Origin of the sequence: Kitasatospora sp. NPDC056076 (assembly GCF_042266305.1) — a bacterium.
Lineage (GTDB): Bacteria > Actinomycetota > Actinomycetes > Streptomycetales > Streptomycetaceae > Kitasatospora.
This window is the reverse complement of record NZ_JBHJWG010000034.1, coordinates 1-88499: the sequence shown is the minus strand read 5'-3', so window position 1 is coordinate 88499 and position 88499 is coordinate 1. Positions and strand designations below refer to the sequence as shown.

At 71.5% G+C, this 88499-nt stretch carries 96 protein-coding genes and 2 pseudogenes; 35 read left to right on the top strand and 63 right to left on the bottom strand.

Going from position 1 to position 88499, the window contains the following annotated elements; all coding sequences use genetic code 11:
- From ACFC1T_RS26085 to ACFC1T_RS26070, 4 genes are all read right to left on the bottom strand, one after another.
- A partial coding sequence (locus tag ACFC1T_RS26085) for a hypothetical protein (RefSeq protein WP_375892271.1) occupies positions 1-1381 on the bottom strand: 1381 nt, incomplete at its 3' end.
- Between the two features lie 811 nt (positions 1382-2192).
- Complete coding sequence (locus ACFC1T_RS26080; protein ID WP_375892270.1) at positions 2193-2873, bottom strand: HNH endonuclease family protein; 681 nt, start codon at positions 2871-2873, stop codon at positions 2193-2195.
- Between the two features lie 40 nt (positions 2874-2913).
- Entirely contained in the window at positions 2914-4245 is a 1332-nt protein-coding gene (locus ACFC1T_RS26075) for a hypothetical protein (RefSeq protein ID WP_375892269.1), read from the bottom strand.
- Between the two features lie 486 nt (positions 4246-4731).
- Positions 4732-5166 (bottom strand): hypothetical protein, encoded by a 435-nt coding sequence (locus tag ACFC1T_RS26070; RefSeq protein ID WP_375892268.1) that lies wholly within the window; start codon positions 5164-5166, stop codon positions 4732-4734.
- Positions 5167-6539: 1373 nt separating this feature from the next.
- On the opposite strand from ACFC1T_RS26070, the gene ACFC1T_RS26065 reads away from it, so the two are divergent.
- The gene (locus ACFC1T_RS26065; protein WP_375892267.1) at positions 6540-7016 is read left to right on the top strand and encodes a hypothetical protein; all 477 of its coding nucleotides are present in this window, start codon (positions 6540-6542) and stop codon (positions 7014-7016) included.
- 179 nt (positions 7017-7195) lie between these two features.
- Positions 7196-7999 (top strand): SAM-dependent methyltransferase, encoded by an 804-nt coding sequence (locus ACFC1T_RS26060; RefSeq protein ID WP_375892265.1) that lies wholly within the window; start codon positions 7196-7198, stop codon positions 7997-7999.
- A 9-nt stretch (positions 8000-8008) separates the two neighbouring features.
- Here ACFC1T_RS26060 and ACFC1T_RS26055 read toward each other — a convergent pair whose 3' ends face one another.
- The 3 genes from ACFC1T_RS26055 to ACFC1T_RS26045 all read right to left on the bottom strand — a co-directional run bounded on the left by ACFC1T_RS26055 (position 8009) and on the right by ACFC1T_RS26045 (position 10242).
- Positions 8009-8959, bottom strand: a complete 951-nt coding sequence (locus ACFC1T_RS26055; protein WP_375892264.1) for a helix-turn-helix domain-containing protein — start codon at positions 8957-8959, stop codon at positions 8009-8011.
- A gap of 88 nt (positions 8960-9047) precedes the next feature.
- The gene (locus ACFC1T_RS26050; protein ID WP_375892263.1) at positions 9048-9281 is read right to left on the bottom strand and encodes a DUF397 domain-containing protein; all 234 of its coding nucleotides are present in this window, start codon (positions 9279-9281) and stop codon (positions 9048-9050) included.
- Positions 9282-9696: 415 nt separating this feature from the next.
- Positions 9697-10242 (bottom strand): hypothetical protein, encoded by a 546-nt coding sequence (locus tag ACFC1T_RS26045; protein WP_375892261.1) that lies wholly within the window; start codon positions 10240-10242, stop codon positions 9697-9699.
- A 286-nt stretch (positions 10243-10528) separates the two neighbouring features.
- Here ACFC1T_RS26045 and ACFC1T_RS26040 point away from each other — a divergent pair.
- Positions 10529-10732 (top strand): annotated as a pseudogene (locus ACFC1T_RS26040) (transposase family protein); the annotation flags it as partial.
- Positions 10733-10980: 248 nt separating this feature from the next.
- Here ACFC1T_RS26040 and ACFC1T_RS26035 read toward each other — a convergent pair.
- The 3 genes from ACFC1T_RS26035 to ACFC1T_RS26025 form a co-directional block, all read right to left on the bottom strand.
- Positions 10981-11334, bottom strand: coding sequence for a hypothetical protein (locus ACFC1T_RS26035; RefSeq protein WP_375892291.1), 354 nt, complete (start codon positions 11332-11334; stop codon positions 10981-10983).
- 220 nt (positions 11335-11554) lie between these two features.
- Positions 11555-12067 carry a hypothetical protein gene (locus ACFC1T_RS26030; RefSeq protein WP_375892259.1) on the bottom strand — a complete coding sequence of 171 codons (513 nt, stop codon included), beginning with the start codon at positions 12065-12067 and terminating at the stop codon, positions 11555-11557.
- A gap of 138 nt (positions 12068-12205) precedes the next feature.
- Positions 12206-12970 (bottom strand): hypothetical protein, encoded by a 765-nt coding sequence (locus ACFC1T_RS26025; protein WP_375892257.1) that lies wholly within the window; start codon positions 12968-12970, stop codon positions 12206-12208.
- Positions 12971-13542: 572 nt separating this feature from the next.
- Between ACFC1T_RS26025 and ACFC1T_RS26020 the strand changes: the two genes are divergently transcribed.
- The 3 genes from ACFC1T_RS26020 (at position 13543) to ACFC1T_RS26010 (ending at position 15163) form a co-directional block, all read left to right on the top strand.
- Entirely contained in the window at positions 13543-13755 is a 213-nt protein-coding gene (locus tag ACFC1T_RS26020) for a hypothetical protein (RefSeq protein WP_375892256.1), read from the top strand.
- 183 nt (positions 13756-13938) lie between these two features.
- Entirely contained in the window at positions 13939-14424 is a 486-nt protein-coding gene (locus ACFC1T_RS26015; protein WP_375892255.1) for a flavin reductase family protein, read from the top strand.
- A 367-nt stretch (positions 14425-14791) separates the two neighbouring features.
- Positions 14792-15163 (top strand): hypothetical protein, encoded by a 372-nt coding sequence (locus ACFC1T_RS26010; RefSeq protein ID WP_375892254.1) that lies wholly within the window; start codon positions 14792-14794, stop codon positions 15161-15163.
- 66 nt (positions 15164-15229) lie between these two features.
- Here ACFC1T_RS26010 and ACFC1T_RS26005 read toward each other — a convergent pair whose 3' ends face one another.
- The 3 genes from ACFC1T_RS26005 to ACFC1T_RS25995 form a co-directional block, all read right to left on the bottom strand.
- Positions 15230-15478, bottom strand: coding sequence for a DUF6296 family protein (locus tag ACFC1T_RS26005; protein WP_375892252.1), 249 nt, complete (start codon positions 15476-15478; stop codon positions 15230-15232).
- 479 nt (positions 15479-15957) lie between these two features.
- Complete coding sequence (locus ACFC1T_RS26000; RefSeq protein WP_375892251.1) at positions 15958-16698, bottom strand: GAF domain-containing protein; 741 nt, start codon at positions 16696-16698, stop codon at positions 15958-15960.
- Between the two features lie 5 nt (positions 16699-16703).
- Positions 16704-17777, bottom strand: a complete 1074-nt coding sequence (locus tag ACFC1T_RS25995; protein WP_375892249.1) for an STAS domain-containing protein — start codon at positions 17775-17777, stop codon at positions 16704-16706.
- A 737-nt stretch (positions 17778-18514) separates the two neighbouring features.
- On the opposite strand from ACFC1T_RS25995, the gene ACFC1T_RS25990 reads away from it, so the two are divergent.
- A complete protein-coding gene (locus ACFC1T_RS25990; protein ID WP_375892247.1) occupies positions 18515-20785 on the top strand; it encodes a catalase in 2271 nt (756 codons plus the stop codon).
- Between the two features lie 229 nt (positions 20786-21014).
- Here ACFC1T_RS25990 and ACFC1T_RS25985 read toward each other — a convergent pair whose 3' ends face one another.
- From ACFC1T_RS25985 to ACFC1T_RS25955, 7 genes are read right to left on the bottom strand one after another with little or no spacing between them, the layout of a single operon-like run.
- Positions 21015-22880 carry a complex I subunit 5 family protein gene (locus ACFC1T_RS25985; RefSeq protein ID WP_375892245.1) on the bottom strand — a complete coding sequence of 622 codons (1866 nt, stop codon included), beginning with the start codon at positions 22878-22880 and terminating at the stop codon, positions 21015-21017.
- Between the two features lie 14 nt (positions 22881-22894).
- Complete coding sequence (locus ACFC1T_RS25980) at positions 22895-23248, bottom strand: sodium:proton antiporter (RefSeq protein ID WP_375892244.1); 354 nt, start codon at positions 23246-23248, stop codon at positions 22895-22897.
- Positions 23245-24009 (bottom strand): MnhB domain-containing protein, encoded by a 765-nt coding sequence (locus ACFC1T_RS25975; RefSeq protein WP_375892242.1) that lies wholly within the window; start codon positions 24007-24009, stop codon positions 23245-23247. The genes ACFC1T_RS25980 and ACFC1T_RS25975 overlap by 4 nt, the downstream gene beginning before the upstream one ends.
- Positions 24006-24323, bottom strand: a complete 318-nt coding sequence (locus tag ACFC1T_RS25970; protein ID WP_375892241.1) for a Na(+)/H(+) antiporter subunit B — start codon at positions 24321-24323, stop codon at positions 24006-24008. Before ACFC1T_RS25970 ends, ACFC1T_RS25975 begins: the two co-directional genes overlap by 4 nt.
- Positions 24320-24631: a monovalent cation/H(+) antiporter subunit G gene (locus ACFC1T_RS25965; protein ID WP_375892239.1), complete on the bottom strand. Its 312-nt coding sequence runs from the start codon at positions 24629-24631 to the stop codon at positions 24320-24322. Before ACFC1T_RS25965 ends, ACFC1T_RS25970 begins: the two co-directional genes overlap by 4 nt.
- On the bottom strand, positions 24628-24921 hold the full coding sequence (locus tag ACFC1T_RS25960; RefSeq protein ID WP_375892237.1) for a monovalent cation/H+ antiporter complex subunit F: 294 nt from the start codon (positions 24919-24921) through the stop codon (positions 24628-24630). The genes ACFC1T_RS25965 and ACFC1T_RS25960 overlap by 4 nt, the downstream gene beginning before the upstream one ends.
- Positions 24918-25406: a hypothetical protein gene (locus ACFC1T_RS25955; RefSeq protein WP_375892235.1), complete on the bottom strand. Its 489-nt coding sequence runs from the start codon at positions 25404-25406 to the stop codon at positions 24918-24920. The genes ACFC1T_RS25960 and ACFC1T_RS25955 overlap by 4 nt, the downstream gene beginning before the upstream one ends.
- A gap of 155 nt (positions 25407-25561) precedes the next feature.
- Here ACFC1T_RS25955 and ACFC1T_RS25950 point away from each other — a divergent pair, with 155 nt between their 5' ends.
- The 9 genes from ACFC1T_RS25950 (at position 25562) to ACFC1T_RS25910 (ending at position 36452) form a co-directional block, all read left to right on the top strand.
- The gene (locus ACFC1T_RS25950; protein WP_375892234.1) at positions 25562-27361 is read left to right on the top strand and encodes a thiamine pyrophosphate-requiring protein; all 1800 of its coding nucleotides are present in this window, start codon (positions 25562-25564) and stop codon (positions 27359-27361) included.
- Entirely contained in the window at positions 27358-27807 is a 450-nt protein-coding gene (locus tag ACFC1T_RS25945; RefSeq protein ID WP_375892233.1) for a hypothetical protein, read from the top strand. Before ACFC1T_RS25950 ends, ACFC1T_RS25945 begins: the two co-directional genes overlap by 4 nt.
- On the top strand, positions 27804-28448 hold the full coding sequence (locus tag ACFC1T_RS25940; protein ID WP_375892231.1) for a gluconate 2-dehydrogenase subunit 3 family protein: 645 nt from the start codon (positions 27804-27806) through the stop codon (positions 28446-28448). Before ACFC1T_RS25945 ends, ACFC1T_RS25940 begins: the two co-directional genes overlap by 4 nt.
- The gene (locus ACFC1T_RS25935) at positions 28445-30214 is read left to right on the top strand and encodes a GMC family oxidoreductase (RefSeq protein WP_375892229.1); all 1770 of its coding nucleotides are present in this window, start codon (positions 28445-28447) and stop codon (positions 30212-30214) included. The genes ACFC1T_RS25940 and ACFC1T_RS25935 overlap by 4 nt, the downstream gene beginning before the upstream one ends.
- Complete coding sequence (locus tag ACFC1T_RS25930; RefSeq protein ID WP_375892228.1) at positions 30211-31317, top strand: enolase C-terminal domain-like protein; 1107 nt, start codon at positions 30211-30213, stop codon at positions 31315-31317. Before ACFC1T_RS25935 ends, ACFC1T_RS25930 begins: the two co-directional genes overlap by 4 nt.
- 72 nt (positions 31318-31389) lie before the next feature.
- The gene (locus ACFC1T_RS25925) at positions 31390-33135 is read left to right on the top strand and encodes a glycoside hydrolase family 15 protein (RefSeq protein WP_375892227.1); all 1746 of its coding nucleotides are present in this window, start codon (positions 31390-31392) and stop codon (positions 33133-33135) included.
- Positions 33136-33164: 29 nt separating this feature from the next.
- The gene (locus tag ACFC1T_RS25920) at positions 33165-34181 is read left to right on the top strand and encodes an SDR family oxidoreductase (RefSeq protein ID WP_375892226.1); all 1017 of its coding nucleotides are present in this window, start codon (positions 33165-33167) and stop codon (positions 34179-34181) included.
- Between the two features lie 166 nt (positions 34182-34347).
- Complete coding sequence (locus ACFC1T_RS25915) at positions 34348-35988, top strand: phytoene desaturase family protein (RefSeq protein ID WP_375892224.1); 1641 nt, start codon at positions 34348-34350, stop codon at positions 35986-35988.
- Between the two features lie 29 nt (positions 35989-36017).
- Complete coding sequence (locus tag ACFC1T_RS25910) at positions 36018-36452, top strand: SRPBCC family protein (protein ID WP_375892222.1); 435 nt, start codon at positions 36018-36020, stop codon at positions 36450-36452.
- 49 nt (positions 36453-36501) lie between these two features.
- On the opposite strand, the gene ACFC1T_RS25905 is transcribed toward ACFC1T_RS25910, so the two are convergent.
- The 4 genes from ACFC1T_RS25905 to ddaH all read right to left on the bottom strand — a co-directional run bounded on the left by ACFC1T_RS25905 (position 36502) and on the right by ddaH (position 39282).
- On the bottom strand, positions 36502-36720 hold the full coding sequence (locus ACFC1T_RS25905; RefSeq protein WP_375892220.1) for a CDGSH iron-sulfur domain-containing protein: 219 nt from the start codon (positions 36718-36720) through the stop codon (positions 36502-36504).
- Positions 36707-37333, bottom strand: coding sequence for a HemK2/MTQ2 family protein methyltransferase (locus tag ACFC1T_RS25900; protein WP_375892218.1), 627 nt, complete (start codon positions 37331-37333; stop codon positions 36707-36709). Before ACFC1T_RS25900 ends, ACFC1T_RS25905 begins: the two co-directional genes overlap by 14 nt.
- A gap of 72 nt (positions 37334-37405) precedes the next feature.
- Entirely contained in the window at positions 37406-38440 is a 1035-nt protein-coding gene (locus ACFC1T_RS25895; protein WP_375892217.1) for an iron-containing redox enzyme family protein, read from the bottom strand.
- Positions 38437-39282 (bottom strand): dimethylargininase, encoded by an 846-nt coding sequence (ddaH, locus tag ACFC1T_RS25890; protein ID WP_375892215.1) that lies wholly within the window; start codon positions 39280-39282, stop codon positions 38437-38439. The genes ACFC1T_RS25895 and ddaH overlap by 4 nt, the downstream gene beginning before the upstream one ends.
- A gap of 629 nt (positions 39283-39911) precedes the next feature.
- Here ddaH and ACFC1T_RS25885 point away from each other — a divergent pair.
- Positions 39912-40346 (top strand): ATP-binding protein, encoded by a 435-nt coding sequence (locus ACFC1T_RS25885; RefSeq protein WP_375892214.1) that lies wholly within the window; start codon positions 39912-39914, stop codon positions 40344-40346.
- Between the two features lie 799 nt (positions 40347-41145).
- On the opposite strand, the gene ACFC1T_RS25880 is transcribed toward ACFC1T_RS25885, so the two are convergent.
- The 4 genes from ACFC1T_RS25880 to ACFC1T_RS25865 form a co-directional block, all read right to left on the bottom strand.
- Entirely contained in the window at positions 41146-41307 is a 162-nt protein-coding gene (locus ACFC1T_RS25880; RefSeq protein ID WP_375892212.1) for a YqaE/Pmp3 family membrane protein, read from the bottom strand.
- A 120-nt stretch (positions 41308-41427) separates the two neighbouring features.
- Positions 41428-41775 carry a PRC-barrel domain containing protein gene (locus ACFC1T_RS25875; RefSeq protein WP_375892210.1) on the bottom strand — a complete coding sequence of 116 codons (348 nt, stop codon included), beginning with the start codon at positions 41773-41775 and terminating at the stop codon, positions 41428-41430.
- A gap of 127 nt (positions 41776-41902) precedes the next feature.
- On the bottom strand, positions 41903-42076 hold the full coding sequence (locus ACFC1T_RS25870) for a CsbD family protein (protein WP_375892209.1): 174 nt from the start codon (positions 42074-42076) through the stop codon (positions 41903-41905).
- 47 nt (positions 42077-42123) lie between these two features.
- Entirely contained in the window at positions 42124-42660 is a 537-nt protein-coding gene (locus tag ACFC1T_RS25865) for a hypothetical protein (RefSeq protein ID WP_375892207.1), read from the bottom strand.
- Between the two features lie 126 nt (positions 42661-42786).
- Here ACFC1T_RS25865 and ACFC1T_RS25860 point away from each other — a divergent pair, with 126 nt between their 5' ends.
- From ACFC1T_RS25860 to ACFC1T_RS25850, 3 genes are all read left to right on the top strand, one after another.
- A complete protein-coding gene (locus ACFC1T_RS25860; RefSeq protein WP_375892205.1) occupies positions 42787-43482 on the top strand; it encodes a TetR/AcrR family transcriptional regulator C-terminal domain-containing protein in 696 nt (231 codons plus the stop codon).
- A gap of 155 nt (positions 43483-43637) precedes the next feature.
- Positions 43638-43793 carry a DUF6131 family protein gene (locus ACFC1T_RS25855; protein ID WP_375892204.1) on the top strand — a complete coding sequence of 52 codons (156 nt, stop codon included), beginning with the start codon at positions 43638-43640 and terminating at the stop codon, positions 43791-43793.
- 717 nt (positions 43794-44510) lie between these two features.
- On the top strand, positions 44511-44690 hold the full coding sequence (locus tag ACFC1T_RS25850) for a hypothetical protein (protein ID WP_375892202.1): 180 nt from the start codon (positions 44511-44513) through the stop codon (positions 44688-44690).
- Between the two features lie 19 nt (positions 44691-44709).
- Here ACFC1T_RS25850 and ACFC1T_RS25845 read toward each other — a convergent pair whose 3' ends face one another.
- Entirely contained in the window at positions 44710-45183 is a 474-nt protein-coding gene (locus tag ACFC1T_RS25845; protein WP_375892200.1) for an SsgA family sporulation/cell division regulator, read from the bottom strand.
- A 927-nt stretch (positions 45184-46110) separates the two neighbouring features.
- On the opposite strand from ACFC1T_RS25845, the gene ACFC1T_RS25840 reads away from it, so the two are divergent.
- From ACFC1T_RS25840 to ACFC1T_RS25825, 4 genes are all read left to right on the top strand, one after another.
- A complete protein-coding gene (locus ACFC1T_RS25840; RefSeq protein ID WP_375892198.1) occupies positions 46111-47079 on the top strand; it encodes a TIGR03557 family F420-dependent LLM class oxidoreductase in 969 nt (322 codons plus the stop codon).
- A 151-nt stretch (positions 47080-47230) separates the two neighbouring features.
- Positions 47231-47575, top strand: coding sequence for a hypothetical protein (locus ACFC1T_RS25835; protein ID WP_375892196.1), 345 nt, complete (start codon positions 47231-47233; stop codon positions 47573-47575).
- A gap of 47 nt (positions 47576-47622) precedes the next feature.
- Positions 47623-47859, top strand: coding sequence for a DUF6328 family protein (locus ACFC1T_RS25830; RefSeq protein WP_375892194.1), 237 nt, complete (start codon positions 47623-47625; stop codon positions 47857-47859).
- Positions 47790-48170, top strand: a complete 381-nt coding sequence (locus ACFC1T_RS25825) for a DUF6328 family protein (protein WP_375892289.1) — start codon at positions 47790-47792, stop codon at positions 48168-48170. The genes ACFC1T_RS25830 and ACFC1T_RS25825 overlap by 70 nt, the downstream gene beginning before the upstream one ends.
- Before the next feature lie 276 nt (positions 48171-48446).
- Here the strand turns inward: ACFC1T_RS25825 and ACFC1T_RS25820 are convergent, their stop codons facing one another.
- Both ACFC1T_RS25820 and ACFC1T_RS25815 read right to left on the bottom strand, forming a co-directional pair.
- Complete coding sequence (locus tag ACFC1T_RS25820) at positions 48447-48956, bottom strand: hypothetical protein (RefSeq protein ID WP_375892193.1); 510 nt, start codon at positions 48954-48956, stop codon at positions 48447-48449.
- A 206-nt stretch (positions 48957-49162) separates the two neighbouring features.
- Positions 49163-49723 carry a hemerythrin domain-containing protein gene (locus ACFC1T_RS25815; protein WP_375892191.1) on the bottom strand — a complete coding sequence of 187 codons (561 nt, stop codon included), beginning with the start codon at positions 49721-49723 and terminating at the stop codon, positions 49163-49165.
- 304 nt (positions 49724-50027) lie between these two features.
- Between ACFC1T_RS25815 and ACFC1T_RS25810 the strand changes: the two genes are divergently transcribed.
- On the top strand, positions 50028-50351 hold the full coding sequence (locus ACFC1T_RS25810; protein ID WP_375892189.1) for a plasmid stabilization protein: 324 nt from the start codon (positions 50028-50030) through the stop codon (positions 50349-50351).
- A 123-nt stretch (positions 50352-50474) separates the two neighbouring features.
- Positions 50475-50675: a hypothetical protein gene (locus ACFC1T_RS25805; RefSeq protein WP_375892187.1), complete on the top strand. Its 201-nt coding sequence runs from the start codon at positions 50475-50477 to the stop codon at positions 50673-50675.
- Between the two features lie 566 nt (positions 50676-51241).
- On the opposite strand, the gene ACFC1T_RS25800 is transcribed toward ACFC1T_RS25805, so the two are convergent.
- From ACFC1T_RS25800 to ACFC1T_RS25780, 5 genes are all read right to left on the bottom strand, one after another.
- Positions 51242-52249, bottom strand: a complete 1008-nt coding sequence (locus tag ACFC1T_RS25800; RefSeq protein WP_375892185.1) for a YihY/virulence factor BrkB family protein — start codon at positions 52247-52249, stop codon at positions 51242-51244.
- A 108-nt stretch (positions 52250-52357) separates the two neighbouring features.
- On the bottom strand, positions 52358-53245 hold the full coding sequence (locus ACFC1T_RS25795; RefSeq protein ID WP_375892183.1) for a Rieske 2Fe-2S domain-containing protein: 888 nt from the start codon (positions 53243-53245) through the stop codon (positions 52358-52360).
- Positions 53246-53939: 694 nt separating this feature from the next.
- The gene (locus tag ACFC1T_RS25790; protein ID WP_375892181.1) at positions 53940-54197 is read right to left on the bottom strand and encodes a DUF6296 family protein; all 258 of its coding nucleotides are present in this window, start codon (positions 54195-54197) and stop codon (positions 53940-53942) included.
- Complete coding sequence (locus ACFC1T_RS25785; RefSeq protein WP_375892179.1) at positions 54194-54649, bottom strand: STAS domain-containing protein; 456 nt, start codon at positions 54647-54649, stop codon at positions 54194-54196. The genes ACFC1T_RS25790 and ACFC1T_RS25785 overlap by 4 nt, the downstream gene beginning before the upstream one ends.
- A 240-nt stretch (positions 54650-54889) precedes the next feature.
- Complete coding sequence (locus ACFC1T_RS25780; protein ID WP_375892177.1) at positions 54890-55183, bottom strand: helix-turn-helix transcriptional regulator; 294 nt, start codon at positions 55181-55183, stop codon at positions 54890-54892.
- A 198-nt stretch (positions 55184-55381) separates the two neighbouring features.
- Here ACFC1T_RS25780 and ACFC1T_RS25775 point away from each other — a divergent pair, with 198 nt between their 5' ends.
- Positions 55382-55546 carry a hydrophobic protein gene (locus ACFC1T_RS25775; protein WP_375892175.1) on the top strand — a complete coding sequence of 55 codons (165 nt, stop codon included), beginning with the start codon at positions 55382-55384 and terminating at the stop codon, positions 55544-55546.
- Positions 55547-55701: 155 nt separating this feature from the next.
- On the opposite strand, the gene ACFC1T_RS25770 is transcribed toward ACFC1T_RS25775, so the two are convergent.
- Both ACFC1T_RS25770 and ACFC1T_RS25765 read right to left on the bottom strand, forming a co-directional pair.
- The gene (locus ACFC1T_RS25770) at positions 55702-56190 is read right to left on the bottom strand and encodes a hemerythrin domain-containing protein (protein WP_375892174.1); all 489 of its coding nucleotides are present in this window, start codon (positions 56188-56190) and stop codon (positions 55702-55704) included.
- Between the two features lie 129 nt (positions 56191-56319).
- Positions 56320-56826: a hemerythrin domain-containing protein gene (locus tag ACFC1T_RS25765; protein WP_375892172.1), complete on the bottom strand. Its 507-nt coding sequence runs from the start codon at positions 56824-56826 to the stop codon at positions 56320-56322.
- Between the two features lie 458 nt (positions 56827-57284).
- On the opposite strand from ACFC1T_RS25765, the gene ACFC1T_RS25760 reads away from it, so the two are divergent.
- Complete coding sequence (locus tag ACFC1T_RS25760; RefSeq protein WP_375892170.1) at positions 57285-58226, top strand: AAA family ATPase; 942 nt, start codon at positions 57285-57287, stop codon at positions 58224-58226.
- A gap of 96 nt (positions 58227-58322) precedes the next feature.
- On the opposite strand, the gene ACFC1T_RS25755 is transcribed toward ACFC1T_RS25760, so the two are convergent.
- The 6 genes from ACFC1T_RS25755 to ACFC1T_RS25730 all read right to left on the bottom strand — a co-directional run bounded on the left by ACFC1T_RS25755 (position 58323) and on the right by ACFC1T_RS25730 (position 61300).
- Positions 58323-58709, bottom strand: coding sequence for a hypothetical protein (locus ACFC1T_RS25755; protein WP_375892168.1), 387 nt, complete (start codon positions 58707-58709; stop codon positions 58323-58325).
- A 240-nt stretch (positions 58710-58949) separates the two neighbouring features.
- Positions 58950-59318 (bottom strand): low affinity iron permease family protein, encoded by a 369-nt coding sequence (locus ACFC1T_RS25750; protein WP_375892166.1) that lies wholly within the window; start codon positions 59316-59318, stop codon positions 58950-58952.
- 16 nt (positions 59319-59334) lie between these two features.
- The gene (locus tag ACFC1T_RS25745; RefSeq protein ID WP_375892164.1) at positions 59335-59523 is read right to left on the bottom strand and encodes a hypothetical protein; all 189 of its coding nucleotides are present in this window, start codon (positions 59521-59523) and stop codon (positions 59335-59337) included.
- 233 nt (positions 59524-59756) lie between these two features.
- Positions 59757-60035 (bottom strand): ATP-binding protein, encoded by a 279-nt coding sequence (locus ACFC1T_RS25740; RefSeq protein ID WP_375892287.1) that lies wholly within the window; start codon positions 60033-60035, stop codon positions 59757-59759.
- 184 nt (positions 60036-60219) lie between these two features.
- Complete coding sequence (locus ACFC1T_RS25735) at positions 60220-60636, bottom strand: hypothetical protein (RefSeq protein ID WP_375892162.1); 417 nt, start codon at positions 60634-60636, stop codon at positions 60220-60222.
- Positions 60637-61120: 484 nt separating this feature from the next.
- A complete protein-coding gene (locus ACFC1T_RS25730) occupies positions 61121-61300 on the bottom strand; it encodes a hypothetical protein (protein ID WP_375892160.1) in 180 nt (59 codons plus the stop codon).
- Between the two features lie 279 nt (positions 61301-61579).
- Here ACFC1T_RS25730 and ACFC1T_RS25725 point away from each other — a divergent pair, with 279 nt between their 5' ends.
- Positions 61580-62524, top strand: coding sequence for a SigB/SigF/SigG family RNA polymerase sigma factor (locus ACFC1T_RS25725; RefSeq protein ID WP_375892158.1), 945 nt, complete (start codon positions 61580-61582; stop codon positions 62522-62524).
- Between the two features lie 128 nt (positions 62525-62652).
- Here ACFC1T_RS25725 and ACFC1T_RS25720 read toward each other — a convergent pair whose 3' ends face one another.
- From ACFC1T_RS25720 to ACFC1T_RS25685, 8 genes are all read right to left on the bottom strand, one after another.
- On the bottom strand, positions 62653-62907 hold the full coding sequence (locus tag ACFC1T_RS25720) for a hypothetical protein (protein WP_375892157.1): 255 nt from the start codon (positions 62905-62907) through the stop codon (positions 62653-62655).
- Positions 62908-63337: 430 nt separating this feature from the next.
- The gene (locus tag ACFC1T_RS25715; protein ID WP_375892155.1) at positions 63338-64165 is read right to left on the bottom strand and encodes a hypothetical protein; all 828 of its coding nucleotides are present in this window, start codon (positions 64163-64165) and stop codon (positions 63338-63340) included.
- 183 nt (positions 64166-64348) lie between these two features.
- Positions 64349-64672: a putative quinol monooxygenase gene (locus tag ACFC1T_RS25710; RefSeq protein WP_375892154.1), complete on the bottom strand. Its 324-nt coding sequence runs from the start codon at positions 64670-64672 to the stop codon at positions 64349-64351.
- Between the two features lie 288 nt (positions 64673-64960).
- Positions 64961-65395, bottom strand: a complete 435-nt coding sequence (locus tag ACFC1T_RS25705; RefSeq protein WP_375892153.1) for a hypothetical protein — start codon at positions 65393-65395, stop codon at positions 64961-64963.
- A 33-nt stretch (positions 65396-65428) separates the two neighbouring features.
- Positions 65429-65836 (bottom strand): cupredoxin domain-containing protein, encoded by a 408-nt coding sequence (locus tag ACFC1T_RS25700; protein ID WP_375892151.1) that lies wholly within the window; start codon positions 65834-65836, stop codon positions 65429-65431.
- A 95-nt stretch (positions 65837-65931) separates the two neighbouring features.
- On the bottom strand, positions 65932-66738 hold the full coding sequence (locus ACFC1T_RS25695) for a ferritin-like domain-containing protein (RefSeq protein ID WP_375892149.1): 807 nt from the start codon (positions 66736-66738) through the stop codon (positions 65932-65934).
- A complete protein-coding gene (locus tag ACFC1T_RS25690) occupies positions 66735-67535 on the bottom strand; it encodes a ferritin-like domain-containing protein (RefSeq protein ID WP_375892147.1) in 801 nt (266 codons plus the stop codon). The genes ACFC1T_RS25695 and ACFC1T_RS25690 overlap by 4 nt, the downstream gene beginning before the upstream one ends.
- A gap of 422 nt (positions 67536-67957) precedes the next feature.
- A complete protein-coding gene (locus ACFC1T_RS25685; protein WP_375892145.1) occupies positions 67958-68728 on the bottom strand; it encodes a hypothetical protein in 771 nt (256 codons plus the stop codon).
- 83 nt (positions 68729-68811) lie between these two features.
- Between ACFC1T_RS25685 and ACFC1T_RS25680 the strand changes: the two genes are divergently transcribed.
- Positions 68812-69261, top strand: a complete 450-nt coding sequence (locus tag ACFC1T_RS25680) for a sigma factor-like helix-turn-helix DNA-binding protein (protein ID WP_375892143.1) — start codon at positions 68812-68814, stop codon at positions 69259-69261.
- 467 nt (positions 69262-69728) lie between these two features.
- Here the strand turns inward: ACFC1T_RS25680 and ACFC1T_RS25675 are convergent, their stop codons facing one another.
- The 5 genes from ACFC1T_RS25675 to ACFC1T_RS25655 form a co-directional block, all read right to left on the bottom strand.
- Positions 69729-70508, bottom strand: coding sequence for an anti-sigma factor domain-containing protein (locus tag ACFC1T_RS25675; RefSeq protein ID WP_375892141.1), 780 nt, complete (start codon positions 70506-70508; stop codon positions 69729-69731).
- Positions 70505-71089 (bottom strand): ECF RNA polymerase sigma factor SigK, encoded by a 585-nt coding sequence (sigK, locus tag ACFC1T_RS25670; RefSeq protein ID WP_375892139.1) that lies wholly within the window; start codon positions 71087-71089, stop codon positions 70505-70507. The genes ACFC1T_RS25675 and sigK overlap by 4 nt, the downstream gene beginning before the upstream one ends.
- Before the next feature lie 255 nt (positions 71090-71344).
- Positions 71345-71833, bottom strand: coding sequence for an ATP-binding protein (locus tag ACFC1T_RS25665; RefSeq protein ID WP_375892138.1), 489 nt, complete (start codon positions 71831-71833; stop codon positions 71345-71347).
- A gap of 155 nt (positions 71834-71988) precedes the next feature.
- Positions 71989-72369 carry a hypothetical protein gene (locus tag ACFC1T_RS25660; protein WP_375892136.1) on the bottom strand — a complete coding sequence of 127 codons (381 nt, stop codon included), beginning with the start codon at positions 72367-72369 and terminating at the stop codon, positions 71989-71991.
- A gap of 1324 nt (positions 72370-73693) precedes the next feature.
- The gene (locus tag ACFC1T_RS25655; RefSeq protein ID WP_375892135.1) at positions 73694-74599 is read right to left on the bottom strand and encodes a LysR substrate-binding domain-containing protein; all 906 of its coding nucleotides are present in this window, start codon (positions 74597-74599) and stop codon (positions 73694-73696) included.
- Between the two features lie 118 nt (positions 74600-74717).
- Between ACFC1T_RS25655 and ACFC1T_RS25650 the strand changes: the two genes are divergently transcribed.
- Positions 74718-75608 carry an SDR family NAD(P)-dependent oxidoreductase gene (locus ACFC1T_RS25650; RefSeq protein ID WP_375892133.1) on the top strand — a complete coding sequence of 297 codons (891 nt, stop codon included), beginning with the start codon at positions 74718-74720 and terminating at the stop codon, positions 75606-75608.
- Positions 75609-75983: 375 nt separating this feature from the next.
- Entirely contained in the window at positions 75984-76667 is a 684-nt protein-coding gene (locus tag ACFC1T_RS25645) for a class I SAM-dependent methyltransferase (RefSeq protein WP_375892132.1), read from the top strand.
- On the opposite strand, the gene ACFC1T_RS25640 is transcribed toward ACFC1T_RS25645, so the two are convergent.
- Together ACFC1T_RS25640 and ACFC1T_RS25635 are read right to left on the bottom strand one after the other, a co-directional pair.
- Positions 76621-77118, bottom strand: a complete 498-nt coding sequence (locus tag ACFC1T_RS25640) for a hypothetical protein (RefSeq protein ID WP_375892130.1) — start codon at positions 77116-77118, stop codon at positions 76621-76623. The genes ACFC1T_RS25645 and ACFC1T_RS25640 overlap by 47 nt on opposite strands.
- Complete coding sequence (locus ACFC1T_RS25635; RefSeq protein ID WP_375892128.1) at positions 77115-78341, bottom strand: molybdopterin-dependent oxidoreductase; 1227 nt, start codon at positions 78339-78341, stop codon at positions 77115-77117. Before ACFC1T_RS25635 ends, ACFC1T_RS25640 begins: the two co-directional genes overlap by 4 nt.
- A 553-nt stretch (positions 78342-78894) precedes the next feature.
- On the opposite strand from ACFC1T_RS25635, the pseudogene ACFC1T_RS25630 reads away from it, so the two are divergent.
- Positions 78895-79890 (top strand): annotated as a pseudogene (locus tag ACFC1T_RS25630) (HoxN/HupN/NixA family nickel/cobalt transporter); the annotation flags it as partial.
- An 84-nt stretch (positions 79891-79974) separates the two neighbouring features.
- On the opposite strand, the gene ACFC1T_RS25625 reads toward ACFC1T_RS25630, so the two are convergent.
- Entirely contained in the window at positions 79975-80751 is a 777-nt protein-coding gene (locus ACFC1T_RS25625) for a MucR family transcriptional regulator (protein ID WP_375892126.1), read from the bottom strand.
- Positions 80752-81687: 936 nt separating this feature from the next.
- Between ACFC1T_RS25625 and ACFC1T_RS25620 the strand changes: the two genes are divergently transcribed.
- Both ACFC1T_RS25620 and ACFC1T_RS25615 read left to right on the top strand, forming a co-directional pair.
- Complete coding sequence (locus ACFC1T_RS25620) at positions 81688-82011, top strand: hypothetical protein (RefSeq protein WP_375892125.1); 324 nt, start codon at positions 81688-81690, stop codon at positions 82009-82011.
- A 197-nt stretch (positions 82012-82208) separates the two neighbouring features.
- Positions 82209-84053: a hypothetical protein gene (locus ACFC1T_RS25615; protein WP_375892124.1), complete on the top strand. Its 1845-nt coding sequence runs from the start codon at positions 82209-82211 to the stop codon at positions 84051-84053.
- Between the two features lie 73 nt (positions 84054-84126).
- On the opposite strand, the gene ACFC1T_RS25610 is transcribed toward ACFC1T_RS25615, so the two are convergent.
- From ACFC1T_RS25610 to ACFC1T_RS25600, 3 genes are all read right to left on the bottom strand, one after another.
- Positions 84127-84597 carry a TetR family transcriptional regulator gene (locus ACFC1T_RS25610; RefSeq protein ID WP_375892285.1) on the bottom strand — a complete coding sequence of 157 codons (471 nt, stop codon included), beginning with the start codon at positions 84595-84597 and terminating at the stop codon, positions 84127-84129.
- A gap of 804 nt (positions 84598-85401) precedes the next feature.
- Positions 85402-85584 carry a hypothetical protein gene (locus ACFC1T_RS25605; RefSeq protein ID WP_375892123.1) on the bottom strand — a complete coding sequence of 61 codons (183 nt, stop codon included), beginning with the start codon at positions 85582-85584 and terminating at the stop codon, positions 85402-85404.
- Positions 85585-87157: 1573 nt separating this feature from the next.
- Positions 87158-88499: tetratricopeptide repeat protein (locus tag ACFC1T_RS25600; RefSeq protein ID WP_375892121.1), on the bottom strand; the 1342-nt coding region annotated here is incomplete at its 5' end.

Here is an 88499-nt window from a genome sequence, read left to right as displayed (position 1 = left end):
CGTCCGTAGTGACGGTCCTGGTCGCGGCGCCGCCGAACGACGCCTGCCCGGACACCACCGTGAACACCACCGGAACCGAGCGTCCCTGCCCGCCGGCCGTGACGGCCCGCACCACCAGCTGCATGGGGAAGCCCTGGCCCGCTGTCGTCTGCTGCCCGTCACCCGCCACCCTCTCCAGTCGCGCCACCGGCGGAGGGTTGACGGTGAGGTAGAAGTCCGCTCGGACACCGCCTGTCGTCGCGGTGACACGTACCGGGCCTGGTGTCTGCCCGGCGGTGAGGACCGGCGCGCTCACGTACCCGGACGCGTCCGTAGTGACGGTCCTGGTCGCGGCGCCGCCGAACGACGCCTGCCCGGACACCACCGTGAACACCACCGGAACCGAGCGTCCCTGCCCGCCGGCCGTGATCGCCCGCACCCTGAGCTGCGTGGGGAAGGCCCGACCGGCAACCGTCTGCTGCCCGTCGCCTGCCCACTTGTCCAGCCGCGCCACCGGCGGAGGGCTCTTGACCCACTGCAGGACCACCTGGCCGTGGCCACCGTTGGTGCGGGTAGCCCCGCCGACGCCAACACCGGGCCGGTAGTCCCGGTCACTGCTTGCAGCGGCGCTACCCCCGGTGTACCGGCCGGGCGCGGCCTGGCCGGAGATGGTGGTGCCGCCGGTGACGGTCGGGGCCAGGTAACCCGATCCGCCGCCTCCGGCGCCGGGGATCTGGCTGGCGTCGTTGGAGTTGGGCTGGCTCGTCCCGCCGCCTCCGCCGTAGTAGCCGCCTCCGCCTCCACCTCCGCCCATGGTGAACCTCCCCGCGATCTGCGCCGAGTTGCCTCCATGAAGGGCTGCGCCGGGCGCGCCGGACACGGACCCGCCTGTGCCGGCCTGTCCGCCTGCTGTCCGGGTGCCCGGACCGCCGTCATGGGTGATTCGGCCCCGTGCCGAACCGGAGGTCCCCCCGCCTCCGCCGGCGCCCGTGATGGCGTTGCGGGTGCCGGTGGCCCCGCCGCCTCCGCCGGCGATGACCAGCGCCTGGCCCTGCGTATACGTGCTGGTGAACACGCCCGACAGACCGCCCCCGGAGCCGCCTGGGTAGTCCGCGCTGTTTCCGGCTCCGCCTCCGCCGTAGGTGTTCGCGGACGAGTTGGCCCGTCCTCCCTCGCCGACGACGATCAGCAGCCTCTGGCCGGGCACCACGGCGATGCTCCCCCTGCTGAAGCCTCCTCCTCCGCCGCCGCACCCCGTGGATACCTGGTGTGCGGTGTCCCAGGTTCCCCCGCCTCCGGCTCCCCAGACCTTGACGTCGATGCGGGTGACCCCGGAGGGAACGGTGAAGTACTGGCCGCTTCCGGTGTAGGTGAAGTGCTGGGTAGCAGTTGTCTGAGTCATGAGGTGGTGCTGTCCTTTCAGCAGGTCAACCGTTCTTCTGTGGCTGGGCTTGCGAGGCGCCGTACCACGGCGGGTAGCGGGAACCCCTTGGCCCTTGGCGCCGCAGGACGGGCGGCGCGCTCTTGGTCGTTGCCGTGAAGCTGGTAGAACCCCCGGCATCCCCGATGTCCGGCCGATCCTCGAAGCACTCCCGGCGGGCGTATCTGTGATCACCCTTAGAGCCCTGCCAGGCAAGGACCTTGGCCGTCCGGCTCACCCTCACCGAAAAGAACTCGCTGTTGTGATCGCCGCAGCAGGATTGGTCAGGTCCACACCAGACCCGGCCCTGAAGCCGTAGCCCGTACGCGTGTAGTTGAGTCCCGTGCAGAACATGACTGCATCGCCGCACACCCTCAGCCCTCCATGCCTCACTCAAGCGCTGGCAGCAAGGGTGTATACCAACGACTGGAGGTGGGGCACGCCTAGACCGTCCCGATCTACCCGTTCAGACCCCGACGCCGAGGGGCTCCGGCCAGTCGAAGCGCGGCTGCCAGCAGTGCCAGCGGCCCGGTCGGGCCTCAGACGAGGGGCTCTCATCGGCCGTACACGCGGACCCGAGCAGGGCGGGTGCGACGCGGGAGGTGGCCTCCTGGCCGTTCGCCCCAGCCCCGAGGATCTTCTCCCCGCCGACCAAAGGCTGGCTTCGCGCGCCTCCGAACGGGCCGCAGCGGAGCGCGGCAAGATCAAGGAGCTTGTGCTCCGGCCTGCCGGCGGGCCGGCCCCGTTCTGCCTGGCCCGCGAATCGCGGGCCAGGCAGAACGACGTGGTACGGCTACGCGCAGGTGTCGAGCATCTCGGTCAGGGCCTGCTGCTCAGCCTGGGTGACGTTGAGGTGGTAGAGGCTCTTCACGTGCACCCACGCCCTGGAGTAGGTGCACCAGTAGGAGCGAAGCGGCGGGCGCCACGACTCGGGTCCCTTGTCGGCCTTGGCCCTGTTGCTGGAGGCTGAGACGGCGACCAGCTGCGGGTCGGTCAGGTCGTTGGCGAAGGCCTTGCGGGTCTTGGTGTCCCACAGGTCGGCCCCGGACCGCCAGGCATTTGCCAACGGAACCAGATGATCCACATCGAGATCTTTTGAGTTGGTGAAGGTCTTGCCGTCGTACGGGCTTACCCACGTCCCGGCGACGGCCTGGCACTTGTCGTTCTGGACAACGTCGGTGCCGTCCCGTTCGAGGACGACTTCGCGGGTATCGCAGGTCCCGAACTGCAGGGCCCAGTGCGGGAATCGGGCGCGGCTGTAGCCGTCCATGGAGTGGGGTTCGGAGACGGGAAGGTCGGCGAGCTCGTCGCGGGCGGTGTAGACCGGCGGCGGTTCCGGGAGCGCGCGGTGCGGCGCCGTCGCACGGACGGCCGGGGTGGAGGTGTCGGCGTAGGCCGGGCTCGCGGCCGGCACGGCGGCCAGGGCGAGCGCGGCGAGGAGGGTGGCGCTGCGGCGCCACGTGAAACGGATCATGCGGCCACGACTACCTGATGGGCCGCCTGGTGAGGATGTGTCACCCGGTGGTCGGCGTGGCGTCCACGGGGTTGACCGGGGCCGGTCCGGGAGCGCGGGCGCCTGGGCGGTTGCCTGCTGTCCGGGCGGTGGTGCGCGCTTGGAGGTAAGCGGTCCAGTCGGTGGCCGCGCGGGCGCGCCACCGTGTGAGGGTGCTGAGGTTGAGGCCGAGCATGGGGGCGAGGACGGCTGGGGGCATGTCCTGGGCGAGTTGGACGAGGGCGGCGGCCCGGGCCGGGCGGCCGGGGATGCCGTGGGTGGTGAGGCGTCGCACGAGCGCGGAGCCGGTGATGTGCCGTCCGGGTTCGGCGGAGGGGAAGAGCCAGGGGTTGGGGTGGTTGGCCGCCCAGCCTGGTGGTCGCGGCCGGTCGGCGAAGTCGGTCAGGAGCCGGGCCAGGGGGTCGGGCAGGCGGATGGGCACTTGGTCCAGGACGAGGACGCTCTCGCCGGCCCGCACGGTCACGGCGTCGGCGGGCAGCGCGGCGATCCGGGTGATCTCCTGTCCGAAGAGCAGGAGGATCGCGCCGGCGGCGCGGACGTCCAGCGGCAGGCCGGTGTCGGTCAGGCACTGGTGGAGGACGTCCCAGTGGGAGTCGTCGTCCAGGGTGACGGGGTCGGGCCGGGGCCGGGCGGGGACGGCGAGGTCGCGGCGTGCGGCCCAGAGGAGGAAGTCGCGGACCTCGTAGCGGGTGCTGAGGCCGTCGGCCAGCCACCGGTCGACCTCGTGCTGGCTGACGTCGGCCAGGGCCAGCCCGGCCTTGGCCATGGTGGCCAGGAAGTCGGCGGCGGTGTTGATCCTGGTCTGGGCCCAGCACAGGCGGTTGGCGAAAGCGTGGTCGCGGTGCCCGCGCCAGCGGGCGCGGGGCAGGAGCGACCAGCGGACGTAGGTCCGCAGCAGCAGGGCGTGATCGGGGTGACGGGCGAGGACGCGGGCGAGGTGGCGGTCGACGCGGGCGGGGAGCTCGTCGCGCCGGGGCAGGGCCTGGTAGGCGAGCAGGACACCGCGCAGGTAGTCGACGACCCGGGCTCCGCCGCGGCCTTCGGCCAGGGCCAGGGTGTCCAGGTCCTCGTGGGTCAGCAACCGCCCGTCGGCGACGGCGCCAGTCAGGAGGGCAGCGGAGCGGGAGCCGCGCAGCCAGCTCAGGGCGGTCACCGGTTCGTCGCATGCGGCCAGGGCGGAACGCATCCGCGCGTACTGGCCCTCGGGTCCCGCGGGCCGGCCGTCGAAGAGGTCGGCGAGGTGGTCGCACAGGCCACGGACCTTGTAGGAGCGGGGGTTGCTGCAGCGCGGGCAGACGTACGGGTCGTCGTGGCCAGCACAGGGGCCGCACACGCGTGCCCTCTTGTGGCGGGCGGTCAGGACCCGCGGCTGCCCGCACCCGGGACAGGTTGCGGGTCGGCGGCGGGCTTCGCGATAGCAGGGTTTGCAGACCGGACCGACCGGCCAGCGGACACACACTGGGGCGTTGGTAGTGCACAGCGCGCACGGCGCTGGCGGGCGCTGGGACGAAGAAGGCCAGAAGGCTGAGGAGCACGGTGGCGGCACGACGCCACCCATGAAGTGTGATCATGCGCCATAGATACTGTCCGTGCACGCTCGAATGGGTGAAGGTAGTCCTACCGAGGGCATGTCTGTCCACCGTGCTGATCCGCGCGGAGTGAAGCGCCCCTGCCCACGCCGCCGAAACCCGCGCTGAGCGCTGCGACCCCGACCACGACATCGCTCTCCAGCGCCAACGCCTCGTTGTCCATGACACCCAGCGCGCCACCCAGCACTGACACTACGGACCCGAACCGTGGCCGGTCGGCGGGGCGTGTTTCAGGCGGGCCGGTCGGCGTCCCGGAAGTGGAAGCCGGCGTCCGGGCCGCCGGTGAAGACCACGGAGTCCTGCCCGATCCCGAGAGCGTCCAGCAGCACCTGCAGCGCGTCGTCGGCGTCCTCGTGGGAGCGGTGCAGCCACACCCACGTCTCATCCTGCCCATAAGTCATTAGGCTGAGCGCGAAGTACCGCCGCTCGACCGTGAACACGGCGACATCCACCTCGCCGAGCTGGTCCCAGCTGCGCTCGACACTCAGGCGCAGCCGGGTCGCGAGGGCGTCCAACGGCGGCTTGAGTCCGGCGATCATCCGGAAGCTCTCGCCCGCGGCGTCCCAGAGGCTGGTCTGCGCGGCCGGGTTCCTGCCGGTGTAGTACGGCGGGATGGTGGCCGGCTGCCAGTCCGGTTCCGGTCCGGGTACGACGATCTCCGCCATGTGCTCTCCCTTCGTTCGCCCGTGTACGGCTGGGCGCAGCGTAGCCCGGGCTGGGGGCACAGCGGCAGGGGGTGCCGGCCGGGTGAAGGGTGTCGAGTCGGCGGCCACCGTGTCCACCGGCTCGGCGCCTGGCCCGCGGTCAGCCGAGCCCTGGTTCAGGTGGCGCCACCCGCCGCCCGGGCGCAAGGCAGCATGCCCTGTGTGTGGCGAGACAGATCAGGGCTGAGCTGTGGTGTGCCGGGGCGGGCAGAGGCTGCGTGTGCCGTCAGGATCCGAGAATTCCGCCGATCAACTCCCCCAGGAGCCGTGCGGCGACCCGAGCACATCTCACCCTGCGGTGTTCGCGCTCAAGACCGCGTCGCCGCACGGGCGCTGGGCGGACCCGAGGGCGTCCGGTTCGGTGCGCGGTCCTGGCCCGTACTGCTCTGTTCATCGTGTCCGGCCCTTCACCATGGCCGCCGGCGGCGGCGAGGACTGAACTGTGCCCGGTGATCGGCATCTCCGCGGCTGTCCCGGCACTTCCTGTGGATAAGTGCCGCCTGCGGAAACAAGCATCCCCGAACGGGTGCCTGGGCGCGGCGGCCTGTACGGACCGGCTGGCCAGAAGTCGGCTTTCGCACAGCCGACTTGGTGCGGCTTTCCGTTCGATGCCCATACTCGCGTTTGGTGTGTACGGCGAGAGGGGCCCGGTGGGGGCGCGGAGTCGCGGCGGAAGCGCTGCTGCATCCGATCGAAATGACGCACAAGCTGATAGACGGCAGCCGGATTGCGGTCCCGCGCACGGCACCCCGCGGCGCTGCAAAGTCGCGGCATCAACGTGGTTTCCCACGATGTGAGTTGAGTGTGCCGAGCGAGTGCAGTGCAGCGGTTTGGGGGCGGTAGCGTTTTCTGTGGCTGCTCTGGTGAGGAGCTGCCTCGGACGGTGTGCGACCACCGTCCGAGGCGTTGGTCGTTCGATCACGAGAAGGTTGGGACCTATGCATGACCGAACTGCCCGAGGGCGGGCTTACCCGCCCTCGCGGGCCCCTCAATCTAGCAGTGGGCCGAACGCGTTCGTGGGATTGCGCGCGGCCGCCTTGGCCGCGTCCGGACAGCTGCGCGGCAATGCCGTGCCCGTGCTCGTCATGGCGTGGATGGCATCGCACGGACTGCGCCTTGATACCGAACAGGTCCTGCTGATGGCGATGTTGCTGCAGGCCGGTGCCCCGGTGGAACGATGCGGAAGGTCCGCCGGGCGGCGCTGACGCCTTCGCCGGTGCGGCTCGCCCGCGAAGCGGCGGGCCGCACCCGGCGCGGGCGAGGCCTCCCGTCGAGGGGCCCGCCGGATCGGCACCTGTCCGTGTACACCAGCGAGTTGACGTGGGGAGGCCGTGATGCCTGCTGACCGAAACCGACCCGCTCGACGTCGGCACCGTTGCGACGTCGGCTTCACCGCCTTCGTCGCCCTCCAGGAGGAGGGCTACCTGCGGTACGCGCAGGCGCGCCTCGGCGACCGCGCCCTGAGCCTGGCCGCCGTCGAGCTGGCCCTTGAGCGGGTCGAAGTCCACTGGGAGAGCGCCCTGTCGCAGGAGCGTCCGGGAGCGTACGCCTGGTGCATCCTGCGGGCGGCCGTCGCCGCGGCCCTGGGGGCCGTCCCCTCGGCCACACGGGGGGACAGGCTCCACCCGGCCCTGCCGCCGACGCCGGCCGATGTCGCTCTCCTCCACCACGACCTCGGCATGCCAGTCGGGAAAGCCGCCCAGCTGATGGGGGTCGACGAACCCGAGGTCCGCCTGGGCCTGATGACAGCCCGGCGCCTGCTGGCCACGAGCAGCGCGCCAGTGGGGAGGAAGGACTTCTCGAAGCTCTAATCGCACACCGAACGGACCGGCGCACGCACCGGAGCGTGATCGCCCTGGTCGGCGCACGGTCCGTCAAGCAAGCACCACGTCACCCGAACCAGCGGTGGTGTCGCCCGGTGCTGCCCCTCTACGATGGGCGGATCAAGCCGCCGGCACCAGACCGGGGTTGCCGGACACCGAGGGGTACCGTGGGCGAGTCCGATCTGACGAGCCGGGTGAACGTGGAGATCCCGGCCGCAGCGAGGATGTACGACTTCCTGGCAGGCGGGACCAACAACTTCCCCGCCGACCGACGGACCGCCGAGGACCTGCTCGCCATCGCCCCCAGCAGCCGCGAACTCGTGCGCCACAACCGGGCGTTCCTGCTGCGCGCGGTCACCAGCATCGTCCGCGAGCACGGGATCACGCAGATCCTGGACCACGGGTCGGGGTTCCCAGCCGACCGCAACGTCCACCAGGTGGCGCAGGCCGCCGACCGGGCCAGCAAAGTCGTGTACATCGACAACGACCCGACCGTGGTGCTGCACAGCCGGGCGCTGCTCGACGAGAACGAGAACGTGCGGATCCTCGGCGCCGACATCGCCGACCCGGCGGCGATCCGCGCGAGGACCGACGGCTTCATCGACTACGGCGAGCCGGTCGCGATGCTGTTCGTGTCGGTCCTGCACAGCTTCGCCGACGACCTCGAGGCCGCCGCCGTCGTCCAGGAGAGCATCCGCGGGCTGCGGCCGGGGAGCGTGGTGGTCCTGTGCCAGCTGGCCAGCGACCGCGCGGACTTCCGCCGGCAGGTGACAGGGTTCATGCGGGAGCGCACCCAGGGGATGTGGGGGCGGGTCCGGAGCCGGGACGAGGTCGCTGACCTCTTCGACGGCCTGGACGTCCAGGACCCCGGACTCGTGGACGTCAGCGAATGGCACCCGGACACCGAGGTCCTCGCACCCCAGCGCAGCCGCGAGTGGATCACCTACGGAGGCCTGGCCGTGGTGCGGTGAGCACCGCCCTCAGAGCTGGCCGAGGTACTCGCCCGCCGCCGTCAGGAGCATCCTCTGGCTCTCGACGCGGTCGAGCGCGTGCCCCATCAGGCGCCAGAGCATCTCCTTGGCGTAGGTGAACGGGGACGGCCCCTTGGACTGCGCGTCCTCGTCGTCGACCGGCACCAGGTAGTCCGCGGCCATCAGGCCCTCGTTGTAGACGAGTTCCGGCAGGCCGGTAGTGCGGAAGTCCAGGTGGGTGATGGACGTGATGCTGGAGGCGACCGTGCAGGTGCGAGGGATCACGCGGATGCCGAAACCGGGGGTCTGGGTCAGCGCGATCAGCCGCTCCAGCTGCCCGACCATGACCTCCGGGGAGCCCACGGTCCGGGTCAGCACGCCCTCGTCGATGTAGTGCACGGTTCGCACGCCCCCGTCACGTGCCCGGTGCTGGCGCTGCATCCGCAGCGCCACCCGCCGCTCGACCTCCGAGTCCATGGAGCCGGGCAGGTCGCCGGTGATCACCGCGCGGGCGTAGGCCTCGGTCTGCAGGAGCCCGGGGAACAGCACGCGCTCGTACCCGTACAGCTTCCAGGCCTTCGACTCCAGCGCGATCAGCCGCTCGACGAACCGCGGCAGCAGATCCCGGTAGGGGGCCGTCCACTCGGGCTGCATCGCGTGGCGCGCCAGCTGCTCGAACTCGCCGACGACCTCCGGCGCTGCCTTGTAGGTGCGCAGCAGGGCCCGCACGTCCTTGAGCGTGACGGGGTTGTTGCCGGTCTCGAAGCGGCTCAACTTCGACACCGAGAATCCCGAGGTCCTGGCGGTGACCTCCTTCAGTGTGGCCTTGCCGCGCAGGAGGCGAAGGCTGGTGCCGAGAAGAATGCGGGAAGCGGTCGGACTGTCTGTCCCGGGGGCCGCTCTGGGGGCGAATCCGAATACATTTTCGCCAGGGCTGAGAGCCTCATTGCTGGCCGACACGCGGGACCTCCCCAATAGCGAGCATCGACGCTCGATTGTCGCACAGCGCGGTCCCGCGTGTCGCGTGCCGAATTTCCCGCTCAGGTGGTCATCGGATGTACATGTGGTCGAATTCTCCGGCCTTTGCCCCGATGATGAATGTCCTGACCTCGTCAGGTGTGAAGACGAGTGCGGGGCCGTCCTTGTGCCTGCTGTTGCGCATCGCGATGTCGCCCCCCGGGAGGGTGGCGACCTCGACGCACTGGCCGACCCCGTTGCTCGCCGCCGCCTTGATCCACCGCGCGTCCGCGATCGTGTCCGCCCGGACTCCATTGGCAATCATGGTTCGCCGTCCTTCCTGTCGTGGCAGAGTAAAGGCCTCCGCAGGGCCCCTGATTGCATGCTAAGCCGCTGCTCAAGGGCCCAATGCAATCCCACCGTGCAATTGCGGCGGGTTCCGTGAATCCTAGGCCGCGCAGAATCGAACACGCCCGCCGCCGATCGGGTGAAGGCCGAGATTCTCGACGACGAATGAAATTGATGTACTTTGCCAAACCTTGATCAATTCTGAATTGTTTGAGGCAGTCACGGAAGATCGGGACGCTGCCCGGTGCGGCCGCCCGCGACGCCCCGCTGCACGAACCTCCGTACCTGCAGCATCCGCAGGGCTTCGGCGTAGTCGGATGGCGTCCGGCCTGTGATCACCAGAGGACCGAGGAGTGCAACTCTGACAGCCGAGCGCCGGGCGAAGAGTCCGGTCAGCCGTAGAGTGGAGGGGCGACTGAGACACTGACCCGGTCACCGAAGCGGCCGCGCAGGTCTGCCTGGGCGCTGGCCAGATTTCCGCTGACGCCGACCTCCACCACGCCGCGGGTGAAGCTCACCTCCGAGCCGTCGCCCACACTGACGATGCCGTAGTCGCTCGTGTGTCCTATCAGTGCCACGACCCGGTTGCGGGTGGCGGCCAGCTCGCTGATCGAGCGCGGCGCGTCGCGCAGGTCCACGGGCACGCCCAGACCCAGGTGGGCGAGGGCGGCGTCGAAGCCGCCACCGCCCGGCTTGCGGTAGACGATGACGCGACCGTCCGGAACGTCCACCGTCAGGCCCGTGAAGACAGCCTGGTAGGAGCCGCCGAGGCGTGAGACCGCGTCCGCGGCCGTGTCCAGCCGCTGCTGGTCCGGTCGGCCCGAGCTCGGAGGAGGGCTTGCGACGACGGCGGATACGGCGGCACTCGTCAGAGCGGGAGCGGACGGCACGACATTGGCCTGTCCAGCGCAGGATGCGCAAGCCAGCAGAGCGGTCAACGCCAGGGTGGCAGCGGTCAGGTGTATCGGCGTTGGGGTACGGGGCATCGATCCAGCCTCACTTCATCGGCGACGGCTGGTGATCGTACGCGGGCGCGAAGCGGCGGGCGTAAAGAAGGCAGGCACGGCTTCCAAGATCATGGAGTTCTCTACGCCCCGTGACCCGAGTGGAAGACCGTGCCTGTCGACGCATCATCCCTGATTCCGACTGCCCTTGCCCAGCCCCGCGAGCAGCCCGAGGCGGTTGCTGGGGAGGTGCCTCGGGCTGCTGGAGTGGCTGGCCCAGGTGCCGGACCCCCGTGATCCGCGTGGAGTGCGGCATGCGCTGGCCCTGGTCCTCGCCCTGACAGCGTGCGCGGTGCTGGCCGGGGCGACCGTGCTGCTGGCGGTCGGTGAGTGGATCGCGGACATCTCGCCGCAGGTGCTGGGGCGGCTCGGAGTGCGCCCCGATCCGGTGCTGCCCAGGCGGCTGGTGCCGGCCGAGACGACGGCCTGTCGGCTGCTCGAGCGTATCGACGGCGACGCCCTGGACCAGGCGGAGGGCGGCTGGCCGGCCGCCGGCCCGCAGGCGCCGGACTGCGCGGACTGTCCTGGGCGGCAGGAGCCTGCGCGGCGCGGCGAAGGCCCGCGGGCGGAAGGTCCATCTGCTTGCCGCGGTGGAGCACACCACCGGATTGGTCCTGGCCCAGCTCGACGTCGGCGAGAAGAACGGAGAGACCAGCCGCTTCCAGTGTCGGGTCAGTGTGCGGGTTCCGGGCGCGGTGCCGGTGGGTTGCTCGGGTGTCGGTCGAGGGCTTGGTCGAGGCGGCGACGGAGGGCACGGCCGATGGGCTTCTCGACCACTCGGTGGATGATTGCGGCGAGGAGGAGCATCGAGACGGTGGTGAGGGCGAGTCGGCCCCAGGGGCCGAGCCAGTGGGCGTGGGCGGTGAGTTCGGCGGCCATGGGCAGGCCGAGGCTCTGGTGGATCAGGTAGAAGGGGTAGGTGAGCGCACCGGCCGTCATCAGCCAGCGCCAGCGGATGCGGGCGAGGGGGCCGATGGTGGCCAGGAGCAGCAGGGCTCCGCTCCGCCGACGACGGCTCCTGACCACGACCGGCCGACAGGGGACAGGAACCCAGCTCTCGGCCGTCAGCCGCCGCGAGTACCTCGCCCGCCCGCCAGGCACCCGGAGCGTGCGGCGGCAGAACCCGGAGCGCCCGCCGACACCGCGAGTCCGCCTCCGGCCCCCCGCCCGGCCCCGGCCGCCTTCTACGCCTACGCCGCCGGCCGCATCACAGGACCGCTGTTCGGCGCCGCGGCCCCGCCCCCTGTCACGGACAGCGTCGGCCGATGTCACCGAAGGCCTGGGGAGGCAGCCCGGCGCGCAGAAGGTCGAAGGAGTCCAGGACACTGCCGCCGGCCGCCGGGTCGGGCCACCGGCCCGGGGCGACCACAGGGACACCGAAGTACGCCTGGCCCCATCCGTCCTGCCACGTCGGGTCGACGACCGTGCCGTCAGCGGTCGCACACCAGGCATGCGCGAGCGGCACCACGCTGGCGCCCCCGACACCGGCGGCGGCGAAGCCCTCGACGTAGACCAGACCCGGGTGTCGCCGAGCTGTCGTGGATGCGTTGCCGTAGCAGAGCTTCTCGGTCATGGGGGCGATGCCGGTGGGCAGGTCGGCCGGTTCGAAGAAGCGACCGTGCTGGAGAAGGAGATGGTACGCGGATCGGTATGCCCAGCTCACGGTGCCAGGGGCGGAGTGCTCGTACAGCTCGGCGTGGGCCCGAAGGTAGCCGAGAAGGTCGGCTTCGGCTGTCGTAAGTTCTGGTGATCTGGTCATGCCTGTTCTCCGTCGTCCACATTCCGTGCCGCGGCCCGGGGAAGGACCGGACATGGCGTGCCCGGATCCCAGGTCACGGTGAATCCGAACCGGGGCCACAATTCACCCCGCGCCACGACGACCCTGTGCTCCTGGTGGTCATCGGCCGTCCCCACCGCCGGGAGCATCGGCAGAGCGGGTCAGTTCCATTCGAGCGCTGCCCGGCTCCCAGGTGACGGTATAGCCGTAGCCAGGGGCTTTCTCCACCGCCCATCGGAACTGCTCCACCACGTCGGAGTTGCCCTTCACGTCACCCCTCATGAGGGTGTAGCCGCCCTGGACCTGGTACTCCACGTCGATCCTGTGGGCGGCCTTGACGGAGAGGTTGCCCATCCGGCCGCCGACGGCACGGAAGGTGAAGCCGGCCTGGTCGTCGCCGCCGACGGCCAGCCCCATCTGGCGGAACAAGCGCTCGGCCTGAACGAGCGTGATTTTCCGCGGAGTGCCTCCGCGTACCGCTGGCGTTCGGTCGGCGCCGCGAGGAGCGGCGGTGGCCGGCGGGGGAGGTGCCGCAGGCTCCGGGCAGAGGAGGGTCCCGCCCGCCTCCCGGCACAGGGAAGCCAGCGTGTCGGCAGGGTACTCGGGGTGGCCAGCCCACTCCTGTGCCTGCTCCACCAGGAATAGGACATGCCCGGCGGCCAGGTCCACCCGCCCGGCGGCGATCGCCGTGTCGACGGCGCCGTGTGCGTAGGCGGCAGAGCGAAGCACGGCACCAGGGCGTGAGCACACGCTCTCGCCCATGACGTCGACCCGGTCGAAGGCTCGCTGGCTGATGAAGTCCGCAAGCTGGTTCACGTTCTTGCGTAGGGCGGTCGCGGCTTCGTCCGATGCGAAGCCGTCGGAGGGAGCCGCTATCGGAGTCACGTGACCAGTCCTCAGGAGAAGTCGTGGGCGTAGAAGGCACGCGGGCCATCGAGATGGTAGCCCTCCGGGCTCGGGGCCCGGGATTGCGTGCTTGAGGTGTGACAGATCTTCGGACTTCCAGTGGGCTTGCTCATGGTCGAACTCGGTCAATGAACCTGCCTTCCTGTGGCGCCGACGAATAGGCGGCAGCGCGGTGGCGAAGCCCAAAGGGGCTCCGTCCGAAGCTTGGGGGACATGACGCGCCCTGCTCGGGCCAACCGATCGGGAACGCCGCGCGCCCAGGCAGGCAGACAGGGAACGGCGGCGTGGAGGTGTCCTTCCAGGGTGCGCCGCCCCGTCTGGGAGCGCCTACCGAGCTTTCCCGTCCCCGCCGAGTGGCCACGCGAGGCTCTGTGAGCCCGCACCGGAGCCGACCGACGGGCGGTCGACGGCCGGCGGACATAGGTTTCCGACATGACGGCAGACGAGTCGACGATCCCCACGGTGGGGGCGCGTGGGTTGGACGAGGTACTCGAAGTGACCAGGGCCGCCAACCGGCACCCCTCGCCGTGCAGCGATTCGAGCACGCCGTAATGACGTCCTACCAGTGGGCCACTGGTGCCCAGCTCGAAGCCCCTGTGACCGCTTCCACGTCAGGTCCCTGCCGTGATCAGCTCTTCGCCGAACGCCGCAGCGCCGCCGTGAAATTGCGTGCGGCCCTGAACGATGGCGCCGACGTCAGCTATGCCCTTGGCGCCTACCAGGCCCTGGCCTGGCTCTGTGGCTACCACGACGACGCTCCCTGAAGGCCCTGCGGCCACCCGCACCCTCGCACTCGTCGGGAGAGCGATCGGTGCGGCGGGGTCGGCAACGAACACCTCCTACGCGCCCACGAAACCGGTGGCACCCGTGCGCTGCGTCCCACGGACGGCGGACCGGCTTCACCAAACGCGGACGTGGCCTGCGGATCCGCGGGAAGGGACAGTTGCGTGAGTCGATTCGATGCGTTCAGCGCACTGCTGGACTACCCGGTCTACGTCGTCACCGCCGCGGTCGGCGAGGAGCGCGCGGGCTGCCTAGTCGGCTTCGCCGGCCAGAACTCGCTACAGCCGCCGCGATTCACCGTGTGGATCTCCAAGGCGAACCGCACCTACGCCGTCGCGTCACGCTCACAGGTGCTGGTGGTCCACCTGCTCCCGGCACGCCGCCACGACCTCGCCGAGCTCTTCGGCGGTCGCACCGGCGATCAGGTCGACAAGTTCGCCGCCACCGAGTGGGAGCCCGGTCCGGGCGGAGTTCCGGTCCTGACCGGCGCGATGGCCTGGTTCGCCGGCCACGTTCTTGCCCAGGCCGACTGGGGCGACCACGTGGGCTTCCTCCTGGCCCCGTTCGCCATCACGACCGAGTCGCACACCAGCGGCGGGTCGTTGACCCTTCACGACGTGAAGGACATCGACGCCGGACACCCGGCGTAGCTGGGCCAGGCGGCCGGGTGAGGCTCGACAGCGAGCGTCGGTGGCATTCGAACAGCACCGACGGCGCGGCCGGGAGCGGAGACACCGCGACACCGCGCGGGCGTAGGGCTCCAGAGCGAGGTACGCCCACAGGTGCGAGGGTCCCAGACCGCAGATCCCGTTCGGGTTCCTCCTCGGCGTCGCCTTCGCCTCTAAGCTCGCGCCGCGGAAAGCGAGGGCCTGCCGCGGCCTGCCTTGCCGGACGACGTCCGCAACCAGCGGGCTCCGAGAATGGCAAGACCCCACCAGCTTGACCTGCTTCGTGTCAGAACAGTAACGACACGGAACGCTGAGTTACCGAAGTGGTTTCGAGCGGTAGACTCACGCCATGGAGGACAAGCACCTGTTCGAGTCGGTGTGCGACGTTCTCGCCCGCCATGGGTTCGAGGTAGCACCGCCGCAGGCGGCCGGACTCTTCGTCCGGCTGCGACCGGGGAAGGGCCTCCTGGTGGGCTGGCGTCCGGGCCGCGAGACGGCCGGGCCGACCGCGCACAGCGGCAGCGACGCGGCGGACGTCGAAGTCGGCGACGAGTTCCAGCGCCTGCGAGGCGCACTGACCCTGGCCCTGTCCGAGGTCCTGGCCGCGTCCGGGTACGCCGTGACCGGTCAAGGCGTGGACCTCCTGGTGGCCGCCTCTCGCACGTCGGCACGTATTCCCTCGCCCGCCACCGGCGACCCGGTGACCACCCGGATTGTGTAGCGCGGCAGGACCGGCCCACATCCCTCGACCCGCCGGAGTGAGCCCGCACCTTACGCCCTCCGAGGGTCAGGGCAGCGGCTCAGCGTGCAGGCACTGTTCCTGGCCGCCCCCGCCGGTCGGGCAGTCCCTGTCGGCCAGGGGTTGGGCGACGAAGTCGTCGCTGATCTGTACGCGGAAATCACCGGATTCGTCCGCGTACACGGGCCGACCCTCGGCGGTGACGTCGCCGGTCAGGTGGACCACGAGCACGGTGGGCGGCCCGTGGCGCCCGGTAGTGCCAGGAAGCGTGATGCCGTAGCGTCGATAGAGAGCCATGACGGGCACTCTCCTCACCGTCCTTGCACCGGTGGGCGGTCTGCGAGGTGCGGCACCGCCACCCGCTGCGGGTGCCTATTCATCGTAGCCGTGCCGCACGCCCTGTGCCCGTGTTGTCATCACCAGCGCCTGGGTCGCTCGCGCTGCCGGACATAGCGGAAGCCGCCCACGGCGTATCCGCCCCCCACACCTGAGGTACAGCACGGCCGTGTGCCTAGTGGCTGCCGAGGCCCTCGCTGTAGCCGGGGTAGCTGTGTGTATAGGGGGGTACTCGGGCGACTCCTTGATCTGGGTTTTGGTGCGGCCTACGTGGAGAGTCTCGTCGTCGTGGTCGAGGCGGGCGTGGTGTCGGCGGGCAGCGGCAGGTGCTTGCCGGTCAACCACGACCCGCGGTCGGCCACGCTGTGGATGGCACCGACGCGCGGCGCGGCCGCAAGCCCCCGCGGCGCGAATCCCTGGGCGTCTTCTTCGGTGCGGGGTCAGTGGTGGGGGGCTGTGCGGGGGATCTGGTCGGTGTCGAATTCGCCGTCGGCGATCGACCGTGCCAGGACGGAGAGCTGGTGGTGGTGGGCGCGGGCGTACGCGCGGAAGGCGGCGAACGCCTCGTCAGTGGTGACCTGCCAGCGTTCAGCGAGGATGCCCTTGACTTGTTCGAGGACGATGCGGCTGGTGAGGGCGTACTGGAGCTGGCTGCGTTCGGTCTCGCTGTGGGCCAGGGTGCGTTGCTGCAGGATGGCGATGGTGGCCAGGTCCGCGAGCGCCTGGGCGAGGGCGGTGTCCTCCGGGGTCAGTGTGTCGTTGGTGGTGTGGAACAGGCCGACGGCACCGATGACCTTTCCGCGCAGCCACATCGGAATGGCGTTGGTGGCCACGAATCCGGACTGCAGGGCGGCCGGCGTGAAGAGCGGCCAAGCCCGCGCGGAGTCCGGGTCCTCGAGGCTGATGTTGGTCCGCGGCCGGCCGCTGCGGTAGCAGTCCACACAGGGCCCCTGGGCGTGCTGCAGCGCGAAGAGTTCCAGTAGCCGGGTGTTCTCGTCCGAGGCGGCCAGTACCTGCAGCACGCCGTGCTCGTCGGCCAGCAGCACCCCGCACGCGGCAACGTCCAGCAGCTCCACACAGCGCTCGGACAGTCGCTGGAGGAAGTCGATCAGGTCGAAGTCGTCGATCAGGGAGTCGGCGACCTCCACGAAGACCTTGGTGAGTTGCTGTTCGCGGGCCATGGCGATCAGTCCTTGTCTGGGACGGGCAGCGGCGTGCCGTTGCCGCTGTCGTTGCCGTTGTGGTCCAGGCGCAGCCGTCGTGTGACGACGTCCCGGGAGATTTCGGTGAGGGGTCGACCGTTGCTGTAGGCGTGCGCGCGCAGCCGCAGCAGGGCCTGGGGCAGGGAGATGGCGAGCTGGACGCTGACCATGCCGGTGGCCTGGTGGACGACGGCCTGGAGCAGGGAGTCGGGCGTGTCGGCCGGAACGGCCGGGCCGTTGGGGTCTGGGACGACGCTGCCCAGGGCGCGCCCGGTCAGGGCGTGTGCGAGGACCTGTGCGTCACGGACCTGCCCGTCGGTCAGCGGTCCCGCTGTCCGGCGCACCACGGTCAGCACACCGACTCGGATCGCCCCGATCCCCATCGGGAAGCAGAACACGGCGCGGGCGTCCAGGCCCGTGGCCTCGATGCTCAGTGCCGGCCAGCGCTCGGGCCGGATGCGCGTCAGGTCCGGCACCAGGACCATGGCGCCGGTCCGTACTGCCTCGGGGCCCGGGCCCTCGCCGAGGGTGAACTGCAGATCCTCGAACCGGCCGGCCGCCTGGTCGGTGCACCACATCAGCTCTGCCCGCTCGCCGCCGGTTGCCAGGGAGACCGTGAGTCCGTCCACCCCGAGGGTCTCGGCGGCTCGGGTGGCGACCTGTGCTGCGGTGTCGTACCCGTCGTCGAGCTGGAGCAGGCGCAAGACCTGGGCCATTCCGTCACTGATCACCAGTTGTCCTGTTCCGGGCGACCCTGGGGCGCTGCCGTGCGGCGGCTCGCCGGGTGATCCCCTACATGCGAGAAGAACGCCACCCGTGCCGGTCAGGCTGATCAGGCGCGCCACCGATCGGCTCGGGTTCACCACACGCAGGCTTCCCCCCGCGGCGGAGGTGGACCGGCCGGCGGCGAGGAGGGCGTTCAGGCCGCTGACGTCGCAGAAGGTGAGGGATGACAGGTCGACGATGATCGCGCGCGTCCCCGTGTCGAGGCATCTGCCCACTGCACTCAGCACTTGGGCTTTCGTGTCCATGTCGAGCTCCCCGACCAGTGCGGTCACCGTAGCGTGGGCGCTGTCGCGCCGGGTCGCACGAAACGCCGGGCGCCGCCCCTGTGGGGGCGGCGAGTTGTCCGGAGGCCGGAGGGTGTCGGTCTCGTGTATGCGGCCCATCGCGGTCTCCTCAGCCGACGTCGGTGACGCAGCCGGGGTCGGGGGCGGCGCGAGCAGCAGTTCATGAGGTCGTCCTCAGCCGGTGGGCACGCAGTCTCTCGGATGGGGCTCTCGCTTCTGAGCGCCGCCCGGGCCGATCGTGTCGGTGGGCGCGGAGGACCGTATGTCATCAGAGTAGTCCGGATGCGAGGTCCCGGACCGGCCGGAGCCCGGGAGGTTCAGGGCGACCGTCGCCGTCCTGTGTCCATCCGCAGGCGTCGGAGCGTGTGCGAAGGCGGCGGCCGGATCGCGTTTCGATGATGAGGCCCGGGCGGGAGCGAGGCGGCGGGGATCTGTTGCCCGAAGCAGACCCGTACGCCGGGAGTGGCCCGGCCTGCGCCGAAAGGGCGCACCGAATCGCGGTCGGTGTGAACCCTGTAGCAGTCTGAGACGGCGCGGCCACCGCCCGGGCAGGGCGCCCGGACAAGGTGACGGCCCGGCCCCGCATGTTGTCGACGCTGTCGACGTGCGTGCGGGCGGGGCAAGCGCCCCTGAAGGCCATGGTGCACGTTGTGGCCGCGAGCCGTGCGACCGCTCAGCCTGTCCCGTCGCCGGGCGGGCGGCATGACCGTTTGTGAGTTGAGGACATGGACAAGCCCGCCTCTGTGAAGAAGATCATCGACGCCGTCACGGACGCTGCCGCCGGCCGTGACGGACCGAACCCGACGCCGGGTGCGCCGAGCTCCCGGCCGCCGACTGCCTCCGAGTCCGCCGAACCGCAGCCGCCCCTGCTGCTCAAGCCCGATCAGCGGCCGCCCGCCCCGGTGGCGGCCACGGGCCGCTCGACGGGGGCGCCGGCGGACGTCCGGGCGCAGACGGGCGAGTATCTGACGACTGCGCAGGGTGCCCGGTTGCCGGACTCCGACCATTCCCTGAGGGCCGGGCCTCGCGGCCCGGTGCTGCTGCAGGATCACCACCTGCGGGAGAAGATCACCCACTTCGACCACGAACGGATCCCGGAGCGCGTGGTGCACGCCCGCGGTGCCGCTGCCCACGGTGTCTTCCGCGGCTACGGCACCGCCGCCGCCGTGTCGAAGGCCGCCTTCCTCGGAGAGGGGGTGCAGACTCCGGTCTTCGTGCGATTCTCCACCGTGCTGGGCTCCCGCGGGTCGGCCGACACCGTGCGCGACACCCGTGGATTCGCCACGAAGTTCTACACCTGCGAGGGTGTCTTCGACCTGGTCGGCAACAACATCCCGGTGTTCTTCATCCAGGACGCGATCAAGTTCCCTGACGTCATCCACGCGGGCAAGCCGCACCCGGACCGGGAGATCCCGCAGGCGCAGAGCGCCCACGACACCTTCTGGGACTTCGTGTCCCTGCACACCGAGGCCACCCACCACACCATCTGGAACATGTCCGACCGGGCCATCCCCCGCTCGCTACGGATGATGGAAGGCTTCGGGATCCACACCTTCCGACTCGTCAATGCCGACGGCGCCTCCACTCTGGTGAAGTTCCACTGGAAACCGAAGGCGGGCGTGCACTCCCTGGTGTGGGAGGAGGCGCAGTTGATCGGCGGCATGGACCCGGACTTTCACCGCCGCGACCTCGCCGACGCGATCGAGGCCGGGAACTTCCCGCAGTGGGAACTCGGCATCCAGGCCTTCCCCGACACGCCGGAGCAGACGTTCGAGGGGATCGACCTCCTCGACCCGACGAAGATCGTCCCTGAGGAGCTCGCGCCGGTCCAGCCGATCGGCCTGCTGACGCTGAACGCCAACCCGGTCAACTACTTCGCGGAGACCGAGCAGGTCGCCTTCCACCCCGGCCACCTCGTGCCGGGCATCGACATCACGGACGACCCGTTGCTCGCGGGCCGCCTCTTCTCCTACCTCGACACGCAGATCACGCGCCTGGGCGGTCCGAACTTCGCCCAGATCCCGATCAACCGCACCCACGCGCCCGTCAACGACATGCTGCGCGACGGCTTCCACCAGGACGCCGTGCACGGTGGTGTCGCGCCGTACAAGCCGAACTCCCTGGACGGCGGTTGCCCGTTCTTCGCCGGCACCGGGGACCGTGCCTTCGTCGAGTTCCCGACCCCGGTCGCCGCCGCGGCCAAGGTGCGTGAGGCGCCCGCCTCGTTCGCCGACCACTTCGGCCAGCCCCGGCTGTTCTGGCTGAGCCTGAGCCCGGTCGAGCGCGAGCACGTCATTGCCGCCTACACCTTCGAACTCTCCAAGGTCTACGAGCAGGCGATCAAGGAACGCGTCCTGGGCGTCCTGGCGCGGATCGACGCCGAGCTCTGCCAGGAGGTTGCCGCAGGACTGGGCCTGCCGGCGCCGAGGGGCGGCGCCGAGGCCTTCGCCGAGGTCGCCCCCAGCCCGGCCCTGTCCCAGCTCGGGCGACGGTGGCCCGCGACCGGCCGGGTAGTCGGTATCGTCACCGGCGCCGACAGCGACCCCGGTGTCGTACGTCGGATTCGGGAAGCCGCCCATGGCGCCGGGCTGCTGCCGCTGATCATCGCGCCCACCGGGGCTCCCCTGGCCGAGGACCTCGCCGTGCAACGGACCTTCGCCGCCACCCGTTCCATCGAGTTCGACGCTCTCCTGGTGGCCGACGCTCCCGCACCGGGCGCCGACGACCGCGGGGCCCGGGACGCACGGCACGGCGCTGTCGCGGGCGGCCAGCCGACGCTCGACTCCCGCATCGTCCTGCTGGTCAACGAGGCCTACCGGCACGCCAAGCCGATCGCCGGCCTCGCGGACGCCCGCGCGCTCTGGGCCGTGGCGGGGGTGGATCCGCAGGCACCCGGAGTGTTCAGCGAGAGCGACGGCGTCGACGCTGTCTCGGCCCTCGCGGAGCAACTGCGCACCCACCGGGTCTGGGAACGCTTCCCGGCCGCGGCAGGCTGAACCCGCCCCTCGCGCCTGCCTGTCGGGACAACCGCTCCGGCAGGCAGGCGCGAGGGCTGGTGCGGGTCGGCGGCAGAGCACCTCGAGGACACCGCTCAGGCGTCCGCACTGTTGCGGCGCCCCACCAGGTTCAGGTGACCGACGAGCAGGTGAAGGGTCAGCCGCGCCTGGCCCCTGAGATTCTCGGCCGCCCTTGTTCCACCGGTCGGCACGCAGGTCGCGTTGGCGGCTATCTGAATGCGGTGAAGGCGGACAGCAAGGCGGCGACACCGGCGGCGAGCCAGGCGGCGTTGTCGCCGAGGCGTCCCGAATGCAGCCGGCGCAGCGGCAGGATCAGGCGTCGGGTGCCGGCTGCGGCCACGCTCCGCAGGCGGTGTGCGACGTGCCAGGGCGCCCCGGGGCCCCAGAGGGCGGCTGAGGCGAGCCCGGCGGCGAGGACGGCCGACAGGAGTCCCAGGGCGATGCCCTGCCCGGTCCATGCGGCTGGTGGGAGCGGCGGTTCGCCGTCCGGTGGGGACAGGGGCGGGGCCAGCCCGGCCGCCGAGAGGTAGGCGGCTCTGTTGGTGAACAGGTCACCGGCACGGGAGAGCGAGGACGTGAGGGAGGGGAGGAGGCCGATGGCCAGGCTGCCGGCGAGGAGCAGTGCGGGCACGGCCAGCATCGGCATCGGGACGGGTCGTTCCGGATCGCGGACCTCGGGTTCCTCGTGGTCGCCGCGGGTCTGAGCGCCGGTGCTGTCGTGGGGCGGTGCGCCGGCTCCGGCGAAGACCCGGGCGGCGGTGCGCAGCACGGTGGCGCCGGTGATCGCGGAGGTGAGGATGTACACGGCGGGTAGCCAGCCGAGGAAGTCGCCGGCGGCGTGCTCGGACAGGGCTTTGCCGAGTCCGGTGCCGAAGGGTGGCAGTCCGGCGACCGCGAGGCCGCCGAGGCCGAACATGATGCCTGCGCCGCGGCGTAGCTCGCGGGCGCGGCCGTACAGGCCGTGCTCGTCCACGGAGCCGTACCGGTCCAGCAGCACGCCGGTGAGGGCGAACAGCGCGGCCTTGGCCCCGGCGTGGCCGGCGACGTACAGGGCGGTGCCGGTGACACCCGGCGGGTCGAGCAGGGCCAGGCCGACGAGGAACAGGCCGACGTGGCTGATGGTGGAGAACGCCAGCATGCGCTTGATGTGCCGCTGCTGCCAGCACATGAGCGCGCCCAGCAGCGCGGTGACCACGCCCATGGTGAGCAGCACGTCGCGCGCGGCGTCGGCGGGGATGCCGCCCGGTCCGGAGAACACGGTCCAGTACAGGCGGGCGGCACCGTACACGCCGAGTTCGACCATGACGCCGGACAGGAGCATGCACACCGGGGTCGGGGCGACGGCGTGGGCGTCGGGGAGCCAGAAGTGGAAGGGTGTCGTGGCGCCTTTGACCAGCAGGCCCGTCAGTACGAGCACGAACGCGGCGACGACCAGGGCGTCGGTGGTGTGGCCGGCGAGGTGCTGGCCGATCTGCGCCATGCCGAGCTCACCCGTGTCGGCGTAGAGCAGGGCGATGCCCATCAGGGAGCAGTACGCGGCGAGCGAGTTCACGATGCCGAAGGTGAGAGCCCCTTGCAGGGGGCGGGGGTCCTCGACGTGGTAGCCGGTGAGGGCGTAGGCGACGGCGCCCATCAGCTCGAAGAAGACGAAGGCGTTGAACAGGTCGCCGGTGAGGGCGAAGCCGCACATCCCTGCTTCGAACAGCAGGATCAGGGCGGGGAAGGTGCCGCGGTGCCCGGCGGGTGGTTCTTCGTAGTAGCGCCAGGAGTAGAGGAGGGCGGCGAGGATCAGGATCGCCGTGAGCAGGGCGAGTCCGACACCGACAGGGTCGCCGACCAGGACGATGCCGACGCCCTCGCCTCCCGATGGACGCCAGTTGCCGACCCAGTTCACCAGCGTGTCCTGGCTGGAGCGGTGCCACAGCGCGGCGAGGAGGGCGACGTCGCCAAGGGCCCAGGCGGTGGCCAGGATGTCGCAGCCGAGCCGGGGCAGAAGCCGGCCCGCGACGGCCAGGACGACGGCGCCGAGCAACGGCACCGCGACGGCCAGCGGAAGGAGTTGTCCGGCGGTCATCGGTGTCGGATCCTTCATCCTCGAAGGGCGTTGAGCCGGTCGGGGTCGACGGTGCTGTGACGGTTGTGGAGCTGGATCACCAGGGCGAGCAGGAGCGCGGTGACGGTCGCGCCGACCACGACGTCGGTCAGGGCCAGGGCCTGGACCACCGGGTCGACGACCACGGACTGTGGTGAGGTGTCGGAGAAGACGGGGGCCGTGCCGCCCCGCCGGAAGCCCACCGACATCAGCAGGACGTAGGTGGAGGATTGGGCCACCGCCAGGCAGCCCACGGCGTGGACCAGGTTGCGGCTGGTCACCAGGCCGTAGACGCCGACCAGCAGGAGCCATCCGGCGACCAGGTACGGCAGCGGGCCGAGCAGGTTCATCCGGTCGGCTCCTTCCTGTCGCAGGGGCGGTTCCCACCAGGGCCCGTCGCGAGGGCTTGGTCCAGGAAGTGGGCGAGCAGGACGATGACGCCGCTCGCGACCTCGATGCCGACGGCCGCGTTGATGACGGGCACCAGCCCGCCCGAGGACAGGGTGTTGAAGGTGCCGAGCGGCAGGACGTTCTGGAGGTAGGCCGTTCCGGCGATCAGCCCGGCGAACCCCACGGCGGTGAACGCTGCGGCCGCGACGGCGTCGATACCGTCCAGCAGTTCCCGGGGCCGGATCCGCTGCAGTACGCGATAGTCGGCGGCGACGTAGGCCAGGTGCAGGGCGGTGGCCAGGACGACGCCGCCCTGAAAGCCTCCGCCGGGGCTGAGCTGCCCGTGGGCGACGACGTAGACACCCGTCAGCAGAGCCACCGGCAGCAGCAGGGCGCCGAACAGGCGGGTCGAGGGCAGCACCCGGGACGGCCGGGGCCGGGCCTTGCGCTCCCGGTCGGTGCGGCGCAACAGGGCGGTTGAGCCCAGCACTGCGCCGAACAGGATCGACTCCTCGCCGAGGGTGTCGTAGGCCCGCTGGTCGAAGTTGATCGAGGAGATGGTGTTGGCGGTGCGCTGTTCGAGGGTGGCGGCGACAGCGCGGTCCCCGTACGGATGGACGGCGGTGCCGAAGTGCGGCAGGCCCGTGCACGCCAGAGTGTAGAAGACGGCGATGACGGCCGCTGCGCACAGGAACAGCCTGACCCGTGCGGTTCGGCTCACGGTTGGCCGCCTTCACCGGGGCTTGCGCCCTTTCCCTGCCCGTCCTGGCGGGCAGGCGGCCTTCTGCTGCGGATTCGGCGGACGGTCAGCATGATCAGCAGGGGGGTCACCGCCGTGCCCACCCCTAGTTGCGACAGCGCCACGTCGGGGGCTTGGAGGACGGTGAACAGCAGGGCCAGGCCCAGACCGAGAACGGCGAGTACCACGGCCTGGCGGGCGGGGTCGCGGGTGAGCGCCGCGACGGTGCCCAGCGCGGCTACCAGCAGCAGAGCGAGGAGGATCAGGATCTCGGTCACAGGCGCGGTGCCGTTCACGTGTGGCCCCCTTCGGGTCCGTCGCTGTGGTCGGTGGCGACGGTGACGCGGCCGATCGCCATGGTGGTGATCGGCCCGCCGGCGGCCAGCAGAGCGCCGACGACCAGTAGCTTCACGGCGCCTCGTCCCGGGCCGGTGTCCAGGGCCAGCGCGAGCGCCATCAGCGGTGCTCCCAGGGAGGTCGCGGGTGCGAGGGCGTGCAGCCGTGCGTAGGGGCGTGGCAGTACCAGCAGCGCGCAGGTCGACAGCAGCAGTACCGCGGTGGCGGCCACCAGCAGCGCCAGGGCGACTACATGGCGGGCGGTCACGAGGCGTCCCCATGGTGGGCTCGCCTCGATCGCGCCCGTTCTCCGGGCGCGAGGAGCCGGGTGAACACGAGCGTTCCGGCCGGCCCCAGCACCGCGAGGACCAGCGCGAGGTCGGCGTAGGAGCTGCGGTTGAAGCCCTGCGCGAGCAGCAGGAAGAGCACGGCCGTCATGACCGTGGCGAGGTTCGCGCCGGCCAGGCGCTGCGGGGCGCCGTTGCGGCAGGCCACCCACACGCACGGGCCCAGGCCCAGAGGCATCAGCACCAGGGACGCCAGCAACCAGGCGTTCACGCTGGATCCACCTGTGCGAGGACCGACTCCAGGCGTGAGCGCGAGTCGAACAGCGAGTGGGCGGTCAGCACCGCCGGGCGGCCCTTCTCCTCGTCCACCGCCACGACACAGCTACCGGGTGTGGCGGACAGCAGCACGCACGCCCACGGTGCACCGACGCCTGGCCGCAGACGTACCCTCGCGAATCGGCCCCGGGCCGGGCGCCCGCGCAGCGCGGCCACGGTCACCCAGGACAGCTGGGCGGTCTCCGTGAGTGCCGTGGCCGGCCACGCCCACAGCGCCGCCGGCAAGTGGCCGGCCGGCCCGGCTGCGGGGTGCGCTGCCCTGTGGATCGCCCACGCGCCCGTGGTCGCCATTGCGCAGGCGCCGGCTCCCACCATGAGTTCCAATGGGGACAGAGTGCTGATGAAGACCAGGTAGATCATGAACAGCAGCGCCCACCAGCCGGCCAGTTCGACGATCAGTCGCGACCCGGTGTTCGGCATCGGCACTCTCCTCGGATCCGTCCGCCGCGTGATTCGGTGGGTCTCGTCTGCCCCACACCCTGGCCCGCATGCCTCACCTCGGATCCGGAGGTTTGATCCAGCCGAAGGAGGCTAGCCGTCGAACAGGGGACTTTGTCGACGCGAGGGAGATCGTTGTGTCCACGAAGGTATCCGACTACCTCCTCCAGAGGCTGCAGGAGTGGGGTGTCGAGCACGTCTTCGGCTATGCGGGTGATGGGATCAACGGTCTGCTCGCGGCGTGGGGCCGGGCGGACGACAGGCCGCAGTTCGTGCAGGCCCGGCACGAGGAGATGGCCGCGTTCGAGGCCGTCGGCTACGCCAAGTTCTCCGGCCGCGTCGGTGTGTGCGCCGCGACGTCGGGTCCGGGGGCGATTCACCTGCTGAACGGGCTGTACGACGCCAAGCTTGACCACGTCCCGGTGGTCGCGATCGTCGGCCAGACCAACCGCAGCGCGATGGGCGGCTCCTACCAGCAGGAGGTGGACCTGGCCAGCCTCTTCAAGGACGTCGCCTCCGCGTACTGCGAGATGGTGACCGTTCCCGAGCAGCTGCCGAACGTGCTGGACCGGGCGATGCGCACCTCCTACGCCCGGCGCACCGTCACCGCACTCATCATCCCGGCCGACGTCCAGGAACTGGACTACGAGGCCCCGACCCACGCCTTCAAGATGGTCCCCTCCAGCCTGGGCCACCCGCACTACGCGCCGGTACCCGCCGAGGAGGACCTGCGACGCGCGGCCGACGTGCTGAACGCCGGCCGGAAGGTCGCGGTCCTGCTCGGCCAGGGGGCACGCCACGCACGGCCACAGGTCGAGCGAATCGTCGAGATCCTCGCTGCGGGAGTGGCCAAGGCGCTGCTCGGCAAGGACGTGCTGCCCGATACGCTGCCGTACGTCACCGGCTCCATCGGGCTGCTCGGCACCCGCCCGTCGTACGAGCTGATGCGCGACTGCGACACGCTGCTGACCATCGGCTCCAGCTTTCCCTACACGCAGTTCCTGCCGGAGTTCGGCCAGGCACGCGCGGTGCAGATCGACATCGACCCGTTCATGGTCGGCCTGCGCTACCCCTTCGAGGTCAACCTGATCGGCGACTCCGCCGCCGCCCTGGACGGGCTGCTGCCGCTGCTGGAACGCAAGAGCGACCGCAGCTGGCAGGAGACGGCGGTGAAGAACGCCGCCCGCTGGTGGGAGGTCATGCAGCGTCGCGCCACGCTGGAAGCCGACCCGGTCAACCCCGAGTACGTCGTCCACGCGCTGGACGCGCTGCTGCCCGATGACGTGATGCTCAGTGCCGACTCCGGCTCCTCCGCCAACTGGTACGCCCGCCACCTGCGGATGCGCGGCGGCATGCGCGGCTCGCTGTCCGGCAACCTCGCCACCATGGGCCCCGGGGTGCCGTACGCCATCGGTGCGAAGTTCGCCCACCCCGATCGGCCGGCGATCGCGATCGTCGGAGACGGGGCGATGCAGATGAACGGCTTGGCCGAGCTGATCACCGCGGCCAAGTACTACGAGCAGTGGCAGGACCCGCGTTTGATCGTGGCGGTGCTGAACAACCGCGACCTCAACCAGGTCACCTGGGAGATGCGTGCCATGGAGGGCGCGCCGCAGTTCCTGCCCTCACAGGAACTGCCCGACATCCCCTACGCCCGTGTCGCCGAGAACTTCGGCCTGCTGGGGATCAGCGTCGACAAACCCGAACAGGTGGAGGCGGCCTGGAGCCAGGCGCTCGCCGCACAGCGGCCGTGCGTCATCGAGTTCCGCACCGACCCGGCGGTGCCGCCGATCCCTCCGCACGCCGACTGGGACCAGGTGAAGGCCACCGTGGCGTCCATGCTGCACGGCGACAGCGACCGATCCGGCATGGTCCGCCAGGGCGTCAAGGCGAAGCTGCAGGAGTTCCTGCCCGGCGGGCCCAAGGAGGACAAGTGATCGTCCGCCCTGAGGGCCTGGTGGCTCGTGGCCTGGAGAACGTGCGCACCGGCCGCTTCCAGCAGGCCCTCGCCCTGGCCACCGCGGTGGGCGCGGTGGTCACCGCCGCCGAGATCTACCTCGAACACGACCGGGCGAGTTTCGGCAACCGGGTGATGTGGTGGCCCGTGGTCCTCGGCCCGGTCGGTGCCGTGGCCGGCGTCGCCGGAGCCCTGGACGAGCGACTCGCCCGCACGCTGCTGCCGCTGGCCTCCGCCGCGATCACCGCCAACGGCATCCAAGGCACCTACCTGCATCTGCGCGGTATCGCCCGCAAGCCGGGCGGCTGGCGGATGGCCCGCTACAACATCGAGATGGGCCCGCCGATGCTGGCGCCCGCGCTGATGAGCATGGTCGGCGGCATGGGCCTGGTAGCCGCCGTGCTGCGCCGGGAGAACAGCGCATGACCGCACAGCCGTCCTCCAGTCGCTTTCCCGGGTACGACGTGCTCGCGCAGTCCCGGCACTGGGACCGGGCGACCCAGGGCGTGGTCCTGGGCCGTATCGGGCCGCAGCCCGCCCTGCGGTTCTTCACCCCGGCCGAGCAGGCCACCGCGGGCGCCCTCTTCGACCGGCTCCTCGACCTGGGAGACGACAGCCCCAGGGTGCCGGTGCTGGAGATGGTGGACGCCAGGCTCGCCGAACTCCAGACCGACGGTTGGCGCTACGAGGACATGCCGCCCGACGACCAGGCCTGGCGTCGCTCCCTGGCGGCCCTCGACCTGGACGCCGAACGTCACGAGGCCGCCGACGGTTTCGCGGCGCTTCCCAGGGAGCGCCAGGCCGTGTGTGTGCAGGCGGTGCAGGACCTCCACGGCAAGCCGTGGCACGGGCTTCCCGCCAGGCACGTGTGGAGCCTGTGGACGCGCTACGCCTGCACCGCGTACTACGCGCACCCGCACACGTGGAGCGAGATCGGCTTCGGGGGCCCCGCCTACCCGCGCGGCTACCTACGCCTGGGCGTCAACGCGCGAGAGCCCTGGGAGATCGCCGACCGGCGCCCGGACGAGGACCCCGTCGCCAGGACCACGGGCGGGGAGGACGAGTGACGGACCAACCGCCCGGCGCGCACCCCGGCAGTCCCGATCCCGGCCGCCATTCCGTGTTCCGCGCCGCCCGCGACACCCTGCGGCTGACGGCCCGCTCCCAGCGCCGGGTACGGGAGCGCAACGAGTCCGCGTGGCTGCTTCCCGACGACGGGGCCCGCTTCGACCAGCAACTCGTCCGCGACATGCGCCGCTTCGCCGACGCGGACGAGGTCGACCTGGTCATCGTCGGCTGCGGCGCGGGCGGCAGCGTCCTGGCTCAGCGGATGGCCCGGCACGGCTGGAGCGTCGTCGTGCTGGAGGCCGGCCCGTTCTGGAACCCCGACACCGACTGGGTCAGCGACGAAGCCGGATCCCACCACCTGTACTGGACCGAGCCGCGCGTCATCTCCGGCGCGGACCCGGTGCCGATGGGCTCCAACAATTCCGGGCGCGGCGTCGGCGGCTCCATGGTCCACTACGCCGGCTACACCCCCCGCTTCCACCCCTCCGACTTCCGCACCCACACCCAGGACGGCGTCGGCGCCGACTGGCCGCTGGCCTACGGAGATCTCAAACCCTCCTACGAGCGAATCGAAGAAGAACTGCCCGTCGCCGGCCAGTACTGGCCCTGGGGCGACCCGCACGCCTACCCCCACGCCCCGCACCCCGTCGGCGGCAACGGCGAGATCCTCCTGCGCGGCGCAGCCGCCCTGGGCATCGAGGCCCGCGTCGGCCCCGTCGCCATCACCAACGGCCGCTTCGGCAACCGACCGCACTGCGTCTACCGCGGCTTCTGCCTGCAGGGCTGCAAGGTCAACGCCAAGGCGTCACCACTGATCACCCACATCCCCGACGCGCTCGCCCACGGAGCGGAGATCCGCTCCGACGCCATGGCCACCCGAGTCGAGACCGACCCCAACGGGCAACTGGCCACCGGAGTACGGTACATGCGCGGCGGACGCGAACACCTCCAGCGGGCCCGCACCGTCGCCGTGGCCGGATACTCCATCGAAACGCCGCGCCTGCTCCTCAACTCCGCCAGCGCCCGCTTCCCCGACGGCCTGTGCAACGACCACGACCTGGTCGGCCGCTACCTCATGGTGCAGGGCGCCCCGCAGACCGCGGGCCGCTTCACCGAGGAGATCCGCGCCTACAAGGCCCCGCCGCCCGAAGTCTCCACCGAGGCTTTCTACGAGACCGATCGGGCCAAGCCCTACCGGCGCGGCTTCTCCATCCAGACCGTCTCCCCGCTGCCCATCACCTGGGCCGAACACGTCGCCGCCCAGGGCCACTGGGGCCGCGACCTGCGCCGCTACATGGACGACTACATCCACTGGGCCACCCTCGGAGCCCTGTGCGAACTTCTCCCGCAACACCACAACCGCGTCACCCTCGCCGACGAGCACGACCGCTACGGCCTGCCCGTCGCCGACTTCTCCTACACCCAGTGCGACAACGACCGCCAACTGATCAAGGCCGCCACCGGCGTCATGGAGCAGCTCCTGCGCGCCGCGGGCGCCGGCGAGGTGATGACCATCGACCGCTACGCCCACCTCGTCGGCGGCTGCCGCATGGCCGACAGCCCGGAGCGCGGCGTCGTCGACGCCGACCTGCGGACCTTCGCGGTGCGGAACCTGCTGATCACCGACGGCAGCGTGATGCCGACCCAGGGCAGCGCCAACCCCGCGCTGACCATCATGGCCCTGGTCGACCGCGCCTCCAACCGCCTTGCCGCCGGCGGGCGCAGCGGACTGCGCGCCCCCCGGACCCAGGAGGCGACACCGTGACGGATCCACGGATCGACAGCCTCGACGTCCGCGTCTACACCATCCCCACCGACGCCCCCGAAGCCGACGGCACCATCACCTGGGACGCCGCGACGATGGTCCTCGTCCACGCCGCCAGCGGCGCCACCACCGGTCTCGGCTGGACCTACGGGGCCGCAGCCGCCGGTGAGGTGATCCGCCGGCAACTCGCCCCCACCGTCGTCGGACGATGCGCGCTGGACATCCCCGGCTGCAACGAGGCCATGCACCGCGCCGTGCGCAACATCGGCGCGCCGGGCCTGGTGGCCGGCGCGACGTCCGCCGTGGACATCGCCCTGTGGGACCTCAAGGCCCGCCTGCTCGACCTGCCTCTGGTCCGCCTCCTGGGAGCCAGCCGCACCCACGTGCCCGTCTACGGAAGCGGCGGATTCACCACCTACAGCACGAACATGATGGAGCGTCAGCTCGGCGACTGGGTCCACGGACAGCACATCCCCCGCGTGAAGATCAAAATCGCGCAATCGTGGGGCGCCCAAGAAGCCCGCGATCTCGCCCGCATCCGCCAGGCCCGCAGGACCGTCGGCACCGACTGCGAGCTGTACGTCGACGCCAACGGCGGCTACACCCGCAAGCAGGCCGTCCGGGTCGCGGCCGCCTTCGCCGACCAGGACGTCCGCTGGTTCGAGGAGCCCGTATCCTCCGACGACCTGCCCGGCCTGCGGCAGATCCGTGACGCGGTGCTGCCTGACGTGGCAGCCGGCGAGTACGGCTACGACCTGCCCTACCTGACCCGGATGGCAGCGGGCCAGGCCGTCGACTGCCTCCAGGCCGACGCCACGCGCTGCGGTGGCATCACCGTCTGGCTGCGCGCGGCCGCCGTCGCCCAAGGCCACGGACTTCACCTCTCGGGGCACTGCGCCCCCCACGTCCACGCCCACGCGGCAGCCGCCGTCCCCAACCTGCGCCACCTGGAGTGGTTCCACGACCACGTCCGGATCGAGAACCTGTTCTTCGACGGCACCCTCGACCCCGCCGGCGGCACCGTCACCCCCGGCCGGGACGGCGCCCCCGGCCACGGCCTGACCCTCATCGACCAGCACGCCGACCCGTACCGGACCGGCTGACACGCGGCGGCCGCACGGATCACGAGCGAACGGAGGCACGGCACGGTGGCGGGCAACGGACAGGCGTCGGACGTGACGGAATTCCCCCTGCACGTCCTGCGGGAGTACGCCCTGCTGGCGGACGGCGAGCGCGGGGCCCTGATCGGTCCCCGCGGTGACGTCGCCTGGATGTGCGCGCCGCGCTGGGACTCGGAGGCGGTGTTCTCCACACTCATCGGAGGCGGCGGCGTGTACGCCGTGACACCCGTCGAGGAGCCCTTCGTCTGGGGCGGATCCTACGAGGACGCCACCCTGATCTGGCGCAGCCGCTGGGTCACCACCTCCCAGGTCGTCGAATGCCGCGAAGCCCTGGCCTTCCCCGCAGACCCGCACACCGCCCGGATCCTGCGCCGGGTCCAGGCCGTGGACGGCGACACCCGGGTGCGGGTGGTCCTCGACCCGCGCGCGGGCTTCGGGCGCTACCGGATCAGCCGCCTGCGGCGCCGGGACCATACCTGGACGGCCCGCTGCGGGCCCCTGTACCTGCGCTGGAGCGGGCTGCCCGAAGCGGCCGAGCGGACACGGGGCGGCCTGCACGCCGTCATCACCGTCCCCGACGGTGCACACCGCGACCTGGTCCTGGAAATCTCCGACCAGTCCCTGCCGGACCACCTACCGGAGCCTGACCAGGCCTGGTCGGCCACGACCGAATCCTGGCGGCAGGCGGTGCCCGCGATCACCGGGACCATCGCCGACCGCGACGCCCGGCACGCCTACACCGTGCTCCGGGGACTCACCAGCCACGGCGGAGGCATGGTCGCCGGCGCCACCATGAGCCTGCCCGAGCGGGCGGAGGCGGGCCGCAACTACGACTACCGCTACGCCTGGATCCGCGACCAGTGCTTCACCGGGCAGGCAGTGGCCGATCACGGCCCGCACCCGCTGCTCGACGACGCGCTCAGCTTCGTCACCGAACGCGTACTGGCCGACGGACCGAACCTCAAACCCGCCTACACCGTCACCGGAGGCCCGGTTCCCGACGAGCGCTCTCTCAGCCTGAGGGGATACCCCGGGGGAGCGGACAAGGTCGGCAACTGGGTCAACCGCCAGTTCCAACTCGACGCTCTCGGCGAGGTGCTGGCACTGTTCGCCGCCGCAGCACGCCACGACCACCTCCAGAGCGAACACTGGCGGGCCGTGGAGACCACGGTGGCCGCGATCGTCGAACGCGGCCACGAACCGGACGCCGGAATCTGGGAACTGGACAACCACCGCTGGGCCCACTCCCGGCTGACCTGTGTCGCGGGTCTTCGGGCGATCTCCGCCCACGCTGGCGCCGCGCAGGGCGCCCAGTGGACCCGCCTGGCGGACCGGATCCTGGCCGACACCGCTGCCGAGTGCCTGCACCCCAGCGGCCGCTGGCAGCGCGCCCCCGACGACGAACGAGTGGACGCCGCACTGCTCATCCCCGCGATCGGCGGTGCCGTCCCCGACCGTGACCCGCGCACCCAGGCCACCCTGGCAGCCGTGCTGGCCGAGCTCGGCCAGGAAGGCTACGTCTACCGCTTCCGACAGGACCGGCGGCCACTGGAGGAGACCGAGGGCGCGTTCCTGCTCTGCGGCTTCATCACCAGCCTGGCCCTGCACCAGCAGGGCCGCGAGGTTGAGGCGAACCGCTGGTTCGAACGCAACCGCGCCGCCTGCGGAACACCCGGCCTCTTCGCCGAGGAGTACGACGTCCTCCAGCGCCAGCTGCGCGGCAACCTGCCCCAGGCCTTCGTCCACGCGATGCTGCTGGAGACCGCCCACCGGCTCGCCACCCCCTGGCCCGGACACTGACCCCTCACCTCGCTGACCCGGAGAATCCCATGAGCAGCCCTCAGGCCGGACAGGTCGTCGTCGTCACCGGAGCCAGCGGCGGCATCGGACGCGCCACCGCGCAGGCCTTCGCCGCCCGCAAAGCCAAGGTCGCACTCCTCGCCCGCGGAGAGGCGGGACTGGCCGGCGCAGCAGCAGACGTCGAAAGGCTCGGCGGACAAGCCCTGCCGATCCCCACCGACATGGCCGACCCGGAGCAGGTGGAGGCAGCGGCCGCTCACGTGGAGGAGGCGCTCGGGCCGATCGACGTATGGGTCAACGTCGCCTTCACTTCGGTGTTCGCACAGTTCACCGACATCACACCCGCCGAGTACAAGCGGGTGACCGAGGTCAGCTACCTCGGATACGTCTACGGCACCATGGCCGCCCTCAAACGCATGCAGGCACGCGACGCAGGAACGATCGTGCACGTCGGCTCCGCCCTCGCCTACCGGGGCATCCCCCTGCAGAGCGCCTACTGCGGATCCAAGCACGCCATCCAGGGCTTCCACGAAGCCCTGCGCTGCGAACTGCTCCACCACCACAGCAACGTGCACACCACCATGGTGCAGATGCCCGCCGTCAACACCCCCCAGTTCGACTGGGTGCTCTCCCGGCTGCCCAAACCCGCCCAGCCCGTCCCGCCGATCTACCAACCCGAAGTGGCCGCCCGCGCCGTGGTGTACGCGGCCGACCACCCCCACCGCCGGGAGTACTGGGTCGGCGCCAGCACCGCGGCCACCCTCATCGCCAACGCCGTCGCCCCCGGCATGCTGGACCGCTACCTGGCCAGGACCGGGTTCTCCTCCCAGCAGGACGACCGCCCCCAGGCCAAGGACCACCCCACCAACCTGTGGGAACCCGCCGACGGCAAGCACGGCCACGACTACACCGCCCACGGCAGCTTCGACGCCCGCTCCACCCGCCGCAGCCCACAGCTGTGGGCCTCCCAGCACCACGCCACCATCGCCCTCGCCGCGGCGACCACGCTGCTTGCGGCGGCGGCCATCCGACGGAGGCGCCGATGAACTCCTGCCTCGCCCGCCACCTCGCGCAGCCCCCGCCCGGCGCGGACAGCACCCGCCACCCGCCCGGGTGAGCCGGAACCAGGGGCCGCTGGCCGCCCGCCGAGCCGCCCCGCCCGGCGCTGGGTACCGTGAGATCTCGTGGGGCCGTGGCAGCGAAGGAGCGAACATGGCTGACGCGATCGTGATCGGCGCCGGACCGAACGGACTGGTGGCAGCCAACGTCCTCGCCGACGCAGGCTGGCAGGTCGAGGTCCTCGAAGCCCAGCCCCAGCCCGGCGGAGCCGTCCGCAGCGACCGCGCCCTGGACCCCGCGTTCATCAACGACCTGTTCAGCTCCTTCTACCCCCTGGCCAAGGCATCTCCCGCCATCGCGGCCCTGCACCTGGAGCAGCACGGACTGGCGTGGAGCCACGCCCCCACCGTCCTCGCGCACCCCCTCGCAGACGGCCGCTGCGCGACCCTCCACCGTGGCCCCGCCGCCACGCGCGACGAAATGGCGGCCGTCTTCGGCGCGCCCGACGCGGCAGCGTGGGAGCGGCTCACAGCGCTGTGGCAGACCCTGCACCCCCATCTGCTGCGCAGCCTCTTCACCCCCTTCCCGCCGATCAGAGCGACCGCCGCGATGGCAGCCCGGCTCCGGCCGGCGGGCATCCTGCGGACCGCTCGCTTCATGACCCTGCCGGTCCGCCGGCTGGCAGAAGAGGAGTTCACCGAACCTGGCGCCGGCCTGCTGCTGGCCGGCTGCGCCCTGCACGCCGACCTCCTCCCCGAGGCCGCCGGCAGCGCGGCGTTCGGCTGGCTGATGGCGATGCTCGGCCAGCAGGTCGGCTGGCCCGTACCGGTCGGCGGCTCCACCAGCCTCACCGACGCCCTCGTGCGCCGGCTCGAATCACGTGGCAGCCGGGTCCACTGCAGCCAGCGCGCCGAGGAGGTGATCGTCCGCGGCGGAAAGGCCTTGGGCGTGCGCACCGCCGACGGCCAGTGCTACCGCGCCCGCCGAGCCGTACTCGCAGATGTCGCCGCCACCGCACTCTACGGCGGGCTCGTCGGCTGGGAGCACCTCCCGCCGGGGCTGCGCCAGGACCTGCGCCGCTTCCAGTGGGACTTCTCCACCTTCAAGGTTGACTGGGCACTGTCGGGCCCCATTCCGTGGGCGGCGCCACAGGCCGCGGACGCCGGCACCGTCCACCTGGGAGCGGACCTGGACGAACTCAGCGACTACGCCCACCAGGTCACCACCGGCCGTCTTCCCCGCCGCCCGTTCGCGTTGCTGGGGCAGATGACGACGGCCGACGCCTCCCGGTCACCCGCCGGAACGCAGTCGGCCTGGGCCTACACCCACGTCCCGCGAAGGATCGCCTCCGACCTCGGCGACGATGCCATCACCGGAACCTGGGACGCGCGCGAGGGCGAGGCCATGGCGCAGCGACTGGAACGCCAGGTGGAACGCTTCGCCCCCGGCTTCCGGGAGCTGGTCACCGCCCGCAGGATCCTGTCCCCGCCCGTGCTCCAAGGCCTGGACGAGAACCTCGTGGGCGGAGCACTGAACGGCGGCACCAGCGCCATCCACCAGCAGTTCGTCTTCCGGCCCACTCCCGGCACCGGCAGGCCCGAGGGACCGATCGAGCACCTCTACCTCGCCTCCGCCTCCGCCCACCCCGGCGGCGGCGTGCACGGCGCGTGCGGCGCCAACGCCGCCCGCGCCGCACTGCGTTCCCACCGCCTCCTGGCCGGGCGGATCCTGTCACCTGGTCTCAGCGCAGCCCAGCGGCTGCTCAGCGGTGGCCCGCGACCCGGGCCCCGCTGAGCAGCCGCTACGCGAGAGGGACGGCACACATGGCACAACGTCAGCAGCTGATCGAATGCCCGCCCAGCCAGGTCTGGGACATCCTGGCGGACGGACAGCACTACGCCGAGTGGGTGGTGGGCACCAAGGAGATCCTGCACACCGACCGCGACTGGCCCGCGGTCGGCGCCTCGCTCCGCTTCCGCGTGGGACTGGGACCGCTGACCTTCGACGACACCTGCGTGGTCCGGATCTGCGAGACCCGGCAGCGGCTGGAACTGGAGGCCAAGGCCGAACCGTTCGGGACCGCCAGAATCGCCTTCACCCTGATTCCCTGGGCCGACCACACCCTCGTCATCCTCGACGAACACCCCCTGCGCGGGCTGGGAGCCCGCCTCCACGGACCACCGATCGAGCTGGCCCTGCACCTTCGCAACCGCCATCTGCTCACCAACCTGGCCCGCAACGCCACCCACGGACAGTAGTCACGGAACCGGGCTGACCGCGAGCCGCGAAGCCGGGCGGAGGGCACGCTCAGGTGCTCGCCGGCCGGCTCTCGTCACGGTTGCGGTGGCTGGTGTCGCAGAACGGGTAGCGGCGACTGCGGCGGCAGGTGCACAGCGCGACCACCGGGCGGTCGGCCCGGATGCTCCGGCCGTCGGGGAGCACGATCTCCACTGGGCCGTCGACCAGCACCGGGCCGGTGCCCGTCAGCCGCAGTCGGGGGACGGGCCGCTCGTCAGGCCCGGACACCGCGCACCACCACCAGGGTCTCCGTCCGCTCGCCGGGGGCGATCAGTCCGCGTTCTTCGAACCAACCGGCCCGCTGCGACATGACCGGCCCGAACGGCTGGGTCGCGGCCGCCACCACGCCGGCCCGCAGCCCGGCCCGGTGCAGGGCGAGGACGGTCGAGGCCGGGTCCGCCAGGCAGGACTGCACGATCAGGAGCACACCACCGGTGGTCAGCAGTCGAGGCACCTGCCGGCAGATCCGGTCGAGCAGCAGCCGCCCGGTCGGTCCGGCGTCCCAGGCCCGCGCGATGCCGCGTGGGGGTGTCCGGTCCAGGGCCGAGGGCACGTAGGGCGGATTGGAGACGATGAACTCGAAGCTGCGACGGGCGACCGGAGAGATCAGGTCGCCGTGCCGGAGCGTGAGGTGCCGGTGGTGAAGCCGGGCGTTCGCCCAAGCGGTCGCCAACGCGAGCCGGGACAGGTCCACACCCGTCACCACCGCGCCGAGCTCTGCGGCGGCCAGCGCTACCGCGCCGCTGCCGGTGCCGAGGTCGAGCAGCCTGGATCCGGGCTCCGGCCGCTCACGGCGCAGTGCCTCGATGAGGAGCGAGGTGTCGCCCTGGGCGGGATACACACCAGGAGGTCGCAGGAGAAGCATGGTATAGCGGGTGCCCACTTCGGCCGTTTTGATCCATCATGCTCAGGATTACGCCCCGAGTGCGGGCGCTCCTTCCAGGGGCGTGCGAAGAGAGCTTCGGCCGTGCCGCCAGCAGCCGAGCAGATGGGAGCCGAACCGCTCCTCCACGGCGGCGGTGGCGGCGATGCCGAACGCGATGTCCGGGCCCAGCGACGGGTCGCCCTCGACCAGCGGCATGATGACCGTTCGGCGTACGAGCTGCTCGTGGACGGCGTCGGCCAGCACGTGCTCGCGGTAGAACAGGGTCCCCGCCGGTGAGGCGCCCAGGCGCTCCAGCGCTGCGGCGAGCCGGGCCGCGCCGGGCGGCGAGGTGATCTCCACCGCCGCGAACTGGCCGACCAGCGCGCCGCGAAGTGATCGGTGCAGGCCGAACAGCGACATCAGGTTGACCACCGCCAGCGCCGGAGCGGGGACGGTGTCGAGATAGCGCCCGTAGCCCGGATCCAGACCGAAGTCCGCCATCATCTCGGCGAACAGTTGGGCGTGGGCCCGCTCGGGGTGGCCGGCGCCGTACTCGTCGTACTGCACCGCGACCAGCGCTGCCTTGGCCGGGTTCGGCAGGCGCGGCACCACCCACATCTGTGGGTCCGCCTCTTTCAGATGGTAGAGCGAGCGGTGCGCCAGGTACTCGCACACCTGCCAGCGCTGCCCGCTGTCGAGCAGGTGGCGGGACGCGCCGGTGCCGGCCGTGTCGTCGGCCAACAGTGCGGCCAGGGCCCGGGCCAACGGCGGCGGGGCGCCGGCCTCCCGCCGCACGGCGGTGAGGAACGCGTGCTCCAGCGCGGACCGTACGGTCAGCAGCGCGGGGTGCCACTCCCATTCGGGGTCGACCTCGGCGAAGCCCCGGTAGTGCAGCTCGTAGCAGGTGTAGAGGCCCAACTGCAGGTCCTCGCCCCAGGGATCGCCGAGCGGTGGCCGCGCGATCCGGGAAGCCGGTGCGGGGGCGGTGCGCAGCGCGTCGAGGACCGCGGCGCTGACCGGTCCGCGTGGGCGCGGCAGGATCGGCGCCGGTGCGGTGGCGATGGTGCGGTGGGGCAGGGTCACGGCCGCTCCCGGGATGCCGGGTGGAGCTCCAGAACGCAGCACTTCGGGCCGCCCCCGGCCTTGAGCAGCTCGGGCAGCCGTACGCCGATGGGGACGAAGCCCTCCGCGTGCAGCCGCGCGGCCAGGCCGCGGGCGGCCTCGGTCAGCAGGACGTGGCGGCCGTCGCTGACCGCGTTCAGCCCGAGCACGGACGCGTCCTCGTCGGTGGCCAGGATCGCCCGGGGAAAGAGCTCCCGCAGGGTGCGGTTGCTCTCGGGGGTGAAGGCCGCCGGGTAGTACATGACCTGGTCCTCGCTCAGCACGGCCAGCGCCGTGTCCAGGTGGTAGTAGCGCGGATCGGTCAGCCGCAGGCTCACGACCCGCCGGCCGAACGCCCGCTCCGCTTCATGGTGGGCGGCCGCGCTGGTCCGCGGGCCTGAGCCGGCCAGGACCCGGCCGCCGACCGGCAGGAAGTCGCCCTGGCCCTCGTTCGGCAAGCGGGCGACCCTCGGCCGGTAACCCGCCCGGTGGAACCAGGCCCGGTGCGCGGCCGCCTCCGGCGCCCGCTCGGGGTACCGGAACCGGGCGACCAGTACCCGGCCGTCCACCACCGAGGCCCCGTTGGCGGCGAACACCATGTCGGGCAGCCGCGGCCGGGCAGCGATGGTCTCCACCCGGTGCCCCAGCTCGCGCAGCGTGTCGCGAAGCGTCTGCCACTGCTGCAGTGCTGCGCTGCTGTCCACCGGGCGGCTGGGGTCCATCCAGGGATTGATCGCGTACTCGACCGCGAAGTAGGTGGGCGGGCACAGCAGGTAGCTCCGGCGCACCGCGTCACGGCGCGGGACTGTGGTGGTGGTGGTCATCGGTTCCTCCTGGTCTGTCCGCTGTGAGGTCGGGCCCTGCGGCCGGTCGGGCGACAGCGTCTGATAACGGCGCCTGTCCAGCGATCCGCGAGACCTGGGCGTGGTGCTGGGCGGAAGGAGCATTCAACCGGGTCGGCCGGAGTTTTTTCGTGGAGGTTCTGTCTCTGGGCTGCCCCGAGGATCCGCGATGCCGTCCGTCCTGTTCTCCACGCTCACCTCCGCGCTTGTCACGGTCACACCCGCGCTTACCCGGTGCCTCGGTCCCCAGACGCGGGCGAGGGCGGACAATCGGCAATCCTGCTGGCCGACCGACTGGCGACTTCGTCGCGCGGGGCGCGAATCGCGCCGCTGCGGTGGGAATCCGGTGCGACGTCCCACTGGAAGAGCCGCCCGGCGTCGTACAGAAGCCGGGCATCCCAAGGAGCGGGGCAGGGACGCCCTGGAACGGCGCACGGGGACGCGTTTGGGGCCGGTGTCGCTGGTCTCGGACCGGTCCGTCTCGGACCGGTCCGGCCTTGTCGGCCGGACCGGCTCGGTGGAGCGAGGATCATGCCAGCTGAGAGGTGTCGTCTCGGATACGGCGGGCAGCCGCGTGTTGACCGAGAACACCCACGTCTCAGGAACACACCATGCAAGCCGTGCCCGACCCCGGCCATCGGCGGTCTCTGTCCTTTCCTGCGGATCAGGACGGTTCGCTCCGTCGTGGACGGGAGTTCACCCGGCGGGCCCTGGCCCAGTGGCACCTGTGCGCCCCGCATACCCGAGCGCCACCCCTGCTCGCCGAGGACGTTCTCCTGGTGACCTCCGAACTCCTGGTCAACGCCTGCCTGCACGGCGGCGGCCCGCGAAAGATGGTCGTCGAACACCTTCCCGGCGCGGTGCGCGTTGCCGTCAGCGACACCAGCCCTATCCTTCCCCACCGCCACCGCATCGAGGCCGGCCGACCGGGCGGCTACGGGCTCCTGATCGTGGAGCGCCTCGCCGTCTGCTGGGGCGCTACCGCGGACACCGACGGCAAGACGGTGTGGGCCCAACTGCTCACCACCCGCCCGCAGTGGTGCTGAGCTCCTCGTTCGACGCCCGGGTTCGAACACGGGTGTCCTCCGGGGTGGCGGGCTGTGGCCGTGAGAATCGCAAGGGACGACCAGCCGAGGCCACTGTCGACGTGTTGGCGCTCTATCGATTGCTGAACCGACTGGGGACCAAGCAGGCGTCATTGCCCCCTGGGTCTCACTCGGCCCGCGCCCGGCCGGCGGGCTGCTGTGCCGACACGCGCACCAGGCAGCTTCTGCCAGGGGAGCCGTCGTCATCACACGCCACCCACCTGGCCGTCTTGGTCGGCTCGCTGACCGAATTCCTGCTCCGGTGAGCACCGGGAGCGCAAGTACAGGACGGACCACGCGGGGATCCGGGTCGACGCAAACCCGGTCGCTGGCTTCTCCGCCCCCCAGGGAGGCTGGGTATCGGCTCAGGCTTCCCGCTTCGGCCTTGACGCGAACGTCCGGCAGAGTGGGCGCCACGATCGACCGTCCTTCGGCAGACCGTTCCCGCACCTTCTCGTCGCGGCGTGCCGTCTCCTCCTCGGAGGCGTTCCCCGTGCGGTTGGTTCATGGCGCCGACCTCTCGCCGATGGCCCCTTCCGGGCAGATGGGGTCGTGGAGCAACCTGGCCCCGCCGCTACTACTCCGACACCGGGCGCGTCCGCGACGCCCGGCTCCCCGGGCGAACCGGAGACCGCTCGTCAAAGGAGCTTTCCCGTTGCCGCCGTCCCTGCGCGGGTGCCGACGACGGTGCTGGAGCGCCGGGCTGCCCACGCAGCCGTGGACCCGAGCGGGCGTCGCCGCGAGCGGGCGCTCGCCGCGCTCAGTCCTTGGCGACCTGGTAGATGCCGTAGACGACGCCGGGTACGTGGCCGCACAGCTGCAGAAGGAATGCCCAGAGAACCTTGATGCTCGGGCCGTCCTTGATGAGCACCGCCAGCCACGGCAGGACCAGGCACAGCAGTATGAGCAGGACCTTCACCATGATCATTCCTCGATTCACGGGCAGCGGACCCAGCTCCGTCTGAGGAGCTGAGTCCGCAGGTGGAGCCACGGGTGTCGTCCTCCTGCCCTCCGGCCGCCCGGGCGGGCGGGCCGGGCGGGTTCAGAGCCCGTGGGATCCGTAGTACTTCCCGACGGTGTCGCGGTAGCCGGCGTCTCCTCGGTGGATGTCGGGGTCGTACTCGGGGCCGTCCTTGATCTGCTCCTTGTTGCGGTTGACGTGGATCGTCTCGTTGTCGTGGTCGACGCGGGTGATGGTGCCGGCCGGCAGCATCACGTGCTTGCCGATCAGCCAGGGCTTGCAGTTGACGACGATGTAGGCGGCGCCGACCTCGTCGGTGGCGTCGTCGACCTTGCCGATGTGTCCGTCGGTGGCCTCGACCTTGTAGCCGGTGAGGGTGGTGCCGGGTGTGTACTGTGACGCGGGGTTGTAGCCCCAGATGTTGCTCATAACTTGCCTCGTGTTGTGTTCGGTTGCCCCGTCCAGCTGTGGAGTGACTGGGGCCGCCCGGCCCCGAGGTGCCCTTTCGCGCCGCGGGCACAGGGACTGGGATGGCCCGGATCGTCGCGGACCGGCCTCAGTGCTTGAACGCGTCCTTGACCTTGGCGCCGGCCTGCTTGAGGTTGCCCTTGATCTGGTCGCCGCGGCCTTCTGCTTCGAGGACGCGGTCCCCGGTGGCGCGACCGACGTTCTTCTTCACGCCGCCCTTGACCGCCTCGGCCTTGTGGGCGACCTTCTTGCCGATGCCCATGACCGGCTTCCTTTCGTGGATTGCACCTGTCGGGCGGGATATGGGGCCTAGCGGCCCCCGGAGCCGCGTCCGAGGAGGTGCGGTCTGTGGTGTCCCTTGCCGGGCGCGCTTTCGCTCTCGTCCTGGGACACCGGGTTGAGGCGGGTGCCGGCCGTGTGCTCGCTGGTCCGCTCCTGCCGGCGGACGAGGCCCTCGTGCTGCTCGGCGAGCATGTCGCGCTGCGCGGCGAGGTCCTCGCTGTCCCGGGTGGCCGATGCCGCTTGCGCGCGGGCGGTGTCGCGTTGTTCGACCGCCTCGTCGCGCCGCCTGCTCATGGCTGCCGTTTCGCCGCGGGAGTGGTGCAGTGCGTGGCGTGTGGTGGCGCCGCGGCGCGCACCCGCCAGCAGCAGGGCGAGGCCGAGCATGCCCACGGCCCCGACGGCGATGCCGTAGAGGAACAGGGTGCCGGTCGAGCCGTGCAGGTGCTGGCCGAACACCGTGAACGTGCTGTTGAGCGCGTGCCCGCTGCCAGCGTTGCCGACGACGGCAGCGACGGCGACGACGGCCGCGGCGGCCAGGAGGATGAGTCCGAAAACAATGATCATGACGTACTCCATCCGGATCTACGTCGTATGACTACAGTCAACTCCCGGACTAGACTGGTGTCCACACCGTAGGTCTACGAAGTTCACGGCCACCGGTGCCCACCGCCAGTGAGAGCAGGTGCCGAGATGGCCCCTCCTCGGATCGGCCCGACCGTCCAGGACGGCGACCCGGCCGCCAGTCCCCGGCTCAGCCGAGAACGGATTCTGGCCTGCGCGCTGGAGATCATCGACCGCGAGGGCATCGAACAACTCTCCATGCGCCGCCTCGCACACGCCCTCGGGCACGACCCGATGAGCCTCTACCGCCACGCCACAAACAAGGCGGCTCTGCTCGACGGCGTCGCCGAGACCGTCCTCAACGAACTCATCGTGGACTCCACCGACTCCGACTGGGCCGCCCAACTGCGCACCGTCGCACACCGCTACCGCCGGCTCGCCCTCGCCCACCCCAACGCCGTCCCGCTCCTGGTCACCCGCCCCCTGGCCACCCCCCTCGCCCTGCGCCCCAAAGGCACCCTGCGCCCTCTGGAAGCCATCCTCACCCTGCTCACCCGCGCCGGCTTCACCGGAGCCGACGCCCTCCACGTCTACCGCGCCCTCTTCGGGCTCCTCCACGGTCACGTCCTCAACGAACTGCAGGAACTCGTCGACAACCCCGACGAGACCGACGACCTGCTGCGCCTGGGACTGCACCGGCTGCCGATCGGCGAGTTCCCGCTCCTGCGCGGCCTCGCCGGCGCACTGGCCTCATACGACGGGGCCGCCGAACTCGAACGCGGCCTCGACATCCTCCTCGCAGGCCTGGCCACCACGGCCCCCTAGGGCACCTGTTGCCCATACGACAGCGGAAACCGGCGACCGAAGACCGGACCGGAACACCGCAAGCCCCCAACCGAAGACCCGAGAAAGGGGGAATGTTCCCGACTTCCGCCACATCGGCGGAGGACCAACCTCGGGGGGCAAACGCGGAGGTCATCGTGATCGTCCTCGGAGTCATCCTCCTTGTCATCGGATTCGTCACGGGAATCGGCATCCTGTGGACCATCGGCATCATTCTGGCCCTCATCGGCCTCATCCTGTGGGTCATGGGCGCAGTCGGCCATGAGGTCCGCGGTCGCCGCCACTACTGGTAGACACCAGACCGTGCGAGGCGTCCACCGCCGAAGCAAGACGAGGCCGGCCAAGGCCGGCCAGTGGAAGGAGAGGGCACGCGATGGCCTCCATCCCCGTCCCGCCGGACCCCGACATCACCCCGATCCCCCCGGTGCCACCCGGACCTCCCGCACCGCCGAGTCCGGATAGGCCGCCCCTGGCCCCGGACCCGCCCAAGCCGCCCGGCTCGCCCGAACCGCCGGCCGACCCACCCACGCCGCCCGGCCGACCGGACGGACCCGAACCGGGACCTCCGACGCACCCGAGGCCCCCGGCACCGGGTCGTCCCCGGCCACAGGAACCACCAGACTGAGCACGGGAGGCGGTGCGCGGCGCCGGAGCCCCCGGCATACTCCGACGTAAGCGTGACAGGCCGATCGCGGCGGGCGAACGATCCCGCCGGTCCGGACCCCGCAGGGTCCCAGGGGCGAGCAACTGTCGGGCAGGTTCGGAGCTGTCGCGGCCCCGCACTGTTCCTCGGGAGCAGCTGCGGAAGCTGTGGATGTGCGCGAGGTGGCTGAGGTGGCAGGTACGGGGGAGTCCTACGGCCCCAGCTGTCGGGGGCCGCTCGTTGCTCGGGCGGCCGGACGGCAGCGCCGGGAGGAAACGCCAGCTGCCGCGGTCCGCACCTTATCGGCTGAGCGGGTGGCCCTTAGGGCTGTGACCTCCCGGGGTTCCCCAGCCGGCTACATCACCCGGTGTCTCCGTCCCACGCCGACACGCGACTCGACGTTGCCGACTTCCAGGACATTGGGCGGCTCTACGCCCCCAAGATTTCCGATGCAGCCCTGGTCGAGTTCGCCACCGCTGCTCACCTCGCCACGCTGGATGCGCCCACCGAACCTACCGCGGTGATCGACCCGTTCCTCACCCCGTAGAACCCGGGGAACGGGCCGATCACCGCTGACTCACGGCAACCGAGGCCCACGTCGACATCCGTGCGGCGCCGGGTGCCCGGTCGGCGCCCTTGCGCGCGATCAGTCGGCGGCGCGCAGGCGGGCGAGGGCGGATTCGACATCGAGATGTTCTGTCTCCGGTCCTGCAGGCAGGAGCGTGAATGAGTCCGCGAGGAAGGCTGTTACGGCGTCCCCGGGGCGTTGGGCACCGCCTGGCCGCCGGGGCCTTGCAGGGTGATGAGGACCTCGCCGGCCGATCCGGGCCGATCCTCACGTCCCCCGTGCCGGTGAGGGCGTGGCGCCCCTTGTTCAGCAGGTCGCCGCTGAATTGCCGGCACACCTCGGCGGCGGAGCCAGCGCCGCACGGGGCCAGCGGGAAGACCAGGCATGCCGTGTACGGAAAGGCCGTGTCGAAGCGGATCTCCACGTCGACCGGGACGTCGGGCAGCGGACTGCCGGGGAACGTGACGGGCATCGGGCGGACAGCGGACTTCCGAAGCGGATCACCCTCCCGCGACGGCGGTGCACGCCCGCCTCCGGCGGGCCGGGGCAGGCCAACGGCGCCTGCCCCAGTGTCCACCCGGCAGTCGGACACGCCCAATACCTGTACAACTCCCTTGCGCTCGCGGTGAGTTGCCATCCGTCGCTACGTGAGTGGAGCGCGGCGGGCCGGGGTGGTGCCGTGCTCGCCGAAGCCATCTGCAGCAATGTTCTCCGCCCGCGGAATGCGGCCAAGAGCACACCGCCATCTCGGACTGCCGGCCTGCGTTGAGTAGACGCCTTCCCGGCGGGCAGGACCGTCGGCAGACGCTTCTTGATCACGGGCGTGTGGGAAACGGCGGGCGGGGCCGCCGTGTGGGTCGCCTCCGTCGATGTGTGGTGGCATGCTCGGATGATTGCGTCTCGTGTACGGAGGGAGCGGGTCGATGGTTGTGCCCGTCCGCGCTGGAGCGGCGCCCGGGCGGGTCGGGGTGAGGGGCTGGGTGATCGGGGTTGTCGGCGAACCCGGCGAGCGGGAGCGGTTGCTGGTGGTGCTCACCGATGGTCGGCGGCTGGTGACCGGGGAGCTCTCGGAGCGGGAAGCGGGTGGAGCTCGGGGCGATGGTCTCCGGGCGGCTTCGGCAGCCGCATCCGGGTGCGCTGTCGGTGGTGCGCTGGTTGCATCCGGTGCTGGCCGTCGTCGTCGAGCTGGAGGCCGGGCAGGTGCAGCGGATCGCACCGTGCCCTTAGCGACCGACTGAGCGATCCGTCTCGACGGCCGAACCCCAAGGCGTCGTCCCGGCGCTCGCTGCTGGGTTCCTCGTCGCGAGGCCTGGTCACCTGGCCATGCCGACGAGCCACGGCAGGATGAAGAGGGGACGCTCGGTGTGAGGGATGCGGCAATCGGGGCAGGCGCAGGGCCATGGTGAGAATCGGATACACGATGATGACCGAGCAGCGCAGCCCACGTGACCTGGTCGCGGACGTCGTGCGTGCCGAGCACGCGGACTTCGACTTCTCGGTGGCTTCGGACCACTACTTCCCCTGGCTTGACGAGCAGGGCCATGCGCCGTACGCGTGGGCGGTGCTCGCCGCCGCCGCGCAGGCGACCTCCCGGATCCCGCTGATGACCTACGTGACCTGCCCGACGTTCCGCTACCACCCGGTGGTAGTGGCGCAGAAGGCCGCGACGCTGCAGTTGCTGTCCCAGAACCGCTTCCGGCTCGGCCTAGGCAGTGGCGAGAACCTCAACGAGCACGTGGTCGGCCGGGGCTGGCCCGCCGCGGCCGTTCGCCAGGCGATGCTCGACGAGGCGGTGCAGATCATCCGTGCGCTGTTCGACGGCGGATTCGTTACCCGGCGAGGCCGGTACTTCGACGTCGACGGTGCCCGGCTGTGGGACCTGCCCGACCGGCCGCCTCCGATCGGGGTCGCGGTGTCCGGGCCGGACTCCTGCGAACTGGCGGGCCGGCTGGCCGACCTCGTCATCGCAGTCGAACCGGACCCGGAACTGGTCGCCTGCTTCGCGGAGCACGGCGGGGCCGGGAAACCGGCGGTGGCCCAGCTGCCGGTGTGCTGGGATTCCGACCGGGCCGCCGCCGTACGGCGGGCCCACGAGCAGTTCCGCTGGTTCGGCGGTGGCTGGAAGGTCAACGCCGAACTGCCCGGGACAGCCGCCTTCGCCGCAGCGAGCCGGTTCGTGCGCCCCGACGACGTCGCCGATACCATCCCCTGCGGCGACCGGGTCGAGGACTTCGTCGAGGCGGTACGGCCGTTCGTCGACGCAGGATTCGGCGAGATCGCCCTCGTCCAGGTCGGCGGCGACAGCCAGCCCGCCTTCCTCGACTGGGCCCAGGGCACCCTGCTGCCGGTGCTGCGCGCGGCGTTCTGAACCTCCCCGGGACCGCCGGGCGGTGGCAGCCGTCGCCGGGGGCGGTAGTTCACCCGAAAGCCCGGCATCCGCCGGGGCGCGCCCGCGCCCGCGCGCAGTCCGGCTGCCCGCCGGGCGGGCGCCCGGCGGCGAGACGTCGTAGGTTGCGGACATGACCACTGACGAAACGGCGATCCCGGCGGTGGGGGTTCGGGTGCTGGACGAGGTGTTCGACGCGATCGAGACCTCCAATCGGCGCCCGCAGCCCTGGACCGGGTTCGACCACGGAGTCCTGGGGGCCTACCGGTGGGCTGCCGGAGCCCAGATCGCGGCACCGGTCACCGCCGCCGCCGCGCCCGCGGCCAGCTGGCCGTGCCGGGCGCAGCTGCTTTCCGAATGCCAGGCCGCCGCGGTGCGCCTTCGCGACGCGCTGGAAGACCGTACGGACGCCGGATACGCCCTCGGCGTCTACCAAGCGCTGGCCTGGCTGTGCGGTCACCACGAGGACCGCCCCTGACCGGTCACGACGACCGATACCCCACCGCGCCGGGAGGGGAGGACTCGTTGACGAAGAACGACAGCACACCGGGCCGCGACGAGACGCCCCAGGAACGGGCGGACCGGCTCTGGAACGAGATGCTCCAGGAAGTGCGCGTGTGCCAGACCGGCGCGCAGATCCTCTTCGGCTTCCTCATCAGCGTGGCCTTCACCCCACGCTTCGCTGCCCTGCCCTGCCCGACTTCGACAAGAACCTCTACGTCGCCACCGTTGTACTCGGCGCCGTCGCCACCGGCGCCCTGATCGCACCCGTCGCCTTCCACCGCTTCCTCACCGGCCACGGCATGAAACCCGAACTCATCCACGTCGCCGGCCGCCTCATCGCCACCGGACTCACCACTCTGGCCCTGACCATCGCCGCCGCCCTGCTGCTCCTGCTGCGCACCGCGACCGGCAACCCGGCCGCGGCATGGGCGCTGAGCGGCGCCGTCCTGCTGTGGTTCACCACCACCTGGCTCGTCCTGCCCCACATGGTGCTGCGTCGCACAGCCGCCCGCCAGGAGGCCACGCGAGAGCACGGCGACACCGACGGCCGGAGCGGCCTGCTGGGCTGACAGCCCGGCGGTCTGGCCCGCGCATCGTTTCTGCCAGGGTGACCTCTCCGGCGCTGGCAGGGGCTCGGCCGGGTGAAGCGGTACATCGCCGCGCGCCCGGGACGGCCAGGTGCCCGGTTTCGCCAGGGCAGAGGGGTGCCGCCGGTGGCGTTGATGCACATGGTCGCCGGGTGCACCGCAGGTTCAGGTGCTCCGCTCACCCGGTCGGCGGACAGCGGCGGCCGTGCCTGTGGGGTGCTCTGCGAAGCATGCACCTTGGTTCCCCTGCTGGTGACGTCAGACCGTTTGGGCACCTTCGACGTTCAGCCGGTCCACGAGCTGGCGCCGGTGCAGGGCGGCGACGGGTTCGAGGAGGTCGGGGTGGCGCAGCAGTGCGGCCGCTTCGGCGTCGTGGGTGCCGGGGTCGGTGAGGCGTCGCAGCGCTTCGGGCCCGGTGTGGTGCTCGGTGTCGGAGAGCGCGAGGTGGGCGTTCGTGACGAGGGTGGGGTCGGCGAGCAGGCAGGCGGCCCAGCTGACGAGGGTCTCGTCGACCCAGGTCCGCCAGGCGGTGTCGTCGGGGTGGGGGTCGCCGCCGGTGAGCCAGTCGAGCCGGTCGGCTCCGCCGGGGCCGAGCAGGTCCAGGAGCTGGACATCCATGTCGGTGGGGTAGCGCAGGGTGCCGGCGAGGGTGACGGCCTGCCGGGCCTGGACCTCGGCGAGGGCGCGGTTGAGGGCGCCGGCCGGGGGCGGGTAGGCGTTCAGGAGCCAGCGGGTGCAGGCGGCTATGACGGGAGTCAGGTCGGGCACGGTATCGGTCCCTCGGGAAGGTGCTCGCCTGCGTCCGGTGTTCGGTGGTGCGAGCCCGTGAGGTGCGGAGCCGCGCTGCCCCGCTCGTGGCCGACCAGTCTATGGGGCCGACGCGCCCGACCGGCATGACCCGCGTCACGCCCCTGGCCGGGCGCTGGGGCCGGACCGGCCGTGCGCGGTCCGACCCCAGGGCTAGGAGTCGGGGTTCAGGACTTGCCGCGGCCGGTGACGAAGTCACGGGCCCGGTCCACCAGGCCGACACCGGGGGCGAGCAGTTTGCTGGCCATCGGGGTGTCGGGTGCGGCGGGGTGCGGGCGGGTCGGCGCCATGGACTTGGCCCGGCGGATCTTGTCCCCGAGGTCGTCCAGCTGCTCGGTGGTGCAGGCCCGGCGCAGCATCGGGAAGAGGTTGCTCTCCTCGTCCTGTACGTGAGCGGCGACCTCGTCCATGAGCTGCTGCAGCAGCGGGCTCATCTGCGGGTCGTCCGTCCTCGTGTTCTCCAGCTTCTTGAGGAGCTTCTCGACCCGGCCGTGGTCGGCGATCTCCTTGTCCGCGAGGCGGTCGCCGCCCTGGATGTGCTCGCGTACCGCCGGGTAGAGGTACTGCTCCTCGGCGACGGAGTGACGTACGAGCTCGATGGTGACCTCGTCGACCGCGTCACGCAGCTGCTGTCCGTCGCCGGTCATGGCCTGGATCCGGGCGAACATCTCCTCCACCTCGCGGTGGTCGGTCATCAGTTCGTCGATCGCGTTTCCGCCGTGTCCCATGACACGTCCTTTCGCTGGTTGCTTTCCGGGCCGGGTCCCTCCGGCCGGTCGGGAAGTGATCCCCGACCATGCGGGCGGTGCGAGCACCAGCGAAGGCACCTCACCCGATCGGAGCCCGCCGCGAACACCTTCGCCAGACGGGCCCCGGCATCGGATGGCGCCCGTGCCGTGCCCGTGTGGAGCCCGTTGTGGCCAGCGCCGGGCCTGGTCCGGCAGGGCCTGGTCGCCGGATCCGTGCGGGCGTGTGGACGAGCGGCGTCTTACGTTCGGGGTAGACGCGACGTATCCGCGAGATGGAGGAGCCATGCCTGCCGGCTCGAGCAAGAAACGTGAACGCCAGTACGAGCACATCAAGGACAGCGCGCTGGAACGTGGGGAGAGCCAGAAGCGGGCCAAGGAGATCGCGGCCCGGACCGTGAACAAGGAACGGGCCCGGCACGGCGAGTCGAAGACCGCCAGCCGCTCCTCCACTCACGACATCTCCTCCTCCCGGCGCGGCGGACTGCGCTCGCACTCCGGCTCCCAGGGGCCGACGAGGGAGCAGCTGTACAACGAGGCCAAGCAGCGCAACATCCACGGCCGCTCGAAGATGAACAAGAAGGAACTTGCCGACGCCCTCGGCCACTGACCGGCGACGGGCCGCAGGCCCCGGGGGCGGGGCCATCCTCCGCGCCTGTGCCACGTCGGACGCCCCGGGTGGCCGGGGTCGAGCGCGGGACCCGCCGTCTGACCTGACGAGAAGGACGATGCCATGAGCACTCACAACGCACACACCCACGAAGAGGACGATGCCCCGCGCGACGACGGCACGGTACGGGAGCGGTCGGCGGAGGAGCGCAGCATCACGGCGCCCACCCCGAAGGACGTCCGGGCCAAGGCCGACGACGCAGACAAGGACGCCGAGGAAGACGGGGTACCTGAACCGCCCGCGGCGGACACCCAGGCCCCCTGACCGGGGGCGCCAGGTCGTACGCGGCTGCGGATCTCCGCGACGGACATCCCCACGACCGCCCTGGTGCCGCACGTGCAAAGCGAAGTGGACCGTGGACGGCAACCACGTTTGACGCCAACGCCTCGGCGGGGTCGGGCGCCGTCCGAATGCCACCGCGCGCGTGCGGTGCACGGGACCGGCGGCCACCGTGGGGAGATGGACTTTGTCGTCGTACTGGAACCGGACACGCCGAGCAACGTCCGGGTCCTTCAACCCGACCACACGCCCGCGGAACCGGAGCAGCCGGTGCCCCGCGCACACACGGCGCCTGCCGAGCCCTCGGGAGCCTGCGGCCCCCTCACGATGTGCGGTCTGGACACTGCCGGCATGATCCTCGCTCCATACCGGTCCTGCCCCGACCGGCCGCGTTGGCACACCTGCAGCACATGCCACACCGCCGCCGCTGACACCACCCCCGACACCCGCCAGGTGTGAGGCAAGAGGCGTTGGCGGGCCGAGCGCCCTCGGCCGCTCTCCCGGCTCCGCGTGACGGATCCTCCTCGCATCCGCCGGCGTGGCACGGGTCGTCATCCTCCGGGGTGTCGATCCGTGGGTGTGTCGTCATTGGAGTCCCGTGGCGGGTCGTCGTCGAAGGCGACGTCGACTTGCTGTTCGGGGCGGCGTTCCTCCTGGTGGGCGATCGCGCTGAGCACCTGTTCGTCGGCGGCGGTGAGCGGCGGCTGGAGCAGGCTGCGCGGCCACAGGCGGCGGGCGAGGACGACGTTGGTCTCGGCGGCGTACACGGTGATCTCCGCGGCCAGGTAGAGCCAGGACAGCAGCCCGATCACGGTGGCGAAGAAGCCGTAGACCTGGCCGGCGTGCCGTAGCTCGTGCACGACGAGCAGGGAGCCGAAGGCCTGGAGGACGGTGAACAGTGGGCCCGCGACCGCGCAGCCCGGCCAGAGTGCGCGCGTGGAGACCTCACGGGGGGTGAGTACGCGGAAGCAGGCCAGGCACAAAGCGGCGTTCAGGAACGCGGAGACGATCAGAGCGCCGATACGGGCGGCGGGCCCGCCGAGGGAGGAAGCGACGACCGATGCGGCCCCGGTGCCGAGCACCAGGCCGGAGCCGAGCACGAGCAGGAGCAGGAGGCTGCGGGCCAGGCGCGGCCAGTAGCCCGGCCGGCGTACACCGGGGACGTTCCAGATCTCGGCCATGGCGTGCTGGAGCACCTGCGCGATGCCGAGCGCGCCGTAGAGCAGGAACAGCATGCCGACGGCCAGGGCGAGCCCGCTCCCCTGGAGGGAGTGGACGTTCTGGCGGAGTTGGTCGCCGATGATCGGGAAGTCGGCGAGAGCGGAGTTGAGGACGGACTCCTGCGCGCCGGGGCTGCCGTGCAGGACGAATCCGAGGACCGTGCTGAGTAGGAGGAGCAGCGGGATCAGGGCGAGGAAGCCGTAGTAGGTGATGAGCGCGGCGAGCAGTCCGCCGCGGTCATCGCCGTACTTCTTGATGACGCCGAGGACCACAGCGGTGGGCCGGTGGCGCTGTTGGTAGCCGTCCACCGAGCGCAGTGTGCGTTCGACTGGGTTCATGCCCTCCTCCTCCGTGTGGCGGGCGCGCGGATCCGCCACGGATCGGGCCCGCGCGGGTGCGTCTGCTCGTTGGGCCGGTCCGTGCGCCGTGCGGGCGTGGGCGGCCGGTCAGCCAGCGCCGGGCAGTCGTGCCTCCAGGTGCCCGGAGAGCACCCGGGTCTCGAACACCGGCTGCGGCGAGGTGGCCGGGCCGCTCGCGACCTCGCCGTCACGCAGGCGGAACTCGCTGCCGTGCCACGGGCAGCGCAGGCAGCCGTCGGCCACCGTGCCGTCTGCGAGCGGGCCGGAGAGGTGGGCGCAGCGCTCCGCGAGCACGTGGCAGCGCTCGCCCTCGCGGACGACGACCACCGGTAGGTCGCCGGCCGTCCTGCGGACGGGTTCGCCCGGCGGGAAGTCGTCGACGGGGCCGAGCCCGACCCAGTCTGCGGGCGCTAGTCGGGACGCGGCGGCGGCCCGGTTGGGGCCGGCGGCCTGTGCGTAGGCCAGGTGGCCGCCGAGGACGCCGCCGCCCGAGATGGCGGCGAGCCCGGCCAGGCCGAGCAGCCGGCCCCGGGCGCGTCGGCCCCGGCAGCGGGCCGCCAGCGAGCCGGCGTACAGCAGCACACCGGTCGTGTTGGCGAGAGCGTGGACCAGGCCGGTGCGGCGTCGCGGCGGGTCGAGCCGGGCCCAGTCCACCCAGCCGGACAGGGCGGTCGGCGCGGCCGTCAGCAGCCCGATGGCGACGAGTGCGTCGGCCGACCGCTGAGCGCCCGGGGTGAAGTCCAGCAGGCCTGCCGAGGTCCAGCAGCCGATGGGCAGTTGGACCAGGCCCGGGTGGAGCGGGTGGCCGAGCCACACGCCGCGCAGGGCGTCGCGGTACGGCCCGAGGGGGAGAGCTTCCACTGCGTCGGCGAGCTTCCCGGAGGGGAGGTCGAGGATCTCCCAGCGCGCCGGTGCGTCGAGCGTGCGGCGCAGTCGGCGGGACCACCGGCGGTCGTGCAGAGCTGAAACGTCCATGCCTGGCGGCTTGCCGGACTCCGGGAGGCCAAACCCCGTCCGGGGCGTGCGTTGAACCGATCCGGGTGCCCGCGCGGGGCCGGACGGGCCGTCGTCGCGACCGTGTATTCGTCAACACCGTTGCGTTTGAGTGTTGAGCGGCAGGTCAAGCGCTGGTGAGTGCCGCAACGGGACGTCCTGATAGATGAACTTGTGGCTGAGACAAGGCGATCATCGGGCGTCGCGTTGCGGGAGAAGTCTGTCATCAAACGAATGATCGAGGTGGCCGGGGGTGTGTCCGCCAGCCCGTGGTACGTCGCCTCCGAACAACTCAACAAATGGGACGGCTGACAGGACCGCTCCGCCCAGCCCCGGGCCCGAGCCAGCCCAGCACCGTTGCCGCCCCCGGCGGCTACACCACCGCGGTCCTCACCCACCGCGGCACACCCGCCCGGTCCCCCTCGGACTGGACCGCGACCGCCGCTGCTCGGCCTGCTGTCCACCATCATCGCTCCCGCCCTGGCCACCACGGCCCTCCGCCGGCCCACCCCCCCCCGGCTCACGCCCACCCGAGCCGTATGGGCGCTGCGCCGCCTTCATCTCGGGCACCCCGGCGACAATCTCGCCTGGCTCACCCTCGGCGTCGCTGCGCTGTGCGTGCGATCGCCGCTGAGACGTGCCCCCCGGCACCCGCGTACGGCGGCCAGCGATCCGGTCAGGGCATGGGTACGGCCTCCAGGCACGGATGAACGGTTCCGTACTCGGCCGGCGCGGAAAGGACTTCCGCGACGGTTCCGCTGATCCGGAAACGGAACAAGCCGGTGGTGTCCTGGTAGATAGGCTCGCGCTCAGGACTCAACTCGTCCGTGAGGTGCACGACAACGGTGCGCGCCCTCGCGTGGGCACCCGGCACGCCTGGCAGGGCGATGGCATAGCGGCGAACAGGATCCACGGGCTCTCGGGTGTAGGTCATGGGTCTGTGATCTCGTGCTGCGGGCCGTCGGCGCGGCGTTCTTCGGCCTCTTCGGGGGTGAAGAGGCCGGTCGTCCCGGTGATCGCGAGCAGGCGCTCGACCCGGATGCTGGCCGCGCTGATCGTCAGGGTGCGGCTGCTGCGGTGCGCGGTGCTGCGCAGGCCCAGCAGGAGGTTGAGACCGGAGCTGTCACAGAAGGTGACCGCGGACAGGTCCAGGTCGAGCCCTGCGTCGCTGGCGTGCAGGGCGCGTTCGAGGGTCTCACCGAGGCCGTCGGCGACGTCGAGGTCGATCTCGCCGCACACCGTCGCACGGGTTCGGCCGCCTACGGTGACCAGCTTGACCAGCAGGCCGTCGGCGATCCACCGGTCGGCGGGCAACGGCCCGCCGGGCCGCGCGGGCGGTGGAGGGTTCGGGGTGGCGGAGCGCGCCACGGGCGGCTTGCCGCTCATGGTCTCCTTCTCCTGCCTGGGGGCACGGGACGACACTTTCAGCGTCTGCCGAATCCCTTCTCACGTCAACCGATACGTGAACGGTAATTCGTCAATGACGATGCGTGTAATCACGCTCAGTGCCACGTTCGGTACCCCGCTGGGGCACGGCGGGCAGCGGCGCGCAGGCGTCCTTCGACTGTGTGCTGGGAGTCGCCGTGCCGCACGGGATGTCCGGTCGACGCCCGTGTGGCCGGTCGGTCAGCGGAGCAGGACGGCCAGGAGTTCGGCCAGTGTGGGGCCGCTGTCGGCGGGGTGGCGCAGTTGCTTGCCGTCGATGACGTGGTAGACGTTCGAGCGCCCGACGCGGCGGTGGCTGAGGTAGCCCTCGGCTTCGAGGTCGGAGATGATCCGCTGGACCGCCCGCTCGGTCAGAAGGCAGCAGGTTGCGATGTCCCGCACTCTGATGCCCGGGTCGCGCGCGATCTGCACCAGGACCCGCGCGTGGTTGGTCAGGAACGTCCACTGGTGCCCGACCGCCGGTCGTTCTTCCACCCCCTCAGGATAGGCCGATCGCGATACGCGGGATGTGAAACGAGAATCACGTCTTCCGCCGACGTGAGGTGCCCGCGGTGGGGGCGATGTGCGGCCGACCGGCGGCCCGAACAGAGTTCCGGCCGCAGGTATGGGCGGGCCGCTATCGGGCACACGCGCGGTCCGAAGAGTTCATCGCGCACGAAGGGGTCGATTCTGATGCTTGTCCTTGTTCTCGTCCTGCTGCTGGCGCTGGTCCTGGGTGGTGCAGGCTTTGCCATCCACATCCTTTGGTGGATCGCGCTGGCCGTCCTCGTGCTGTGGGTCCTCGGCTTCGCCTTCACCGGTGGCGGTGCCGGTGGCCGACGGTGGTACCGATGGTGACCTTCCGTCATGCTGGCGGACCGGGTCCTGCCGACAGGGCCCGGTCCGGCCTGAGAGGGACCGCCTCGGGGGCCGATGGCGCGCAGGCGGGCATGCACGCCGACTGGACGGACGGCGGCCACCCTGGCCACCGTGGCCGTCCGGGACGAGCAGTGTCAGCCGGGTCCGCCCGGGGTCAGGAAAGCGCGCAGGCGCTCGCCCAGGGAGCGCTCGGGTGGCGGTAGGTGGTCGGCCGGCCGGGCGCCTGGTCGCTGGTGTCGGGGTTGGCCGGATGCCAGTTCCTTGGTCTCGCGCGCCCGAGCGGCCAGGGTGCGGAGTTCGGCCTCCGTGGCCACGGCTCGCACGGCTGGGAGGAGCCGGGCTTCCTCGTCACCGGCGTGCCGCGTGACCTCCTCCGCCAGGCAGGCCACGAGACGGTCGAACCGGGGAGAGTCGGCCTGCGTCGGACGGAGTTTCTCCAGAAGGGCCTCCACCGCGTGGTGGTCGGCGAGTTCGCGTGCCACCGCGGCCTCTCCGCCGGCCAGCCGGTCACGGGCGAGCGGGTTGAGGTGCGCCTCCTCGGCGCGTGTGTGCCGCACGGGCTGGTCGGTCAGGGGATCGGCCAGTTCCTTGCGCTGCGGGTCTGCGCTGGGCAGGCCGTTCATCTCACTGAGGTGCACACCGACCGGTGGTCGGCGGTGAGCTGTTCCAGCAGGTCTTCGTCGGGATGCGCGGATTCGTTCCTCTCCGCTCTGTCACGGCCAGGGTGTCGTACTGCCGCCGGGCGGAATCGGTCAGTGTTCGAGTGCGTCGGCAATGCGGTGGAGCACGCCGCTGCCGGACGGACGGCGTGGCGCGCTCTCGCGCACGGCCTGCATCCGCTCGCCGATCTCCTGGAGTTCCTTGCGTCCGAGCGCGGCCCGCACCATCGGGAACCAGGAGCCCTCCTCGTGCTCGATGTGCCGCTCGACCGCGTCGATCAGGACGACGGTCTTGGCGTCGTAGCCCTCATCGCCAGGGCTCATCCGGCTCAGCTCCTCACAGAGCAGATCGGCGACGTGGTGCTCCTCCCGGGCGCGGTCCATGTCCTGCGCGAGGTCGGGAACCTCCTGCCGGATCCTGGGGTAGACCAGTTCGTCCTCCAGGTAGGCGTGGACGGTCAGTGCCTCCACGATCCGCTCGACCACCTCGTGCCGAGCGTCGGCCCCGCCGTCCCCGTCCGCGGACTCCCGGTACTCGCGGAACAGGTGGCGCACTTCCTTGTGGTCCTCCCGCAGCAGGACGATGGCATCGTTGGACATGGCTCGTCTCCTCCTCGGTAGCTTCCCCGCCCGACCGGGCGTCTCCCCAGGCCGTCCCCCGCCAAACACCCCGGGTGCGCGCGCCACTTCCACCGCTCCGGTCGGCCTGGACGCCGCACCCCGGCCCGCAGGTCCTCGGCCGCCCCGACCGTTTGGCCTCCCGCAAACGTTCGGGCCCAGGGCGGCGAACCGCCCGCGCCACTTGCGTACCGTGTTCACGCTGTCCTCCAGCTCCCTGGCGGTCGCGGCGTTGGCGAGCCCGCCCGCCGCCATGGGTACGATCCGGGCCCGCGGCACCGCCAGCGCCTCGGACTTCGCCGAGGCCACTGTCCGCACCAGCCGCTCGCGGACCTGCGAATCGATCGCCACCGCCACCGCCACCGCTGTCCCCGCCCCTCGCCCACCCTCCACGGCCAACGATCACGGCGGGCCGCCGCCGAACCCGGCAGGATGGTCCCGTGCCGAAGAACCCCCCGGAATCGATGCAGCACCACCTGCACCAGCGCCTGAACCGCCACGCGCGCGAATGCTGGCCCCAGGTGGACGCCGTCACGGTCCGCTTCCGTGCAGGATTCGCCTACGTGGCAGCCGAGTTGGCCGGCAAGGAGAGCCTGCCGCTGTGTCGCCTGCGCTTCACCGGCGTACTGCACACGTGGGGCTTCGCCCTCCATCGGGCCAGCAACGACCGCTACCGGGACAACATCCTTCCCAGCGGACTGCCGGCCGGCTCCCCGGAGGAAGCCCTCGACTGCGCAGGCGACCTCTACCTCAACGCTCTTGCGCCGGCTATCCGGGTTCCGGCTGGACTCGTCGTCCTCGTCGGCCCACCAGCCTCGGGCAAGACCAGCTTCGTTCGGGCACTGATCGCGTGCGGGCAGATCGACGTGGAAGCCGTGATGTCCAGCGACGAGATCCGCGCGGAACTCTTCGGCGCCTCACCCGACGAAGCGGAATCCGACGCGGCGGATGCACAGATATTCGAGGAACGCGACCGTAGGATCGTCGCCCGACTCGTCACCGGACACAGCGCAGTCGCCGAGTCAACGAACGTCACGCCGCAGGCACGCGCACGACTCATCGCCATCGCCAGGCGCTTCAACGCCCCAGTGACCATGCTGCGATTCAACCCGGACGTCACCGACCTCCTCCAGCAGTACACCGAACGAGGCCGCACCGACCTCACCGCCACGGACGTCCGCGCCTACGCCGCCATCATGACCCGGGACACCGGTACCGACCAGCTCCGCTCCGAGGGCGCAACAACCGCCCACGATGTCCCCGGACGTGGCCAAGCGACCACACCCGCCGAAGCCGCCGCGCACTTCTCATTCACCGACACATTCGACGTGTCCAGACCAGCTTCCAACACCGCTCCACGAACCTCCGCGGAGCAGCACTAGTAAGCCACAACCTGCTCTGGCCATGGTCCGGCGCAGGCAGGAAGCGGCCCGGCCGCTCGAACCGGGACCGCTTCCAGGGGTGGGTGGGCAACGGGTTCAGCCAGGGGTGATCCGACCGCGCCAGGCACCTTCCTCCCGGCCTTCCCGCTCGATGAAGACGGCCAGCGCGGCGAGGCCGAAACCCGTGGTGGTGCTGAGCACCTGGCCCCGGGAGACGAAGAGCCGGTGCACGGCGGCAGCGCCCTGGCCGGACAGGCCCAGGCCGTCCGTGATCCACTCGGCGATCCCGGTGCCGCGCGCCGGGAAGGCGGCGGCGATGACGATCAGCAGCGGGACGAGGGTCACGAAGAACAGCGCGGCGAAGGCCATCGAGCGCTGGAGCAGTTCGACCGTACGGCCCTGTTCCCACACGCTCCGGGCCACCAGCCGCGCCAGCTGCCACCAGGTACGGACGGGCGGTTCGGCCCGGCCGCGACGGGGCACCTCAGCCGCCCGGGGCGGCGGGCGGCAACGGTCGGTTCAGCAGCACTGGATCCTCCCCGCGCTCAGCGCCGGTTGGCGTGTTGGTCCCGTCAGGATGCCACCCGGCGCGGCCAATTCCATGCTCCACAGCCGCTGCCGGCACCCCGGACTCCGCAGAGCGGGGCCGCGGCGGGCGACGACCATCAGGCCCGGGCGCCCCACCGGAGCCGCGGTGAAGCCGACGGGCCGCGTCCGCGCCGTTCAGCTCTCGTCCTCCAGCCGGATCGCCTCCTCGAGCGATTCGACCGCCTTGTCGGTGTGCCCGCTGCGCTGTTCGAGCAGGGCGGCGGCGATGGAGTCGAGCTTGCGCTGGATGGCGTGCTCGGCGCGCCGTTCGGAGTTCTTGAGCAGAGCGAGGAGAAGCAGCGTCACGGCGGTCATCAGATCGCCGATCAGCAGTTGCCAGCCGAGCGCGAGGTCGGCGGCGTGGACAGCGACGAACGCGGCGACCAGGAGCAGGCAGACGAGGAAGAACACGGGCGAGCTGGTGAAGTTCGAGGCGCGCTCGGCCACCCGCCCGAAGCGGTTGTGGCCGCCGCCCGAGCGCTCGGCCGGGTGTTGGAAGGACATGGGTCCTGCCCGTCCGTCATGGGGCCCGGGTGTCGGCCGCAGGCGGGTGCGGCTCGTCGTCGTCCTCCGGGTCCTCGCCCTTGGCCCGGACGTCCGCCGGAGTGGGCGCCACGATCTCCCGTGTCTCCGCGGACCGTTCCCGTACCTGCTCGTCACCTCGAGGCGTGGTATTCCCGTGGGGGTTGTTCGTGTCGGGGGTGTTCATGACCGGTCCTCTCACAGGTGCCTCCTCCTGACGGAGGGGACACCAGGCGGCTGCCCCGCTTCGCGGGTTCCACACCAGCGGCATCAGGGTGACCGCACCTGCTAAGGCGTTCCACCGGCCCACCGGCCCACCGGCCCGCCGATCCGCTGCTCCGTGGGCCGTCGGTGACGGTTCTGGAGTCATCGCGTGCTCCGCCCGGCCGGTCGTTGCTCAGCGGGCAGCAGGAGGTCGCACTACACCGACTTGCCCGGCCCCGACGGGCGCCAGCCCCAGCGCAGGGCGAGGCGGCTCAGCAGGAGCAGGCCCAGGCCGCCCGCCTCGTCCGGGTGGTGCGGCGGGCGGGGAACTGGCGGGCGCGGGCTGGCGTCGCTGACCTCGATCCGCAGCCGCCCCGTGACGCGGACCAGGACTAGGTCCCCGGGCCCGCCTCCGTGGCGCAGGGCGTTGCCCACGAGTTCGGAGACCAGCAGGACCGCGTCGGCGACCACCACTGGGTCGGCGACGTCGGTCAGGAACGCGGAGGTGAAGGCACAGGTCGCGCGCCGCCCCGGGCCGCGCCGACAGCGGCATGCGCCGGGCCTGCGCTCCCGTGGGAGGCGGACGGGCCGAGGAAGGGCATGATCCGCTCATGGAATCGTCGCCTCCCTCGGCCCTGGGCGGGCACCGGTGGTCGTGGGGTCGCGTCGGTGGGTGCCCTCAGTGACCGAACAGGTGGCGTGTCCGGCCGCCGCGCGGTGCCTCGGCCGGTGTGTCGGTGACGCGGCCGCCCTGGCCGGCGGCACGCTCCTCCGTCGGCAGGACCGCCTCGCCCTCGTCGTACGGGAGGGACTGCGCGGGGCGGGCCGGTCGTACCGGGCGGGCCTCGCGCTGGGTCACCGGTCGCGTGCCCGGGCGGGCAGGGCGCCGGGCACGCCTGGCCATCAGGGCCAGGCCCAGGCAGAAGACCAGGGCGAGCGCGATCCCGGACAGGAAGATGCCCAGGCTGTCGAGTGTCGCCAGGCTGTTGCCCAGGACGGTCGCCTGGTAGTCGGGCCCGCCGGAGAGGTTGTCCGCGATCAGCAGCCCGGCGAAGGCGCCGGACGCCGTCATCAGCAGGAGTCCTAGCAGCAACATGGGGGTCGTCTCCGTTCCGGTCCGGGTCGCCCCTCCGCGAGTCGCGCCTACCCGAGCAGCACCGGCCCTAACGGCATCCGCCGTAGCCGGCTCCGCCAGTGCACTCCGTTGCAGTGCAGGCTGGCGCCGCTCTAGCCGGACGGCGATCGGGCAGGTTCGGCGCCAGCCGAGCGGAACTCAAGCAGGCGGTCCAGGTAGGCCTCCAGGGCCCGCGCTCGGGGCGCCGGCGACGCGAATCGGGTCCTGGAGGGACTCCTCGGCCAGGCGGTCCCCGCAGACGACCAGTCCGTCGACGTGCAGGAGCGGGACGCCGCCCGGGGCAGTCAGGCGGGCGGTGCGCCCCTTGTGTCGCGGGCCGCCGATCGGCACAGGCCCGCACGGGTGTCACCGTCGTCAGCGTCGCCGCCCCCATGGACTGGGGTGCCCCGTTCGACCGCGCCCCCGGGAGCTGATCCCTACCCCGGCGTGACCCTGGCGTGGAGGGTCAGGCCTGCCCGGGGTACGGCTCGGGCGGCGGCGCCGGATCAGGGCCGGGGATCGGGCCGGGATCCGGGACCGGCGGGATCGGCGGCGCCACCGGGTCGGGGCCCGGCTTCGGCGCGGGGTGGGGGAACGGCTCGGTGTCCGGGTCAGGGGGAGCCGGGACGGTCATCAGGGCGGGCACGGCGGTGACTCCTCTCGTGGCGGAGGCGGTGGCCCGAGCGCGTCTACCCAGGGGAAGCGCGATAAACCACCCGAAACATGAATCGGAAGTCGTGTGTCGGGTAGAGAACGCATGACGCGCCAACGGCCTCTGCCTACCGCGTCCGCACCCTCGCCGGGTGCCACGGAGCCGTCGCCCGACGTGACCGGGCACGGGCCCTCCGGAGAACAGCCCGCCACGCGCAGCCGCGCGGGCCGCTGGTGCCTGGTGCCCGCCCCCGATGTCCTGGGGAGGTCAGCCGTGACCACCACACAGCAAACCCACCGCGCCTTGGACCGGCCGGTCGCCCAGCCGCTCACCCCGCCGTCCGATCTCCCGTCCGACTTACCGGCGCGCCCGAGCGACGAGCAGCTGCGCTCGATGGGCAAGTTCGAGGCGCGGGAACTCAGCGACGCGCTGTTCGAGCGCCTGGCCGGGCTCGCCCGCGAGACCCACGCCTACAGCTACGTCCGCGGCACCGTCATCGAGCTGAACATGCCGCTGGTGCGCTACATCGCCGCCCGCTTCCGCCACCGCGCCGAGGACATGGAGGACATCCTCCAGGTCGGCACGATCGGCCTGATCAAGGCCGTCGACGGCTACGACCCGCAGCGCGGCGTCGAGTTCATCACCTACGCCGTCCCCACCATCATCGGCGAGATCAAGCGGTTCTTCCGCGACACCTCCTGGCCCGTCCGAGTGCCGCGCAGCATGCAGGAGCTGTACCTGACCGTTGCCCGCGGCTCCGACCGGCTGGAGCAGGAACTCGGACGCCTCCCGCACCCCGCGGAGCTCGCCGAGGACCTCGACCTCACCGAGGCGCAGGTCGCCCAGGGCCTCGTCGCCGGACGCGTCTACCGCCCCAGCTCGCTGGACGCGCTGTGCGACCAGGACGTCGACGGGACCGGCAGCACGCTGGTCGACCGGCTCGGCTGCTGCGACCCCGCGATCGACCTCGTCGACTTCCGCACCGCCGTGCGCCCGCTACTCGCCGACCTCCCCGCCCGTGAGCAGACCGTGCTCAAGCTCCGGTTCTGGGACGGCTGGACCCAGTCCCGGATCGCCGACCGCATCGGCGTCTCGCAGATGCACGTCTCCCGGCTGCTCAGCGCCACGCTGGCGCGACTGCACGAACAGCTGGAGGACGGTACGGCCCCCGGCTGGGCGGACGAACCCGGGGATGCGGAACCTGCGGTGCTGGGGTGAGATTCCTGGCCGGGCTGGTGCGACCTTGCGGCAGCCTCGCGTCGCGCGGGGTGCCGGCGGGCCGGAGCGCCTCTTCAAGTCCACGTGTACGACCCCGCACCCGAGGCACCCGTTTCCACACGAGCGGCTCAGTTGTCTGCGCTGGACAGGGTGATACGGCGTACCTGGCTGGCTTCGACCTCGACGACGACGGGTAGTGCCGGGCGCAGCCAGTGCACCAGGGACCGCGCGGCGCTGTTGTGCGTGTTGAGTCGTCCGGTGATCGGCGGTCCCAGTTCCGCCCGTTCCCGCCCGGAGAGCTCGCGGCTCACCATCCGTCGGCCGTCGCCGAGTACCACGAGCAGCCGCTTTGGCTCCCCTGACGTGCCGACGGTTCCGACCACCCAGCCTGTCACGTTGACCTGCCCGGACGCAGCCTCAGCAGGGGTGGTTGAGACACCGCCGGTCTCCCTTCGGGACGGGACCGCAATCGTCCCAGCATGCCACCGGAGGCGGGCCGCTGCGAGACCCACACGCTCCGAGGAGTGAACGCCAGCGGTGCCGCTCGGGGTGTGGCCGGCCTGCCGACGGTGCGCCGATCGGGTGAGGTTCGCGGGTGGGGGCCGTCCGGGGGCCGGGGCGGCCCGAATGCCGGGTGTGCGGGCCGCCGGGCGTTTCAGGGTCGGGCGGCGCGCGCCGGGCGGGGTGCCCTCCCCTTCGTCATGGGGTGCCCCGCCCCCTGGGCTGTGACCTTCCCCAAGGGCCGACGGCAGACTCCGGCCGTGGCCGTGGGGCGTCCGTGGTGTCAGACGTGCTGCGTTCGGGTCGCCAGTTTCAGCGCGTGGCGCAGCCCTGGCCGCCGGGCGCGGTCGCGTACGTGTCGTCGGGCGGGCAGCGGTCGCTGGTGCCGGCGAGGGTCTGGAACCAGAGGAAGAGGTTGGTGGGGATGGGGGCGGTGACGCCGGCGTTGGGGTCCTGGGCGAGGCGGGTGGCGGTGGAGAGGTCCTTGCCCTGCTGGATCTTGGCGAAGGAGTCGGGGTTGGTCACGCCGATGACGTAGACGGGCCACCATTCGGGGCGGTCCATGTTGCGGTCGGCGATGATGTGGTCGTGCCCGGGCACGGGCACGTTCTTGAGGGTGGCCGGGTCCTGCCCGAGCGCGCCGGCGATGCGGGAGAGGTCGATCATCATCGGGTGGTCGACGCAGGGACCCGCCGGGCACTGGAGGTTGGTGGGAGCGGGGCTGAACAGCGGGACGGGGATGTACAGGGGGTCGGTGAAGGCCTCCGAGGTGGTGCCCGGGGGCACGTTGTTGAACTTCTGGCCGACCTCGCAGCCGCCGTCGGCGCCGGAGGCGACGGACGGGTCGCAGAAGTAGTTCTGGGTGTAGAGAAACTTGACGTCGTGCCCGTTGAACCAGCCGTCGGTGACGCCGATGTTGCGGCACAGCTCCTCGGGCTCGCCGGTGGTGCAGGGGCGCTTGAGCGGCTGGATGGTGTGCTCGCCGATCGGCGGCGGGCCGAACCCGTCACCGGCGGCCCGGTGTGCGGGGCGGGTGTCGGCGGTGGCGAGGCCGACGGTCGAGACGACGGCGAGCAGAGCGCTGCCCGTACAGGCCGCGGCGCGCGTCAGGCGTCGGCGGGCGGAGGCGGAAAGTCGCATCCGGGGAACTCCTTCATCGTGTGGCCCCGTGCTTCGCGCACGTGCGGAACACAGGGGCGGGAGGCGCCGGAAAGTGGCCGGCGGTCCTCTCATGAACACACGGTCCTGCTGCGGTGCCGCCGCCACACGCCGGACCGTGGTGGCCAGTTGGGGGTGTTTACGCCCAACAGACCAGGCCGGTCATCAGATGGGTTTGACGGCCAGGATGTCGACGGGGCGGATGTCCGGTGCGGTGGCGAGCAGGGCGGGGGCACTCTCCATCACTGTGGGGGCGATGTCCATGAGGGCGGCGGCGATCGGTCCGTTCAGGTGGCCGGTGCGGCCCGCTTCGTCGGTGAAGGTGTCGAAGATCCCGAAGACGGTCGGGCTCTCCCGAAAGGCGAACCAGGTCACGGTCTGTTCCTCGGCGCGGGCCGCGTCAAGGGCTGCGCGCAGGAGCTGCTCGACCTCGTCCGCGTGCTCCGGACGGGCTTCGATGCGCACCAGCAGACCGATGTTCGATTTCATGGACGTACTCTCCGATCTTGTGATGTCTGGGTTGCTGTCCTGGCTTCCGGCTCCCCGGGCAACCGATAGCACGGCGCTCGGGCGCGCTCGCGCATCCGGATCCGTGGCCGGCGTCTTGTTCACCGTCTCGGCCGCGCCTGACGGAGCGTTGCCCAGATGCGTTGGCCGGGACCCAGGGCGCGATCGTCGCCAGCCTGGAGGCGGACTCGTACCGTGCTGGGACGGCGGCAGTACCTCTGGGTGCCCGAGTGCTCGGAGGTACGCCGAGCCGGGCCGGGCCGCCGGGCGCTATTGGTCGCGCCGACGGTGTCCGGCGAGCAGTGCGGTCAGGCAGAGTACGGCGACGGCCTGGGCGCAGGCGGTGAGGGTCTTGTCGGCGAACCAGAGGGGTTCGTACATGTCGGGCAGCGGGCCGTGGGCGCCCACGTCGACGTAGCGGTAGAGCAGGAGGGCGGCCAGTCCGGAGGCGGCGACGGTCCAGGCGAACAGGTCGCCCAGTGGGCGGCGCCACAGTAGGACGAGGGTGAGGGCCAGGGCCGCGGCTGCGGCTTCGGCGCGGAAGAGGGTGCCCTGGCTGATGGTGGCGGTGACGGCGTCGTAGCGGTCGGCGAGGCGGAGGTGGACGACGGCGTCGATGAGCAGGCCGGTGGCGGCGAGCAGCCGCAGGACGGTTTCGATGTTCTGCAGGCGGCGTGCAGTGCGTGCTGTCCGGGGAGCGGGCACGGCTGGAACTGGGTCCTTTCCGGGCTGGGTGGTTCAGCTGACGGTGAGGGTGCCGTGCATGAACTGGTGGATGGTGCAGATGTAGGGGTGGGCGCCGCTCTTCTCGGGGGCGGTGAAGGTGGCGGTGGCGCCGGGGGCGATGGTGCCGGTGTCGAAGCTCTTGTCGTCTGCGGTGAGGGTGTGGGCGGTGGAGTCCTGGTTGGTGACGGTGACGGTGTCGCCGGGGCGCAGGGTGACAGTGGCCGGCTGGAAGGCGAAGTTCTTGATGGTGATGCGGACGCTGCCGTTGACGTCGCTTCGCGAGGGCGGCGAGGTGGCGGTGCCCGAGGGGGATGTGCTGGCGACTGGGTGGCTGGGGCCGGATGAGCTGCTGGAGCAGGCGGTGAGGGCGCAGGCCAGCAGCAGCGTGGCGCCGGCTTGCGCGACCCGGGACAAGGCCATGGCGGCTCTCCGTTCGCGGGGAGGGCGCGCGCCCGGCGGGGCCGTGGGGTTGTCGGCTCCGATCGGTCCGGGCGCGCGCCCGCTCGGGGGTGGGGTCAGACGGTGAGGAGGGTGGGGCTGGCGGCCTTGTCGGTGGGCAGGAAGTCGTCCGGGACGGGGTACTGGCCGAGCACGTAGTTCAGGACGGCCGCGTGCATGGCCTCGACCGGCGCGATGCTGGCCGCGGTGGCGATGCCGGCGGGGCTGGTGACGTTGTAGGTCGCGAAGAGGTAGGTCTGGGCGGCCTGGTCCTCCAGGTCGAGGGCGAGCTTGGCGACGTCGCCGACGGAGGTGGCCTTGCCGAGCGCGGCCAGGGTCTCCGGCTGGTTGGACAGCGGCACGTCGGTGATCGCGGGCAGGCCGGCGCCGGTGAGGACGGCGTTCCAGGCCTTGGCGTGGTCGGCGTGCTGGGCCATCGCGGTGGTGACGAAGGTAGCCACCGCCGGGGGGACGGTACCGAGCTTGCCCGCCTTGGCGGCGTCCAGGGTGGCCTGGTAGGCGCCGACGGCCTGGTTCTCCAGGGCGGTGGCCAGCGCGACGACCTGGAGGTCCCCGGTGTACCTACCGGACGCCGACGCCGAGCCGGGCATCGTGCCGGCCGGGCTGGACGGCGCCGGGTCCTTGACGTCCTTGCTGCTGGAGCAGGCGGCCAGTGTCAGGGCCGCGGCCACTCCGCCCGCGCCGAGCAGGAAGCGGCGCCGGGCCAGCTCGGCCTGGCCGGTGACGCGGATCTGGTCGGCCAGCTCGCGTGCGCTCTCGCGCATGACCGGGAGGGTGGCGCGGTGGGCCTCGTCCATGTCCCTGGTCAGGCGGGCGAGTTCGGCCTCGCCGATGGCGGGCTCCCAGGTGCGGTCGGTGCTCACTTCACGGCCCCTTCGGTGATCGGGGAGGCGTTGTCGGTCTTGTAGAAGGCGTCGGGGAAGCCCACGCTGCCCGCGGCCGCGGGGAGCTTCGCCGGGTCGACCGGGATGGTGATCAGGTCGGCGGCGTTGCCCGCCAGCAGCGCCTGCACGGCCAGCAGGACGGCACGGTGCTGGGCCTCGACCGGGGCGACGGAGGCGAACAGCTTGCGCAGGTCGGCGTTGCTCACCTGGCCGACGTTCTTGGTGTACGTCTGGGCGGCGACGTCCTCCAGCGTGATGGCGAGCTTCACCACGTCGGCCGGGGTCTTGATGGTGGGCAGGGTCTGGTCGACGACGGCCTTGTACTTCGGGTCGGGGTCGTTCTGCGCCTGCCCGCCGGCGGTGGTCGCGGCGGCGTTGAAGGCCTTGGCGTGGGCCTGGTGCTGCTCGGTGGTCTTGGCGATGAACGCGGCGACCGTCTTGTTGCCGTCCTTGATGAACGGAAGCCCGGCGGCGGTCTGGTAGACGCTGACCGCCAGGTTCTCCAGGGACGCGGCGGTCTGCAGCGCCCTGATGTCGTCCGCCGACGCCGTCGCGGACGGGGACGCGGCCACCGCCCGGGCAACCCCTGCCAGTCCTGCGGCCCCCGCGAGGCCGGTGAGCGCGCCGACGCGCTGCCACCACCGGCGGGCCGGCTCCGCGCCCTGCTCGAAATCGGTCAGCGACCCGCGGGTGATCCGCATCGCGTCGCTGTTCAAGTCCTGCGACTGCTCGGTGAGTTCTTCCAGCAGCCGGGTGTCGATGTGCTCGCTGCCCATCATGTCCCGTCTCGGCCATCGGCCCGGCCGAATGCCGGACCCCTTCCTTCCGACCTTCGGGGCCCGCACCGCACCGGCTTGGTCACAGGACCCGAACAGCCCGCGATTCCACCCGTGGGGGTGACTTCACGGGCGCCCGGTCGACGGTGAGCGCCGTGTCGAACCGGGCGCACTCCAGGTCGCGGTGCATTGCGTGGATGGCGTCATCGGGACATGGAGCCGGAGCCGGTCGGCCACCGTCGGGCAGGCCCGGCCGACGGACTCGTGTGCGAACACCGTGGACAGCTGCCCGAGCAGGGCCATGGCCATCGACAGCAGGGCCTGGTCGACGCTGACCACGGTGCCGTGTGCCTGGGGCAGGTGATGGGCGAGCGCGGCGAGCTGGTCGCGCCCGGGTGGGACCTGGGTGCTGCCGGGGCGGTTCAGACGAGGACGAGTGAGCGCAGCAGGTCGACCTCTTCGAAGCCGCATGCGCGCAGGATCTCGCACCGGCGTGTGGCTCGGGGGGCGAGCAGGTCGACCGTGGTGAGCGCCCGGCCGTACCCGCCCGCGTCGACTCGTTCCAACGATCGCCGCAGGTTTCCCCTCCACAGCGTGTCGGGAAGGGGGAACGGTTCGCTGTGCGGTGTGCGGCTGATGCCGCCCGCCGCGGTCACCCACACCGGGGGCGCGGTGCAGCGCTCGGCCCTGTCTGCGTTCCCGGCCTGGCCGGATTGGGGCGGGCGTTGGAACAGGAGCCACTGATCCGCGGTCCGGAAACCGGCGTCGGTGAAGGCGTCGAACGTCACCGGCCGGTCGTGCAGGGCGAGCCCGGGCAGGTGGGGCGGCCACGGCGTGGGTTCGGTGAATGCCGTCACGGCGCTCAGGCCCGCGCTGCGCTCCAGCGCCGCCCGCACCAGGACCGCCGCAGTCACCGGGTGCTCGCGGCAGTGCAGCCAGGCGACGCCGCCCGTCAGCAGGTCCCGGGCGCCCGCCCGGCACAGCGCTGCCGCGCCCAGGACCTGACCGTGGCCATCGTGGGCCACCAGCAACGCCTGGCGTGTCAGGCCGGAGGTCAGCGGGCCGGTTCGCCGAGCCGAGGTCGGGGCGATGCCGAGACAGTCCGCCGCGATCACGTCCTCAACCTGACGAAGGTCCGTCTCCACCGCCGGGCGGACCCATACGGTCCGATCGGTGCGCAGCGCCACCACCATTGCTCTCCCTCGTCCGGCCGTTCCGTACAGGCTGTACCGGTTCTTCGGCACACCTGGTCGGCTGGCCGGGTGAGCAGTCACTGATGCACCCGGATGCCGGACACATCCGAACGAGCCCCGGCCTTCGAACGCTGGAGCCGCCCGCCGGACACGGCAGCCGATCAGGTCGGCGACCCGGCCAGGGGCCCGCACGGCGCGCCGGCGAACACGCCCCGCCGCCAGGGAAGGCCGCCATGGCCACCGGTTCAGCTCCGGCCCCGTGCGCAGCGCGGCCAGCCGCCCCTAGCCCGGAGGCCACGACGAGCGGCACCAGCCACCTTCACGAAACTCGCCGAACTGCTGCTGCGCTTCCCCCTGAGCGCCGGAACGAGTTCGTTCTGACCACCATGCTGGGCCTGCCCTACGAGGACGCCGCCGACGTCATCGGCTGCCCCGTCGGCACCGTGCGCTCCTGCGTCTACCAGGCCCGGAGCGCCCTGATGAGGATGCCCGCGGACGCCGAACGGCAGCCACCAGTCCACTGGGCGGCCTGACCGGGTCCCCGGTCCACCCGGCGGTGGCACTCAGACGGTGTGCCGCTCTGTTCTGGCGGTTGCCGTCCGATGTCGTTGTCGGCGTCACCGACTGGTCGCACCCGTCACCCGCCGCCGAAGTCGAGGCGCCCAGTCCCAGCAGACCGAGCTGCCCGGTGAGCAGCGGTCCCGGAGGTGGTTTGCGACCTCGACTGCGACGACCTCGGACAACCGGGCCGGTGGAGGGGCCGGGACCGCAGGTACGGGGGAGACCTGCGGGCCCGGCTGTTCGGGGCCGCGTTCGTGGCGCGGCGGCCGGACGGGTAGTGGTGCGAGGAAGCGCTCGCTGCCGCTGTGCGCACCCTATAGGCCGAAAAGGAGACTCGACAGGGCTGTGACCTCACCTTTCCATAAAATCATCCCCATGTGCCGGGTCTGGGCACTGGGGTGACCGTCACCGCTTCCAGGACGGGCTGGCGGCCGCCGTCTCACGCTGTACGGGAAGCGTCGAGGGGCAGAACCATGATCGGGCTGGTGGTCGGGAGGAGCGATCCGCCGGCGGGTTCGTCGGTGAGGGCGACGGCGCGGGCGCGGTCGAGGGGGGCGCTGAGGACGAGCGCGCCGTCTCCTGCGGCCAGCAGCCCTGCCGGGCTCATGGCTCCGTCGTGGTCCAGCCACAGTTCGTAGACCCGCCCGGAGGCGGGCTGGGGCAACCCGGCGGCGAGGAAACCCGCCTGGTTGTGGCCGGGTGACCAGACGACGGTCCCGGTGCCGGGCAGGGTGGTGGCCGTAGTGGTGCTGACGCGGGCGTCCGAGGCGGTCAGGAGTTCTCCGAAGACGGCCTGCTGCTCGCGCAGTTGGGTGGCCTGGGTGCGGGCCGAACTTGCCTGGTCGTACTGCTGGTAGGCGAGAACGCCCAGGGTGGAGGCGATGGCGGTTGACGCGGCGAGCGCGAACCGGGGCCAGCGGGTACCGCGGCTGCGGCGCCGCCGTCCGGCGGGTGAAGGCGCGACGGTCCGGGCCCGGGGCGGCAGTTGGCGGGTCTGTTCGAGCAGAGCCAGGACCCGGGGGCGCAGCGAGGGAGGCGCCACCACGGCCTGGGCGGCTCCCAGGCGCGCCAGGGCTGCGGCGAAGCCGTCCACCTCCAGCGCACAGGGCACGCAGGCGGCAAGGTGGCGTTCGAACGCCTCGTTCTCGGCCGGGTCGAGCGCGTGCGCGGCGTACGCGCCGGTCAGCAGGTGGAGGTCGGGGCCGGATGCGGTGGTCATGATCCGGCTCCCAGACAGTCGCGCAGCCGGATCAGCGCGTCACGCAGGCGGGTCTTGACGGTGCCGAGCGGCGCATCGAGATAAGTGGCGACCTCACGGTAGGTGAGACCCCGGTAGTAGGCCAGCAGCACGGACTGCCGCTGGAGCAGTGTGAGCTGGCGCAGGCAGCGGCGGACCTGCTGGTGTTCGAGCGCCACCTCGACCTCCTCCACGACGACATCGAAGTCCGGCTCGCCGGTGGCGGCGGCCGCCTTGCGGTCGCGCTCGGCCGCCGCACGGCAGTAACGGACCCGGTCCACGGCCCTGCGGTGCGCGATCGTCATCACCCACGCCACAACCTCGCCACGCTCCGGCTCATAGCGCGCGGCGCTTCGCCACACGTCGAGCATCACCTCCTGGGTCACTTCCTCGGACTGCGCTTCGTCGCGCAGTACGCGGCGTACGAGGTTGTAGGCGCGGTGGGCGAGGGCGTCGTACAGGTGGGTGTAGGCGTCGTGGTCGCCTTTGGCGACGCGGGCGATCAGCGGTTTCAGGTCGGGCTCGGGGTCGGGCAGGCTGGACAGGCGGGCGACCGTGTTCATGGCCGGATCCGTGCTGCTCGTCCGGTTCGGTGTCCTGACGGCGGTGGTGCGTGGCCGGGTGCGACGCGCATGAGGATCTCCCAGGCAGGGATTGGTGTGGAACGGAGCACCAGCGGGGGCTGACCGTTCCCACCCGGCATTCGGAGCCGACTGTGTGACCGATTGGTCCGCCTTAATCGGCCCGGGCCCGGAGCCGAGGGGCGAGCCCTCGATCTCGACGGGCCTGGGCCGGCGGGCGGTGATGGGCCTGGGTGCCTACCAGTTCCGCGTGCGCCCGTCCGGCCAGGGGATCTCCTGGGCCGCGGGCGAGCGGTCGGGCAGCCGTGCGCGGACGGTCTTTCCGGCGCCCGGGTCGAGTGTCACGTGCAGGCGGCTGCACAGCGCCGCGACCAGGACGAGCCCGCGTCCCGAGAGGCCGTCGCACCCCAGCGGGTGTACCACCGGCAGCTGGCGGCTGCTGTCGCTGACCGTGATCTCGGTGCCGTCGGCACACGAGGTCAGGGTCAGCCGGCCGGGGCCCTCGGTGTGACGCACGACGTTGGTGGCGAGTTCGGTGACCACCAGCAGGACGTCCGCGAGGTGGGCGGGGCGGCCCGGCCGGGTGTGCAGGATGAACGAAGCTGCGAACGAGCGCAGTTGGGGGATTTGGCTCGGGACCTGGCGGAACAGGACCGTCGCGCGGGCGTAGCCGGCCGCAGGGTCGGCGGGGCGTGCTCGTCGGGTGGGTGCGGTGGTGGTGGTCATGGCTTTCACGGCATTTCCACAAGGGGTTCGCCGCCAGCGAGGGCGGCTGGAGGTTGTCGATCGTGGTGGGGGCAGCCGGTATAGCTGCCGGAACGGACAGTGCGCGGCCCCGCGTGCGGGGGCCGCGCACTGTCCGTGATCGGGATCCGGCCCGGTCAGGTCCAGTACCCGTCGTACCAGGCCTTCTCCCAGTGGGCGCTCTGCCAGCGGTTCTCCCACCCGCTGTCGTGCCACATCTTGTACGAGTAGCCGTCGTGCCAGTGGTGATTGCCGTCCCACCAGCCCGGGTGGTACTGGTTCTCCCACCAGCCGGCGTGCCAGACCCTCTCCCACCCGCCGGGGACGAGCTTGTTCTCCCACCCGCCGGGGTGCCAGGTGCCACGGCCCTGCTCGTGCTGCTGGTACCGGACGCTGGAGGAACCGGCCGTGACCGGTGCCGCCGACGCCGACGCAGCGGTCGTCAGCGCCGCGCCGCCGGCCAGCGACACCGCCACTGCGGCCGCCGCCAGCGAGTGCTTCGTTCGGATTGCGCGCATGGCTGTACATCTCCTTCCATGGTCGTGCGGTCAGTGAACGGAGGACGGCGGACCGACCCCGCAGCCGGCCGGCAAACCCGGGCCCGCCACAGGAGATCCGGGCTGAGAGTGCCCTACCGTCAGGGGCAGCGATTCCAAGGATTCGCGCCGGGGCGGAGACCCTGCCGCCTTCCTGCCCTTGATTCGCCACCAGCGGCGAGCCCGGATTGCCCGATCCGAATGATCCTTGTGAGGGCAGCACCGACCGATGGCGGCCGCACCCACCGGCAGGCCGCCGCGCGGGGATCCGCAGAACACACGCAACCTTCCCGCACATCACCCAACTTGTCGCCGCCCAGGCTTTGCTGGCGCATGCGGAGGCCGGCCCGCACCGCCGGTGCGCAACGAAATATGGCCGCCCACCGGCTGGCCTGGACCAGGAGGCCGCCGGCGTGGCGATGTTGCGCCGTCCGGGCGGGGCCGTTCCCTTGCGGCGGCTCGGCTCGTTGGAGAGGTACCTGTTCGCAGCAGGAATGCGGTGCACCGGCCCCTGGCCGGTGCACCGTCCGGTCGTCACCGGCGTGCCTGTCCAGCGCACAGGCCGGGTGGCGGCATCGTTGGGAGATGGTTCTTCCCCGACGCAGCCGTCGTCGTTCAGCCCTGCGCCGCCTCAACGTTCCCGAGGAACGGCTCACCGCGCCAACGATCCCCAGGCCTGGGCCGGGGCCGGAAGCGGGTTGCTGTGCCGGTACCCGTACCAGGCGGGTCCTGCCCGGAGGCGCCGTCGTCATCACGCGCCACCACATGCCCGCCTGCCCCATCTGGCCGGCTCGCTAACGAGCCGGCCAATGGGAATCCCAGTGCGACTTGCCGAACGCCTGCTGCCTTTCGGGTAGGCCATAGCCACCGCGGCGCTGCTTACGGGACAGCCGTAGGGTCGACGCTGGGCGGCATCATCGAGTCGGCCGAGCCGACCGTGGACGCCGAGCCTGCGGCCAGGGTCCGCGCGCCGGTCGCCGTCCATGTCCGCGGTCGCGATGACTTCCTGGTGCTCCTTGACTGCCTCTGTCTGACCGCACCGCCGGAGTAACCCATGGCCAGCGGCCACGACACCGTCCACGCCGGACCGGAATTGCTGAGCGTCCCCGACCCCAGAAGCTCTGATATCTCCTCCACCGTGCCCTCTGGCCCGGGCCGGTGTGAGTTTCGGTCGGACACGGCAGCGTCCGGATCGCAGAGTCCTGTCGTCACCTACGTACAGGCCGCGTTACCTGTGGGCCGGTGGTGAACCAGCCTGGCGCGGTCGCATCACGCCGGACACCGGAGGGCGCGGGCCGGTGGACCTTCACCCCGTCTGGGTGAGGTCGTGGGTGGCGGCGACTTCGGTGGCGATGTCGACCAGGCGGGGCAGGGCGGGGTTGGTGCTGCCGGGACGCCAGATGATGTCGGTGGGGGCGTAAGCGGCGGTGAGGGGGATGAATACGACTCCGGTGCGGCGCAGGTTGTGGGAGGACTGGGTGAGACGGGTGACGCCGAGACCGGCGGCGACCAGGCCGAGGAGGTTCTGCGGGTTGGGGTCGGTCTGGACGATGTTGGGGGTGAAGCCCGCCGTGCGGAAGTGATCGTCGTAGGCGCGGTGCCAGGGCTCCCAGGAACTGGGCGGGGTGAGGACCCAGGGCTCGTCCGCGAGGTCGCGCAAGGTGAGTTCGGCACGGTCGGCGAGGGGGTGGTCCTCGGGGAGGACGGCGCAGACCGGTTCGCGGACGAGGGTGCGGGACGCGATGCCGTCGACGAGGGGAGGGCGAGTGAACGCGGCGTCGTAGCGGCCCTCGAGGACGCCCTCGACGAGGGCGGCGATGCCCGCGGACTCGGTGGTGACCTGGACGTCGGGCAGTTGCGTGCGCAGGGCCCGGATCACCGGGGGCAGCAGGTGGTTGGCCACGGTGGTCAGGAAGGCCAGGCGCAGCCGGCCCACGTCGCCCTCGCGGGCGCGTTGCAGGACGGCGAGGGCCTGGTCGGCACGTTCGAGGACGGCACGTGCCTCGGGGAGGAACACCGCTCCGACGGCAGTCAGTCGGGTGCCGCGGTGGTCGCGTTCGAAGAGCCGAACGCCCAGATGGCGTTCGAGCGCGGTGATCTGTTGCGACAGGGACTGCTGGGCGATCATGAGGCGTTCGGCCGCGCGGGTGAGGTTCAGTTCCTCGGCGACGGTGAGGAAGTAGCGCAGTTGCCGCAGCTCGGGAGGGGTCACAGTCCCCGACTGTAGCCGCGGCAGGAAGCAGGTGTTGGATCACGGCCAAGGCCCGCGGACATGCTGGTGGCTGTCCGGGGAAACGACCGGTTCCCCACCCCGACAAGGGAGTTCACCGATGCCCGACAGCAGCGCCACCACGAGGTCCGACACCGTCGCGACCGCCACCTCGAACGCAGCGGCCAACAGCCGGGTCTGGCTGGTCACGGGATGCTCCAGCGGCTTCGGCCGGGAACTGGTGCGCGCCGCCGTCGCGGCCGGCGACCGGGTGATGGCCACCGCACGCCGTCCCGAAACCCTGGCCGGCCTGGCCGACGAAGGCCACGGCCGGGTGAGCACCACCGCCCTCGACGTGACCGACCCGGCCTCCGTACACGCCGCCGTCGAGGCGACCCTCGCCGTCCACGAGCACATCGACGTCGTCGTCAACAACGCCGGCAACCTGGTCCTCGGCGCGGTGGAGGAGTTCACCATGGACCAGCTGCGCACCCAGATGGAGACCCTGTTCTTCGGCGCGGCCGAGGTCACCAAGGCCGTCCTGCCCCACCTGCGCGCACAAGGCCACGGCACCATCGTCCAGATCAGCTCGATGGGCGGCCAGACCACCTTCCACGGCTTCGGCGCCTACCACGCGGGCAAGTTCGCCCTGGAAGGCCTCTCCCAGACCCTGTCCGGCGAACTCGCACCCCACGGCGTGCAGGTGATGCTGGTCGAACCCGGCGCCTTCCGCACCAACATCAACGCCGCAAAGATCCCCGTCCCGGAACTGGACGCCTACCAGGACACCGTCGGCGCCTTCCGCGCCCATGTCGACTCCATGCAGGGCCGCGAACAGGGCGACCCCACCAAGGCCGCCACCGCCATCGTCACCGCAGTCCACAGCGGCAAACCCCCGCTGCGCCTGGCGCTGGGCGGCGACGCTGTCGACGGCATCCGTGCCCAGCTCGCCTCCCGGCTGCGGGACGTCGCCGACTGGGAGGACCTGAGCCGGTCCACCGACGCGCACTGACCCACACGCCCAAGGTCCGCCGCACAGGTCCCGCCGAAAGGACGGCCGCCACGGCGACCGGGTCCGGCGGGGTGCCGGTCTCGGACGGCCCGTTCCCGCCATCAGGTGACACGCGTTGGGCCGACAGGCTGGTTCTGCTCATGCCGGTGCGCCTGCGGCGCGGCGTGTGTCGCAGGCTTTCGGATGAGATTCGAGCCGTCTCGCGAGGATCCGGGGTTGTGGGTGAGCGACGTCACGTCAGTTACGGCCGGCCCGGTCACCGGCTCGGCAAGCCCGCTGACCAGGCCAGGCCGGTACGAAGGACGGGCGGCGCCTGGCGGCCGGGGCTGGGATTCCGGGCCCTGGGAGCGGGCTCTCGTTCCTGGGAGCGCTCCGGTGCTCCTGCGGCGCGGTGATGGCGTCCTCGTTCCCCTGGACATCCGGCGCTGGCGCGAGCCCGCCGGCGGCGGGGACCTCGGCGTGCTACGGCGCTGCACCGGAAGCGTCCTGGACGTCGGCTGCGGGCCGGGCCGGATCGTGAGAGCCCTGGCCTCCTCGGGCCGCAACGCCATGGGAATCGATGTGTGCCCGTCGGCGGTGGCCCACACCATCAGCTGGGGCGCCCACGCGGTCGTCCGGTCGGTCTTCGAGCACGTGCCGCGCGAGGGCGCGTGGGCAACGGCGCTGCTGCTGGACGGCAATGTGGGCATCGGCGGAGACGTGGCCGGGCTCCTGCGGAGGGTCGCCTCCATCGTGCGGCCGGGCGGCCTGCTCCTGGCCGAGGCCGCCCCCGACGACGTGGACGAGCGCCACCTCGTGCAGGTCGTCGACGCCCTCGGCCGAAGCGCCCCGTTCACCTGGGCGAGCGCGGGCGCCGCGGCGCTGGCCCGGCATGGCCGGTCAACGGGCTGGACCCCCACCGAGGAATGGACTTCGGCGGGCCGCGTCTTCCTCGCGCTGCGCCGAACCGCCGCTGGCGGCGCCGCCCCGGCCAGGCCCAGCGCCGCCCGGCCGCCCGGCCCGCGAGCGGCGGTCAGCTGGACGTGTCCTTGGCCACCTGGTGCCGTCCGCGCCACATGACGGCCGTCAGCACAGCCGCGGACGCCGCGAAGAACGCGGCGGTGAGCAGCAGCCAGTTCCCGAGGAAGCGGTCGGGGTCCAGGGTGGTGGCAGGACGGTAACCGGGTACGCGGCGCAGGATCAGCGGGTACCAGACCACGAGCAGGAGCAGCGACAGGTAGGCGGGGACGCGGACGTAGTTGACCCCGTGGAGGTGGTCAGTGCGGGACTGCGCGCTCCGGCGTGCGAGCAGGGCCTGGGTGGCGCGGTCGGTGAGGCTGTACAGGGGCAGCAGGACGAGGTCGTGCAGGAGGGCGGCGGCGACGAACCAGATCGCGACGCGCAGCGGGTCTCCCCTGAGGAGCCGCAGCCCGGCGTACACGGTGAGGGCGAAGGAGCACAGGACCAGCAGGAGGTGGAGGGGGGAGGCGCCGTAGCGGCGGCGGAAGGTGCGAGTGCCGGGGGCCTTCACCGGGCGGCTCCGAAGGTGAGACGGGTGACCCATTTGGTGTTGTGGACGCCGGGGTTGGCGGGCACGATGATCCGGGCGGGGTAGCCGTGGTCGGGTGAGAGATCGGCTCCGTTGACGCGCAGGGCGAGCAGGGACTGCGGGTCGCGGACCTGGTTGTCGCGCAGGACCGTGGAGGCGAAGGATCCGCCGCGCTCGACGGATTCGACGAAGACGTCGGGCGGGTCCCCGGTCAGGCCGACGAGGGCGGCGAGGTCGGCCAGCCGCACCCCGCTCCAGTGTTGGTCCGGGGTGGACCACCCCTCGACGCAGGCGATCGGGAGCGCCGCGCTGCTCTGAGGAAGATCGCGCAGCTGGTCGAGGGTGAGGACGCGTTCGCGGCCGGGACCGCGGACGGTAAGCCGCCAGTCGGGGCCGATGTCGGCGGGGCGGATGCCCACGTCAGCCGCTGACTTGTTGATCTGGAAGCCGTTGGGGCCGGGGGCGGGTTCCTGCCCGTGCGGGGCGAGCAGCGCCGTCGAGCGCCACCACCCGCCGATGCTCTGACCGGCCGTCACCGCGAACAGGACCAGGGAGCCGGCGCCGACGGTGGCGAGCGCACCGCGACGAGAGAGGGTCGCGGGCGCGGGGCGGGGAGTCACGAGGCCGGAGTCGTCGGGCGGCTCGGGGACCGTGCATGCTGTACCCGTGCGTAGTTCGGCGCGCAGGCTCCGGCCGCGCAGGGCGCGGATCATGACCGGGATGCGGAAGCACGTGTGCACCGCGAACGCGCCGATGAACACCCAAGCGCCGTAGAAGTGCAGCGTGTAGAACGAGCCGGGGAAGATGTAGTGCAACTGGATGTTGAGGACGCCGGTGACGAACTCGAACAGCGCACCACCGACCAGCAGCAGCAGCGACAGGCGGTCCAGGGCGTGGGCGGGTGAGCGCAGCGGAGGCCAGGAGAAGAGCCGGGGGATCACCGACCAGAGCTTCGCCAGCAGCACCGGGACCAGCACCACACCGAGCGTGACGTGGACGCCCTGGTTGAGCCGGTACAGCCACACGGGGCGCGTCGGCCAGGCGAACAGGTAGAAGCCGAGCCAGCCCTTGTCCGGCGTCTGGTCGTTGACCGCCGCCAGGTCCGGATTGTAAGCGGCGTAGGACAGCAGACCGGTCACGAACATCAGCGGGATACCGGCCAGCAGGACAAGGCCGAACACGGAGGTCAGCCAGGGCCCGCGCAACGGGCTGCGCCAGAACTCGGGCCGGGTGGGGCCGGGCGGCGCTGCGCCGGAGGCGAGCGTTGTCCGGAGCGTGGAGCGAAGGTGGGCGGTCCGGGCTGGCCGCGGGTGCTTGGCGGTAGGCCTCTTCCCTGGGCGATGTCCGTCGTTGGGGCTGGGTGAGGTATCCGCTGGCGGCGCAGCCGGCGGGGTGTCCGTTGGAGGCGCTGGCTGCGGTGGTTGTGTGGGGCTGGGTTCCGGTCGCGCGTCGGGCGGGGGCTGGCGAGGCCCGGTTCTGTCGTGGTCGTGCTCGGGGTCGTCGATGGTGGCGCTCCTTCACACCTGTGCACCGGTTGCGGGGGCTGGCTCTGACGCTACGGCCCGGCTCGGGCGGAAGCCCGTAAGCGCCTCCCTCGGGAACCGGAAACCGGCAGGTCGATGACCGTTTGGCCGTGCACACGGTGCAGAAGCCGGTGTGCCGACGCCGATGACATGGGGATGCCCGGCGGTCTCGACACGGCCACGGGAGTGACTTGGCGTGACTTCCGGTGGCAACGTGCTTGGGCGCGGGCGTGGTGTTGTGGCCCTGGTCGCCCCGCAGAACCTCAGCCTCGGCGAGAAGAGCTTCGGCGTCGGTATCGGCCTCACCGCCTACACCCTCGGGATGCGGCACGCGTTCGACGCGGACCACATCGCCGCCATCGACAACACCACGCGCAAGCTGATGCACGAGGGCAAACGGCCGCTGTCCGTGGGGTTCTGGTTCTCACTGGGCCACTCCAGCATCGTCTTCGGCCTCGCCGCGCTGCTCGCCTTCGGCATCAAGGCCCTGGCCGGGCCGGTCGAGGACGACGGCTCGCAGCTCCACAACGTCACCGGCCTGATCGGCACGACCGTGTCCGGTACGTTCCTCTACGCGATCGCGGCCGTCAACCTTGTGATCCTGGTCGGGATCTGGAAGGTGTTCCGGCAAATGCGCGCCGGCCTCTACGACGAGAGCGCGCTGGAGGAGCAGCTCAACAAACGCGGCCTGATGAACCGGCTTCTCGGCCGGGTGATGAAGGCCGTCACCAAACCCTGGCAGATGTACCCCGTCGGCCTGCTGTTCGGCCTGGGCTTCGACACCGCCACCGAGATCGCCCTGCTGGTCCTCGCCGGCACCGGCGCGGCCTCGGGCCTGCCCTGGTACGCGATCTTGTGCCTGCCCGTCCTGTTCACCGCCGGCATGAGCCTGCTCGACACGATCGACGGGACGTTCATGAACTTCGCGTACGGCTGGGCGTTCTCCAAGCCGGTCCGCAAGGTCTACTACAACCTCACCATGACCGGCCTGTCCGTGGCCGTCGCCCTGATCATCGGAACGGTCGAGATCCTCTCCTTGGCGGCCGACAAGCTCGACCTGCACGGGGCGTTCTGGGACTGGGTCGGCGGGCTGGACCTCAATGTCGTCGCGTTCGTCATCGTCGGCCTGTTCTTCGTCACCTGGATCGTCGCGCTCGCCGTCTGGAAGTTCGGCCGCATCGAGGAGAAGTGGTCCGCCAACGTCCGCCCCAGCCAGGACTCCACCGGCTGAACCAGCCTGCCGCAAACTCTCACGGGCCCGGCCCCCGGCTCCCGGGGACCGGCCCATACGGCTGGTCGCGCCGGGCCTGCACGTTCACCGGCGCAGCCGGGCCACCACCCACGGAATACTGCGTCCGGTGCGGGCCGCGAGCCCGGACAGGGTCGCCCCACCCGAGCGCTGCTCACGCAACCAGGCCACGATGTCGTCGGCGCCGACCCGCCGAGCGGTCTCGGTGTCGTTGGAGGCCACACGTGCCTGCTTGCCCGTGGGTGAGTTGCGGCCGACAGCGCGAACCACGATCCCGTGCAGGCGCAGCAGGTCCCGAAACCGCTCGTTGCCCACCCCCAGCGCTCGCGCGGCGGCCTCCTGACTGAGATCGCCGTCGATGTACAGGGCACGCAGCGCCTGCTCAAGGCTACGGTGGCCGAGCGCCGCGACCCGTTCACCCAGCCGCGCAGCAGCAGCGTCCGACTGGGTCCGGCGGCCGGCTGCGAGCTTCTCCAGCCGCTCACGGGCCAGCTGCGCGGAGGCGCCGTGCTCCTCGAAGGAACGCCGCGCCTCACGCAGCAGATCCCCATTGCGCGCCATGGCCTGGCCGGGCTCGAAGTGCGCCCGCATGCGCGACGATGCCTCAAACGCGGTGCGCTGCGTGGAGGAGCGGGCGCGGGACAGAGCGCGGGCGGCCAGCGGCCGCGAGCGCATCAGCCCGAACCGCGCCCGGTACTCGTCGGCTGTCAACCCATGGGCCCGCAGGTGCGATCCCAGGGAACGGTAGCCACGGCCGCACAGGTGGCAGAGCACCAGGTCGGCTTCCTCGTCGCGGATCAGCCGCCCGTGGTCAGGGTGTGCGTCGTTTCGCTGCCGCGTCATTTCGGCCCCGCGGCAGCAGACGGTCGCACGGCACGCGTGGCCGGAGGGAGGACGGTCAAGCCCAGCCCAGCAGCGGTGGCCCGCGGCGCGCCCTCGTCGGGTACCCGCGCCCAAGTGAGCGCGGTGTCGCCGGTCGTGGCGTGCGCGCCGACCTTCGTACCGCGCACCGGCAGCATGGCGGTGACCACCGGGATTTCCGGCGGTGCGGGGCAGAGCGGACACGGACCCGTGGCTGGACCGCTGGTCATGGCAGGGCTCCTCGGCGGTGTCATGGGCGCAGGGACGGCGCGCTTCTGAACCACGACCGCTCGGGGGCCACGCGCGTCGACCCCGTCTTACTGCACATAGATCGCAACTGCAACATCTCGGCAGATATGGGTGGGGTTGGTGTCGGGAGCGCAGGCGGTGTCAGGGATCGAGCCGAAGAGCGACAAGACTGATGCCGGGCTGGTGCCCGACGGCGTTCCTATCGGCCACGCGGTGGCGTCGGGCCCGGACGGGCACGCCACGTTGCCCCTGTGGCGCAGGAGTCCGCCGCACGGGCGGCCCCTGACCATCCTGGCGTGCGCCCACACATCGCTGTGGGAGGTCTCGCTCGAGCATCTCCGTACGATGATCGGCGGCCTGCCCGAGCACCGCGCCCGCAGCGTTCAGGTGGCTCTGCGCGCCCTGTCCCGCGCGCTCACCCTGCCCACAACGCGCCGCCCGCCCCGTCCCCTGCCTCCGGACCGGCTCATCGGACTGCTGGAACGGGCGGCCACGCCGACCGGGCCGCCGTCCCCGCCCTCACCGCGATCCACGCCGTCGGCGTTGAACAGCTCCTACACGCCCACCTCGACCTCGCCATCGGCCGCCTGGCCCTGAACCTCGGCGGCCCGGCCCGGCCCAGCCCGCACCGTCATCCTCGACGAACTCACCTTCACCCTGCTCCAGCGGATGCTGCGCGAACGCCACCGCCGCTGGCCGATCTGCCCCAACCCCTACCTGGTCTCCAGCCGAGTTACCGCCGCCGATGCCGCGGGCCGGCCCGCCATCACGACCTTCTTCGTCGGCCCCAACACCGCCGCCGGAGCCTCGGGCCAGTGCCTGCGCCGCGACCGCATCCTCGACGAGGCCCGCCACACCGGCGACCCCGTCCACCTCATGCACCTGTTCGCGCTCTCCGTTGCCACCGCGATCGCCTACACCCGCCCGCCCACCCCGAACGCTTCACCATCGACCCCGCCCAGCCGTCGGCCCCGTGACGAGCACGGGCGATAACCGGGCAACGGGGCTTCGCCGGACGCCATCGACCGCGGGTGCCGCCCTTCCGCAACCTAGCGACCGGCCCGGCTCTGCACCGCTTGGCTGATGGGTCGGCATGTCGCTTCTCGTTCAGCGGTGCAGCGCGTGCGCGGTTCCGCCCTCGTGGATTGGATGTGTCTGACCGTTCGACGACAAAGGATTAAGGACGCAGGTTGTTCACCAGCACCAGAAGGACCCCGGCCACGGGCGCCAGGGCCACGAGTGTCAGTGCTGTTCGCGGTGCGGTGATCGGTGCGACCGTGTTAGCCACCACCGCCTGGTCGCTGTGGCTGGCGCCGGCCGTCCACGCCGTCCAGGCGTCCGCCCCCGCCTACTGCACGATCGACACCTCCACCGGCACGACCACTATCGTCTGCCCCTACGTCCTCGCCGAGGACACCGTCCAGGCCGACGACGCAGGCGACACCATCACCATCAACGGCACCAACAGCGGCACCATCCGAGGCGGTGCGGGCGACGACACCATCACCATCACGGGCCCCAGCGGAGCGCGCGGCTCGAACGGGGCCGCCGGCTCCAGCGGCGATAACGGCGGTAACGGTGGGGATGGCATGCCCGGTGGCACAGGCGGGACGGCGAACACCGGCACCGTCGATGCCGGTACAGGCATCAACCGCATCACCCTGCGCGGAGGAGATGGCGGCGCTGGCGGTGATGGTGGCACGGGCGGGGAAAGTTCGAGCGGCAGAGGAACCAGCGGCAACGGCGGAAACGGCGCCATCGGCGGCAACGGCGGCACCGCCAACACCGGCCAGGTGAAAACCGGCGGCGGCACCACCATCCTCACCGGCGGCAACGGCGGCGCAGGCGGAGCAGGAGGCTCTGGCGGCGGCAAATCATGCGGAAGCTGTGGCGGTGCCAGAGGCAACGGCGGAAACGGCGGCAACGGCGGGATGGGCGGTGACGGCTCGTCCGGCCCAGCAGCCACCGAAACGATTCGGTCCGCAGGTCCTGGCGAAATCCGGGTCACCGGCGGCAGCGCCGGCGCGGGCGGCACCGAAGGAATCGCCGGCGGGTCGACCGCGCCGAACGGCACCGCTGGGCGCGGTGGAGACGGCGGGGCAGGCAACCGGAGCTCCCAGATCACCGCCCCGCCCGCCGCGGTCACCGCCAATGGCGGCATTGGCGCGGACGAGGGTTCCGGAGGGGCGGGCAACACCGGAACCATCATCAGCGAGACCACAAGCACCACGGGTGGCAACGGCGGCAACAGTAGCCACAACCGAAAGCACGGTGGCGACGGCGGGGCCGGGAACAGCGGCAAGATCAACGCCAGCGCGAGGGTGCTGGCCACAGGCGGGAACGGCGGTGAAGGCTCATCCGGGCTACACGGACCCGGGACAGCCGGCAGCGGAGGCGCAGGCAACACCGGCATGATCGACGCACCGGACGTGCGCGCTGCCGGCGGCCACAGCGCCCTCGCTGACACCGGCAGCCCCGGAGGCGATGGAAACACCGGCACCATCACCGCCACCACAACCATCACCCTCATCGGCGGAACCACCGGCGTACTCAGAGGGATGGGTGGAAGCGGAAACAGCGGTACGGCCACCGCTCCCGGAGTGACCGTCACCGGCGGCACCGGCGGTACCAGCGGCATCGGAGGCGATGCGAACGCCGGCACCATCACCGCCACCACCTCCATCACCCTCACCGGCGGAACCGGCGGTCCCGCCGGCCCCAGTGGGGTCGGCGGAACCGGCGGTAGTGGCAACAGCAAGCGCGTCCTCACCACCGGCACCGCCACCCTCACCAAGATGACCGGCGGAGCGGGCGGACCCGACGCACCAGGCGGGAACGGCAACACCAGCACCGGTACCTTCACCGGCGGCCCCGGTGACGACGTTGTCACCGCCTCCCGCGGCACGGGCACGGACACCGCCGACGTCGTCGGTAACGCCGGCACCATCGACGGCGGTGCCGGCATCAACGAGTGCACCATCCGGGGCGGGAATACCGGCACCGTCAAGAACTGCTCTCAAATCCTCGAACCCTGAGCGAGCAACACTCCTCCTCCGCGGTGGATGGGTGTTTCGTTCCTGTCCCTGGGTTCTGGGACGAAAGACCCAGTCAGAGGGTCATCCCCCTGGCGAGGAGGTCCATGGTCCGGTCGACGAGGTCGTGCAGGTCTTCCTGCTGGCCGCCGCTGACCCACTGCCACAGGGTCTCGTCGACGGCGGCCATCACGGCGACGCAGATGACGCGGACGGGCAGGGAGTCGGCGGGGTGTCCGGCGCGTTCGGCCAGGACGGCGGCGAGCATGTCCGCGTCCCGTGCGGCCTGTTCGGCGGTGCGGCCGCGGATCACGGGGACCTCGCGGACGAGGCGGGTGCGCTGGACGAGTTCGGTGCGGTCGGTGGCGTGGAGGTGGTCCAGGGTGTCGAGGACGGCGTGGCGCAGGGATTCGAGGACCGGTTCGCCGGCGGGGCGGGACCGCAGTCCGGCTGCCAGGAGCGGGTCCTGTTCGTCGGTGAGGACGATGTCCTCCTTGGTGGCGAAGTAGCGGAAGACGGTGCTGGGCGAGACCTCGGCGGCGGCGATCTCGACCCGGGTGGCCGCGTACCTGTTCTCGGCGAACAGGCGGTAGGCGGCGCGGCGGATCGCCTGCCGGGTCCGGGCTTTCTTCCGTTCCCGCAGCCCGGACCGGTCGCCGGTGGTGTCCGTGGCGGGTGTGACCTCACCCGCGTAGCACCGGTCTGCCGTCGTCGAGCAACCCGGGCCACTTCGGGCAGCCGATGACAGAGAAGCCGCGCTGCGGCCATCGGGGACAAGTAGCGCGAGGAGACAGTGGCAACCGTCGTCCTCTGTCCCGGCTCACTCGGCGCACCTGATGACAGGTAGCGCGCTTCGGCACACCTGCACGGTCAGGGGCGCACTCGCCGACTCATCCCACGGCCTGCAGGTGGTGCTATGCCCAGAGAACGACCCCGTACCGCAGCAGCGGCGACCGAGCACGGCTGCCGGTGGCGAACCCGCCTTTGCACGGCACCGGAGCCGAAACTGGCTCCAGCGGGTTCACCGCACCGGTTCGCCCGGATCCTGCGAACCCGCTGGCTTCGGCGAACGATGATGCCGTCGGCCACCGCGTGTGCCGTGGGCGGGCCTCTGCTCAGCCGGGGTGCGGACCCGAGCTCGCCCGGATCGACCTGGTCGTGTACTCGCCCCAGTGAGTGGGCCTCGGCCTCCGCACGTTGGTCGTGGCCACGCGCTCGCAGGCGCCGACGGTCGGGTCCGTGCCGATGATGAACTCACCGGCCGCGCCGCCGCGTCCTCGTCGACGGCGTCCGCCGACGCAGTGGCGGAAACGGCGGCGGACGCCCGTTCAACGGGGCGAGAGGGCCCGGGTCAGTGAGGCTCCAGGTTGCCCGCCTCCATTTTGTTCTTCATCGCCAGGATCGCGGTCATCGGCACGCTGAGCTGCAGACGGTCGGCCACGATGCCGGCAGCCCGGCCGATCGGCTCGCCATGGAAGGCGGCCGAGAACTGCCCGAGCAGGGCCACGCCCAACTCCAGCAGAGCCTCGTCCACACCCACACTGTTTGAACCCTTACCAGGCACTGCCGGAAGCTCGTCGACAAGGGCCGCGAGCCTGTCCCGCTCACTGCGGTCAAGTGCTGTTGTCATACGGACGATCCTCCGAGCCTCCCAACGTCCCAGCAACACGGTCGCGTCCGTCCGGCTGGCGACACCACTGCCCCATGCGTCCCATCGCCGTTGTGCCAGGCCGGGGATCCGGACGGGCACTCAGGTGGTCCGCAGGTCGCGGGCCGCAGGGATCAACCGGCGATCCCAACCGCCCGTCAGTAGCTCCCACACGGGATCCGGCTGCCCGGGCACCGTCCGGCCGTCTGCCTGCCACAAGAGCGCCAACTCCGAGTAGATCGGCACATCGGGAAAGTGCGGGACCGTACTCACAACTGGCCCCGGAGGGATCGCAGGCATCGTCACACCTGACCCAACGACGGTGCCGGGACGTCAGACACCTCACGACGTCAAGCCGCCAAGTCCGGGCCCTTGGGCGCGGGCTCGGTGCTCGAACGCCTCGCTGGCGGTCAGGAGGGGTCTGTGGTGTGGTGACGGGCGAAGTCCCATGGGTCGGGTGCGTTCGTGGCCGCGTATTCCGACGCGATGCCGAAGACGATTCCGAAACCCGGGCACTCCCCCGGCCGAACAGGTGCTTGAGGCCCCAGGCGAGCCGTGTCTGTCCGTCCCGTTCAGCCAGCTCATGCAGCATCCTTCCGACGCCGGTCAGCGCGTCTGCCGCGGCGGGCCGCAGCGGGATCCGTTGGGTGTCCCCCAGATCCCAGTCCCGGATCGAGGAGTAGCAGCCGTAGTCGCCGATCGCGACCGTCACGGTTGCGCGGCAGTGCGGGCAGGCGACGGTGTAGAAGGAGTCGGTGAAGTCGTCCAGAGTCCCGAACCACAGGGGCTGGCGATCGAAGGCGAGTATCGCCTGCAGCAGGCCGAGATAGACTTGACTGTCCTGGCCGGGCGCCAGGCGCGCGGTGGCCAGGTTCCGTAGCCGGGCCAGGGTCGGCTCCTGGCGGGCCACCTCTTCGTCGGTGCCGTGGTGGTCTTGGAGCAGGCCGCCCGCGATGGCGCCGGCCAGGTCGAGCGCCCAGTGCCCGGAGGCGCTGTTCCCGGCGATGTCCGCCAGCCGCGGAAGCGCGGCAATGCTCGCCGAGGAGATCGCCCCCTGATGGCACAAGCGCCCCCAGAGTAGGTCGATCGCGTCCTGATCACGATCGGCTGCCCGTTCCAGCAGCCCGGGTATCGCAACCGACGCGCCGTACACATCGCGCAGAGCGGACCAGTCGATCATCCGGCGATTCAAGCACACCGCCGATGGCCGCCGTAGATCCTGCTACGCCGCTGCTGCAGCGAGTTCCTGCGGGGCCGGGAACGCGGTCTGCCCATCGAACAGCTGGCGGCTCTTGAGGCAGTGGTGGAGCTGTGCGGGCAGGCGGTTGAATGGGTTGGGCTGGCGGCGGAACCTGGGCTGATCGCAGGATGGCAGCCCGGTCGAGTCCTACCGCCGGGGAGCGAGTTAAAGGGGTTCACACCGGGTGGTGGTTCTACCGCCTCCCTGGCCTTGATCCAGTCAGCGGGTGTTGGTGAGGGCGGCGAGGTCTGCGCGGGCGCGGGGTGCGTGGAGGGGGTTGAAGGAGGGGTCGGTGGCGAGGGCCTGGCCGAGGTGGGTGCGGGCGGCTTCGGTGTGTCCGAGGGCGCGTTCGATCTCGCCGTGGTGGTAGAGGAACACGGCGTTGTGCCAGCCGTGGTTTTCGGCCTGTTCGGCCAGGTCCAGTGCTTCCTGGTCCGCGCCTTGGCGGTGCAGGGCCCAGGCGAGGGCGTCGGCGACCAGGACGTTGTGGCGCCGTTGCCATTCGGCCCGCAGCAGGCGTACGGCTTCGGCGGGGTCGCCGTGGTCGGCCTGGTACTGGCCGAGGGTGAGGTCGTCGACGACGCCGTTGGCGGCGGCCAGGCGCTGTTCGGCTTCCAGCAGGCGGTACTGCTCCTGGGCCAGTTCGGGGTGGCCGAGGGATTCGTGGAGTTCTCCGAGTTCGAGGAGGTACTGGGGGAGCGGGACCTTGGCGATGGCGGCGTCGTAGTCCCGGACGGCGGCCTCGGTGTTGCCGAGGGCGGCTTCGGCCCGGGCCTGCCCGGCGAGTGCGGGGGTGTGGCCGGGGTCGGCGGCGAGGGCTTCGCGGTAGCCGGTCAGGGCCTGGTCGGGGTGGCCGGCGTTGCGGTCGAGTTCGGCGATCTGGAAGCGGCAGAAGGCCTTGTCGGCGGGGTCGAAGGCCGAGGCGAGGGCGCTTTCGAGGGCGGCGCGGGCCTGGTCGGGGTGGCCGTGCTGTTCGAGGTCGTAGGCGGCGCGGGTGAAGGAGGCGGTGCCGGGCCTGCGGTCGAGGAGTTGCTGGACGGCGTCGGTGGCGCCGGCGTCGTCGCCGAGTTGGGTGCGGGCGTCGGCGAGGACGGCGTAGGCGGGCCAGTGCGCGGGCGAGGCGGCGATGGCCTGTTCGGCGAAGTCACGTGCCCGGTCGAAGAGGTGGCGGGCGTTGGCGAGGGCTCCCAGGCCGGTGAGGGCCTCGGTGTTGGCGTCGGGTGCGAGCGTGAGGGAGCGGTGCAGGGCCTCGTCGGCCTTCGGGTAGTAGGACGGGTCGGCCGTCAGCCGGGCCTGTTCGACGTACTCCGCGCCCAGCCTGGCCCAGCCGGGGGCGTCGTTCGGCAGCGCCTTGAGCCGCTGCTGTTCGGCGGTGATCGCCCGGGCGAGGGAGCTGCCCGCGGTGCGCGGGCCTGCGGCGTGCGCCGCGTCGTCGCCCGAGGACCCGGTGCGGTCCGCCGTCGGGCGGTGCAGTGCCCCGGCTGTCGCCAGGGCGCCGCAGAGGGCGGCGGTGGTGAGCAGGAGCGGCAGGCGGCGCATCGGGGTCCTCTGGTGGTGGCGG

Bases quoted from the DNA above. Each gene is read 5' to 3' on its own strand.
- ACFC1T_RS26080 (WP_375892270.1), bottom strand. From the start codon at position 2,873: ATGATCCGTTTCACGTGGCGCCGCAGCGCCACCCTCCTCGCCGCGCTC.
- ACFC1T_RS26070 (WP_375892268.1), bottom strand. From the start codon at position 5,166: ATGGCGGAGATCGTCGTACCCGGACCGGAACCGGACTGGCAGCCGGCC.
- ACFC1T_RS26065 (WP_375892267.1), top strand. From the start codon at position 6,540: ATGCCTGCTGACCGAAACCGACCCGCTCGACGTCGGCACCGTTGCGAC.
- ACFC1T_RS26050 (WP_375892263.1), bottom strand. From the start codon at position 9,281: ATGATTGCCAATGGAGTCCGGGCGGACACGATCGCGGACGCGCGGTGG.
- ACFC1T_RS26030 (WP_375892259.1), bottom strand. From the start codon at position 12,067: ATGACCAGATCACCAGAACTTACGACAGCCGAAGCCGACCTTCTCGGC.
- ACFC1T_RS26020 (WP_375892256.1), top strand. From the start codon at position 13,543: ATGACGTCCTACCAGTGGGCCACTGGTGCCCAGCTCGAAGCCCCTGTG.
- ACFC1T_RS26010 (WP_375892254.1), top strand. From the start codon at position 14,792: ATGGAGGACAAGCACCTGTTCGAGTCGGTGTGCGACGTTCTCGCCCGC.
- ACFC1T_RS26005 (WP_375892252.1), bottom strand. From the start codon at position 15,478: ATGGCTCTCTATCGACGCTACGGCATCACGCTTCCTGGCACTACCGGG.
- ACFC1T_RS26000 (WP_375892251.1), bottom strand. From the start codon at position 16,698: ATGGCCCGCGAACAGCAACTCACCAAGGTCTTCGTGGAGGTCGCCGAC.
- ACFC1T_RS25990 (WP_375892247.1), top strand. From the start codon at position 18,515: ATGGACAAGCCCGCCTCTGTGAAGAAGATCATCGACGCCGTCACGGAC.
- ACFC1T_RS25985 (WP_375892245.1), bottom strand. From the start codon at position 22,880: ATGACCGCCGGACAACTCCTTCCGCTGGCCGTCGCGGTGCCGTTGCTC.
- ACFC1T_RS25980 (WP_375892244.1), bottom strand. From the start codon at position 23,248: ATGAACCTGCTCGGCCCGCTGCCGTACCTGGTCGCCGGATGGCTCCTG.
- ACFC1T_RS25955 (WP_375892235.1), bottom strand. From the start codon at position 25,406: ATGCCGAACACCGGGTCGCGACTGATCGTCGAACTGGCCGGCTGGTGG.
- ACFC1T_RS25940 (WP_375892231.1), top strand. From the start codon at position 27,804: ATGACCGCACAGCCGTCCTCCAGTCGCTTTCCCGGGTACGACGTGCTC.
- ACFC1T_RS25920 (WP_375892226.1), top strand. From the start codon at position 33,165: ATGAGCAGCCCTCAGGCCGGACAGGTCGTCGTCGTCACCGGAGCCAGC.
- ACFC1T_RS25915 (WP_375892224.1), top strand. From the start codon at position 34,348: ATGGCTGACGCGATCGTGATCGGCGCCGGACCGAACGGACTGGTGGCA.
- ACFC1T_RS25910 (WP_375892222.1), top strand. From the start codon at position 36,018: ATGGCACAACGTCAGCAGCTGATCGAATGCCCGCCCAGCCAGGTCTGG.
- ddaH (WP_375892215.1), bottom strand. From the start codon at position 39,282: ATGACCACCACCACCACAGTCCCGCGCCGTGACGCGGTGCGCCGGAGC.
- ACFC1T_RS25885 (WP_375892214.1), top strand. From the start codon at position 39,912: ATGCAAGCCGTGCCCGACCCCGGCCATCGGCGGTCTCTGTCCTTTCCT.
- ACFC1T_RS25880 (WP_375892212.1), bottom strand. From the start codon at position 41,307: ATGGTGAAGGTCCTGCTCATACTGCTGTGCCTGGTCCTGCCGTGGCTG.
- ACFC1T_RS25875 (WP_375892210.1), bottom strand. From the start codon at position 41,775: ATGAGCAACATCTGGGGCTACAACCCCGCGTCACAGTACACACCCGGC.
- ACFC1T_RS25870 (WP_375892209.1), bottom strand. From the start codon at position 42,076: ATGGGCATCGGCAAGAAGGTCGCCCACAAGGCCGAGGCGGTCAAGGGC.
- ACFC1T_RS25865 (WP_375892207.1), bottom strand. From the start codon at position 42,660: ATGATCATTGTTTTCGGACTCATCCTCCTGGCCGCCGCGGCCGTCGTC.
- ACFC1T_RS25860 (WP_375892205.1), top strand. From the start codon at position 42,787: ATGGCCCCTCCTCGGATCGGCCCGACCGTCCAGGACGGCGACCCGGCC.
- ACFC1T_RS25845 (WP_375892200.1), bottom strand. From the start codon at position 45,183: ATGCCCGTCACGTTCCCCGGCAGTCCGCTGCCCGACGTCCCGGTCGAC.
- ACFC1T_RS25840 (WP_375892198.1), top strand. From the start codon at position 46,111: ATGGTGAGAATCGGATACACGATGATGACCGAGCAGCGCAGCCCACGT.
- ACFC1T_RS25835 (WP_375892196.1), top strand. From the start codon at position 47,231: ATGACCACTGACGAAACGGCGATCCCGGCGGTGGGGGTTCGGGTGCTG.
- ACFC1T_RS25815 (WP_375892191.1), bottom strand. From the start codon at position 49,723: ATGGGACACGGCGGAAACGCGATCGACGAACTGATGACCGACCACCGC.
- ACFC1T_RS25810 (WP_375892189.1), top strand. From the start codon at position 50,028: ATGCCTGCCGGCTCGAGCAAGAAACGTGAACGCCAGTACGAGCACATC.
- ACFC1T_RS25805 (WP_375892187.1), top strand. From the start codon at position 50,475: ATGAGCACTCACAACGCACACACCCACGAAGAGGACGATGCCCCGCGC.
- ACFC1T_RS25800 (WP_375892185.1), bottom strand. From the start codon at position 52,249: ATGAACCCAGTCGAACGCACACTGCGCTCGGTGGACGGCTACCAACAG.
- ACFC1T_RS25795 (WP_375892183.1), bottom strand. From the start codon at position 53,245: ATGGACGTTTCAGCTCTGCACGACCGCCGGTGGTCCCGCCGACTGCGC.
- ACFC1T_RS25790 (WP_375892181.1), bottom strand. From the start codon at position 54,197: ATGACCTACACCCGAGAGCCCGTGGATCCTGTTCGCCGCTATGCCATC.
- ACFC1T_RS25785 (WP_375892179.1), bottom strand. From the start codon at position 54,649: ATGAGCGGCAAGCCGCCCGTGGCGCGCTCCGCCACCCCGAACCCTCCA.
- ACFC1T_RS25775 (WP_375892175.1), top strand. From the start codon at position 55,382: ATGCTTGTCCTTGTTCTCGTCCTGCTGCTGGCGCTGGTCCTGGGTGGT.
- ACFC1T_RS25770 (WP_375892174.1), bottom strand. From the start codon at position 56,190: ATGAACGGCCTGCCCAGCGCAGACCCGCAGCGCAAGGAACTGGCCGAT.
- ACFC1T_RS25765 (WP_375892172.1), bottom strand. From the start codon at position 56,826: ATGTCCAACGATGCCATCGTCCTGCTGCGGGAGGACCACAAGGAAGTG.
- ACFC1T_RS25750 (WP_375892166.1), bottom strand. From the start codon at position 59,318: ATGTCCTTCCAACACCCGGCCGAGCGCTCGGGCGGCGGCCACAACCGC.
- ACFC1T_RS25745 (WP_375892164.1), bottom strand. From the start codon at position 59,523: ATGAACACCCCCGACACGAACAACCCCCACGGGAATACCACGCCTCGA.
- ACFC1T_RS25735 (WP_375892162.1), bottom strand. From the start codon at position 60,636: ATGTTGCTGCTAGGACTCCTGCTGATGACGGCGTCCGGCGCCTTCGCC.
- ACFC1T_RS25715 (WP_375892155.1), bottom strand. From the start codon at position 64,165: ATGCGACTTTCCGCCTCCGCCCGCCGACGCCTGACGCGCGCCGCGGCC.
- ACFC1T_RS25710 (WP_375892154.1), bottom strand. From the start codon at position 64,672: ATGAAATCGAACATCGGTCTGCTGGTGCGCATCGAAGCCCGTCCGGAG.
- ACFC1T_RS25700 (WP_375892151.1), bottom strand. From the start codon at position 65,836: ATGGCCTTGTCCCGGGTCGCGCAAGCCGGCGCCACGCTGCTGCTGGCC.
- ACFC1T_RS25690 (WP_375892147.1), bottom strand. From the start codon at position 67,535: ATGGGCAGCGAGCACATCGACACCCGGCTGCTGGAAGAACTCACCGAG.
- ACFC1T_RS25685 (WP_375892145.1), bottom strand. From the start codon at position 68,728: ATGGTGGTGGCGCTGCGCACCGATCGGACCGTATGGGTCCGCCCGGCG.
- ACFC1T_RS25680 (WP_375892143.1), top strand. From the start codon at position 68,812: ATGCACCCGGATGCCGGACACATCCGAACGAGCCCCGGCCTTCGAACG.
- ACFC1T_RS25675 (WP_375892141.1), bottom strand. From the start codon at position 70,508: ATGACCACCGCATCCGGCCCCGACCTCCACCTGCTGACCGGCGCGTAC.
- sigK (WP_375892139.1), bottom strand. From the start codon at position 71,089: ATGAACACGGTCGCCCGCCTGTCCAGCCTGCCCGACCCCGAGCCCGAC.
- ACFC1T_RS25665 (WP_375892138.1), bottom strand. From the start codon at position 71,833: ATGACCACCACCACCGCACCCACCCGACGAGCACGCCCCGCCGACCCT.
- ACFC1T_RS25660 (WP_375892136.1), bottom strand. From the start codon at position 72,369: ATGCGCGCAATCCGAACGAAGCACTCGCTGGCGGCGGCCGCAGTGGCG.
- ACFC1T_RS25650 (WP_375892133.1), top strand. From the start codon at position 74,718: ATGCCCGACAGCAGCGCCACCACGAGGTCCGACACCGTCGCGACCGCC.
- ACFC1T_RS25625 (WP_375892126.1), bottom strand. From the start codon at position 80,751: ATGACGCGGCAGCGAAACGACGCACACCCTGACCACGGGCGGCTGATC.
- ACFC1T_RS25620 (WP_375892125.1), top strand. From the start codon at position 81,688: ATGCTGCGCGAACGCCACCGCCGCTGGCCGATCTGCCCCAACCCCTAC.